The organism is Paenibacillus sp. JL3B1040, from assembly GCF_057063165.1.
The window spans coordinates 1,213,358-1,328,700 of sequence record NZ_CM169317.1; the positions used below are offsets into that span (position 1 = coordinate 1,213,358).

Genomic DNA, 115,343 nt, shown 5'->3' on the forward strand with positions numbered 1-115,343 from the left:
AAAGGGAGGTCATTGTTTCGCTCAGCACCAGGTTTAGTTCCATCTCCTAAATCAGATAGGGGTAAAAAGTTTGGAACAGCTCCACCGGTTTTCGAGCTAGTCGGATTATAGTTAATTACTCAACTTTCGCAGCATGAAATCGGCAAGTAAGCCTTAATGTAGTTGGGCAAAGCAGCAATCCACTGCTGGAGTTGACGCTGAATGAGAGCCGAAAATTTCTTCCCGGCTTTGGTGGCGATCTCATGGATTAAATCGACCAGTTGCTGCAGGGCCAAGGCCCAATCTAGCGTACCGACTTCGTCGCAAAGCAAATAAAACAGACCACCGAACGAACGGGCGTCCGTACTTTGCCGATGCTGCCAAGCGAGCAGAATGTAGCGCGAAAACACAATGGTCGTGTGACTGATGAGCAAGTCGTAGGAACGGCCTTGAAATTCCTTTTGCAGCCGCAGCAGCGATTTGGTGCACTTGAAGAATACCTCTATGTCCCAGCGCATCCGGTAAATGCGGATGATATCCGAAGCCGCCAGGCTCAGGTCGGTGGAAAGCAGCGCCAGCCATTCGTTTTTCTTGGAACGATGGCGGACAAACACGATCACCACCGGGATTCCCGGAGCGAGCTGTGTTCGGATCAGGCGAAGAATGTTGCGGTTCTTCCCTTCGACACGCGGGGCCACGGCGTATAGTTCCTTCAGACTGAGCCGCTGCCCGTTTACGAGATAGCGCTTGTTGTCATTCTTGACCATGCCGATCACATGTAGCCCGCGACGGAGGATTTCTTGAACAAGCGGCGCATGCGTGAACCAACTATCCATCAAGGCGTACGAGGCCGAGATACCGGCTTTTAACGCACGATCCAGCATGGCTAAGATGACTTGCGGAGCCGAACCAAACGCTTCTTGCCGACGCTTGTAACCGTGACTTCGTTTGTCGATCCTGTCTGCCATTCCTGTGATGCCGGACTTTGCTGAACTCAGTAGCGCAAAGTCTACGGGGACGAACGAATGGCCGTCCGACCAGCCCGTGGTCAGCATGCGGAAGCCTTTGTAGAAAGCCCCTGTGGCATGATCTTTAAAGCGTGCCAGCATCTCCACGGCCTTGCTTCGGTTACGTTCAAACATGGAGTCGTCGAAGATGAAGGCCGTCTCCCGGCTGGACGAGGTCAGCGGTTCCATTCGAGCGATCGTGTCACCGCTGAGCGCGAGCAAAAACCGGCGCCAAGCATAACCGCTATGATTCAAGAAACGATAAACCGTGTCTTTACTCGGGAACCTTTCGCCTTTCTTGCTTTCCAAGAGACGGAACCAGTTTTTCTGATGAAACAGCAGGACAAACACAAGGCGGAATAGATAGGCGCACGTGAAGCCAAATTTCTTTTTGAAACCTGCGTCGCGCAAGTGTTTGAGCACCTTTAGTTCCTGAAAAGCAGGTTTGATTTCGTTTGGCAGTTGATCGAATGGTTGATTTTGATCTATCATAGAGAAGACACCTCTTCTGTGTGGTAGTGATTGCTAGTCACCTTCACTTTACCAAACGAAGCGGTGTTTTTCTATTTTTGTCAACCCAACAACCCAATTGACTTCAAACCTAAGCTACACGTACTGTTATACTATTTTTGACTGTGCGAAAGTTGAGTTAATTAAAAGTCAAGCCAAGATCGATCTCGCATTCCGTAAAATTTGCGTCATCGTCTCGGAGTCTACCGAAATGTGGTCGATGATTTGTATTTTGCGTTTTTTTATATCCAAGCTCTTCAACTGGTCCGTGAGAACAACGCCGCTAAATTGCAGGCCTTCGGGCAGGGGGACTTCAAAGGCATCATTTTTGGACTGGCTCGTGATGGGACAAACGAAGGCGAAACCGGTGAGTTCGTTGAACATCGATTCAGACAATACGATGGCGGGGCGACGTCCCGCTTGCTCGCGACCCGCTTGCGGATCGAAATCGAGCCATACCAGATCTCCGCGCGCAGGAATCATCAAATCAACTCATCTCCTTCGATACCCAGATCCACTTCCTCGTGCCGCGGGGAATCGGGTTTCATTTGACTAAGCAGTTTCTCCAAATGGGCCCGTAAATCTTGGTTGGACTCTTGAGGCTTGACGAGCGGGCGGAGCAGAATTTCGTTGTCAGGCGTAACCAAAATCTCCACTTCGGCGCCTTCTTCCAAATTGAGCCGTTTTATAATTTGGTTGGGGATGCGCACTCCCGTACTGTTTCCCCATTTGCTGAGCGTAGTGGTTGCCACCCGAATCAAATCCTCTCTTTTGTAATACTTCATATTATATCTCGCCCTTTCGTAAATGTATATACATAGGATATACATCATTCGTGAAAGGATACCTAATTTTTGAGGTCCAATATTGTAAGCGCTTCAAAAAACTATTGTCTTTCCGCATTTCCCCTGTTATAATCGCATTGAAAAGCTTTTCAAAAAGGAAAAAAAGCCATGACGAAAACCAAACCTACGATCCGCGACGTTGCGAAAAGGGCGGGCGTCTCCATCAGCACGGTATCGCGCGTCATGAACGCGCCGGATACCGTGGCGGAGAGCAAGCGGCAACGGGTGCTGGCGGCGATTCAGGAGCTGCAGTATCAGCCGAACGCCTTTGCCCGCGGTCTGATCTACAAGAAGTCTTTTACCCTGGGCCTGCTGATTCCCGATATCGAAAACATGTATTACGCGGGGATCATCCGGGGGGTGCAGGACGCCTGCATCAAGCTGGGCTACAGTCTGATGATCTGCAACACGGATCGCGACAAGCAGCGTCTGCTGTCGTACATCGATGCTTTTCACGAGAAGCAGGTCGACGGCATTCTCTTCGCCAGCGACAAGATGTTTCCGGAATATTACGAGAAACTGGTCGGCTGCCGCATTCCGTTTGTCATGGTCTCATCCCATTCGGACGAATACGCGATCCCTTGCGTTGAGGTTGACGACGAGGTGGCGGCTTACGACGCGGCCGCTTACCTGATTGAGCTGGGGCACCGGCAGATCGGCATGATCGGCTTCAATCACGACAACTCGATCTCCGGACCGCCGCGTTACGCGGGTTTTGTCCGGGCTATGACGGAATACGGGCTAACGTCCAATATCGCCAACGTGAAGTTTGCCAGCCATTATTTCGAGCATGCTTATCAGGCTGCGCACGAGCTGTTCACCGAACATCCCGATTTGACCGCCGTGTTTTGCGTCGCCGACGAATTCGCCATGGGCGCGATCTCGTATCTCAGGGACCGACACATCCTCGTACCGGGGCAAGTGTCCGTTGTCGGCTTCGACAATCACCGCATGGCCGGCATGTACATTCCGAAACTAACTACGATTGCCCAACCCATCTATGATTTAGGTTACCGCGCGGCGGAGAAGCTGCATGAACTGCTGACGACCGGCAGCGTAGCAAAACCTAGAGAAATCCTCCAACACAAACTCGTCGTTCGTGAATCTTCGCGGGAAAGAGCAACCACAATCTAACGGCGCTAACAAACACGCCAGAACTTGCGAGCCTGCTTGGTGCATCCGAATGGACGAACCGCCGCTAAATCATCTGAAAAGCTTTTCAAACCTCGGAACATTCAAACAGGGGAAGTCATACACTTATAGCAAAATGTAAACGCATTCAACGGCGGGGATAATATGCGTTTTTCTGAATACGCATTCTGCCTCGTTAGGGGTATCGCTCAACACCTTCATTGACATAGGGCGACTGCATATACTCGAAATAGGTTCAATCAGGGAGGTCGTTCGACTATTCCTGAAAAGCTTTGCAAGGAGGTGATTTGCCGGAAAGCGAGCTTTGTCAGCTAGACCTTCAGATGGTTTTTCACAAAAAATATCGAAGGGGATGTAGGGTCAATGAAAAAAAGATCAAAATGGGCTTCTATCCTGCTCGTTAGCGGATTATCGTTTACGCTTCTCCTCAGCGCCTGCGGCGGGGGGAACAATGCGGCAAACCACGAACCGGCGGCTCCGGCAAACAACGGAACGGAGCAGAACACGAACGAAGGTGCAGCCACGAATGATGCCGCCGGCACCGGCTCGCCGCTGGAGTTGGCGTTGAAAGGCGAATACAAAGGCACCAAGGTGACGATGTTCGGCCCGTTCGTTGATGCGGACCAGGTGAAATTCGAGACCAGCATCAAGGAGTTTGAGGAAAAAACCGGCATCGATATCCAATACGAAGGGTCCAAAGAGTTCGAGGCGACGATCAACGTCCGCGTGGACGGCGGGAACGCGCCCGACATCGCGGACTTCCCGCAGCCGGGCCTGCTGGCTGCCGTAGCCAAAACCGGCAAAGTCATCGATCTGACTCCTATTCTCGATCAAGAGAAGCTGAAGGGCAATTACAACCAAAGCTGGCTCGACATGGCGACGATGGACGGCAAGGACGGCAAAATTATGGCCGGCATCTGGAATCGCAGCAACGTGAAGAGCTTGGTATGGTATCCGAAGAAGCAGTTTGAGGAAGCGGGCTATACCGTCCCGCAAACCTGGGATGAACTGATGGCGCTGACGGAGCAAATCGCCAAAGACGGCGACACCGCTTGGGGCATCGGCATCGAAAGCGGCGCAGCCACAGGTTGGCCGGCAACGGACTGGGTGGAAGACATCATGCTCCGCACGACTTCGCCGGAGAACTATGACAAATGGGTTAAGGGCGAGCTGCCGTTCACTTCCCCTGAAGTGAAGCGCGCGGTGGAAAAGATGTCGGAAATCTGGATGAACCCCGATTATGTATATGGCGGAACGAAATCGATCGTTACGACGGCCTTTGGCGATTCGCCGGTTCCGATGTTCGATAATCCGCCGAAGGTATGGCTGCATCGTCAAGGCAACTTCATTACCAGCTTCTTCCCGGAAACCGCAAAGGTCGATGTAGACTATGACTGGTTCTACCTGCCGCCGATCGATGAGCAATATGGCAAACCGGTGCTGGTCGCCGGCGATATCTATGCGATGTTCAACGATCGTCCCGAAGTTCGGGCCGTCATGGAGTTCTTTACGACCGGCGAATCGATCAAAACTTGGGTGCAATCCGGCGGCGTGATCGCGCCGATGAACGATGCATCGCTGGACTGGTATGCCTCCGAGGCTGACCGCCGTATGGCCCAGCTCGTTCAGGAAGCTTCCACGCTGCGGTTTGACGGCTCCGACTTGATGCCGGGGAAAGTGGGCGCAGGCACCTTCTGGAAGGGCATGACCGATTACGTGAGCGGCACGGCCACGCTGGATGAAGCGTTGGCGCAAATTCAGGAGGGATGGAACAACTGAGCCTCGAACCCTTAAGTCGCTGCGGATGCGACAGTTAAGCACCGCCGGAGGGGCGCGCGAGCCGAAACGTGGGTTCCGGCGCTACGCCCCTCTTTTTATGAATCCAACCGGTTAAATCGGCCGGCAAGTTTTGTTCGAAGTCGATTCAGGAAGTAACGCTCACAATACTTTTAGGAGGAGTCATGATGAGTTCAGAGGCCAAGCGAACCGTCAGCCTAAGGGCCGTGCTCTTCACCCTGGTCGTGTTGCTCGCCAATACCGCCGGACACGGCCTGATCTTCCGCTTCTTCCGCGATTCGACGCTGAGCCCTCTGCTGACGGCGGTGTGTGCGGTTCTGTGGGGCGTGCTCGGCGTGTATTTTCTATTCTATACCTTTAACTGGGCGGTGGAGCAGTATCCGGAGCAAGTCAGGCGGAAGGTGCTGCCGTTTATTTTTATCGGACCGGCGGTCATACTGCTGGGATGGCTGCTGGTGCTGCCTGCGATCCGGACGCTTTACTTAAGCTTCTTTAACGCCTCGTCGGAGAAATTCGTCGGGCTCGCCAACTATGCGGCGATCTTCACCGACAAGCTGATGGGGACGGCGCTCCGCAACAATCTGCTCTGGGTGTTCCTCGGCACGCTCGCCTGCGTCACGCTCGGGCTGCTGATCGCCATCCTCGCCGACCGCAGCAGCTACGAGAGGATTGCCAAGTCGATCATCTTCATGCCGATGGCGATCTCGTTCGTGGCGGCGGGGGTCATTTGGAAGTTCGTGTACTATTACCAGCCCGGCGACCGGCAGATCGGCTTGCTTAACGCCATCGTCACCGCCCTGGGCGGGGAAGCACAGGCCTGGACCAGCATGCTGCAGCCGTGGAATAATCTGTTTCTCATCCTGATCCTGGTCTGGATGCAAACCGGGTTCGCCATGGTGATCTTCTCGGCCGCGATTAAAGGCGTCCCGGACGATATCCTGGAAGCGGCGCGCGTAGACGGAGCCGGCGAGATCAAAATTTTTTTCCGCATCATCATTCCGTTTATCTCCGCGACGATTCTGACGGTGACGACCACGATTATCGTGTTTACGCTAAAAATATTCGACGTCGTCATGGTCATGACAGGCGGACAATACGGGACCGAAGTGGTGGCCACGCAGTTCTACCGGCAGTTCTTTATGTACCGCAATTTCGGATACGGCTCCACGCTGGCGATCGTCCTGCTGATTGCCGTACTGCCGGTCATTTTCTTTAATCTGCGGCAGATCCGCAAGCAGGGGGGATTCTAATGGCGGGCAAGCATCCGCGTCCGGCAACAAACCGACGCAAACGCGGCAAAACGATCGTCAATCTCGTTCTGGGCGTCATCTGCTTCTTATGGCTCATCCCGACGCTGGGATTGTTGATCTCCTCGTTCCGGCCGGCGTCGGACATTTTGCAGACCGGCTGGTGGAACGTGTTCCCGCACCGGGAATGGACGAATGCGGAGACGATTCAGCTCTCCAAGGATATCGACCTGCGCGAGCCGATTGAGGTGATCGGGCAAACCTACAGCGACGACGAGCTGAAAGCCGGGGTTCTAAGCGGCGACCAGCGGCTGATTTGGGAAAACCGCCGGGCTCGCACCCTGAACGTGCAGGAGCAAGGCTGGGAGTTCAAGCCGGCGCTGACGCTGGAAAATTACAAAAACGTACTGTCCGGCAAGGAATACAAGCTGAAGCTGGCCGACGGCAGCGAATCGATCCAGAAAGGGACCGGGTTGTCCCAGGCGTTCTGGAACACGTTGACGATCGCCGTGCCGGCCACGGTGATTCCGGTGCTGATCGCTTCATTTGCCGCGTACGCGTTCGCCTGGCTGCGATTTCCCGGACGCAAAACGCTGTTCGCGGTGATCATCGCCATGCTGGTCATCCCGCTGCAGGTCGCGCTCATCCCGGTGCTCAAGGATTACACCGCGCTGGGCCTGAACGGCAGCTACCTGGGGATCTGGCTGGCGCATACCGCCTTCGGTTTGCCGCTCGTGACGTACTTTATGTATAACTTCATCAGTCAACTGCCGAAGGATTTGTTCGAGTCGGCCTTCATCGACGGGGCGAGCCATTTCACAATCTTTTCCCGGTTGATTCTGCCGTTGTCCGTGCCGGCGCTGGCCTCGATCGGCATCTTCCAGTTCCTGTGGGTATGGAACGATTACCTGGTATCGCTGATCTTCATCGGCAACCAGCCTGACGTGCAGGTGATGTCCATGAAAATCGCCGACCTCGTCGGATCGAGAGGCAACGACTGGCATCTGCTGACGTCGGCGGCGTTTATTTCCATGCTGATGCCGCTCACGATCTTTTTCCTCCTGCAAAAATACTTTGTCAGAGGGCTGATGGGAGGCTCGGTGAAAGGATGAACAAGCGGCCTTACGAGCATCCGGCGGCGCTGCATTCCCCGCGGGAATGGAGCCTGGTCGAGGATGCTTACGACGAGAAGGACAATCAGCGCAAGGAGAGCCTGTTTTCTCTGGGCAACGGGTACATCGGGATGCGCGGCTATTTTGAGGAAGGGTACCACGGGAAGGAAGGCGCCTCGGTGCGGGGCAATTACGTAAACGGCTTCTACGATACCGCGCCGATCCGTTATCCCGAAGGGGCGTACGGCTATCCGACCGAAGGTCAAGCGATGCTGAACGTGACCGACGCCGGAATCATCAAGCTGGCCGTGGAAGGCGAGACCTTCCATCTGAACCGGGGGCATGTGCGATTTTACAAAAGAGTGCTGCATATGCAGAGCGGCGTGCTGCATCGGCTGGTCGAATGGGAGTCCCCGTCCGGCCACCGCGTGCTGATTCATATCCGCCGCCTGGTATCGCTGACCCATCGGCATCTGGCTGCGATCCACTATGAGGTGACGGCGCTGAACTTCGCCGGCACCGTGGCGATCGGCTCGGCGATGGACGGGGACATCGCCGAGCCGGATGCGCCGGACCGGGGCGGGGACCCGCGCCTCGGGACGCGCCGCACGGAGCCCAGCCTCCTGTTCGAGGAGGCGGGGAGCGACGGGCGCGGCGGCGGCTGGCTGAAGCAGCGCACGCGGCACAGCCGCTTCGCGCTGCTGACGGCGATGAGCCACCGGCTCGCGCTGCCGCCGTCCGCCGCGTTCAGCCTGTCGGAGAAGCGGGACGGGGCGCGGCTGTCGGTGCAGTACGACGTGGCGCTGCGCCGGGGCGATACTGTCTCGCTGAGCAAATACATCAGCTATCACACGTCCCGGGACACCCGGGAAGAGGAGCTGCGGATGCGCAGCGAAGAAGCGCTGCGCCTGGCGGAGCGCCTTGGCTTCGACGGGCTGGCCGAGGAGCAGCATGCCTACCTGGACGCGTTCTGGAGCCGCGCCGACGTGGAGATCAAAGGCGATCCCGCGCTCCAGCAGGGGCTGCGGTTTAACGCGTTCGGCCTGCTGCAGTCGGCCGGACGCGACGGGCGGACCAGCATGGCCGCCAAGGGACTGACCGGCGAAGGGTACGAAGGGCATTATTTCTGGGACACCGAAATGTATGTGCTGCCCTTCTTTACCTTCACGACGCCGGAGATCGCCCGGGCCTTGCTGGAGTTCCGCTACCGCACGCTGCAGCAGGCGCGGGAGCGGGCGAAGGTGATGTCGCAGCGGGGCGCGCTGTATCCGTGGCGGACGATCGGCGGCGGGGAGAATTCCGCCTATTTCCCGGCGGGCACCGCGCAGGCGCATATTAACGCCGACATCGCCTACGGTATCCGCCAGTACGTCCGTGCGACGGGCGATGAGGAATTTCTCGTGCGGCAGGGCGCGGAGATCCTGTTCGAGACGTCGCGGTTCTGGGTGGACCTCGGCCATTACAATTCGGCCCGCGGCGGCGCTTTTTGCATCGACGGTGTGACCGGCCCGGACGAGTACACGGCGATCGTCAACAACAACGCCTACACGAACTTGATGGCCAGGGAGCACCTTCGGTATGCCTGCGAGACGGCGAGTTTGCTGCGCGAGCGATACCCTGCGGAATACGCCCGGCTTGAGCGGGAGATCGGACTCACCGAAGAGGAAATCCGCGAATGGCAGCAGGCGGCGGACAAGATGTACGTTCCGTACGATGAGGAATTGGGGATCTGCGCACAAGACGATACGTTCTTGTCCAAGCGGAAGTGGGATTTCGCCGGCACGCCGCCGGAGAACTATCCGCTGCTGCTTCACTACCATCCGCTTGTCATCTACCGTCATCAAGTGCTGAAACAGGCGGATTTGGTGATGGCGCTGTTTTTGCTGGGCGAGCAGTTTTCGATGGAGGAGAAAATCCGCAACTACCGTTATTACGAACCGCTGACAACGCATGATTCGTCACTGTCGCCGTGCATCCACAGCATCGTCGCCGCCGAAATCGGCGAACTGGAGGCCGCTTACGACTATTTCGGCCGGACGGTGCGGATGGATCTTGACGACGTGAACGGCAACGCCAAGGACGGACTGCATACCGCGGCGATGGCGGGCTCGTGGATGGCGGTCGTGAACGGGTTTGGCGGGATGCGGTTGACCGGCGGAGAGCTCGGTTTCCGTCCGGTGCTGCCTCCGCAATGGGGGAGTTGCCGGTTTAAGGTGATGCATCTAGGACAGCTGCTTGAGGTGTACTTCGATCGGGAGCAGGTCGTCTATACGCTGCGCGACGGGGAGGGCCTGGAAATCCGGCACGACGGGGAACGGTTGGCGATCCGACCGGGGGAACCCGTCCGGTGCCCGTTATCGGCAGTGCGCGAACCGGCCGGCGGCCACCTGGGAAACTAGCCGATAGGCAACGGCCGTGGCTTAAGCGCCAAACAGGCTGCCAGGTTGCCAATCTGAAACCCTATCGCGGGATCCGCATTTCTATCAATAACAGCACCTGGCGTGAGGCGCGCCGTGAACATAAGCGACCCCTTGGCATAAAACAAAGGGGATCGCTTTTTTGCGTGGCCGAAAGGAGGAAAAAAGAACTTAAGGCGTTTTGTACCCTTACGCGGCAACTTCTGCGGCTGTATGATAGGGAAGGATCAAGCAGGAATCATTTTACTAAGAATGGCGAATATTTACGGATGGCGAAAGGAGGTGAGTGCGTGATGTATATGAACAATTTGGACATTGCCAAACAGCATATCCGGGATCTTCAGAGCGAGCTGGACCGATGCAGGCTGGCCGAGCAATTCCGGCGCCGGGAGAGGGAGAAGTCCAGGACCAAACCGCCCAAGGTTCCCATCGGTTTCAACGCGGTGCTGAATTCCATCCTCGCCCGGATGAGAAGGCTGCTGTAACCCCGGGCCGAGTCTTCCGGCAGTTCCCCGAAACAAGATAGACCGCCCCTTGCAGAGGATACCCTTGCAGGAAACGGTCTGCTCTCTTCGAAACGTTGTTCCATTTTCGTTTTGTCTACGTCTCCCGTCTTTAGTCTGTTCACGGATTACCGCAGAACCGCCCGGTGCCGGCCTGTGTTTTATCTGGAGTCCCGCGTCCGGGAAGAACGGTACAGCTCCGCGATGAGCCGCAGCGTTTTGAGGCCTTCCTCGCCGTTGATCGCATAGCGTTTCCCTGTCCGGACATGGTCGTAGAAATCGGCGATCAACAGCCGGTGGCTTGAGCCCCAGTAGGATTTGCCGATGATCTTTCCCGAATCGTCGAGGTTTGCCGACGGCTCGCTGACCAGGCTTTCCCGGCCGTTCCGGATCAAATACAGACAGTCGCCCCGCTGATGCAGCGTGCCGTCTTCAAACACCAGCTCCAGTTCAACCGGGCTGTTGCTCAAATACGCATTGGTGGCGTAAAACAACCCGCGGACGCCGTCCGCAAACCGGATGCAGGCATGCGCCGTATCTTCCACTTCGATTGCGTCGCCAAGGGCGTCGGCAGTGACGCTTCCCTGCACGGAGACGATCTCTCCGCCGAACCACTGCAGCAGGTCGAGCGTATGGATCGCCTGGTTGATCAGCACACCGCCGCCTTCGGTCGCCCAGCGGCCTCGCCAAGGGCTTCCGGTATAATACGTCTCGTCCCGGTGCCAGGTGACGATGCCTTTAAGGCAGATCAGCTTGCCCAGCGTTTTCGTATCCAGGAATTCGCGGATTTTCCGGGACGAGGCGTTATATCGGTTCTGAAAAACGACGCCAAGCTGCGCTTCGCTGCGGCATGCTTCCTCCAGCAACCCCTCCGCCGCCTTCAGGTGATGCGCGAGCGGTTTTTCCGTCAGCACGTGTTTTCCGGCCCGAAGCAATTGCGCCGCCATCTCCGCATGCAGGTGGTGGGGCGTACATAGATGGACGACGCGGATATCGTCGCGCTCCAGCAAGGCAAGGTAATCGCTTGCGGCTTCGCAGGAGTACGCCGCCGCTGCCTGTTCCGCCCGGGAACGATCGCTGTCGACGACCATCTTCAGCTTCACGCCGTCCAACTGCTGCACAGCCCCGGCATGCAGGGGGAAAATCGTTCCGCAGCCGACGACGGCCGCGCCAATCGGTGCTTGCATCTTAAGCATCTTAAGGTCCCTTCCCGTCCTAGTAAGATGTGGTGATGCGAATCGCCTGCTGCTGGGCTTTCAGACAGAGCTCCGCCGCTTTGAAGGCGTGCTCCTGCGTCATGGCGTTCTCCGTGCGGTTCAGGCAATCGAGGATCAACTCGCCGAAGAAAGGATAGCCAACCTGCCCGCGCACGGCAAAATGCTGCTCGCCGTCCCGATTCACCAGATATACATGGTCGCCGTCCGCGTCCCGGGCAAGGTCGACGTATTTGCGCAGCTCGATATAACCTTCGGTGCCCAAAATGAATGTCCGCCCGTCCCCCCAGGTGCTGAGGCCGTCCGGCGTAAACCAGTCGACGCGGAAATACTGGGTCGCCCCGTTATCGCCAACCAGCGTCGCGTCGCCGTAATCCTCCAGCTCGGGGGTTTCGGGATGATGGTAGTTGGCCACCTTGCTGTGCAGCACTTCGGCATCCCGGCACCCGGTATAATACAGGAACTGCTCAATTTGATGGCTACCGATGTCGCAGAGGATTCCGCCGTATTTCTCCTTCTGAAAAAACCACTCCGGCCGCGAACCCGCATTCAGCCGGTGCGGGCCGAACCCGGTCACCTGCAGCACGCGCCCGATCGCCCCTTGCCGCACCAACTGACCGGCGTACACGGCGGATTCCACATGCAGGCGTTCGCTGTAATAGACCATATATTTGCGGCCGGTTTCGCGCACCTTCCGGCGTGCCGCTTCAAGCTGATCCAGGCGGGTGAACGGCGCTTTGTCGGTAAAATAATCCTTCCCGGCGTCCATCACCTTGAGCCCCAGCGGGCCGCGTTCCGACGGCACCGCCGCCGCCGCGACGAGCCGGACCTCGGGGTCGGCGAGCACCTGCTCGAGGCTGTCCGCCCGGGCGGCCAGCGGGAACTGATCCACGAACGCCTGCACTTTGGCCGGGTCGGGATCGTAAACCCATTTCAAGGTCGCTCCGGCTTCGATCAGGCCGCCGGTCATGCCGTAAATATGCCCGTGGTCCAGGGCCACCGCGGCAAACGTAAACCCGCCCGGCTTCACGACCGCATTCGGCCGTCCCTTGGGTGCATAGTTCATCCCGTCTTTCGCTTGAAAGGCAGCGGGCTCTTGTCGCTCCATCGTCATCGCGCTTACCTCCTTTCGTCGATAAACTCGGCAAACCGGTGCAGCATCTCTTTCGAGCCGAAGCGGCCGCTGAAATCTTCGATGCCGAGGTAGCCGTCGTAGCCGACGGATTTCAGGTCCTTGAGCAGTCGGCTGTAGTCGATCACACCGTCCGCCAGGGCCGACCATTCGCAGCGCCAGGCGGCCGTACCGTCCTCGCGCGTTCCGGTTTGCGACCAGGCGGCGTTTTTGACGTGGACATGGGCGAGATAAGGACCGAGCAACTGGAGGCCCATTTTGAACTGCTCATACCCTTCGTGCACCATGTTGCCCGGATCGTACAGCACGCCGATCTGATCGGGATCGCAGTGGCTGACCAGCCGATGGGCGAGGCCGGCGCTTGGCGCGATCGTCTGATGATGCGTTTCCACGACCCCTTTGACGCCGTACTGCTTGGCTAACCGTTCGGCTTCCTTCAGATAACGCACCGTTTTGTCGTACAGCTCGGGGTAAGGCGTCGATCCGTCGTAGCCGGCCGCGCCGACGCGGATCATCTTCGCGCCCAGCAGGCGGGCGACGGAGAATACCCGCTCGGTCTCCTCCAGGTCCAGCGCGTTCAGATAAGGCGTGATGCTGGCCACTTCAAGCCCCTCGGCTTCGGTGATGCGTTTGAAGCGGAGCAACTGCTCTTCCGTGGAAGACGGATCGATCGAGCACAAATTGTTGCGCCAATAGGACGGCTTCTCTCCGGCCGCCTCGGCGGGAACTTCCTTAAAGCGCCACTCCACGCCGTGGAGCCCGGCTTCCCGCGCCGCTTGAACCAGCTCCTCCGGCGTCAAATCCGGAGTGGATACGGTAAATACGGACAATTTCATGGGCTATCGCTCCTTTTTGAGGGGGAGCAGCATCGCTTGGCTTGGCTTAGTTCAGTTCAGCCCCCGCGCGTCTCGAATAAGGTGAAAAAATCACCCTATTTTGCGCAATCTCCCCCAGGTCTCGAAAATAAGAACAAAAAATAACTCTATTTGAGGCAAATGCGGTGATTTTGGCGGGTTATGATCGAAATAGGAACATAAAATCACCTTATTTCATCGAAAATGAGTGTTTTAGAGCAAATAAGGTGAAAAAATAACTCTATTCCTCGGCCGCGTCGGCAGTGGTAATGAAAGGCTACACTATCCCGGTCCTGGCCGCGCCGCTTAATGCGTGCCGCCACGCCCGACCGTAGCCGCGCCGCCTAATGCGTGCCGCCCCGCCCGCCCGGGGCCGCGCCACTTAATGCGTGCCGCCACGCCCGCCCGGGGCCGCGCCGCTTAATGCGTGCCCGCCACGCCCGACCGTAGCCGCGCCGCTTAATACGTGCCCGCCACGCCCGACCGTAGCCGCGCCGCTTAATGCGTGCCGCCACGCCCGACCGGTGTCGAGCCACTTAAAGCGTGCCCGCCACGCCCGACCGTAGCCGCGCCCCGCTTAATGCGTGCCCGACACGTCCAGCACCTTGCCGCTGCCGCCGTCCTTGCGGAACGAGGAGGTGCGGATCTTCTCCTGCAGCTTGGCGTAGAACAACTCCTCGTCCAGCGGCAGGTCCACCCAGTCGTCGGTCCAGGCGGACAGGTGCATGGCATTGGAGAGCGTCAGGCCGTGGATGCCTTCCTCGCCCGGGGCCAGCAGCTTCTCGCCGCGCAGCAGCGCGTTCGTGAAGTTCTGCAAAATCCCCTTATGCTGCGGTCCGTCGCCGCTGCTCACCGGGATTTCGCATTTCCAGCATTCCGGCTGGCCGAAGCCGCCGGTATATTCGGCGTTGAACTGCGGCTCGGGCACGCGCAGCCGCCAGAACGTGAGCTTGCCGTCCTCCACGACGATTTTGCCGTTGTCGCCGGACAACTCAAAGCGGTTCGTGCCCGGCGTTTCGCCGGTCGTGGTGACGAACAGCCCGGTGGCGCCGTTTTCGTATTCCACGTAGGCGGTTACATCGTCCTCCACCTCGATGTTGCGGTATTTGCCGAAGTGGCAAAACGCGCGAACCCGCGTCGGCATCATCCCGGTTGTCCACTGCCACAGGTCGAGCTGATGCGGATCCTGGTTCAACAGCACGCCGCCGCCTTCCCCGGCCCAGGTGGCGCGCCAACCGCCGGAGTCGTAGTAGCTCTGCGAGCGGTACCAGTTCGTGATGATCCAGTTCGTGCGGCGAATCGTCCCGAGCTCCCCGGACAATACGAGGTCGCGCAGCTTGGCGTAGAGCGGATTGGTGCGCTGATTGTACATGATGCCGAACTGCTTGCCGGACGTCGCGGCCGCTGCGTTCATCTCGCGTACGGCTTTGGTGAAGACGCCAGCCGGCTTTTCCACGAGTACGTGGTAACCGCTCTCAAAAGCCTGCACCGCCAGCGTCGGGTGATCGTAATGCGGCGTGGCGATCAGCACGGCATCCATCGCCCCCGAAGTGAACAATGCTTCCGGCGTGCCGAAGGCCTGCACCGTCTCCGGCAGATGTTCCTTCGCCCAACGGAGCCGCTCGGGGTTGGTGTCGCATACGGCGGTCAGCTCGGCGCCCTGAATCTCACCGCAGAGGCTCAGCGCATGGGACGTTCCCATATTGCCGATGCCGATGATGGCGAAACGTACTTTGTCCATTAAATCGCTCCCTGCCTTTCCCTTAAAGGTAGTTCAAGAATTCATCTTCGGAGTCCGGTCCCTGTCTGCATTCAATCTTCTCAGGGCTCCAAACCAAACTTCTTGAACCCTCTTTGAAATAAACATCCTGTCGGCTACATGCAGTCTTATCGCTCTTAGCTTAGCTTGAATCGAGAGGGTTGAGAATGGCACGAATTAAGACGGTTTTGCACAAAATTAAGGTGTATTGGATAAATGGGGATGCTACAATGAGAACAAAGACTACGGGAGTGAAAGGCTCCACAAGCGGCTTGGATGTGGCTTGCAAACCGATAAAAAGGAATGGGGAAACGATGAGTGAGATGGATCTGCTGATCGGGCGGCTGCCCGAGAGCTTGACCGTGACCGTGACGCACGCCCAACTGCGAGCCGGGTTTCCCGGCTGGAACCGGACGGAGCTGGCTCCGAGCTTCAACCGGCTGTATTTTATCGCGGAAGGGGAAGGGGCGGTGATCATCAACGGGGAGACCTATTATCCTCGACCGGGCCAGTTGATGATTATGCCGGCGGGGACCAGCCAGACGACGTATACGAACCCGGAACGTCCTTATACGCGGTATTTCTGCCATTTCGACGCCCAGGTGGGAGAATGGCCGCTGTTTCATGCCGGGAGCAAGCTGTACATCAGTGATGCCGGCAATCCGAAGTACGTCCGAGCCACCTTCGACGAGATGATCCGCCAGTTTCAGTCCGGGGGGCCATTTGCCGGGCTGCGCATGCAGGCTTGTCTGCTGAATTTGCTCGCCTGCTGCCTGGAGGAGGGCGGCTACCGCGATTATTTGAAGGATTATATGCAATTTACGGAACGCAACAAGCTGAGCGGCGTGCTGAAATATATTCAGGAGCATCTGCACGAGCCGATCGAAATCGAAACGCTGGCCGATATCGTGCATTTGCATCCGAACTATTTTATCCCCTATTTCAAAAAAATCATGGGCGTCACCCCCATGCATTACGTGCAGCGCAGACGGATGGAAGAGGCCAAGCGGCTGCTGACCTACACGGACGATAGCATCGCTGTCATCGCCGACCGGCTGGGCATGCAACTGGCGCATTTTTCCCGCCAATTCAAGAGCCACGCCGGCATTTCGCCTACCGCTTATCGCGCCTGTACGCGGTAGCCCGCTCCGCTTGAGGCCAACCGTTTTCCGCCGAACCGCCCGCTTCCCGCGTTTTAAATGTGCAGGGAGCGGGCTTTTTTGAGCTGAGCTCGGAACCGATATACTGATACCAAACCCATTTGGCCGCTACGGTCCGTAATCCCCGCAAAATCGGTGCGCGGAAAGTCGGATGAGTGCCGAGAACTCTTGTTATGCTGGGAACCAGAGGAGGCGCAAACGATGGATGTGCTGAAAAACATGAACGAGGCGTTGAACTACATCGAGCGGAAATTGACGGAGGAGCTGGATTATGGGGAGGTTGCCCGGATCGCCGTTTGCTCGGAGTATCATTTCAAGCGGATGTTTTCGTTCCTGGCCGGAATTCCGCTGACGGAATACGTCCGCCGCCGGAGATTAACGCTGGCCGCTTTCGAGCTGCAGCAAGGGCCGGTGCGGGTGATCGATGTTGCGGTCAAATACGGCTACGGTTCCGCGGATGCGTTTACCCGTGCGTTCCAAGGCCTGCATGGCATCACGCCGTCGGAAGCGAGAGATCCGGGAGCGCCGCTCAAAGCTTATCCTCGGATGGCCTTCCAACTCACCATACAAGGAGGAAGCGAAATGAATTATCGGATCGTGGACAAGGAGGCTTTTCGGATCGTCGGCCTGCACAAACGGGTACCGATCCAATTTCACGGGGTTAATCCGCATATTGCGGAAATGGCGCAAAGCTTAACCCCGGAGAGGATTGCCCAGTTGAAGGGGTTGTCCAACCTCGAACCGGCCGGGATGATCAGCGCGTCGGCCAACTTCTCGGAGGGGCGCATGGAGGAGCAGGGCGAGCTGGACCATTACCTTGGCGTGGCGACAACGCGGGCTTGCCCGGTCGGTTATGCTTCGCTGGAGGTGGCCGCTTCGACATGGGCGGTGTTCACCGCCGTCGGCCCGTTTCCGGAGACGCTGCAGAACGTTTGGGGACGGATTTATTCGGAGTGGTTCCCGTCCGCTCATTATGAGCTGGCCGAAGGGCCCGAACTCCTGCGGAACGAGAGTCCGGACACGTCGCTGCCCGACTATCGAAGCGAAATCTGGATTCCGGTGGTGCGCAAAGCCTAAAGCTCCGGTTGTTCTCCGGCTTCACCCGACAGATCGAGTTCAAGAAGTCGACTTTTCCGCACCGGGAAGGTTGGATGAAGCCCGGGGATGAGCAGCGGAGCGTAGTAGACGGATCAACGAGAGTAACGGAAAGCCCGGCTGAATTCAAGGTTCGACGTTGAATTGCTTCTTGACCAGCTTCGCAATCTTCTTGCGATTTAAGGAGGACACTCTCGGATGACTAGTCATTCTTAAATCTTCGAGAGATGACTTTTTGAACCTCCTATAGTACTATCTGCTAAAGAGAGTATAGTGTGTCGATAGGAGACAGGGAGGAAGAAAGAGAACCATGGATAACGACAAACGCAAAGTGGGAGTTTTATTTGTATGTCTGGGGAACATTTGCCGTTCGCCCATGGCGGAAGCCGTCTTTCGGCATCTGGTAAGCGAAGCCGGATTCAGCGAACGGTTTGCGATCGATTCGGCGGGAACCGGCAATTGGCATACGGGGAATCCGCCGCATCACGGCACGCGCCGTATTTTGGACCAGTACGGCATTTCCTATGAGGGGCTGAAGGCGCGGCAGGTCGCGCAGGATGATTTCTCCAAGTTCGATTATATCATTGCGATGGATAACCAGAATGAACGGGATTTGAAGGCGTTGGCCCGGCAAGCCGAGGCTCGGATTGTGAAGCTGCTGGATCTGGTGCCGGACTCGCAGTTGAAGGAGGTTCCCGATCCGTATTACACGGGGAACTTCGAAGAGGTTTACGGCCTGGTGCAGCAGGGCTGCGGCGCTTTGCTGGAGTTAATCCGGCGGGAAAAAGCGCTCGGCTAAGCCTAAGCTGGCCTGGGCGAAGCATAGCATAGCATAGCATTGCGTTAACCGTGATCCCCCCCAATCTATCTTGGGATAGGTTGGGGGGCTTTTCGCTATTCCGCCGAAAGGGAAATTGTTCTTGCCACACTCCCCAATTTGCGGTATGCTAATGTCCTTCTTTCCTATTCGCCTTGTCTGAAGTGGACGGGTCCGCCGTCCGGAGAGCGAACGATTTCGCTCTAAACATGCTTATCGGAGGTGTCAAATGATTCAAGCTGGGCTTTATTTCACCCTGGCTGCCAAAGCCTACGCCCGCAATGTGCAGTATCGCGGAGCCCACCTGGTGCACAATATCGCGAGCGCCATGTTCGGCTTCATGTATGCGTGCATCTGGATCGGGCTGGGACGCGACCACTCGCTGGGGAGCTACGGAACGCAAGGCATGGTCGCCTACATCGCCTTTACGCAGTCCGCTCTCTGGGTCACCAGCTTCATCACGAACGGACTCGGCATCGCGCAATCCGTCAGGACCGGGCAGATCGCCCTGGATCTGATGCGGCCCATTCACCTGTTCCCCCACGCGATGGCCAAGGAATGGGGGCAAATCGCTTATCAGTTCGTGTACAAATCCATTCCGATTTATCTCCTGTATTTTTTCGTCTTTTCCCTGCCGCTTCCGAGCGATGGAGCCGCCGTTCTGTTCACCGTCGCCGCCTTGCTTGGAGCCTCCTATTTATCCATCTGCATCAATTATCTTATCGGAATCAGCGCCTTGTGGACCACCGAGTCGTCCTGGTTGTATTGGGGCCATCATGCGCTGGTCAATTTGCTCGCCGGCTTCTTTATTCCGCTCGAATGGCTGCCCGGCTGGCTCGAATCCTTCGCTTGGCTTACGCCGTATCCTTATTTGCTGTATGTGCCGACAACGTTATATCTCGGAAACGGTAGCGTCTCCGCGTTATGGGGAACGGTATTTTGGTGATCGGCCCCAAACAACATCAACCGTTTGGGGCCGATCTGTCTCCGGAGCGAGTCCGGGGATTTTAACGGATCACGATTTTATGAACCGCCGTGCTTTCGGCGCCGTCGTCATCGGTCACCGTCAAAGTGACGGTATATCCCCCGGCGGCGGAGAAGCGATGCTTGACCTTGGGGCCGAGCTCCGTGCCGCCGTCGCCGAACGACCAGCTGTAGCGGACGATGCGGCCGTCGGCATCCGAGGAGGCCGATCCGTCAAAGTCGATTTGCTTGTTCTTGGCCGCACGCTCCACCGCATCGATTACGGCAACCGGCGGGACGTTCGGGGTGTTCCCGGGATCCTCTCCCGGATCCTCCCCGGGGTCCTCGCCCGGCGCGCTGACGAACAAGCGGCCCGGCGCCTGGAAGTCGCCGCGGTTCCCCGCCGCATCGCGAACCGTGACCACGATCAGGCCGCCTTCCAGTACAAGCGATGCGGGCGTCGTATACGTTCCTTCATAATGTCCCGGCGCCGTTTCCGTCATCGGGATCCCGCTGCCCGTACCGCCGGTTAACGACAGCGGCAATTCGACGCGGAACGAAGCCGCAAGACCCGGAACGCTGTCAAAGGATACCGCCAGCGCTTCTCCCGCTGTCAAATGCACATCCTCTATCGGCGATAGATTGGCGATCTCCGGCAGTTCGGTATCCACGTATACGATCCGGGTGACCGTCGTTTCGTTCCCGGCGAGGTCCGAGGCGGTAACGGTAATCCGATTCTCGCCGGCATCGATCAGCATGCGGTACGCAAATGCGCCGCCTTCCAGCGGAACCTCCTGTCCGTTGACGGTCAGCTTGCTCAGGAACTCGTCGATCGCGGAACCCGTTACATTCAGCACTTCCGTATTCGTGCGGAAGCCGTCCGCGGGCGATACCACCTCCAGTTCCGGAGCGGCGGTGTCCAGCGTAATCGTGACCGGCAGCGAACGGTCCGTTGTTTTCCCGTTCACGATCACTTCGGCGGACAAGGCGTTGGCTCCATCGTGAAGCTCGATCGGCAGGCTGAATTGTCCGTTTTCGACCGTGGTTTCGCCCGCCAGCTCGGTGCCGTTGTACACCTTAACGTCGGCGGCGTTGGCCGGCGAAGTTCCGGTCACGGTGAAGGCGGATTGATTCGTATAAGAACCGTCCGCCGGCGCTGTAATAACCGGCGCGTTCACCGGATAACGCACGATGGCGCGGATCATATAGTTGCCATCTTCCTCGTCCGTCAAGCTCCATGCCCCGTTGATTCGATTCCAACTGCGATGGGCGTTCGGGCCGGTTTCGTCGGTGGCGAGCCCCGGAGCGCTCGTTCCGGCCAAGGTTTGAATGTATACGATGTAGAAGTCGCCTTCGACGGTGACCGGATCCGGCAGTTCGAGTACGGTCCATTGGTCATTGCGCAGCGCGGTGCCGTCAAACGGACCGGCCAATACCCGTCCGGGCGCCCCATCGGGGCCCGATGCGTCGTAAACGGCATATTGGAAGGCGGTGCCGCCCGGAACCGGCCATTCGGTGTTCCAGAACCGGATCGACGCGCCGGTGACTTGCACCGCGCCGGCATCCGGCGTCATGCGAACGGCCCAGGCGTTGTTTGCCGCGTTGAAGGCCCAGGCGTTCTCCGCCGTGCCGTCATCGTAGGCGATTTCGCCCGGCAAGCCCACGAAAGGCTTGAGGGCTAACGAGCCGTCGGCCGTTCCGTTCGGCGGTACCGTAACGGTTAGCGTATTCCCGTAATAATCGGCCGCTCTAACCGACAACGTGTAGGTGCCTTCCAGCACCTCTACCGAGAAGCGGCCGTCCGCGCCGGTGATTTGAGGGGCGATGGTTGCATCTTCAAGCACCATCACCGCAGCACCATCGATCGGCTCTCCGGTGCGTTCATCGGTGATCGTTCCGCTGAGGATTCCCCTCGGAATCGGCTGCAGGCTAAAGTTGACCTTGGCGTTTGTCCGGTCGGCGATGGTCACTTTCGCCGTTTGCGGATAATATCCGTAGGCTTCCGCTTTCAGCGTGTAATCCCCGGCTACGTGGTTCAAGCTGTACCGTCCGGTGGCGGGATCGGTCTTCACCGAGCGCCCGGTTTCCAGCACCGACACGGTTGCGCTGGCCGGCAGGCTGTTGATGCCGATGTCGCCGGCAGGTTCCGCCTGCTTCACCAACTGTTCGTATTCGGTTTTGCTGGTGCGGATCAGCTTGTAAGCGGGCCCGGATTTCGCCGCCTTGTCCGTTTTTGTACCTGCTTCGCCAAGCACGTTTTTCGTTACCCGTGACTCCGGCGCATTTGCGCTTAGCACTTGAACGTTGTCGATGTACCAGCCGGATTTCACGACGCTGCTGTCCGTCTTTAAACGGAACCGCACTTGGACTTGTTCTCCGGCGTAAGCATCGAGATTATAGTAGACCGGGCTCCATTGCTTGCCGCTGGTGCTGTGCGAGAATTTGCCCAGCTCATTCCACGCGTTTCCGCCGTCGGAGCTGATTTCCACATAACCGTAATCGTAATTGGTTTCCATTTCGAACCATTGATCATACAGCAGGGTGGCATGATCAACGCCGCTCAAATCGATCGCCCGGGACACGAGGGAGGCATCTGCTCCATTTTCGTAGCTGTTGTCGAGGTCGGTTCCCCAAACGTTCGGCGCGGAGACGGCGCTGGCCGGTCCGGGTTCCACCGGGGTGCCGCGTTCCCATTCGTCCCGCGTGCCGCTGTGCGCCCAGCCGTTGTCGCCGCTGCCGTCGAAGTTGTCGCTGAATACCGTCGCCGGACGGACGACCGTCAGCTCCAGCTCGTTGGATTTGGCGCTTTCGTTGTCGCTGTAATCCGTAGCGGTAACCGCGTAATAATAAGTATGATCCGTTTCGGTCGCCGCGTCGGTAAATTCCGTCTGGACGGTTGTACCGATCGCTTCATAGCCGGATCCCGACACGGTCGAGCGGTACACCGTGTACAGCTTCACGTCCTCATCGGCGGAAGGGGACCAGGACAGCTCGGCGCTGCCGGCGAAGTTCACGGAGCCGGTCAGATCGGCGGGGGCCGCAGGCGCAGTGGCGTCGGGGGCCTGCAGGGACAGGTCGTCCAGGTACCAGCCGGCCTTCTGTACGGAGCCGTCGCTGCTTAGTCCGAACTGCAGGTAAATCTGTTCGCCGGCATAATCCCTCAGATCCAGGTATTGCGTTCGCCAACCGCCGCTCGTTCCGGTGAATTCCGCCAGCGGCACGAAGGCGTAATCGGTGTCCAGGGAAGCGACATATACGGTGCCGAAATCGCGGTCTGCTTCCAAGTCATACCAATGTTTAAAAGAGAGCAGCGCCCCTTGCGGACTATCGGTCAAATCAATGGGCGGCGTCAGTAGATACGAGTCGGCGCCGGAAGCGTAGCTGCCGGTCAGATTGCTGGCGTACACCTTTTCGCCGGAATGAGCGCTGCCCGGTCCGCTGACCGGCGTTCCCCAGGCCCAGGTGTTTCCGGTTCCGCCGGACATAAATCCGGTGACATCGGACTCGAAATCCTGCAAATAACCGGGCGCGATGCCGGTCGATACCGTTACGGTGTATGGCTTGCTGTCAAACCCGTTGTTGCCGTAGTCGTTCACGCGAATGTAGTATTCAAGTCCGGCCGTCCCGATGAGGAAGGCGGGTACGGTTGCTTCATATCCGCCATCCTTTTCGTTCCCGGAAACCCGTTTGGCCGGAAGATATAAATAATGGCTGGTTCCTGTTTCTTTGGCGTAAAACTCGACCGACGTGACGGCAACGTCGTCGCTTACGCGGGCGGATAACGTTACATCGAAGCCTTCATATACTAAGGTAGGCGGCGTATGCTCCAGGACCGGCTCGTCCAAGTCTTCTCCGCCGGTCACCACGCGCCCGGAGACCATGCCGACCCCTTCCAGCACGGAGCCGACGGCGTCCAGTGCATTTACGATGCCGTACCCGTACCCGTTATTGGGGGCCGCCTCATATTCGCCGTCCGTCCGCGGCGTGGCCGTGTGGGTCAGGATGTCCTCCAACTGGTCCACCGTGAGGGAGTGGTTGGCCTGCAGCAACAAGGCGGCGATCGCTGTCGTGTGCGGCCCCGCCATCGAGGTGCCGTTCCAGCCGCCCTCGTAGGCTCCGCCGGGAACGGAGGAGCGAATGTTCACCCCCGGTGCGGAAACCTCCGGTTTAATTTCATCGTAAGGCGAGGGTCCCCGCAAAGAGAAATCGGCCAAATTTCCGCCGATGTCCGTGGCGCCGGTGGCGAACGCTTCGGGATAGTTGGCCGGTGCGGCTACGGAGCCGGGACCGCCGGGATTGAATTCATCGACGTTGCCCGCCGAAAACTCGGGGAAGATTTGCGCGCTTCTCCAAGCCTGCACGATCGGGCGGAACCATTCGTCGATGCCGGGGCCACCGCCCCAGGAGTTGTTGACCACATCGGGAGCCAGCTCCGGATGAAGATTCCCTTCGGCATCGATCGGGGCCAGTAGCCATTGGCCGCCATCCAGGATGATGGCATCCGTGGTGGAGGGGTTAAAGATCCGCACCGCGATCCACTTGGCCCCAGGTGCGACGCCGATCCGGTTCGAGCCGTCCGGCTCCGAGCCGACCATCGTCCCCATGGTGTGCGTGCCGTGGCCGTGGCTATCCGTCGGCAGCGAAGCATGGCTATGCGGATCGTACCAACTGAGCTCGGGATCGACGACATTGCCCGAGGCATCGAATCCGCGCCATTTGCTTCTCAAGGCCGGGTGATTGTACTCGACGCCGGTATCGAGGTTAGCCACTACGATGCCGGTGCCGTCGATGCCCCTATTCCACACCTCGGGGGCATTCACCTGGGCAATATTCCACTCGACGCTGCTTGGCGTAACATCCGAGGTCTGCTTGCCGGTGTCGGTCTCGGCAGCCGTCTTTCCGTCAGCAGGTTGCGCGGAAGGCGTCTCAACGGCAGGCCGCGTTGCCGGTTCTTGATGGATTTCGACCTTTTGCAGATGACGTTCTTCATTCGGAAGGATCTTCTCCACTTCAGGGAAAAGGGCGATTTGCTCCAGTACCTCTTTTGTACTTGTCACCGCCATGGCATTTACGATAAAGTAGCTTTTGTAGTCCTTCACCTCTCCGGATTCCCGGGCTTTCCGCAAATATTCGTCCAGTGCGAATTGGGTGCGGGAGGCCGTCTCGCGCAATGCGCTGACAACGGAAGTCCGGGCGGACAGCTTGGCGGCGGAAGGAGTAGCTTTCTCCAACGTGGCTTTCTGGAGAGCCAGCTTGGCGACCGAGGCCGTATCGGTTTGTTCTTTGAGCTTGACCAGGTAGGTGACGAAGTCGTCCTGCTTAAACTGAGTCTGCAATTTGGCGTCGATTTTGGCTTCAACCACGTGGGGCGCGGTCGACTTCAGGCTGCTTTTTCCCGTAACTCCACTGCTGTCGGCGGAGGCGACGGGGACGAGGGTCAACGCAAGAAGGATCGACATGCCAAGCGAGAAAGATTTGCGAAATCTCTTGAGACTTATCAACTTCTTCACTCCCTTTATGAGGTTTTAAGATCCAGCAAAGATCCATTGGCGGCCGCCCGGAGAAACATTCAGCAAAGTCCGGGTACATTATGCCTGGTAACGAATGGAGCGAGCGTCCCTTTGTTCATCACCTCCTTAATCGAAGTCAGTTGATGCAAATGCGGGTAAGCCATGATGGATGAGAAGCTGAAAGCCGGATGCGGAGTGAGAGGTAACACGGCCGAGCCTGCCTGCGCTGATGTGAAGGAAAGTTAACGCGGAGCGCACCTTATTTTCAACATTTCATAAAATAAGGTAAAATCTGGAGTTGTTGGGGATAGTATATATCTGTAAATTTAAGGATACAAGTGGCTTTACATGAAAAATATACATATTTTCACATAAAAATAGGAAAATATGACTAGAATAGCTTAACAAACCATGTAACCTTATGTAAGTTATCTTGACATATTGCTAACTTCGTTTTACATTAAACACAAATTCATACAGGCGAATGAGGATGATGGGAGAGTCCGCAGGGGGAGCCGGAAGGGAAGGGGAGCCTCAATAGCGGCACCGAAGGAGCAAAGGGCCGGTCCTGCAAACCGGCAGCCGAATCTCTCAGGTACAAGGACCATGATCGGACGCCACTCTGGAGAGAGCGATCAGCCACCCAAGAGGTACATGGATCCCGGATCAAGGGTAGGCCGGGAACATTAAACTTTCAGGTAACGGGGACAGAGCAAAGGGGCAGCGGCCTTTTTGCGCTGTCCCTTTTTCGTGGTAAACCGGCGGATCATCTTGAATGCCAATAAGGGAGAGATTGAACCATGCGCTTCAAAAACGTGTTTTCCATTATCGGGCCGGCGATGATCGGTCCATCGAGCTCGCATACCGCCGGGGCGGTGCGGATCGGGCGATTCGCGCGGCAATTGTTCGGGGAACCGCCGGTGGAGGCGGCGATTTGTTTTTACGGCTCTTTTGCCGAAACGTACAGCGGACACGGCACCGATTTGGCCGTGGTCGGCGGCATCCTCGATTACCGCACGGACGACGAGCGAATCCGCCATTCGCTGCAGGATGCCGCGGAGCAGGGGGTGAAGGTGGTATTTTCCACGGGGGTCTTACCCGGTGCGCATCCGAATACGGTAAAAATTACGCTGACCGGCGCGGACGGGCGGCATATGGAAGTGACGGGCGCGTCCATCGGCGGGGGAACGGTCGTCATTCGGAGCATCGACGGATTTGAGGTCAAAAGCTCGGGCGAGCTGCCGACGCTGGTGATCTCCCACGCCGACCGGCAAGGGGTGCTGGCCGGCATTACCGCCTTGTTCAGCCGGGAGTACGTCAACATCGGCTACATCATCACCGACCGGAAAGGGCGCACGGGCGAGGCATTGACCGTCGTGGAAGCCGATTCGTCCATCCCCCCGCAATTAAGGGAGGCGATCGGTTCGTTGGAGCATGTCGTCCGGGTAGCCTATATCGATCTGTCGAGATAAGAAAGGAGAGAGCGGAATGCGCTTCAAAAATTTGCGGGAGCTGGTCCGGCTGTGCGACCGGGAATCCCAAACGATTTCCGGCATCATGATCCAGGATCAGGCGGCCGAGAGCGGGCAATCGGAGGCGGAGATCCTAGCCGCCATGGGCGAGTATTACCAAATCATGAAAACGGCGGTACACAAAGGGCTGACGGAGGATATCGTCTCCACCAGCGGTCTGACGGGCGGCGACGCCAAACGGGTCGAGGCTTACCGCGGCCGCGAAGAGGCTTCCGTCGGCGACATCGCCTGCCGGGCGATGGCCTACGCGCTGGCGGTGTCCGAGGTCAACGCCTCGATGGGGCGAATCGTCGCCACGCCGACAGCCGGTTCCTGCGGCATCATCCCCGGCGTGTTCGTGAGCGCCCAAGAGCGCTTCGGCTGGGAGGACGATCACCTCGTGCGCGGGTTGTTTTGCGCCGGGGCTATCGGTTACGTGATCGCCAACAACTCGTTTATTTCCGGCGCGGAAGGCGGATGCCAGGCGGAAATCGGCTCGGCGATCGGCATGGCGGCCGGAGCGATGGTCGAGCTGCGCGGCGGGACGCCGGAGCAGGCGGTGCAAGCCGTCGGTCTCGCGCTTAAGAACACGCTGGGCTTGATCTGCGATCCCGTCGGCGGCTTGGTGGAAATCCCCTGCATCGTGCGCAACGGCTTTGGCGCGGTGAACGCCCTTGCCGCCGCCGATATGGCGCTGGCCGGCGTGCGCAGCGCGATCCCGTCGGACGAAGTCATCGACGTGATGCTGGAGGTCGGCTCGGCGATGCCCAGCCGCCACCGCGAAACGGCGCAGGGCGGGCTGGCGCAAACGCCGACCGGCCGCAAGATCATGAAAGAGCTGCGGAGCCGGAAGAAATAATTACAAATTCAGAGATGACACATTTTTTCGAAGGGATGTTCGTGTATAATCTGCTTGTAGGAATGACCGGAGGGAAAGGGCGTACTTTTATCATGACGAGCATTCTGATCGTAGAAGATGATGCGGGCTTGAACAAAGGGATCGCGCTGACGTTGGCCCGGGATGGAATCGCCGTGGAACAGGCTTATGATTTGGCGGGAGCGGAAGCGCGGCTTGAGGCGGGCGGAATCGATCTCATCCTGCTTGATGTCAGACTGCCGGACGGAAGCGGCCTGGACTTTTGCGCCAAGCTCCGAGAGACTTCGCGGATCCCCGTCATTTTTCTGACGGCGAACGATATGGAGTCCGATATCGTGATGGGCTTCGAACTGGGCGGGGACGATTACATCACGAAGCCGTTCAGCCTGATGGTGCTCAGGTCGCGGGTGATGGCCGTGCTCCGGCGCTGTGACCCCGGCCGCGAGGATAAAGTGGTGATCGGCTCCCTCGCGTTCGACTTCGGCAAAATGGATTACCGCAAAGAGGGAGTGGCCATTCCGCTCAGCGTGACGGAACAAAAGCTGCTGAAGGCGCTGGTGAACCACCGCGGACAAATTCTGACCCGGGAGCAGCTGATTTATCTCGTATGGGGGCATGAAGCGGAGTTTGTGGATGAGAACGCATTGACCGTCACGATCAAGCGATTGCGGGCCAAGATCGAGGAGAATCCCTCCGCGCCTCAATATATTAAAACGGTATACGGGCTCGGGTACTTGTGGACCGACGTGGGGGTGCCGCGATGAGAAGCGGCCGCGCAACCGGCGGAGGATACGGGCACGCCGAATTAGCCGGAGGGCGCAAAGGCGGGCGGCCCGCTGGACAAGCCCGTCCAGCCTCGCGGCAGCGGATTGCTTTCGGCTGGATTTACGCCGGGTACGGACTCTTGTTTGCCCTGCTGACGTTCGGTTATCCGGTTGCCGCCTGGGTGTGGGCCGGGGAGGTGTTCTCCCCGCCGCTTTGGCTGCCCGCGTGCTTCGCCGCGGCGTTGATCCTGGCGGCTGGCGCTTTCGCCCGGACGCTGCGAGCGAGGTCCGCTTCCGTCATCCAGGCGGCTTACGATATTGTGGATGCGGCAATCGCCGGTCAGGCCAGGCTGACCGATTATGAAGAAACCCGTCTTTCCGCGTTGGAAAACAAGGTTGTTCGTTATGTCGAGCTGGCCAAAGCGCGCGAAGGGCAAGTCATGGCGGAGCGGAGCCGGATACAGACGCTGCTCTCCGACATCTCGCACCAGACGAAAACGCCGTTGTCGAGTATGATGCTGTACGTCGAGCTGCTGGAGGAAATCCCGCACCTCAGCGAGGAGGCTCGGCAGTACGCGGCCCAGATTAAGGCGCAAACCGCCAAGCTGGATTGGCTGATCGGTTCTCTGGTCAAAATGTCCCGGCTCGAGGCAGGGATGATTACGTTGCAGACCGACGTGTCCCCGTTGATTCCGACGATCACGCAAGCCGTTTCGCAGGTGTATGCGGCGGCGGAGCGCAAAGGCATCGAAATTGCGATTGACTTCGACCCGAAAGTCTCGGCGCGGCACGATCCGAAATGGACCGGCGAAGCGTTGTTTAATCTGTTGGAGAATGCGGTGAAATACAGCGGATCCGGAAGTGTCGTACAGGTTTCGGCGCAGGCGGGGGACATGTTTGTCCGCGTTGATGTGGCCGACCGCGGGATCGGGATCGCGGCGGAGGAGTGGAACGATATTTTCAAGCGGTTTTATCGCAGCAAGCAGGCGGCCAAGCAGGAAGGCGTCGGCATCGGCCTGTATCTGGCCCGGGAGATCGTTGCCGCCCAAGGCGGACATATCAAAGTATCGTCCAAGCCCGGGGAGGGCTCGGTGTTTTCGGTTTTTTTGCCTGTGATGTAGGCATCGGAATATGTCGAGGCTGTAATTTTCCGGACATCCGATCGAAAGATTGGTCTGTTACATTAAGTCCTGTACGATCAAAGTACAGGATTTTTTATTGGGAGGGTTACGACATGCCGATCCTGCAAATCGAGGGGTTAAAGAAATACTATGGCCAAGGAAATACCGCCACCAAGGCGCTTGACGGGATCACGCTAAGCGTGGAGAAAGGCGAATTCGTCGCGATCGTCGGCACGAGCGGCAGCGGAAAAAGCACGCTTCTCCATCTGCTGGGCGGACTGGACCGCGCTACGGAAGGCAAGGTGCACGTGGACGGCAACGATATTTTTGCGATGAACGACGAGAAATTGACGATCTTTCGGCGACGTTCGGTCGGCTTCGTATTCCAGAGCTATAATCTGATTCCGATCTTGAACGTGTACGAAAATATCGTGCTGCCGATCGAATTGGACGGAGCCCGCGTCGATAAGGAGCACGTGGACCAGGTAATCCGCGCGCTCGGGCTGGCCGACAAGGTGCACAACCTGCCGGCGAATTTGTCCGGCGGACAGCAGCAGCGCGTGGCGATCGCGAGAGCGCTGGCGACGAAGCCTTCGATCGTGCTGGCGGACGAGCCGACGGGGAACCTGGACAGCAAAACGAGCCAGGAAGTGATGGTGCTGCTGAAGCAGATGAGCGAACGGTTCCATCAAACGATCGTGATGATTACGCACAACGAAGAGATCGCGCTCACCGCGGACCGGATCGTCCGCATCGAGGACGGCCGGATCGTCGGCCGTTCCGGTCGCGCCGGGAGGGAGGCGGGAACGGATGCCGTCCACGAATAACCGCAAGGCGGTCGCACAGTTGGCTAGCCGAAGCCTGAAGGCCAATCTGCCGCGCAACGCGATCATCGTCAGCGCCATCGTGCTTACGACGCTGCTGCTCACTTCGGTGTTTACGATGGCTTTTAGCCTCAACGAATCGATGCAGTTGACCAAAATGAAAACTGCCGGGGGAGATTTTCACGGCAGTTTCAAATATTTGGCGCCGGAAGAGGTCGACCGGCTTCAGCAGCATCCGTCGATTAAGGAGTACGGCGAAGCCGTGATGGTCGGGTGGGCGACGAGCGATGTGTTCCACGGCACCAAGCTGGAGATCAACCATATTGACGAGAACATGGCTAAGCACAGTTTTATCCGGTTTACGGAAGGCGGCCTGCCGACGGAAGAGAACGGGATCGCCATGAACGCTTGGGTGCTGGATCTGCTTGGCGTGCCCCACGAAGTGGGCGCCAAGGTAATACTCGATATGGATATCGACGGGAAGGCGGTTACCAAGGAGTTCGTGTTGTCGGGTTTTTTCCCCGCTGACCGGAATCTAGCGATGGCCGGGCTGGCGTTCGTATCGGAGGCTTTTGTGGAACGGAACATTTCGCAGATCGACCCCGAGCAGACCAGGTTAAGCGGCAGTTACGTCAATACGATCCGGTTGGACGTCATGTTCGCGGATTCTATCGGCATTGAAAAGAAGCTGAAAAAGGTGCTGTCCGACACCGGACTCGACGTCCCCTACGGCGTAAACTGGTCCTACAGCAGCGTCGCCCTTCAGGAAGATCCGGCGAACGCGATTCCGTTTCTCGTTTTGCTGCTGATTATCATGCTGAGCGGTTATCTGCTGATCTACAATATTTTTCACATCTCCGTCGTGCGGGACATCAAGTTTTACGGTCTGCTGAAAACGATTGGGACGACGCCGCGCCAACTGCGACGGATCATTTCCGTTCAGGCGAACCGCTTGTATTTGATAGCTTTGCCGATCGGGCTGGCTTTGGGCTACGGAGTGGGCGTGTGGCTGATGCCGCTGATGTTGAGCTTATCCAACGAGACGGAGACCGCTTATTCGGCCAACCCGCTGATTTTTGTCGGAGCCGCCGTATTCGCCTATTTGACGGTGCGGATCGCCGCCAGCAAACCGGGGCGCACCGCGGCACGAATCGCGCCGGTCGAGGCGGTGAAGTTCTCCGGGATCGGCGGCGGGAGCACCGGGCGGACAATCAAACGCTCGGCGCGCGGGGCCAAGCTGTCCCGAATGGCGCTCGGCAATCTGTTCCGCAGCAAAAAGAAGCTATGGCTCATGCTGGCTTCCTTGTCGCTTAGCATCATTTTGTTCAGCATCATTTATACGGTCATTTCTTCGTTTAGCGTAAATAAGTACTTGAACAGCTTTATTTCGGGAGACTTTGTGGTTAAAGAGGATGTCGGCAGCCGGATCGGCGTTCCCGAGCCGGAGGCCGCCGCACTGACCCCGGAGGTTGCAGATTCGTTTAAGCATATCGACGGGATCACCGGCTTGGATAAAGTGTACTATAAAGGTTATTCGTTAAAAATTGATGAACCGATCCGACGCAGGCTTGAACCTCTGGCGGCGACGGAAGATCCGAGTAGGCCCGACTTCACCACCCTTCTCGGCAATGGGGCCGTTTCGCTACAGCTACATGGCCTGGACCTCGGGTGGTACGATGTGATCGATAAAAACGAGATCGTCGCCGGGACATTTGACCGGGACAAGTTCGCCTCCGGGAATTACGTGCTCATTACGGAAGCGTTGCTCGGTTCGGACCGGTATGCGTCTTATTATCAGCCGGGAGACGTGATTCAACTGGACGGCATGAAGAAAAGTTACGAAGTGATGGCGGTATTGGACACGGATGCGCTGTATGCGGCGGGAACCCAGTTTTATAACATGGGCGGGTTTAAAGTATTTTGGCCGGCGGAGGAGTTCATAAAGGCGGTAAAGGCCCCGGTCATTTTGTCCGCGACCCTGCACGTCGATCCGGCCAAGCTCGGTGAAGTGGAGGCGGCGGTAAAAGCGGCGGCGGCGCCCCATCCAACCTTGATCTTTGAAATCGCGGGAGGAGTACAAACAGGAAATGCAAAGCTTTATCCGGATTTTCCAAACGATCGGCTACAGCTTGTGTTTTATCGTCGCCTTAATCGGGATTTTGAACTATATCAACACGGCGATCACCGGAATGTTATCCCGCCGGAACGAATTCGCCATATTGGAGAGCGTCGGCATGACCCGAAAGCAATTGAAAACCATGCTGGTGGCGGAAGGCCTCTACAGCGTGCTGCTGACGATCGCGATCGCGGGGACGGCAGGTCTGAGTTTAACGTATCTGGTGGCGAAGGGGGTAGCGGACCATATGGCGTTTACGGAATTCCGCATGGACCTGTTGCCGCTGGCCGGCGTGGTGCCGCTGCTCGTGGCGATCGCTTTGATCGTGACCTTGGCTTCATACCGCAGGCTGTCCCGGATGTCGATCGTGGAAAGGTTAAGGGAAGCCGAATAAGTCCAGGATGGCCTGGAACAACAGCAATACCCCTGGGGGCTGCGGAAAGCATTTGTTCCGTTTGCAGCCCCAGGGGTTTTCGCTATATCAACCGCCGGGTTACACTTCAAAAGAGGTGTCCGGCTGCGATCTTCCTTTTACGGCGATGCTACGCAAATAAACAAACGACGAGCCAAGGGCGAGCAGCGCCATCACCATGAGACCCCAGAAAATGTTGGAGTAGGCGGCGGACAGCGAAAGACCGTGCTGCCATTCCATGGCGCTGGAGGCCATGGCTACGCTGAAGGCGCCGCTGAAAAACTGCAGCAACTGATACAGCCCCATCCCCGAGCCTACCTGCGATGCCGGCAGAATACGGGAAATTTCGTTGGATACGCTGCTGGAAAGCATTGTGAACCCTAAGCTGATCAGCATATAGATGAACAGGATGGCCAGCCACGATTGCCCGCTGAACAGGGCAAACAGAACCATGGAGCTGAGCACGAGCAGCGGAGCATACCGCAGGATTGCGCCGTTGCCGTGGCGATCGATGACGGAGCCGACCCTGCGGGAGGCGACCATCGCCAGCATCGAGCCCGGGAAGATGATCAGCCCGGCATGGCTGGCGGTTAACCCAAAGCGATGAACCAAAATTTGCGGCAGCAAAAATAAGGTGGCGAAGCTGCACAAATACGCTGCGATGCCGACGATCGACAAGGCGAGGTACGACCCGTTGCTAAACAACGCGGGCGAGACGAACGGGTTGGAGGCGGTGCGGATACGCCAGACGAATAGCGCCAGCGCTGCGGCACCGAACGCCAGCGCCGTCCAGGAATGCTCCGTCAGAAACAACAGCAAACCGGTTGTGCCGACGGCCACGAAAATCGCGCCCGGGGTATCGAACGCTCCCCGAACCGGTTGTTCCCGCGGGATATTCCGAAGAAACAGCGGTACTAACAGCAGCGTGAGCGCCGTGATGACGAACAGGTACCTCCAGCCCAAATATTCTACGATCGAGCCGCCGGCAACGGGGCCAAGACCGAGACCCAGCGATACGGCCGACATGATCAAGGCCATCGCTTTCCCGCGCCGCTCGATGGGAACGTAGCGGGATAAGGTTACCAGCGACAGCGAGACGACAGCTCCTGCCCCGGATGCCTGAACAACGCGAACGGCGAGCAGTATCCAGAAGCTTGGGCTGAACAACCCGGCGATAGCGGCAATCCCCAGCGTCGTCAGTCCAATCGCCAGCAGGCGCCGGATCGGCAGGAAGTCGGAAAGACGGCTGAACGTGATCGACGAGATGGCAAACATGATCGAATATCCCGTAACGATCAGGGAAGTGACGGTAGCCGACAAGTGGAAGGTTTCGGTGACGTCCGGCAGCGCCAAGTTAAACATGGCCGTGTTCATGATAACCAACACCACGGCAAACGCGAGCAACGTCGTCAGCAAACCTTCGTTGTTTAAGGAAGGTGAGGGAGTCGCCACTGTGGTATTTTCGAATTCGGCGGAGATCTTTTGCATGGTTTTTCACCCACTCTTTCTTTGTTCTAAAGTTCGAATATTATCGAACTATTGAAATATAGCATGACATGGCTTATGATGTAAATAGGGAATGATTCATTCATCACGAATTATGGAGATAAAGGAGTTTTACCTGATGAAAGTCCTACATCATCCCGAACGGGATGACATTCAGTTGTCTTCCGTGTTATACGCTTTAAGTGACCCGATCCGGCTCAGCGTCGTGGCAGAAATGCGCCGAATCGGCGAACGGCCTTGCAATTACTTCGAGGTGCCGATCGCCAAATCGACGTTATCCCATCATATCCGGACGCTGCGGGAGGCCGGCGTCGTGTTTACCCGCATCCAAGGCACGCAGCGATTTATGTCGGTAAGGGAGGAAGATTTGGAATCCCGTTTTCCCGGCTTGCTGGATTCGATCCTGCAGGCATACGATAAATCCGGCCCGAAGGATGAAAGTACCATTTCGGAGTAACGGGAACCTTTAATTCAACCAGGCCCAGGGCACTGCCCTTGGGCTTTTTCTGGTTCGTTTAGCGCAGGCGAATCCGCGTCGGTTATGCCGGAATTCCGGCTGCCCTTCGGCCTATTCACATTCGTTCCGAATTATGGTTTTCTGAGTAGTGGCAGCGTATTTGCGCGTGCTGGACTTATCGCATATGCGTCAAGATTTGGGAGGCAATCGTTATGATCAGAACGAATTGGCAGCGTATCTTCAAACGGAGATGGCGCCAAGCGGCAGCGTTTTGCTTGCTGGCTGGCTTCGTGGGCTTGGCCGGAGGATACGGGCCGGCGAATTTCCCCGTGGGTCCGTCCATCGCCGAGGCAGCGGTCGTGTCCGCGGATTCCGGCGTTTTTAAAGATATTCGCGGGCATTGGGCATTAGAGGAAATCGAATCGATGGTCGCGCAGGGAATCTTGAACGGATACCCGGACGGGACGTTCCGGCCCAACGAACCGGTACAGGTGGACCAGTTCATCAAGATGCTGATCCTCTCCTACAGCGAGCAGCATCCGAATCTGGAGCGCACTTGGCAAGCGTCCTTTCTCGAATCGCTGAGCGAAGAGAACCGGACGATCCTGAAGCAGGATTACCGTTACTTCGACTTCAAGCCGGCCATGACGGGATATTGGGCTAAGCCTTATATCGATGTGGCGAGCGATCTGAATTTTTTGAACAAAAACCGTTACAGCGATTTTCAAACGGGAATGACCCGGGAAAATGTAGCGGAGGTACTCTATTACACGCTGCAGGAGACCGAGTATCTGGAGGATGAGCAGTTTAGCCGCAAGGTGGCCGCATCCTACGGGGATTTGACCAGCGCGAGCGACCGGCAGCAGAAGTTCATCGCCGAATCGCTGATCAAGGGGATCATGCAAGGGTATCCGGACGGAAACTTCGGTGTCGGACGGACCGTATCGCGGGCCGAAGCGCTCGTGATTCTGAACCGTCTGACCGACAAATCCAAGCGGATTCCGATTCAGCCGGAGGAAGGCAAGCTGCAGCGGCTTGTGCCGACCGCCGCCGGAGGGCAGAGAATCGTCGCTTTTCCCGACAAACGGATGTGGGATGCCTACGATATCTTGCGGAAGGCCGGCCAACTGCGCGGCACCAATTACGATTTGTTCGATACGACGCTGCGCCTATTCAAGGACGAAAAGGAGAAGGCGGCGGTGCAGCAGGCTACGGCGGCAGGGGGAACGAGCTCCAATGGCGGAGAGGCAACGGAGGAAGCGGCGATCTGGCTCGACCCGACGTACAACACGTACGGCATTACCGTTCGGCTCCGGGAAGGAACGTTGGCCCGGAACAAGGAATCGATCGAGCTGTTCGCCAATCAGCTGTTCAGCTATGACGCCATCGCGTTCCGCCGCTGGTTTGATGCGATTTGCGCCGAGGTGGAAGCCGGCCGGCCACTGGCCGACAAGCAGGCCAACGTCGGGGATTTTTCCGTGAGCGTACTCGTTGATAACAAAGCCAAAACGGTCGTATTCTCGATTGCGGCCAAAGCGCAGTAAATCTTCATCCATTATGCACAAAAAGGCTCGGCTAGGGGATGTTTCTCTTAAGCCGGGCCTTTTTGCGGATCAGTCGGATGAGCTGTTCCGCTCCGTTCTGCAGGAGGTTTGGCCGGTCGCTTTGCAGGATAATCCCCTTTGATCAGATCGCCGAGAACTGGATAAGTGCTCGCTTCATTCCGGGCCCCGGGCCCTTAGCCCCTGGCCTCCCTGAATGAAAGGGATAATTGTGCAAAGGCGGCATGAGAGACATCTATGGCACAGTAGAAGTTTGCATCGACGAGGACGCCGCAAGGCGTTTTTTCTTTCGTTTTCGATTGACTCTTGTAATAATGAACTAAATTTAGTGACACAGATGAATACTTAGTCTATAATTTACAGGTGAAACAACAATGTAACAGATTATATAAATAAGTGATACAGCGGAAGCGGAGAGGGGGAGCGCTTATCATCACTTTGGAGCATGTCAGCAAGACCTACAACCTGCGGAACGGACGGTTTGAGGCGGTGCGCGACGTGTCCCTGCGGATTCCGCGAGGCACGATCCACGGCATCATCGGCCCCAGCGGGGCAGGAAAATCGACGCTGCTGCGAATGATGAACGCCCTGGAGCTGCCGGAACGCGGGAAGGTAACCGTACTTGGCCGGGAGCTTACGGCCCTCCCCGAGAGCGCGCGGCGCGAGGTACGGCGGTCGATCGGGATGATTTTTCAACAGTTCCACCTGTTGAATAACCGCACGGTCAGCGGCAATGTGTCGGTGCCGCTGGAGCTTGCGGGCTTGCGAAGGAGGGAGCGGGCCGACCGCGTCCGGGAATGCCTGCGTTTTGTCGGCCTGGAAGACAAGGCCGGCCAATACCCGGCCTCCCTCAGCGGCGGGCAGAAGCAGCGGGTGGCCATCGCGCGGGCGCTGGCGAACCGGCCGGACATTCTGCTCTGCGATGAGCCGACCTCCTCGCTGGACCCGAAGACGACCGCGGAGATTCTCGAAGTGCTGCTGCATATCCATCGGACGCTTGGCGTGACGGTCGTCATCGTCACGCATGAAATGGATGTGGTGCGCAGCATCTGCCAAGGGGTTTCGGTGCTGGAAGACGGTCGGCTGACCGATTCGTTGACGCTTGAGCGAAAGGAAGCGGCGGCCGGAACCTCCGGAATGACGAGCTATAGCGCTTCCTATCGGGAGCAACTGCTTGGCGTGACGGAGGTGTAAGGGTGCTGGATATAACTTTGATGTGGGACGGTTTCGTCCAGTATCGCAGCCAGATCGGCGAAGCGATCGGCGAGACGTTCCTCATGGTCGGAATTGCGCTGATCGCTGCCGTCCTGCTCGGTTTGCCGGCGGGAACGGCCCTGTATCTGACCGGCAAAGGCCAGCTGTACGAACACCGCCTGGGGTACGGCCTGCTGAACGGTGTGGTGAATGTCGTCCGCTCGTTCCCGTTCCTGCTGCTGGTGGTGTTCATGATTCCGCTGACCCGCCTTATCGTCGGCACGGCGATCGGGACTTTGGCCGCCTCCGTGCCGCTGGCGGTCGTCGCGACCGCCATTTATGCGCGGTTCGTCGAGCAATCGCTGCTGGAGGTGCCGCGCGGCGTGATCGAATCGGCGCGGTCCATGGGGGCGTCTACGCTTCAGATCATCACGAAGTTTTTGTACGTGGAAGCCCGCTCCGGCTTGGTGCTGGGGCTGACCTCCTCGACCATCAGCTTCATTTCCTACTCGACGGTGATGGGCGTGGTCGGCGGCGGCGGGGTTGGCGATTTCGCCATCCGCTACGGTTATCAGCGGTTCGAAACCGAGTTGATGGCCGTCGTGATCCTGCTGATGATTGTTCTGGTGCAAGGAATTCAATTTATAGGGAATGCGTTGTCCCGCTGGCTGGATAAACGCTAATATTCGGAGGGAGAAACCATGATGAAGACAGGAAAATGGATGATGGCGCTGGCGCTGCTGATGCTGGTGCTGAGCGCTTGCGGAAACAACGGCAACACGTCAAACGCTGCAAATGCCGGGAATGCGGAGACGGGCGTGGCGGCACCGCCGGCGGCAGAGGCCGAAACGACGGAAACGACCACGTTGAAGGTCGCTTCTTTGATTCCGCCGATGACGGACATCCTGGAGTTGATTAAGCCGCAGCTTAAGGAGGAAGGCATCGATCTGGAAGTCGTCGTGCTGTCCGACAACGTGCAGCCGAACGATGCGCTGGCGAACAAGGAAGTGGACGCGAACTTCTTCCAGCACGTGCCTTGGATGGAAGAGTATAATAAGAACAAAAATGCCAACCTTGTCCCGGTTCAACCGGTTTATCACGCCGTTTACGGCGCATACTCCAAACGTTACAAATCCATGGAGGAACTTCCGGACGGGGCGACGATCGTGATCGCCAACGATGCGTCCAACGGAGGCCGTTCCCTCGACATGCTGGATAAAGCCGGCGTGATCAAGCTGAAGGAGGGCGTGGGCATCAACGCGACTTTGGCCGATATTGTGGAAAACAGCCACAACTACAAATTCGAGGAAGTCGATCTGCTCATGCTGGCCCGGATGCTGGACGATGCCGATTTGGTGCTGATGACTCCGGCTTATGCCAGCCCGCTGGGACTTACGCCGAAGAAGGACGCCTTGCTGACGGAAACGCTCGAATCGGCCTTCGCGATCACCTTGGTGGCGCGTCAGGACAACCGGGATTCGGAAGCGATTCAGAAGCTGGCGAAGGCGATTTCCAGTCCGGAAGTCAAGCGGTTCCTCGAGGAGAATTACGACGAGATTGCCCTACCGGCATTCTGACGTAGGCTTTACTGCCGGAATAGGCCAAACCAGCTCCTTCATAGGATGTAGATAGCATGATCCATATGAAGGAGGGGAGTAAATGCAGATTCATGTCGTCCAGCCGGGCCAAACGACGTATAGCATCGCGGAAGCTTATGGCGTGCCTTATGAAGATATCGCCGAAGCCAATGAACTGCCGAATCCGGAGCGGCTTGTGGTTGGACAAACCTTGGTCATTCCGATCGTCGGCAGCTATTACTGGGTTCGTCCCGGGGATAGCCTGTGGTCGATCGCGCAGCGTTTCGGCTTAAGTTATCAGGAGCTGGCCCGCGTCAACGCCATTGCCGTGGATCATCCCCTGTCGATTGGCTTCCGGCTGTATATCCCGCCGCGGCCGCGAAGAAGCGCCGAATTTAACGCCTATGTCGAACCGCGCGGCGGAACGGTTGCTCCGGCGCTGGAGGAAAGCGCGCGCGAAGCGGCGCGGCACTTGACGTACCTGGCCCCGTTCAGCTTTCAGGCGCAGCGGGACGGCTCGCTCCGGGAGCCGCCGCTGAACGAGTTTCCGGAAATTGCCCGGGCGAATCGGGTAGTGCTGATGATGGTGATCACGAATCAGGAGAACGATCAGTTCAGCGATGAGCTTGGCCGGATTCTGCTGAACGAGATGCCGGTGCAGGACCGTTTCTTGGACAACATTGTCACGACGGCAAACCAATACGGGTTTCGGGACATCCACTTTGATTTCGAATTCTTGCGGCCGGCCGACCGGGAGGCCTACAACGCCTTCTTGCGTAAAGCCAAAGCGCGTTTTGCGCAGCAGGGCTGGCTGATGTCCACCGCCCTGGCGCCCAAGACAAGCGCCGGTCAGCAAGGCTTGTGGTACGAAGCCCATGATTACCGGGCGCACGGGGAAATCGCCGACTTCGTCGTGATCATGACCTATGAGTGGGGCTACAGCGGAGGTCCGGCCCAGGCGGTGTCGCCCATTGGCCCGGTCCGGGAGGTACTCGAATACGCCTTGACGGAAATGCCCGGCTCCAAAATCATGATGGGGCAAAACCTGTACGGCTACGACTGGACGCTGCCGTTCGTACAGGGAAGCGTTGCGCGGGCGGTCAGTCCGCAGCAGGCGATTCAAATCGCCGCGCGGTACGGCGTCGCTATCCAATACAGCGACCGGGATCAAGCTCCGTTTTTTCACTATTGGGATGAAGAAGGACGGGAGCATGAAGTATGGTTCGAGGACGCCCGCTCGATTCAAGCCAAGTTTAATCTGATCAAGGAGCTGGGGCTGCGCGGGATGAGCTATTGGAAGCTGGGCTTGAGTTTTCCGCAAAATTGGCTGCTGCTCGAAAGCAATTTCGACGTGGTCAAACGGGGATAGAATTGGAAGGTTCGGACGCGAGAAGAGTATGTGATTTTTGTAACAGAGCTACCCAAAGTCTTAGGTTATGATAGAAACAACTTAAGCAATCAAAATTTAAATGAATAGGGATCTTCGGGGGAGGGTGAAATTCCCGACCGGCGGTGAGGGTTTCTCATTGAGGGAAACCGCAGCCCGCGACTCGCCTGCGGCCTTTAGCGGCCGTACGCGACTGACTTGGTGCGATTCCAAGGCCGACGGTAAAGTCCGGATGGGAGAAGATCAATGAAGCTGAGTTTGATTTTGGGACCGGTACGGTTCCTGCCAGGCTTATTTGGTCAGCCCCCGCAAACCTTTACGAAGGTTCTGCGGGGGTTTTCTGCTTAGACCCCGTACTCAAGAAGGGGATATTACCATGAAAAATGCAAATGCAGACAACCGCATCCGGATGCGGGCCGGAGCGGCCGCCGGGGCGCTTGCGGGCTCGGCAGGCACGGCCCAACGTTCGTTTGAAGCGGCGAAGGCGCGCAACTCGCGAAGCGGTTTTTGGCTTGTTGTGCTGGGCGCGGCACTGTGGGGCGTCGATCCGTTATTTCGGGTCATCCTGCTGAAATCGCTCACGTCGGCGCAAATCGTACTCATCGAGCATCTGATCATTGCGCTCTTTGCCGTTCCGGTCTTATGGAGAAACCGCACCGAGCTCAAAGGGCTCGGCTGGCGGCAAGGGGGCGCGCTGCTTTTTATTTCCTGGGGCGGTTCGGCCATCGCCACGATTCTGTTTACCATGGCGCTGACCAGCGGGAACCTGAACGCCGTCCTGCTGCTGCAAAAAATGCAGCCGCTGTTTGCGATCCTGCTGGCCGGATTGCTGCTCAAGGAGAAGCTGCCTCGGCACTTCTTCGGGTTGTTGATCATTGCGCTGTTCGGCACGTATTTGCTGACCTTCGGATTTACGATGCCGATCGGACATTGGAGCGATTTCGTGCAGATCGGCAGCCTGCTGTCGTTGGGCGCCGCCGCGCTGTGGGGCGGATCCACGGTCATGGGCCGGATGATGGTCGGACATATGAAATACGAAACGGTAACGTCGCTGCGGTTTCTATTGGCGCTGCCGCTGCTGCTTGCCATCACTTGGAACGAAGGGGCCGCTTGGCATCTGCCGGCCGGCACCACGCAAATCGCCGCGCTTTCCCTCAATATGCTGGGACAAGCGTTGCTGCCGGGGCTGCTCAGCCTGCTTGTCTATTACAAGGGGCTCACGACGACCAAAGCGTCGGTTGCCACACTGGCGGAGTTGAGTTTTCCGATGGTTGGCGTCCTGGTCAACTGGATCGCCTTCCAGCAAGTGATCACGGTCGCTCAGGCGTGCGGATTCGTGCTGATCTGGGGGACGTTGTTCCTGATCTCCCGCCAGGGGGACGGCAATTCCTAATCGATTCATCCGATCATGATAAAGCGAGCTTTTCCTCCCGTTCCATGGGTTGGACAAGCTCGCTTTTTTTCATCCCGCATCCCTCTTTTGGCGAAATTTGTTGTATGATAAAAAGAATGATAAACGATGAATTATCGTAGGGCGGATGGAGACGGTGGATCGTTCATGATGGATCTGAATTTGGATATGAAGACGGTATTCGTTTTGCTCATGCTGGGCCATCTCCTTGCCGTCATCCTCTTTAGCGCATACAAGTTCCGCGGCTCGAAGGAGTCGGCGATCGACCTGTTTTATGCGGCCAAATGGCTCCAGGCCATAACCTGGGGGTTATTTGTCGTTTCGGGACAAGTTCCGAGCATGGCGGCCATCGTTGCCGCCAATCTGGTTTTCCTGCTGGGCGTCGCGCTGGAAACCGCGGCTTTGCTGCGGGTGGCTGGCGGATTCGGCGCCGGAGCGAGGCGGTTTTACGCCGGTTGGACGGCAATTGGCATGGCCGCTTATTTGCTGGTTGTGATCCTGCATAATACCGCCCCGCTTCGCATCGCCGTCGTATCCCTTGCGATCGCGGTGATGCTCTCCGTACCCGCCGTCCGGCTGGCGGCTTCGCCGTCCAAGTCCCCGCTGTCGCTGCTGTTAGGCTACATGTATTTGACCATAGCGGCCGCCTTGGTCGTTCGCACGCCGCTGGCTTTATTTACCTCCGTGCCGGTGGACATGCTGGCTCCCGGCATCTATCGGACCTTATCCTTCCTGGCCTTGTACGCGATCATGATGCTGGGAAACATGGGCTTTTTTCTGCTGTCCAAGGAAGGGACCGACCGGGAATTGCTGAGATTGGCCAGCTATGACGATATGACCGGCGCGCTGAACCGCCGGGCGTTCATGCATCAAACGCGGGAGGCGCTGCGCCGCTGTCGGAAGGAAGCGATCCCCGCTTCGTTTATCCTGATCGATGTCGATCATTTTAAGACGATTAACGACTCGTTCGGGCATCATGTCGGAGACGAACTGCTGCGGGAATTCGCCGGGAAGGTCCGGCCGCGGCTGAAGCCGGGGGATTTGTTCGGCCGGTACGGCGGGGATGAGTTCGCCATCTTCCTTCCGGGGGCGGACGAGCCGGCTTCGGACCGGTTTGCCGAATCGCTGCGCGCGTCCGTGCTCGAGAGCCGGGAAGATACGTGGCGTCCCGAGTACACGATCAGCATCGGCGTCGTGACCGTCTCCGCGGGAGACGACTCCCCGCTGCCGGAGCTGTTCAAAGCCAGCGACGAAGCCCTGTATCAAGCGAAGCATGCCGGTCGCAACCGGGCGGCCCGCAGCTGAACATCAAAGTTGGACGAAAAAGGTATCTTTTCCGTCCAACTTTTTGGTGCTTGCAGGAAGTGGCTGTGGCGGGACGCCAGTGCTTTTTTGCTTCTGTACGATATTTCGTACAAAAGTCCGGCGGCAGGGGTCCAGGGGTCTGTTCCCCTAACCTCACCATCCCACCATCCCACCGTCTTAAGAATAAAGCCGAGCATTGAATTGACGACCTTTAGGGCAACCCCTTTCGCCGTTTCGGCTTAGTTCTCGTCCAGCCACAAAATCGCCGTCACGCCGCGCGGATAATAACGGCTGCCGCAGATGACGCCGGCCATCATCTGATCGCTCCAACTCCAGTAGGCGTTCTTCTCGGAAGTCAGCCAGGCGACATGGGCCGCATCGGCCGCTTGCCCTTGTTCGTCCCAGGCGAGACCGAGGATCCGGCGGGCGATAAATTGGCACAGATAGATTTTGCTGAGCCAGGAGTTGTTGCTCGTCGAGGACAGCTTCCAACCGCCGTCTTCGAACAGGCAGACGCCGGGCTGCAGCACCGTATCCAGGTGCGTAGCCAAAGCCCGGATATATTCGCTGAACCGGCCGTTCCGGTCCAGCGCTTCTTCGCAGCCGGTGTACAGCGGGAAGACGAGTCCTTCGATGGCCGGGATGATCTTGGAGTCGTTGTTCTCCTGAATGACCGCCGGAATGTAGCCGCCCGGCAGCAGATGCGCGGTGATCGTTGCCGCGCACAGCTCGGCTTGCCGCCCGGCCAGTCCGGCCGCCGCCTCGCGGCCGCTCGCGCGCAGCAGCTTCTCCATCGCCACGTACGCCGCCCAGCTTTTGCCTGCCAAATAAATGTTGTTCCGCGCTTGCCCCAGCGAAACATCCAGACTGTCGTAGGTGGTGATTTCGGCACCGCCCATCGTGCGGGAACTGTCCAGTCCCATGATGCCGGTCCGCTGGGCCGGCTCCGGATGGTCGCGGTTCACCATGCTCTCCAGACATTGCTCGAGGATCGGCAGGTTGCGGTCCAGCCAAACGCGGTCATTCGTCTGATTGACGTAAACGGCGGCGCTAAGCACCCAGTTGACGAGTTGCTCGTGTGTCATGTGGGAGAAGCAGTCATCGATCGCATGCAGCTCGTAAGCCGAAAACCCCGGACGGGAGAACGAGTTGGCCACGCCCATGTCATGCGTAAAGCTGATGCCGCCGGGATATTCGGTCCTATCCCCGGGAAGCCGTACCGTGTCTTGATAGCTGTAGCGGCGGGTGAACAGGTCCAGCTCGTTTTTGACCGTCCATGGGTTCATTTTTAGCTCAAAAAACAGCTGGTCGACCGTCAGATCGAACGTATTCATCATCCGATATTCGCCTTCGTTCACGATCCACAGCGGCTTGCCGTCATGCTCCAGCAGCTCGGTGGAGCCGTAATAGCTGCGGATGGCGTGCGCGAGCATAAACTTCTGATCCTCGTTCAGCTTGGCTCCGCTAACGAGCGCGTCGGCTTGACGGGCGACTTCCAGCTTGCGGTCGAACTGCTGAAGCGCATAGGCGGCCACTTCCTCGATGTTGGCGAAATATCGCGTGTAGTAGTAGGACGCATCCATTCCGGTCGTGACATAACCGGCGCGGTAGAAGCAGAGCGCAAAGCGATAGGTGGCTTTCTCGCCCGCCGGGGTATCCATGAGCAGCGCACCCACCGGGCCGAGGCCGAACCGGAGATTTTCCGGAACCTTCGGCTGGAGGATCGACTCCATTTTGAAAAATCCGGCGCTCGTGATACGCGGGTCGCTTGCCGCGATCGCCGTGTGACGGCCCTGGCCGAGGCCGCAAATCCGGCCGTCGGTCACGTCCTCCAAGCGGCGGATCGCGCTGAAGGCGTCGGCGTTCTGCAAGCCGAAGAAGGCTTGGCGTGTCGAGGTTCCCCGGGTATTGTCAACCGTGATTTCCGCCAGCACGGCCGGCATGAGCGCGAAACGCAGCTGCTCCTCCGTCGCCGTATCCGGGTCGGGCACGCCCTCAAAAGGGGAGATCAGGCGGAACGTCAAATCGCCGGCTTGCCATTCGTCGGTCGCCGCGCCAAACCGGCGGACGATCTCATTGCGGCCGAACGGTACGATGAGACCGCTTTCTTTTTTCTGAACGGAATGCTGCTCGCTGGCCCCGTCGCCGCTCTCTTCGGTCGTATAACGGTCCCGCTCGTCCAAGCCTTCGCCGTAAAACGGCAGGGCCCGGTAACGCTCTTGCCCGTCGTCCTGCAGGCCGATATAGATGTTCTGGTTCGGCGGGCTGCCCAGCTCAAGGTCGAAACCGCCGCTCTTGCCGGGATAACCGAGCGTAAAGCTGGCGAAAGCCCCCATCGGGGAGTGATGCGCGTTAAAAAATATATTTTTACCCAAGTTAATTACCTCCTGTTCAATTGGCTGCGGTTGTGCTAGTTTGATTATAACAAGGCTTTGGGGGAACGCCCATATCCAAACCGCCAATCGATTTATCCAAAACGTTCAAAGTCGGCGGGGCGGGCGACCCAAAACGCGGAAGCGGAGGAACGAGGGTGGCTAGAGAGCATCAGGTTACCGAATATATGCTGCCGGATATGGATTCGACGTTTAAGCTCTTTGCCGCGCATTTGCGGACGGTGACGAGCGCGTGGTCGTACCCGCGCCACAGCCACCCGCTGTTCGAGGTGAACCTGCTGCTGGCGGGCAGCCAGGAGATGATCGTGGGGGGCAAGCGGTATGTGCAGCACCCCGGCGACTTCCTGCTGCTGCGCCCCGAGGACGTGCACGAAAGCCGGGCGCTCGGGACGGAGCCGATGACGTATTATTGCCTGCACTTCAACGTCGACGAGCCCGTGCTCCGCGAGCTGCTGTGCCGCGGCGAGGATCTCCTGCACGCCGCGGACGGTCCGCTGGCCGCGATCATTCGGCCAAGCCTGGACAAGCTGATCTCGCTGACCTCGGACGGGGCGGGCGCGAAGCTGGCGGACAAGATGCGGGCTTTGTCCGCCGTGTTCGAGCTGTTCGCCGGGCTGAGCGAAGGGCTGGCGGAGCGAGAATCCGGCGCTCCCGGCAGCCGGACGAACCGCATCGCGGCGGAGATCGCCGCCGGTCTGGAGCGCAGCGTCGAGGAGCCGGAGGCCTGGAGCGCGGCAGCGGGGCGGGGCGGAGGCTCCGGCGGGGACGTTGCGGACGGAGCCGACGGGGATCGGTCGCGCGAGACCGTCGCGGCGGTTACCGCCGGACTCGGCTACAGCGCGTCCTCCTGCAACCGGATCTTCCGCAGCGTCTATGGGATGTCGCCGCGCCAGTATTTATCGGCGCTGAAGCTGAAGAAGGCCAAGCTGCTGCTCATGGAGCCGGAGCTGTCGGTGGAGGCCGTCTCGATGCGCTTGGGCTACAAGGATATCGCCCATTTCAGCCGGCAATTCAAACGCTGGACCGGGGAATCGCCCGGCAAGTTCAGGGCCAGGTTTCATATTTAACTTTATCCGGAAAGGGGTTGGCCGTTATGGCCACGGAAATTGAAAGCGCTGACTTACTCGCGTTGCCGCTTCGCAAGCGGATCGTTTTTTTTGGCGACAGCATTACGGAGAACGGGACGTATATTCGGAATTTGGAAGCTTTTTTCTTGAGGCATCTGCCGGAGCACCAACTGGAGTGGATCAATTTGGGAGTCAGCAGCGAAACGGCGGCGGGAACGAGCGAACGGGATCATCCGTTTCCCCGTCCCTGCGTGCACGAGCGTCTGGAGCGCGCTTTAGCGGAGGTTCGGCCGGATTGGGCGTTTATTTGCTACGGGATGAACGACGGCATTTACCATCCGTTTGGGGAGCACCGCTTTGAAGCTTATCGTGACGGCGTGCGCCGGGCCGTGGAGCGGGTGCGCGGCAGCGGAGCCCGCGTGATCCTGATGACGCCGCCGCCGTTCGACACCGCTTCGATCGGCGGGGAGGCGCTGCCGGACGGGCTGGACGATTACTCGTTCGAGCGGCCTTACGCCGATTATAACGCTGTCCTGGGACGTTATGGGGCTTGGGTGCGCGAATACGGCGAGGCGGAAGGGCTGACGGTAGTGGATCTTCGCGGTCCGCTGGGTGAGCTGATTCGTGTACGCCGCGAAGCCGACCCTGGCTATCGCTACGGCGACGGCATCCACCCGAACGAGGACGGGCATTGGGTGATCGCACGAACGATCCTGAGCCGCGTCTTCCATCTGGAACTGGAGCGGATGCCGGCTTGGGCTGAAGGCAGCGGCAGCGCGTTCATCCGGCTCGTCGGCGAGCGCCGTGCCGTGCTGAACGCGGCGTGGCGGGAGCATGTCGGGCACACGAACCCGAACAAGCTGGAGACGCCGCCGCTGGCGGAGGCGCTGCGGCGGGCCGAGGAGATGCTGCCGGCGATCGGCCTAGCGGCCGCGGCGGAAGGCGGCGCGGAGAACGCCGAGGCGGGCGCGTGGATGGGATATGCGCGCACCGACTTCTACTTCGGCGGCCGCGAATGTGTGCTGGTCGCTCCGCGGGAGGCCGCGCCCGGCAAGCCGTGGGTATGGCGGAGCGAGTTCTTCGGCGCGTTCGCGGACGCCGACCTCGCTCTGCTCGAGCAAGGCTGGCACCTCGCCTATTGCCGGCTGAGCAACCTCTACGGCTGCCCGTATGCCGCCGGGCAGATGGAGGCGTTTCGCGCCGAACTGGCCGCGAAATACGGGCTGGCCCCGAAGCCGGTGCTGTTCGGCTTCAGCCGGGGCGGCCTGTACGCGCTGCGGTACGCCGCGCTGTACCCGGATCGCGTCGCGGCGTTGTACCTCGACGCGCCGGTGGTGGACATCCGCAGCTGGCCGGGGGGCCAGGGTGCGGGTCGGGGCGCGCCGGAGGAGTGGCGCGACTGCCTGGCGGCCTACGGCATCGCCCGGGCCGCGTCTTCTCCGGCGGACGCCCTTCGCCTTGCCGGCGCGGTGACGGAGCGCCTGCTGGCGGGGCTGGCCGCACCGGCCCGTGCCGGCGTGCCGGTGCTGCTCATCTCTGGCGACGCCGACCTCGACGTGCCGTTCGGCGAGAACGGCGCGGTCCTGGAGCGCGCCTACCAAGCCTATGGCGGCGCGGTAACGACGATCCTCAAGCCGGGGGGCGGCCATCACCCCCACAGCTTGCCGGACGTCGCGCCGATCGTGGACTTTGTCCGCGCGGAGGTTCTGAATCGCATACAGTAACAACCGTGGACCGTTCGATCGCTGTATCGGACGGTTTTTTATGCGATGAGCGGGGTGGGAGAGCTGCCGGCTTGTTTGCGCAAGGTGATCGACGGGGGATATTCTTGGCGTTTTCTGGTGTTATCTGGCGTTATCGCAGACTCATTTGGCACTGGCGTTGCTTGAAGATTTACACGATTTCATGGAGAAAGCGCGGACACAGGGGCCGGTGGTGTAAGCCGTAAATAATTGCAGGCGTGCAGCTATTTTCGCCAAATCTCGGATTTTTCCGGGAATAGCTGCAAGGATGCAGTTATTCCCAAGGAAAAAGCCGCTTTTCTCAAAATCGCGGAAAATAACTGTATATACGCAATTATTTAGCCGTTTAGATCAGGATGTGAGGAAATAACTGCATCTGAGCAGCTATTTCGGCATTCAAATGATTTCGGGTAATTCAGATTCAGTTCAAGTTTGGCTACTGAGACAGACCGGGCCGGACAAACAAAGGACGCGCGCGGTCGTAATTCCTGCGGCGTCCTTTGCGGTCGGTTATTTCACAAACTGCGATACGACGTACAAGGCCGGGGAGTTCCAATAGATCGTCACTTCGTTGCCGGCGTAGCTTAATTCGTGGTCGGCGAAGCACCGGGCCGGCGGCTGGCCCTGCAGATGCTCCATCATATAGTCATCATTAAGGTTGCGGTTGGGTCCTCCGGACACGAGGCCGGGAACGGCCGCTTCCACGCCGTCCGCCACGGACGGGCGATGGTGCAGCCGATTGACCGGACGGTCGCCGTAGCCGGAAACATAGCTGATGTCCAGCACATTGCGGCCAAGGAGATAGTGGATATGCTCCAGCGCCAGCTTCCGGTAGCGCTCTCCTCCGCCCAGCCGGCTTGCGAGCAGCAGGAGCATCGCGTTGTTCATCAGCACCATGTTGCTGCCCCAAATATAATCCTCCGGACGCAAGGAGGTCAGGTAGCCGTCCTCCGCGCAGCGGCGGGCCAACCGTTCGGCTTCCTCAAGGAGTCCTTGCCGGAGCGAGGCGCGCAAAGCGGCGTCCGCATCGGCGCCCGACTCGGCGCCGAGCAGGTAAGCGAGCGTCCCATAGCCGCTCATGTTGGTCCAGCCCAGCTCGTATTTGGCGAAGGGCAGGGCGGCCAGCCGGCGGAACGCTTCGTGATATTTTGCTTCGCCGGTTGTGCGGTACAGCTCGGCAGCCGCCCAATACCGTTCGTCCAAGTCGCTCGCATCGCCGTATTCGCCCGTGCCGACATCGGCCGGGTTCTTGAAGCCGGGCCCGTCCGGATGGGCGGGCGTGCGCTCGAGCCAGGCCCAAGCGCGTTCGGCCGCGCTTAGGCAACGGGCGGCAAAGGCATCGTCGAATGGCCGGTAGACCCGGGCCGCCATGGCCGTCACACCGGCCAGACAGGCGGTTGCGGTGGCGGAGACGGGCAGGAAATACAGGTCGGCCCGGTCGTCCTCCGGCATGACATCGAGCGCCGGGAACTGCTTGGTTGTCAGTTTGTGGAAGGCGCCTCCCGACCGGGGGTCCTGCATTTTGAACAGCCACTCCAGCTCGTAGCGGCATTCGTGCAGCACATCCGGCATCCGGCCGTCGCTTTCCGGCAGCGGAATCGGCCGCTCGAACGCCCGCGGGTTCCCCTCGTAAGCCAAGAGTAAATCGGCAACCGCTTTGGCTCCCGGGCCGGTGTATTTGCCGTAATCACCGGCGTCATGCCAGCCGCCGCTTCCGTCCAGACGGAGGGAAGGATCGTCATAGACGATGCCTTCGGACGTATGGCAGGCGCGATGCTTCCACGGGCCGGCGAAGGCCTCCTCCAGCTCCATGCCGCAGCGCAAATAATAAAAGGCTTTCAGCAAGCCCTGCTGCAAATCGCAATAGGGATTGCCGTCGATCGAAAATGCTGCCGAGCTTTCGCCGTTCAGGCAGACCCGGTAGGTTCCCGGCGTTTTCAAATCGCCGAAATCACCGCGGCAGACGCTTGTTCCCGCCGCTTCATCCTCATGCGCGGGACCGGTCGCGCCCCGGTAAACCACATCTCCCGAAACGGAGTCGACGACATCGAATTCACCGCCTTGGCCAATATAAAGAAAGGCTTTGGCGGCCTCGGCCGGGTATCCGAGCTGATTGACGGCAAGTCTCCGCCGCGGCGATACAGCGGTATTGGATGCTTGATTCATTACGTATCCCTCTTTTCAAGTATTAAAGTAAACGTTTTCAATGGAAGATGTATCCTCTTGTTGCACTTTGTTCTGGTGATAGCTCAATTTCCGCCTCACACTCTACTTTTACTTCTATCCTTGCATGTTCCGATCCGAATAACAAGACTCGAAAATTAGGGATCGATCGTCATCATTTAATGTTGTTGGATCGTTCGAAGTTCTGTCACAATAACCGAGAGATTCTTACAAACATTACGCATCCTATCGACTCTTCTTTGGTAGTGTGGTATCATGATAGTCTGATAACGTATTAGCGAACTAAAGCGAAGAGCCTACTTGTAGAAGCAAGCACAAGAAGCAGCAGCACAAAGAAAGCAACGAAAAGGCAGCAACGAAAAAGTAGCAACGAAAAGGAAGATTCACAAGCAGCTTACACAAGCTGAAGCACACAAGCAGAAGCACACAAGCAGAAGCACACAAAAAAGCTTGCACACAAAGAGGCTAACTTCAGGGGGAGAGAGACAAGATGAAAGCGAACAAAAAGATGGTTTTGATGGGCCTCGTGATGGCTCTGGCCTTGACGATGCTGGCGGGGTGTTCGGGCTCGGGCTCCGGCAAAGACGACGGCAAGCTGGTGATCGGTATCGACGATAAATTCGCACCGATGGGCTTCCGCGACGAGAATAACGAAATCGTCGGCTTCGACATTGATTATGCCAAAGCGGCGGCGGAGAAGATGGGGATGGAGGCGACTTTCCAGCCGATTGACTGGTCGGCCAAGGAATCCGAGCTGAACAGCGGGCGGATCGACTTGATCTGGAACGGCTATACGATTACGGAGGAACGCAAAGGAAAAGTATTGTTTACGAAGCCTTATTTGAAAAACAGCCAGGTCGTGGTAACGCTGGCCGACTCGGATATCGCCCAAATAAGCGATTTGGCCGGCAAGGCCGTAGGGCTGCAGTCGTTGTCATCCGCGGCGGACGCCCTGAACGCGGCCCCGATCAAAAGCGAGATTAAAACGGTGTCCGAATTTCCGGACAACGTGCTGGCGCTCACCGATCTCAAGACGAAACGGCTGGACGCGGTCGTGATTGACGAGGTCGTGGCGCGGTACTATATGTCCAAAGAAGAGGGAACGTTTAAGCTCCTGGACGAATCGCTGGCGCCTGAAGAATACGGTGTCGGTGTGAAGAAGGACAACGAGGAGCTGTTGAACAAGCTGCAGCAGGCGCTCGACGAACTGAACCAGGACGGTACCGCATCCGAAATTTCGCAAGAATGGTTCGGCGAAGACAAGGTGCTGAAGTAGGAACGAACCCGCCCAAACCGGATTGCTACGGAATCCGGTTTTTTGCTGGCCTCCGCTAGGCCGGCAAGGCGTCGTACAAGTCTATAACGAGGAGAACAACAATGAGTCTGGAGTATATGTTAAATATCCTGGGGCCGATGCTGGAAGGGACGAAAACGACGATCCTGCTGTTTGTGCTGGCGATCGTGACGTCGATTCCGCTGGGATTTGCCTTTACGTTTATGGTGCGCAGCCGCATCAAACCGGTCGCCTGGTTTGCCGGCGCTTATATTTACGTTATGCGCGGCACGCCGCTGCTGCTGCAAATGCTGGTCGTCTGCTTCGGGTTGCCGGTGATCCCGGGCATCGGCGAGTATCTCGTGATGGACCGGTTCGTGGCCGCTTGCGTGGCGTTTACGCTGAATTACGCGGCTTATTTCGCCGAGATTTTCCGCGGCGGCCTGCTGGCGATCGATAAAGGCCAATACGAGGCGGCAAAGGTGCTGGGCCTCAGCCGCTGGCAGACGACGACGCGGATCGTGTTGCCGCAGATGTTGCGGATCGCGCTGCCCGCCGTCTCGAACGAGTCGATCACGCTGGTCAAGGATACGGCGCTGCTTTATGCGGTAGCCGTGCCCGAGCTGCTGCATTTTGCGCAGACGGCGGTCAACCGGGATTTTACGATCCTGCCGTTCGCGCTTGCGGGCGTTTTATACCTGTTGATGACGCTGGTGCTTACCGTGCTGTTCAAGACGCTGGAGCGGAAGTTTAAATTCGAGTAGAGGGCTGGAATCATGAATCAAGCAATCGTGGAAGTCGATCAAATCCGAAAATCGTTTGGCGCCCTGGAGGTGCTTAAGGACGTTTCTTTTAACGTTGCGGCAAGTGAGGTGCTGGCGGTGATCGGACCGTCGGGCTCGGGCAAAAGCACAATGCTGCGCACCCTGGCCCATCTTGAAGAAATCAACGGGGGAAGCATCCGCATCGGCGGCGAGGTTTTGGCACAGGACGGACGGTATGCCGGCGGCGCGAAAATCAAGGAAATCACCGCCCGCATGGGCATGGTGTTCCAGCATTTCAACCTGTTTCCGCATCTCACGGTGCGCGGCAACCTGGAATTGGCCCCCAAGCTGGTCAAAGGGTGGCCGGCTGCGGACATTCGCGCTAAAGCTTCGGAACTGCTGGAGAAGGTGGGGCTGTCCGACAAAGCCGACGTTTACCCGTCCAATCTGTCCGGCGGGCAAAAGCAGCGGGTCGCCATTGCGCGCGCGCTGATGATGAATCCGGAGATTTTGCTGTTCGACGAGCCAACCTCGGCGCTCGACCCCGAGTTGACGGGCGAGGTGCTGCAGGTCATGAAGCGGCTCGCCGAAGAGCGGATGACGATGATCGTCGTCACGCACGAGATGGGCTTCGCGCGGGAGGTGGCCGACCGCGTCATGTTTATGGCGGACGGCGAAATCATCGAGTCGGGCCGGCCGGAGCAGCTGTTCGGAGCGCCTCGGCATGAGCGGACCCGGTCCTTTTTGCAGAGGGTACTCTAACGTGAAAATAATAACGGCGGCAAACCTCAAACTTCGTCGTGGAAGTTTCGAGGCTGCCGCCGTTTTTAGCTGCGAATTTACTTTATTTCACCGAATATACCCCTTCTTTGTAAACCAACGTATACAGCATGCCCGACTCGGTCAACAAGGATTGGTCGATGTTGTCCTTGGTCAAACGGCGCTGTTTGCCATCGGCAGCGATGTGGTAAATGCCGGGCTCGTAGCCCTGGGACACGTAGTAGACGCCGGACTTGTTGACCTCGAAGGTCGTATCGGCCGTAGCGCCGGGCGCCAGGGGTGCCAGACTCGTCTCCTTGCCGGTGGCCGGGTCCAAGCGGAATAACTCCAGCTCATTGCCGTTCGAAGCCGTATAATAAAATACGTTTTCGAACAGCCGAATCTGGGAGATTCTTCGCGACGACACGGCGTTAGCGGTCTCGCCGCCCTCCAGCCCCGTTTGCATCAGGCGCCCCGAGCTTCCATCCCAATAATAGATCCGATCGCCGATCAGCCAGAATTGACGTGCGCCAGTCGCCAGCTTCACGTGCGTCCGGCCGGTCGTATCGATCCGGTACACGGCGTTGGGATCCTTCAAATCGCTATCCTTGAAGCCGATCGCATAGAGTGCGCCGTCCTTCAACGCCAGCGTGGAGTCGCTCCTGAACCCGACCCCTTCGTTTTTTTCCACGGAGCGGGCGACGCCATAGGCATACCCGGGCTCTCCAAGCAACGACTTCTCCCCGGTGTTCAAGTCGAGCCGGCTCAAGTTGTTCGCCATCTCCGTCATAAACCGGAAATCGGTGTAGTAGAGGGTATCCCGGTCTTTGACGGCACCAACAAAGTCTTTGGCCGATAATACCTCTTGCAGCGCCCCGTTCTTTACCCGGTACAGCGTGTCGCCGCCCATCGTCAAATCCCCAACATGGAGGTTTACGAACAACTCGTTATCCCATTTCCGCACATCCGACAGCCAGCCGTCTTCGGGCCGCCAGTCGCCAAGCGAGGCGATTTTCCGCACCTCCCGTTTCCCGAGGTCATACGCGTACAGATCGGCTTGGTTATTTACGGTCGACACGTAATAATAATCATCCCCGATCCGTTGTCCCGAATGAAATATCGGCTTGCCGGGCACTTGAATTCGGATTGCCTTTTTCCCTTCCGTTTGCCGGAATAGCTGCTCCTCCAAGGAAGCGCCGTTGTCCCGGATAACGGTCTTCAGGTAATACACGTCGGTTCCAAATTGAGTCAGCGGGGTTGAGAGGTTCTCGTAATCCACCCGTTTACGCCGATCGGTCAACTGCGTTCGGATGGAATCCTTCGCCGCCAGCGTCTGCGGGTGCTTGAGGTCAATGGCCGTATCTCCGATCAGGATCAGGCCGTCCAGCCAATCGATATGTTTGCCGAGCGCCGTCGCGGCATCCCTTAGGGGCAGCATGACGCGCCCGCCGATCTTTTGCGGGGGAACGTTGAGCTTCACGGATTTGCCGTTAATGAGCATCGTCGTGCTGTTCACCTTAAACTTCACCGTTCTCTTTAACGGAATGTTTTGGAGGAGCACATCATTAGGCGTCTTGGCGTTCCAGACAACGTCCCAATACCCTTGATTCTCCCCCGTCGTATGCTCGGCCAGGTATCCCATCAGGCGGATCGGCACGAGGACGCGTCCGTTTCGCTGCACGACCTCGTAATCCCCGCCGATATCCGTCTTCTGTCCTTGCATAAACGCTTTGCCTTGGTAGTCGTAAGGAATGATTGCCAGCTTGCTGAAAGCCTCCTTCAGCGAGGGGCTGCCGCTTCCTTGGTTGTCGGCCTCCTCTGCGGCATGAACCCCGGCCGTTCCAAGTCCAAGGCAGGCCGCCAATAGCAGCAGGATGAATTTCTTTTTCAAAACGAAACGCTCCCTTCCATGACAAGTGCCAATAAGTTCTATAGTAACTAGACGCTTCCACGCTCATAAAAGTTTCTGTTTTCGGAGGGACGACCCATGGTAGAATCATACATGAAGTCGTTTACATCAGACGGGATGGAGGAGAAATACAGATGATGGATCAATATGCTTCGGCAACCGTCGTTTCGGCGGCATGCAATTATATTATGGAGCGTCCGGACAAGTTCACGCATACTTATCGGACGTACGTGAAATTAAGGGAAAACGGGCCGCTGGAGCTTAGGTTCTGGCACAGCAACGCCATCGATTCCACGTGGGATACCGGATCGGTCGCCCGCGGCGGGGCATTTGGCGGAGAATGGCGGATCGAAGCCGCCTACGTTGCGGACGGCGGCGCGGTACCGGACGGTTCGGTCGAACCGGGCTCACAGGTTCGCGTCACGTTTGACGGCGGCAGCGGGACCCGAGCGGTTGCCCCCGGAGCGAAGTTCTGGAGCGACCCGGTCAAGATCGATCTGCCGGAAGGGCATCTGCTGGCGTTCACTTGGACGATTTCCACGGAGTCGGGGGGCAAAACGGTTCCTTACAATACCGAGCAGATGCTGGTGACCGCTTATGACGCGCCGGGCGCATGCGCCGATGCGGCGGGTGCCGAAGGCTTCGCACCGTCGGAAAATCTGCTGGTGCTGCCCGCATTGATCGCCAGCGCAAAGCCGGTACAGCGGCGCCTCGTATTCCTTGGCGATTCGATTACGCAAGGCGTGAGAACCCGCAAGGACGGGTACGAATATTGGGTGGCGCGGATCGCCGACGGCTTGGGAAGCGATTATGCCGTATGGAATCTCGGTTCCGGCTGGGCAAGAGCCTATGATGCCGCGGCAGGCGGCGCTTGGCTGGACAAGGTGATGCTGGGCCAGGTTCCGGGGACGGGGACGCAGATGATCCTGGCGCTTGGGGTGAACGATATCGACATCGGGGCTCGCACATCCGAGGAGCTGTTGACCGATCTGACGACGATCATCTCCGCGTTGCGTCAAAACGACCCGTCCGCGGAAATCATCCTGTTTACCGTCCCTCCGTTTAACTTCAGCGAAGAGCGGGAGCAGGTCTGGCGGCGGGTCAACGATCAAATCCGCTCCGCCTCGCTCCCGGGTGTCGACCGCGTGTTTGACATGGCGGCATTGCTGTCTCAGCCCGCCCCCCTTGAGCATCGGCTGCGCCAAGAGTTCATGAGCTCGGCGGACGATCCCCATCCGAACGGAGCAGCCGGCAAAGTGGTCGCGGAAGCTTTCTTGGCCTGGTATTCGTCCTAGCATGTGTTATAAAAGAGAAATGGCAATGCGAAGGAGTGATCCTTGCGTTGCCATTTTTTGTTGTATTCCATAGTCTCGTCCCACTTCTCGCAGGAGTTGCATTACTCCATATCAATCAATTCATGAATGTGTACATTTAAGGCTTTGCATATTTGCTCAAGGGTGCTGATATAAATTCTGTCCGTTGTTCCCCTGCAAAGGGCATTTATCGTTCCAGGACGCATATTGACCATTATGGCTAGCTGACGTTGCGAAATATTCCTTTCATCCAAAAGTTGCTGTAATCTAATTTTTATTTTTCCCATAACAATCTTTCCCCCAAGTAATATATAGAACAATATACCATAGATGTACTAAAAATATATTGACTGTTACGCTGTAGCGTCATATAATAAAAATGTGACGTTACAGCGTATCGGTCTAGAATGATTACTGCAAAAACCATGAGTACTTTGAAGGAAAATTGAAGTCCACATGAAAGGAAGATCGAAAATGAGGAGTATCTTGGAAGCCTTATATTACGGCGATATTCGTCCGGAAGAAAGTATCGTTCCGACAAATCCCGAATACCGCACGATTAGCAGAAAGGTATCTGAAGCCATGAAAATATGGAAAGAAAAACTATCTTCCGATGAGTTCAACCAGCTTGAAGCGATGCTCGATTTGCGCAGCCAATCCGAATCGATGCATGCTACAGACTCTTTTATTCACGGGTTTCAGCTAGGAGCAATAATGCTTATGGAGGTGTATGCAGCTAAAGAGGAACTTGCATTAGGTTTAAGGTAGCGGATCGTAAAGAGCCGCCTCTTAAAACTTCTCCTCTCGCAAAGGGGAAAGAGGCGGCTTTTGCCTTTTTCAATTTACAAAAATTCCGCCATTTTCAACTTCAACCTACAGTGCATGAAAAGGAAAGCGCTGCAGAGCTAAGGCCGCTGAACGGTTGTCCCTAATCGAAATAAGCTCCGAAATTCTTCATGTAGAAGGAGCAGTGGACGCGTATCGGCATTTGAGGGAACAACTCGTGCCAGGAGTTTTTTTTCCATTCTTCGTGACCCATTTTGTTTCGCACGTATTTGCCAAGACCGATGCTATCGGTTCGGTTTTGCTGCAGCGTCCTGATGATCCGCATCGATTCCGTGGCGATGTGCTGGCTGACCAGACGTTCAACTTTTGCTCGTTCGGGCGTGCTAAGTTTTGCACCGCCGAGGTATTCCTCCACGCCTCCCTCGACCTTAAGATAAATATCCGCTTCGTATTCGCCGGACGAACGTTTCGTAACTTCGATCCGGCGTTTGCTTTTGACGGCCCGGAAGGAGATGGATTTCAGATCGGGGTCATCCGACGATAAGCTGAACTCGCCTTGCTTCAGATTTTGATACAGAAGCGAGAACAGATAAAGATCTTCCCCGGGCAGCTTGCCGATCATCCGGTCTCCCCGGAACAAGGCGATGCCGCTGATGGCAATGTCCTTGCCCTGCTCCTTGATTATGATGGCGATCGGGTCCGTCCCGTCGTCATAATAATCGCGGGTAAACTGATACAGCGCGGTGCGGGGCGTTGACTGATTGTTGAATTCCTTTTGCAGCATCTTGTTGATGTAGTTGGCCGTTTTGGTGTGGCGCGGATATTCGTGGCTGATCAATTCACCGGCTTTCCCATCGACGACGATCATGGCGGTCCGGATGGAAATGCTCGGGTCGCGGAGGAACGTATCCATATACGTCCAAAGACCTCGGCGGGCCAACGCTTCCCCGAACATAAACGTACGAATCTGCCCGCTGACGATGGTTCGGCTGGTCTGAAAGGATAGGGACGACTTCGCTTCCTTGGGGCTTGAACAAGTCGTTCTGAGCAACTCATCCGTCGTTTCGCCGTTTTTGGCAAACTGCGTGACCAGCGGCATACTGATCGTTGCTTGCAGCTTGTTTTCGGGAGCCGCGTCAAATGCGGCGGTTTCGATATAGCCGATCCGTTCCAGAATGCGCTGATCCTGACTGCAGCCGGCGAGAAGGAAGCAGAGGACGGCGGTCAGGAATAGACGTCTAAGCATGTTTCTTGAACCTCCTTTGCATCAGAAGAAGCAGGAGCAGAAGCAAAGGGAAGCCGAAGGAGAAGCCGAGCTGTGCGATCGTCAAATATCGAAACCAGGCTTCCACCTCGATCAAGGATTTCGGAATCAATCCTACACAGGCGGTTGCGACCATGGATAGAACAATGATCATTTTCCAGGGGATGCGGCGGAAGACCTGCGACATCACCGCCTGGCCGGACCAATAGTACATCGCCCCCGTATGCAGGATCGAAAACAGGAACAGGCTGAACAGAAAGTTCTGAATGCGCTCAATGAACGGAAACCTTAAATAGGCATACATGTCGAGTATCGGAAAAGAGGAATGAATCAAAGCTTTATGGCTGAAGAAGCCGTAAGCCAAAAAGGTGACCAACAGGTAAATGAACATGGTGATCCCGTTTCCGAGATGGATATATTTCAGCCATTTTTTGTTGTTTTCCGCATAGGGAAACAGAAAAAGGCATAGCTCGTATCCCATATACGCGCCATATAGCCGGATAAAACCCTCCTTCATATCTGTTCCCTCCTGGAGCAAAAACGGCGTTAGCCGTACCAAATCGAATTCGTCGAGGAAGAAAAAGGCGAGCGGAATTTGCAGCAACAGCAGCAACGAGAAGATGACATTCGCCTTGGACATGGTGTAGATCCCTTTAGCGACATAGAGAAATACGAGTACGTCCACATAGATCTTAAGCAACATATCCGAGGTTGTCGGAAAGATCAGCATCTGATAGATCAAGGCATACTGCTTGATGACCAGACAGCCGATCATGCTGAACAGCCCCCATAGCAGCACATACAGCGGAATCAGAAGGAACCGCGGCAGCGAGGCCCCGAGAATGTCAAATACGGATCTCCCCCCGCCCATCCGGTAAACCGCGGATATCAGCATAATGTTCAGCGTAACGAGCAGGAACATCGGGACAAGCATCAACCAGCCGTTGGTCCCAAAGTAGCGGGCCGTGATCCGCGGCAGGGTGAACAGGACGATCCCGCTTTGGGTGTTGAACACCATGAGGGCGATATGGAAGCGATTCAGTTTCTCCCGGTCCAATTGGGTCACCTATTTCTTCATTTTGTTGGTTGTTTGATTGGGTGTACGGGATTGCTTCGGACGCTTGGAAAACATCCAGAAGGGCCCCCGGATAAAAGTGTCCTTCCAGTCGGTCGGTTTCACCGGCGCGAGCGGTAGCATGTAAGGCGCTCCCAGGCTGGTCAGCTTGGACATGTGGATGATCACCAGTCCCAAGCCGAACATGAATCCGAAATTCCCGAGCATCCCCGACAAGAGGATTAGAGCAAACCGAATGAGACGGATCGAACCGCTCATCGTGTAGCTGGGAATGACGAACGAAGCGATGGCGGACATCGCCGCGGCGATGATCAGGATGTTGCTGGTAAATCCGGCTTCCACCGCCGCCGTGCCGATGACGATCCCGCCGACGATCCCGATCGTTTGTCCGATCTTGGACGGCAGACGGGCGCCGGCCTCGCGCAGCAGCTCCAGGGTGGTTTCCATCAGCAAAGCCTCCAGGACCGGGGGAAAAGGGACGCGGCTGCGCGATTCGGACAACGAGGCCAGCAAATTTTGCGGAATCATCTCGTAATGGTATGTCGTGATGGCGACATACATCGAGGTGAGCGTCAGCGTAAGCACAAAGGCGACATACCGCATGACCCGAAGAAACGTGCCGACGGCCCAGCGGCTGTAATAATCGTCGGGTGAGGTGAAAAATTCGAAGAGCGTCGTAGGCCCTATGACGACCGAGGGGCTTTGGTCAAAAATGACGACGACCCGGCCTTCATTTAGTTTGGAGACGGCGACGTCGGGACGCTCCGAGGTCAGGAACAGCGGAAAGATCGTAGACGGAAAATCCTCGATCAATTGCACGAACATGCTGCCGTCGAAAACCGCGCTGTATTCGATGCTGCGAATCCGGTCGGACATGCGGTTGACGAAATCCATATTGGCGATTTCGTCGATATACAGTAAGCATACCTTGGACTTGAATACTTCGCCGACCTCGAATTGACCGACCTTCAACCGGCTGCTTTTTACCCTGCGGCGGATGATGGACAGATTGGTGTCCAACGACTCAATAAATGAGTCATGCGGGCCGACAATGGAGGACTCCGTCTGTGACGACTCGATCGGCCGTATCTCGGGTCCGTAAACGGAAATGAGATATACTCCTTGCGGCACGAACAAGGCGGCATCCCCATCCAAAACGCCGCGGACAACTTTCGTTGTATCGACCTCGCGGATGAATTGGGACTGCTGCAGGAGCCCGTTCAGATCTTCCCGCCGGATGTTTTCCAGCGGAATCACCACGTTGTTGATAAACTTCTGCTTGTCGACCATGTGATCGAAGTATAAGATATCGGCCTGGATCACCGGGTACGTCCGATGCTTCAGATCGGAGCAGCCCCGGAATTCGTCCAACACGCGGTTCAGCGACAGCGGGCCGGGAGCCTGGGGTTCGGATACATGAGACGTTTGCTGCTGGGGACTTTGTCTGGCCATCGTGATGATGGATTTTAGTAATCGGGAGAACAAGGTGCAATTCCTCCAGCCGAGGTATTTTCTTCTATTGTGCTTTAGCCATGGCCGAACTATGCAAGGAAGACGCGCGGGGGATATGCCAAGCCCAAAAAAAGAGAATGCTGCAGTCTAGTGCAGCATTCCTCGATCTTCTCGTTCTATGACGATTCGCCCAGCAGCAGCCGGGTGAGTTCGGCATAATCGGTTACCGGTTCATGGCGGGGATACGGCTCCGATTCGGGCCGGACACCGCGATGGTTGAACCAGATCACGCGCCAGCCGGCACCGGCCGCTCCTACGACGTCGTTGCGCCAAGAGTCTCCGATATAGCAGCACTGATCGGGTGCCTTGCCGAGCTTCCCGGCAATAAGCTCAAACAACCGAACGTCCGGTTTGGTCAGGCCTACCGCCCCCGAGATGAACACCAACTCGGCGGGAATCAGACGGTCTGCCCCAAGCGCCCGGATTTTCATCCATTGGTGCTCCGGCGGACCGTTCGTAATCACCCCGACGATGGCGCCCCGCGCTTGCAGCGCGCCGATCAGCTCCAGCGCTCCGGGGAACGGCCGGATGTCAAATTGACGGTTTAAGTAAGCGGACTGAACCGCCGCGGCCTGTTCGGGCGTCAGCAAGAGGCCGAACTCGCCAAGCGAACGCACGAAGCGCTCGGTTCGCATCGATTCGAGCACTCGGCCATGCGTCGGCGTGCCGCCGGCCTCGGCGGACAGGAAATCGCTGTAGTAGCGCATCCGGTGATAGGCCGGCTCGTAGGGAAAGTCCGGCCCGGTGCCTAAAGTCTCTTCCAGCGCTGCGCGAAAAGGCTGCAGATGGTCGTACAACGTATCGTCGACGTCAAAAAAAACCGCGTGGTTTGGCGCAATCGGCTTCATCGTCATCATTCTCTTCTCCCTCTTGTGACCGCAGTAGAAAACCATGGCCTTTTCCATTAAAATGCTTATGTACTGTTATGCGGCGGGAACCGCCGCCTCCTCATTATACGGGACGGATTCGAAAAAGACATAGTTTCATCCGGCTTTTTTCGGTATTATGATGGGATCGGAGGGTACACTTTGGACGGAAAGGTATTGACCGGACGTGAAAAAACCGAAACGATGGTTTACTTTAAGAAATCAAATCTTTATCAGTTTCATGCTGCTGATGGTTTTTGTTCTAGGGATCGCCAGCGTACTGACGTATTCCCGGGTGTCCGCGCTGCTGGAAACCAATGCCGAGAAGCATATCAGCCAAACCGCCCTGCAAGCGAACGGCCGCCTGGATGCGCTTATCGCCCAAATCAATACGTTGACGACGCAGGTCGCCACCGACGACTATGTACAGCAACTGCTGCTGGCCGAGGTCGAAGGGCAGGAGACGCCCTTTAGCTCGCGCCAATCGCTGTTGCCCTTATTTAGCGATTACCAAGCTTACGTTACCGGCATCAAATCGCTTGAATTGTATACGAACGATTACCGCCGCTTGTTCCCGCTGAACGAAACCCAATTGATCGATACGACCGAATCGCAATGGATTAATGCGGCCAATTGGGGCAAAGGGGCGCTCGTGTGGATCGGCGTCGATCCGCGCGACCCTTCTTCCGTGCTGGCGCTGCGCCGGGTCAGCCTGCTCGACCGCTGGTTTTCGTCCGGGGGATATCTCATGGTCCGGATCGACCGGTCTTATTTTCAAATTCAAGAGCAGATCGATGGCGAAGTCGGGGAATACATTTTGCTGGTCGATGGGAATCAGCGGCCGGTCGCGACGAATTTCAACTTTCCCGCGGAGGATTTGGATTTGAAGGAACTGCTGGGCAACGAGGGGAAAAACATCGCGATCGGCGGACAAGAGTTTATCAAGGTGAAGCAAGCTTCCAAAGCGACGGGATGGACGCTGGTCTTCTTTACGCCGATCAGCTATGTGACCAGCGGGATTTCCGCCCTGCGCACGGCGGTCCTAGCTTCGGGAGCGATCGGGGTGCTGCTGTTCCTGATCATGTCGCTGTCCCTGTCCACCATGATCACCCGGCCGATTTTTCGGCTGATCAAGGCGATGCGCGGGGCAAGGTTCGGGGTGCTGCAGCGCAATCCGATGTTCTCCAAGACGATGGAAATCAACGAGTTGAACAATTCGTACAACCAGATGGTCGACAATATGAACGAATTGATCCGCGTCGTCTACGAGAAGGAGCTCCTGCAAAGCCGTACCGAGCTCAAAGCGCTTCAGGCGCAAATCAACCCGCATTTCCTGTTCAACACACTGGAGGCCTTCTATTGGTCGCTGGAGGACAAAGGCGAGGAGGAACTGGCCAACCTGGTGGTCGGCATGTCCAGTTTGTTCCGGTACATCATCAGCAGCCCAAACCAGGACGAATGGGTGACGATCGAGGACGAGCTCGAGCATGTAGAACGTTATCTGCAACTGATGGATATCCGTCTTGCGGAACGACTAACCTGGTCTATTGATGCCGGCGATTTCAGCCACGTCAAAATTCCGAAGCTGCTGATTCAGCCGCTGGTGGAGAATGCGATCTTGCACGGGGTCGAGAATCAAATCGGCCAAGGCGTAGTCAGCGTGAGCGTCGAATCCTCGGAGCGGGAGGGGTACGTGAAAATCACCGTGCAAGATAACGGCCCCGGGATGGACGAGGAGACGCTGCTCGGCTTGAAGCAGGCGATGGAAGGGGGGCCTTCCATTTCCACCAAGGGGACAGGGGTCGGTATCGTGAACGTACAGCGGCGGCTGCGCTTGTATTTTGACGGGGAGCAAGGCGAAACCCTCGGGCTGCAGGTGACGAGTCACCCGGGCGAAGGAACGACCGTAAGCTTTGAAATTCCTAATGAATACGGGGGAACGGCATGAAGCAGACAAAAACGATTCTGGTGGTGGAGGATGAGCCGAGAACGAGACAAGGGTTTACGAAAACGCTGGAGGCCTGGTCCGCCGGCCGATATCGGATCGAGGCGATGGACAGCGGGCAGGCTGCGCTCGCTTGGCTGGAGAACCATGTCGCTCATCTGCTGATCACCGATATCCGCATGCCCGGCATCAGCGGGCTGGAACTGATCGAAATGCAGCAGCGCCACAAGCAGTTCAAACCGGTCGCGATCATCATCTCGGGGTATGCGGAATTCGAATACGCGCAAAAAGCGATGCAACTGGGCGTCGTCAATTACTTGCTCAAGCCGGTGGACAAGCATAAGCTGGTTCAGGCCGTGGAGCAGGCGCTGCGGGTCGAGGACGACCGTCACCGGATCGAAACGATGGAGAAGCTGGTCGACCCGCGGCTGCTGGAGACGAAGGAGACGGATACGCAGTATACGCCTCAGGTGCGCGAGGCGCTGAAGTTCCTGGACGAGCATTTGCACGAGCCGATCACGATGCGTCAGGTTGCCGACCGGCTGCACTTGAATCCCAGTTATTTCAGCGTGCTGTTCAAGGAGCAGACCGACCTGACCTTCAGCGAATATATCAGCCGGTTGCGGGTGCTTCGCGCCAAGGAGCTGCTGCTGCGAACGACGCTGTCCGTCGGGGAGATCGCCGAACGGGTGGGTTACCAAAGCGATAAATATTTCATCAAGGTGTTCAAAAGCTATGAAGGGATGAGCCCCAGCAAATACCGCAGCCAAACGAAGGAGACGGAGGAGAACGATTAGGAAGGGCGGGAAGGATGCGATATGGCGGTAAAAAATATTCCAGCCCGTGACGTGCTATGGAAGCGGAATCATCATCGTGATACACTTGGATTGAAGCGGTTACACGAAATCGCCGTGTGATGACTAGGGGGATCAAGGCATGTCCAACCATAAAACAGCGTCAATTCTATTGATTGCAGTTCTCCTGTTGCTGGGACTCTCCGGCTGCGACGGCGATAAGGCGGCGGGAGGCGGCGCGGAAGGCCAGGAGACATCGGCTGCGGGCGGGAACGTGACCATCCAATTCATGCACCTGTGGCCGGCGGGTAGTTCTCCGCAGCAAAACAGGCTGGTGAACGAGATTATCGACCAGTATCAAGCCGAGCATCCGAATATCACGATTCAGCAGGAAGTTATGGAAAACGAGCAGTATAAGAACAAATTAAAAATCCTGTCCGCCGCGAACGAGCTTCCCGATGTCGGCGTCACCTGGGCTGCCGGATTCATGGACCCGTACGTGAAGGGCGACCTGTTCGCCCCGCTCGACGATTTGCTGGACCGCGGCTTGAAGGACCAATTCGTTCCGGGCGCAACCGATGCTTACGCGGTGCAGGGAAGAACGTACGGCTTGCCGATCGAGCTGAACATTTCGCCGATCTATTATAATAAAGCTATTTTTGATAAATACGATCTGGAAGTGCCGCATACCTACGATCAGTTCCTGGACGTGATCCGTACGTTGAACAGCAAAGGGGTAACGCCCATCGCGCTTGGGAACCGGGACCGGTGGACGGGCTCGATCTGGTATATGTACCTTGCCGACCGGCTCGGCGGACCGGAAACGTTGAAGAAGGCGATCGACCGCTCCGGCACCTTCGAGGATCCGGCGCTGATTCAGGCGGCTGCCGAAATTCAACAGCTGGTGGATATGAACGCGTTTAACAAAGGCTTTAACGGCTTGTCCAATGAAGAAGGCAAATCCGTATTCATGAATGAACAGGCAGCCATGTTCCTGGCAGGAACTTGGGAGGTTCCTAACTTTACGAGCAATCCGGACGTCCCCATGAGTTTCAAACAGAATGTGGGCTTCTTCAAATTCCCGACCTTCGCCGGCGGCAAGGGGGATATCAACAGTTGGGTAGGCGGGCCTGGCGTAGGCTTGTTTGTCGCGGAGAACTCCAAAGTCAAAGATGAAGCGAAGAAATTCGTGGAGTATTTCATCAGCAAGTGGGGGGCCGAATCGGTCAGCACGGCGGGGGTTATTCCGGCAACGAAGGTAGACACTTCCGCTTCGGATTTGCCGCAGCTCTATATCGATTTGCTGGATGAGCTGAACAATGCCAGCAACCTGACTTTATTTGCCGACGTGCAGATGAAATGGAACGCCGCGCAGACGCACCTGAACATGATTCAGGCGCTGTTCGGCAAAGCGGTCACACCGGAACAATTCGTGAAAGAGCATGAGGCCGCTTTGCAGCAAGGCGGCTAAACGCGGGTAAGAACAAGCGCCTTCCGCATCGTCCGCGGAAGGCGCTTGAACGTTATCCGACGTATTGCGATAAGAAGATCAGGGCCGTCATCGTGATGATGTTCAGCAGCGTGGAGATCAGCACGGTTTGCGAGGCGAAGTCCGGCTCGTTGTCGTATTCTTCCGCAAGAATCGTGCTGTTCACGCCGGTCGGCATACCGGAAGCGATCAGCAGGGCTTGGGCGGGGATCCCCTTGAGGCCCAGCGCCCACACCAGCGCGAACCCGATGGCCGGACCGATCAGCAGGCGCAGGGCTACGCTAACGTAAACGTCGATCCGGTCGAGCCGCAGCGGATATTTGACGATTTGCGCGCCAAGCGTCAGCAAAGCGATGGCGACCATCGAGTCGGCGATGTAGCCCAGCGGCTTGGCCGCGAAGTAAGGGAGCGGCCACTCAAGCAAGTGCAGCGCCATCCCCAGCACCAAGGCGTAAGGCACGGGCATCTTCAGAAATCCGATCAGGGCGGCTTTTAGCGTGCCGCCGGATTTGGCCCGTTGAACGGACATCACCCCATAGGTGAACGTGACCAGGCTCTGGAACGTCATGACCAGCGCTTGGACCGAAGCGGCCAGCGGATCGCCTTTAAAGACCAGTTGGTTAATCGGCAACCCGTAATTGCCGGAGTTGTCGAGGATCAGACTGTTGGCGAAAGCGGCCCGCATGCCCGGTCCAAACTTCAAGCGCCGGCTGACGAGCAGGCTGACCCCATAGAGCAGGAGGACGTACAATACATAAAATCCCGTAACCCCTCCCAGCAGTTCCGCCGACATTTCCGATTCGTACATACTTACGAATACGACCGCGGGAGTCACGAAGTAGAAATTGATCTTGGCCAGCGTGTACAAATCGAGCTTAAAGGCGCGCTGCATCAAAGCTCCCAGTCCGATTATGACGAAAATGGGCAAAACGACGTCCAATACAATATCGCCGATCATAGCTAGCAGTTCACTTCTTTCTTTGTCGCATAGATTGAATACCGTTCGTAGGCAGTCGCTTGTTATTATATCACGCCCGCCGCAGCATAGAAGATGCAAAAATGACCTGCGGCCGCCGGGTGTGTTACAATGGCTTCACAGTGAAACAAAGGAAGGTTTAAAGGAGTGAATACGCCATGAAGAAGCCATCCCCGCAGAATCATTCCGTGCTTGACGACATGGAACGGGTGATCGCTCTGGAAGCGGAGTTGACGAAATTCAATAATGAGCGTTCCCTGTTCTTGACGGAATCCCGCTTGAGGGTGGCGCAAACCGGCGGGACGACGCTGATGATCGACGAGATGTCCCCGCAGTCGAGCTATTATAACCGCGTGATCGGTTTTGGTCCGGCGGATTTGGAACGGCTGACCGACATTCTCGCGGAATATGGCGAAGCAGGCATCGATCCGTGTTTCGATATGACGCCGAACCGGCAAACCGGCGAGGTGGCGGAGGCTTTGGCGGCGAAGGGGTTCGTGCCAAGGCTGCAGCTCGCTGTTCTAAAGAATGAACGCATCGGGGAGGATCCGGGGCATGAGAGATGGCCGCAACCCGGGGCGGAGTTCGAAATCGCCCGCGTCTCCGGCGAGGAGGAAGCCCTTTCCTTTATCGGGCTGATCGAGAGGTCGCGCGGGGGGGAAGGCATGGCGCCGGACGAGGCGGTTGCGCGGCGGAAGAGCGGGTATTTTTACCGGGACGATTTTCAAAATTTCGTCGCTTATGCAGACGGGGAGCCTGCAGGCATGGGATCCTTGTTTATTCGCGGGGACTCCGGGTATTTGGCCAACGATTTCACGTTCCCCGAGCAGCGGAGACGCGGCGTGCAAACGGCGCTGATCCGGCATCGGCTGCGGACGGCGGCGTCGCTCGGACTGAAGCGGGTGTATACCGATGTCGAGTTCGCGTCGGGCAGCCACGCAAATATGCTGAAATGCGGATTTGAACTGGTCTATGTGAACGCGTTCTGGATGAAATCGGCGCTGCCGCAGTAAGCGGACCTGCGCCGGTTTTTTATTTGGCCGGCCGTCCGCGGAGACGCCGCGGTACCCGCCGAATCAGAAGTTGGCCCAGCACTTCGGACAATACGAGGCCGATCGCGATCGAACCGGACAGAAGAAAGGCCTTGGCGGCGAGCTCGACGGCCAGATCGTATTGGTTCTCCACGAAACGGCGCATGGCATCATATGCCAGTCCGCCGGGGACCAGCGGAATGATGCCGGCCACGCTGAAGATAATGACGGGTTTCTTGTAGATCCGGGCAAACAGCTGGCTCAGGGCACCGACCAGAAAAGTCGCGGCAACGGTCGCAAATACGCCTCCCATCCGCTGTTCCAGCAAGATGTACACCATCCAGCCGACCATGCCGGATAAGCCGCACTGGAGCAGCGTTCGTTTCGGGGCGTTAAAGAGGATGCCAAAAGCCCCTGAAGCGATAAAGCTGGCAAATAGATGAACGAGGATATACATCGGAGGTTTCTTCTCCTTCCGGCCGTTATCAAATCAATGTAAACACGACGGCGATCCCGGCTCCGATGGCAAAGGCCGTGAGAAAGGCCTCCGCTCCGCGGGACAATCCGGAAACCAAATGACCGGCCATCAGATCCCTGACCGCATTCGTGATCAGCAGGCCCGGTACAAGGGGCATTACGGAGCCAATAATGATCTTATCCAGCTCTCGGCCAATGGATAACTGCACGAAACCGAGCGCGAGAAGACCGATCAGCAGTGCAGCCGTAAATTCGGCGAAAAATTTCACCTTTACCAGCCGATGGAACAGCAGGTATGCGGCAAACCCTAAGCCGCCGCACAATAGGCCCGGCAGGAAATCGCTCAATGGGCCGCGGAACATCAGCGTGAAGCAGCCGCTTGACAGCGCCGCAGCCGCGATTTGCAGCGGCATGGGATAGGCGTGCTTCATCGTCTCGATCTCAAGCAGAAGGACCTGCGCCTCCGCGGCCGACAGCTCTCCGCTACCGAGCTTCCGGGAAACGTCGTTCACCGCCGATACCTTCTGCAGATCGGTCGTACGCTCCACGATGCGAATTAACTTGGCCGATTGCGTCTCGCCGGATTGAAAGACGATTCCCGTCGGCGTCACGTAACTATGCGATCCGGAAAGCCCCAGCGCATCGGCCATCCGGGTCATCGTGTCCTCCACGCGGTAAGTTTCCGCTCCGCTTTGCAGCATGATTTTTCCCGCCAAAAGGCATACCTGTACAGGCTCCTGTCCCTGGATCGCAGCCGTGTCGCTCATCGCTGTCACCCTTTCATGATTCTGACGCCATTATAACATGTTGAAGAAGAGAGAAAAACGATTCGACAGGTCATGTCGTAAAATGTCGAATAAAAACGAAAAATTAGCAGAAATCCCTTATTTTTGTCTCTTTTGTATGGTATGCTATCCCTACTCACCCTGCATCACAGATCAGAGAGGGACAACAGATGCTGCAAAGCTTATTGAACAATTATACGCTGTTGACGACAGCGATCTTTTTTGGATATATGATCAAAAACCAAATACCGGATAATCGCCTGAAAAAAACGCGGATCACCCGGATCCTGCTGGGAGGCGCGCTTGGATTGCTGGGCGTTCTGCTGATGTATTACAATTTTTCGATCACCGGGCATGTCGTGGCCGATTTCAGACAGTTGCCGATCCTGATTTCGGTCTACCTGGGGGGCGGTATTTCGGGCGTCGTCACCGCCCTATTGATCGTCTTGTATCGCATGCTGTTCTTGCACGGGTTCGGGATACATTCCGTGATCGCCGCAATCCATGCGCCCGTGACGCTTTTGATCGGGTGCTTGTTGCTGCGCGGTCGGAAGACCACGCTCCGGCGCCTGGTCTCCGCCCTGGTGCTGAGCGCGTTGAGCGCGGCAATAATCATGACGATCCTGAGCCATGGCCGTTCCTTCAAGGAGATCTTGTTTTTTGTTCCTTTGCTCATCGCGGCCGGTCTATTTGCGTTTGCGATGCTGCGTTATTTGCGCAACAGGGATGATTCCATCCGTATCATGCGGGAAGCGGCGAACCGCGACTTTTTGACCAGCCTGTACAATTCCCGGGCATTCGAAGTGATAATGGAGCAAAAGATCGCCGCCGTCCAGCGGGACAAAATCCCGTTTACGCTGCTGCTTGTCGATATCGATCATTTTAAGCAGGTGAACGATATGTACGGCCATCCGGCGGGAGATGCGGTGCTGCTGCAAATCGCCGATGTCATGAGGGACACGTTCCGGCCGGGAGACCATATCGCTCGCAAAGGCGGCGAAGAGTTCGTGATCCTGGTCGATCATTGCGATGCCGAGCAAATCCGGGTCATTGCCGAGCGGCTGCGAAGCAACGTGGAAAACCACGTCTTTATCCTGCCGGATGGGGGAGAGGTGAGACTGACGATCTCGGCGGGCAGCGCGACGTACCCGAACGTCCAAGAGGAAGAGCTGATCGTCAAGGCGGACCAGGCGCTCTATCAAGCGAAGGAAGCGGGGAGAAACCGGGTGTATCGCTCCGAATAACCGGATGGCCGAGCAACGAACCGTCCTCAACATAAAGAGAAGCCTTTCGCGTCAGCGGACGCGGAAGGCTTTTTTACGCATGGATTCATTCGGTTTCGTCGCCGTCATAGCCGTTGAGCAAATCGGTGCCGTGGATGGTATCCGGATCGGGAGCGGCGGGATCGACCGGACTGTCTTTCTGGATCGCGTCCGCATCCGGAACATCGGGGAACGGCTCATCTTGGTTCGTTAACGCGGCGTCCTCTTCGCTGATGCCTTGGGTGATTTGCGTATCGTGAGGCAGCAAGTCATCGCCGGGAATGTCGTTCTCCGAGCGATACTCTTTGAGCAGCTTGTATCGCTCATATTCGAAATCGGCAGAGGTGATATCTTGATGCTCGTCCATGGCGAACGGCTCCTTTCCTGAAATTTGCGAGTCTCCAAAAGTTTGCCCCAAATCAAGCATTGACATCCGGCCTGCACCCGATGGAACAGCCGATTAATCGAGCGCCGGTTAATCGGTGGTTGACTTCCGTCAAGCCTGCGGATACAATGGCCTGTGAATCCCGCTACGAGCGGTCCGAACCCGGACCAGAGGAGATGAGAAGTTGATTACGATTTACGATATCGCGCAAATGACCGGTTTTTCGCCAACGACGGTATCCAAGGTGTTTAACGGGTACTCGGACGTCAGCGAGAAGACGCGCCGCAAAATTCTGGACGCCGCCGATGAACTCGGCTATGTTCCGAATGCTCATGCCCGTTCGCTGACGACCAAACGCTCTTGGACGATCGGCGTGCTGTTTATCGAGCCATCCGGCGCGGGCATCCTCCATCCGTATTTCGGCGGCGTCATCGAGGGCTTCAAGCAAGTTGCCACCTCCAAAGGTTATGACTTGATGTTTATTTCCAAGGATATCGGCGGCAAGCGAAGCGGTTATCTGGAACACTGCAAAATCCGCGGCATCGACGGCGTCGTGGTGGTTCTGCCGGACGCGTCCGATCCTTATTTCCAGGAGTTGCTGGATTCCGACATCCCTTGCGTGCTGCTGGACCAGGAATCTGCCCTAAAGAGCACCGTGTACTCGGATAATGCGGAAGGCGTCCGGCAGGCCGTGGCTTACTTGTATTCCATCGGCCACCGGAAAATTGCGCACATCGGCGGCGGGCCCACGTTCGCCGGCGAGCAGCGGTTAAACGGATTTAAGCAAGCGATGAGGGAGTTGGAACTGACGGTCAATCCGCAGCATATCGTTCAAGGGAGCTACGATTACACCGTAGAGAGCGGCTGCAGAGCGATGGAAGAGCTCTTGAAAGCCGACGAACGGCCAACGGCGGTGTTTGCGGCCGGCGACAATTTGGCGGTTGGAGCCATGATGGCCATAAAACGGCATGGACTGTGCGTTCCCGATGACATCTCGCTGGTCGGCTTCGACGATATCGAAATGGCGAAATATTTAACGCCCGCCTTAACGACGGTGCGTCAAAACACTTATGTACTTGGCAGCAGGGCAGCCGACATGTTAATCTATTCGATAGAAGGCGGAGAAGACGTGCAAAAGGGCGTTATCCCGGTAGAGCTGGTCATTCGCGAGTCTTGCCGATCGCTGTAACTGGCTTGGCCGCTTTTTTTTGCAAGATAACGAAACCGGTTTCGACGCCTGTCATTCTTGCGAATTCGTGGGTTCGGCGCATTCCGCCGGCGCTGCTTTTGCATGAAATGTAATCGATTTCAGGAACATCATTTCGAGTACCAAGGAGAGGATTCATGATGGCAAAATGGTTAAAGGTATTGACTTCTCGCGATGCTGCCGACCGTCTGCAGCCGAAAGGGGAGCTGACCGTCCAAGCCGGCGTCGACGCCGGCACGGAGCGAAAATTGAAGGTCTTGCCGGAGCAAACCTATCAAACGGTGATGGGATTCGGCGGGGCCTTTACGGAAGCGGCCGCTTATACGTTGTCGCGAATTAGCCCGCAGAAACGGGACGAAGTGATCCGCCGGTATTTCGATCCGCAGGAAGGGCTTGGCTATACGCTAGGCCGCGTGCACATCCACAGCTGCGATTTCGCGCTGGAGAACTACACGTATATCGAAGACGGCGATGTCGAGCTGACAACGTTCGATATCTCGCGTGATCACAAGTGGGTCATTCCGCTCGTCCGCGATGCGGCGAGAACGGCCGGGAAGGACATCACCCTGCTGGCTTCCCCATGGAGCCCGCCGGCGTGGATGAAAACCAACGGGAACATGAACCATGGCGGCCAGTTGAAGCCGGAATACCGCGAGGTGTGGGCGCAATATTATACCAAGTTCATTAAAGCTTACCGCGAAGCGGGAATTCCGATCTGGGGCATCACGGTGCAAAACGAACCGGCGGCGGTTCAGACCTGGGACTCCTGTATCTACAGCGGCGAGGAGGAACGCGATTTCGTTCGCGATTACCTGGGGCCGGCGATGCACCGGGAAGGGCTGGCCGATGTCAATATTCTGATCTGGGACCATAATCGGGACATTATGATCGAACGGGCTTCCGCCGTGCTGAGCGATCCCGAAGCGGCCAAATACGTTTGGGGCACCGGCTTCCACTGGTACGTCAGCGAAGCGTTCGAGAACGTCGGCAAAGTCCATGAGCTGTTCCCCGACAAACATCTCCTGTTTACGGAAGGCTGCCAGGAAGGCGGCGTGAAGCTTGGCGAATGGTTCACCGGCGAACGTTACGGCCGCAATATCATCGGCGACCTGAACAATTGGAACGAAGGCTTCCTGGATTGGAACCTGGTGCTGGACGAAACCGGCGGACCGAACCATGTGGGCAACCTGTGCGACGCGCCGATCATCGCGGATACAAGGACCAATACGATTCATTACAACAGCTCTTATTACTACATCGGACATTTCAGCAAATACATCCGACCGGGTGCGGTACGCATCGGATTGGAGACCGAAGCCCCGGCGTTGCTGGCTACGGCGTTCCGCAATCCGGACGGCAGTGTGGCGGTGGTTGTTCAGAACGAAAGCGACGAAGCGCAGTCGTTTGCCCTGGAACTCGGCGGAGACGCTGCCGGCGAGACGCTGCCGGCCCATTCGATCGCGACGTACATCATCCGAGCCTAAACACAACTTTTACTTAACGGAGGGATAGGCCTTATGCCTAATTATGCTTTTGAGGAAAATGCGTTCGTTATCGAACCATTCGACCGGGCCAAGCCGTTCTCGAGCTTTCTTCCCGGCCTGGCCGGTTTGAAGGGGATTCCGATGTGGACGTTTTACGTCAACCGCGGACAGGCGGTTTGCAGTTTCGGGATCCGGGACAAGAACAGTCCGATCATGGAATTCTCCCCGGCCAGCATCACGTACCAATCGGTAGCCATGAAGGGCTTCCGGACGTTTATCAAAACCGCGGGAAAAACCGGAATCTACGAGCCCTTCCAAAGCGCTATTCCCGATCCGTCCGCCATTCGCCGCATGCGTATCCTGGCCAATGAGCTGATGATCGAGGAAACCAACAAAGCGCAGGGGCTTCGAATGAAAGTAAGTTATTTTCAAGTGCCGAACGACGATTATGCGGCGCTGGTGCGCCAGGTGGAGGTTACGAACATTTCCGGAGCGCCGGTGCAGTTGGAGATACTGGACGGCATGCCGGAAATTCTGCCGTACGGCGTGGAGAACGCCGGGTACAAGGAGATCGGCAATCTGCTGCGCAGTTGGATGGAAGTCGACAATCTGGAGAAGGGAATCCCGTTTTACCGGGTTCGCTCCAGCACCCATGACGAGGCTGAAGTCAGCGAGGTGCAAAGCGGCCATTTCTATTTGACCTTTGGCGAAGACGGCGGGCTGCTGAAGACGATCGCCGACTTTGCCGTCATTTTCGGAGATAATACGTCGCTGGCTTATCCGGATCGCTTTGCCGAGCAGTCGTTGTCGGCTTTAACCGCCGAGCCGCAGTACTGCACCAATAAGGTGCCTTGCGGATTTTCGGCTTTGGCTGCCGAGTTGGCACCTGGGGAAAGCCGCCGCATCTATACATTGATCGGGCATATCGACAGCGTCGAACGGCTGAACCGCAAAGCTGCCGAGATCGCCAGCCCGGCCTACGTTGCCCGGAAATCGGCGGAAGCCGGCCAACTGACCGAGGATTTGACCGCAGACATCGCCACGAAAACGGCCCTGCCGCTGTTCGATGCCTACTGCCGGCAAAGTTATCTGGACAATTTCCTGCGCGGCGGGTATCCGTTTATTTTTGAAAACGGCCGGGAAGGGTTTGTCGTTCATCTCTATTCCCGTAAACACGGGGATCTGGAGCGGGATTACAACTTTTTCTCCATCGCCCCGGAATTTTATTCGCAGGGCAACGGCAACTTTCGAGATGCCAACCAAAACCGGCGCAGCGACGTGTACTTCAATCCGCGGATCGGAACCTTTAATATCCGCATGTTTTTCAGCTTGATCCAGGCCGATGCTTACAATCCGTTGGGCGTGGAAGGCACCACCTTCCGGATCCCGGCCGAGCGGGCCGGGGAGCTGTCCGCTTTCCTCGAGAAGGCGGCGGCCGATCACCGGGAGGAGCTCGCCGCGTTGTGCCTGGGCTCGTTTACGCCCGGGAAAGTGATCTCGCTGATCAACCACCGCGGCGTTCGGCTTCTCGTGGAGGAGAACGAGCTGTTGGCCGGCGTGCTGTCGCTTGCCGAGCAGCAAATCGAAGCCTCCTTCGGGGAAGGCTATTGGTCCGATCACTGGACGTACAATATGGACCTGATCGACAGTTATCTCGATATTTTCCCGGATCGCAAGGAGCAGCTATTGTTTGGAGAGCGGGAGTATACGTACTTCGACAGTCCGGCCCGCGTACTGCCGCGCAGCGAGAAATACGTAATCAACGGCGGGCAAGTTCGTCAATACGGCGCGCTGGTTCATGACGAGGAGAAAATGGCGAAGTTCGGTCTGACGCTAAAGAGCACCAACTGGTTGAAGACGGGGCACGGCAGCGGAGAAATCTACAAGACGACCTTGTTCGTCAAGCTGCTGTCGCTGGGCCTGGTCAAGTTCGCCACCCTCGATCCGTTCGGCATGGGCGTGGAGATGGAAGCGAACAAACCGGGGTGGAATGATGCGATGAACGGATTGCCTGGATTGTTCGGTTCGGGCATGAGCGAGACCTTCGAGTTGAAGCGCCTGCTGCGGTTCGTGCAGGAGGTATGCGCCGAAGCCGCCGATGGCGGCCGGGAAGTGTCCGTGCCGGAGGAAATCGCCGCCCTGCTCGGCGAAGTGGGCAATCTTCTGGACGCTCGCTTGGCGGGGGAACTTGAGCCGTTTGCCTATTGGGATAAGGTCGCCGCCGCCCGCGAGAAGTATCGGGAGGCCGTTCGATTCGGGATCAGCGGGACCGAAACCACGCTGGAGATCGGTGCCGTCGGCAAGCTGGCCGACCGTATGCTGGAGCACATCGAGCGGGGCATCCGGGAAGCCATCCGGCTGGGCGACGGTGTGACGCCGACGTATTTCGCCTTCGAGGCGGTGGAATATGAGCCGGTGACGGATGCTCAAGGCGCTCCGGCCATCAGCGGTTACGGGCTGCCCAAAGCGGTCGTGAAGAAATTCGCGGTCCGTCCGCTGCCGCATTTCCTGGAGGGTCCGGCCCGTTGGTTGAAGACGGTGGAGGATCGGGAGGAAGCCAAGCGGACGTATGAGCAAATTCGCCGCAGCGATCTGTTCGACGCACGCCTTCAGATGTACAAAACCTCGGTCAGCCTGGACGCGGAATCCCATGAAATCGGCCGGATCCGCGCTTTTACGCCCGGGTGGCTGGAGCGGGAATCGGTATTCCTGCATATGAGCTACAAGTACATGCTGGCGCTGCTGAAAAGCGGCTTGACCGAGGAGTTTTTCGCCGAGCTTCGCACCTCGCTGATTCCGTTCCTCGATCCGGCCGTGTATGGCCGCAGCACGCTGGAGAACTCGTCCTTCATCGCCACGAGCGTCAATCCGGACCCGGATACCCATGGGCGCGGTTATGTGGCGCGGCTAAGCGGCTCCACCGCCGAATTCCTCAGCATGTGGATGACGATGATGGCCGGCAAACACGTCTTCCGCGTTCACGATGGCCAGCTCCGGCTGATGTTGAATCCATTGTTGCCCGGCTGGTTGTTTGATGATCGGGGCGAGGTGTCGTTTCGATTCTTGGGTACGACAGACGTCGTCTACCGGAATCCGCAGAAGAAAGATACCTACGGCCCCGATGCGGCGGCGATCCGCCGGTTGACGGTGCTGAAGCAGGATGGGGCGGAACAAGTCATTGACGGCCCCAATATCGATGGTCCGCTGGCCGAGGACATCCGCAGCGGAGCCGTACGGCGAATTGAAGCCGAATTAGCCTAGCGAAACATTAAGTGCGCATGATCGAAGGGGACGCCGGACCAAGCGCCAGGCAGTGATGCCTTGCGTTTGTCCGGCGTCTTTTTTATGCGCATAAATGTTATAATTAGGGAATCATTTGCGGGGAAGGAAGGAACACCGATGCATCTGGAAATCAACAGCGAACGATACGAAGTTACCGCAGAGGGCCTCACGGTGGAGCTGTTGCCGAAGGAGTTTGCGCTATTTCAATTCTTGTACCGCAACGCCGGCCGGTCCTTTAGCCGAGAACAGCTACTGGACAAAGTGTGGCCGCTGGAATACCCGGTCGAGCGTACGGTGGACGACCACATTTATCGGCTTCGCAAGAAGCTAAAGCCTATCCACGGGCTGGAGATTAGGACGATTCGGGGCTTAGGCTACAGTCTGATGTTGCCCGTTCCCCACAATTCCGAGGTGGCCATCCCGACCTTGGCGGACCCAGAGTTGCATGAGACGATGAGCGCCCTGCTCGGCAAATATCAGCTCTACGGCCAAGGCCGTTCGATGTTAACGTTGGCACGCCAGGAGGACGTGCTTGGCTATAAACTGGACCGGTTTTATTCGGTGTATATTCATTTTGTGCAAGGCGACCTGGATTGGCTTCTGACTAGGAATGAAGCGCCGTTGCGGGACCGTTTGTATTACCTGCTGCTGTTCTATTGCCTGTCGGGAAGTCCGGAGCGGGCTTTGCCGGTATGTGAACGCGTGCTTGCACTGGGGCTGCTGCCGCCCTTTCAGCACAGGGAGATGGAGATTTTGACGATCCTGGATATTTATACCCTGGCCGGTAAGCCGGCAAAAGCAATGGAGCGCTTAAAACTCAGTTATCGCGTGATCGCGGAGTTGAATTACGACAACTTCATTCCTCAGACCGCGATTGCCGAATTTCTGGCCCATCTCGTGGCAGGTTCATCGGAGCGCCAGCTCGGGAAATTGGCGCATGCTATAGAAGACGGAATGTTAACCGAGAAGCCTTTCTTAAGAGAGATCGGCGGATATAAGGTGGTTAAAGGGTTGTGGATGCTGCGGCGAGAGGAAGGGACGGAAGCCGTAAAGCTTATGGATGAAGGGCTATCGGTGCTGGAACGCTCTGGCTTCGTGCCGCTCCGATTGTTCTCCCTGTACCGGATCGTTTATTATTTCGCCTTGTTCCCGTCCAATTCGGCGTTGCATCTGAAATACAAGGAACTCCTCGACATGGAATTAGAGCGGATTGGGTTCGGCCGATTGTCAGGCGCGCTCGACGCCGTCATCCGCGGCGAATTGGAGCGTTCCGCGAAACCGCTCTGATGATTCTCTGACATTCCTCCGTTACATTGAGCTTAGGTTATTCGAAACCAGGTTTGTTTGGAGGAATATAAATGACAGTCCATGCACAAGCGAGGCCTGGCGGCCTGCTTCGCAACAAAGTGTTCTCTCGCGTTTACACAGCTTATGCGGCCGCAACTTTCGGTGATTGGTTTGATATGCTGGCCATCCAGGTTTTGGTGGGATACCGTTGGGAAGCCGGACCGCTCATGCTGGCGCTGATTCCCGTAACAAACGCCCTGCCGGGGGTCCTGCTCGGTTCCCTTGCCGGCGTGGTCGCCGACCGAATCAACCGTTTGATGCTCATGCGCCTTTGCGATCTGCTGACAGCGGCATTAACCTTGTTGATTCTGCTGGCTCCGAACATGCTCTGGCTGCTTCCGGTGTTAACGCTGCGCGCCACCATTTCTACATTCCTGATTCCGGCCCAGCAATCGTTGACGCGCAGTATCGTTAGGGAAGACCAGTTGTTTCAGGCAACCTCTCTGAACGGTTTTGTCAACCAGGGCTCCAAAATTGCCGGTCCGCTGCTGGGCGGCTTTGCACTGGCCCTGTTGTCCCCGGAATGGTGCATTCTGATGAATGCCTTCTTTCGCGTGGTTTCTTTGCTGATCTTGCTCTCGATCAAAAAGGCGGAGGTCAATAGCGAAAAGACGGGGCCAAGCCTAGCCGATCCTTCCGCAGGCGCATCGGAAGCGCCCGTCAATTCGTCTCTGCGCACCTTATGGATTGAAGGCTTAGGTTTTATCCTGAAAACTCGCCTACTGCTGATAATCCTGCTATTAGGTTTTGTCGCTACGCTGGTCATTCAAATGATTGATTTTCAATTCACCAGCTTGTTCCGGGAAATTGCCCCGCAGAAGGAAGCCTATCTCAGCTGGATGGTCACGGCCGCGGGCGTTGGAGCCGTGCTGGTCATTGCCGCGCTAAACCGCTGGAATAAGGGAGCGGCGGGGTACGTTTGGAAATTCGGCGCCGGATACGGGCTGATTGGCATGGCCGTCGGCGGTTTGGGCTTGCTTCCCGCGGGGACTACGGCAGTTCCGATCCTGCTGTTAGGATTCGGATTAGGCGTCGGCAACGGAATGGTGATTGTCACGTTCAATTATTGTCTGCAGAAAGAAACGCCGCCGGACATGGTTGGCCGCGTCTTTGGAATCCAAACTTCCCTCACGGGGGTGGTAATGTTGGTTGCCCCGTTGCTCGGAGGTCTTCTGGTGGAGAGGATCGGCCCGGCCAGCGCCTTCGTTGGCTTAGGAGGGATCATCGCAGCGCTTGGATTATTGGTCCTCGGGTTGGGGAAAACGCTGTTGCGGGCAGAGAAGGGATTCCAAACTGAAAATAGGGAGTAGCCAGCATTTTCTTCTTTGAATAGGAACGTATGTTTGGTATAATCAAATCCATCTACGTTCCCGGGCTTCGGCCCGGTAGAGGAGGGAAAAGTGTGCCGGAAACCCGTTTCGAACGAGTCCGCACCAAAGCGGCATTAAATAAGGTGAAGGAAGAGACAATGCCGTTCGAATGGTCCATCAATCCTTACCGGGGCTGCGGGCATGGATGTCGGTTCTGTTATGCGCGGGCGTTTCAGACGTTTCTTGGGAAAAGCGCCGAGGACGAGTTTCAATATCGGATCTCCGTTAAGGAAAATGCCGCCGAAGCGTTGGAGAAGCAACTCTCTGCCTTGGCGAGGAAATACGCTTTCGACATCGAGGCTGTCAGCCGGCATGTCGGCCGCGTTGCGATCGGCACGGCGACGGACCCGTACCAACCGGCAGAAGCGAAAGAGCAGTTGACGCGGGAATGCCTCAAGCTGTTGGCCAAATACCGGATCAGCACCAGCGTGACTACGCGTTCTCCGCTTGTGATGCGCGATCTGGATATCCTGCGCGAAATGCGGGACGTGACCGTGAACGTCAGCATCAATACGTTGGACGCGGAGCTCACCCGCAAGCTGGAACCGGCCTCGCCGCATCCGGCCAAACGCCTTGAAACCGTGAGCTATCTGACGGATCACGGGGTTCGCGCCGGCATGTTCACCGCGCCGGTGTTGCCTTATCTGACCGATTCGGAAGAAGTCTTGGACGCGCTGTTGCGGGCCGCCAAGGATAGCGGCGCCCGGTTTGCCATGATTTCGCTGCTGCGCCTGTCCCCGGACGTGAAAACGGTGTTTCTGCGCACGCTGCAGGACCACGCTCCCGGGCTGGTCCCGAAGTATCGGGCCCTGTATGCCGGCGGCGCCTATGCCGATCACGGCTACCGCGAGGTGTTCCGGCGCCTCTCAAGCGAGCTGCTGGCCAAACACCGGCTCTCCGGTTTCGCTCAGGATTGGGAGGCCCATCGCGGCCAGATTGTCCCAACTCCGAGAAACGTTCCCCAGCCGGTCCGCCCGGTTTCGGCGCTGGAAGTGACGCCGGAGATCGAGCAGCTCTCTCTTCCTATCTAAACCGCTCAGGATTGCGAGATAATGATGCAATTTCCAACGCAGGGGGATCCCCAGCGTTTTTTTTTTTGAAAGAAATGCAAACTATTCATAGATAAAACAACATATACACGGTAAAATAACTGTGGTGCTTGAATCCTAAAAATATTTATCACTATTTCCATAAATTGAAGGTTTTTGCGGTGATTGCATCGAATGGTACTAGGTAGCCTAATAATCATGGTGTATATACTTGAAGGCATCAACCGGGTTTACACTCCATAATATCTGCAGAGGTGCTGTATGAAGGCTTTGGTTAAAGGGTTTGTCATTTTTTTCGTTTTTCTCCTGATAGCTTTTTGTGTTTTTCTATTTAAAGGGTCAAGCAACTTGGATGCGGACATCACTCAAATAGATCATTGGCAAATCGCTTGGACGGATGATTTTGATCCCAATATGAGTCAGGAGCAACTTGAGAAATTAAATGGCTGGATTGACGTTGAAGCGGGCGGAGATATTCCGGAAAAACCGACCCCAGGGATGTCTCAATGGATTAAGATCCAGCTTCCTGAATTAACCGAACACTCCCAGGTTATTTTAATCGATACTATATACGCCAGTCATACCATAGTGAAAATAGATGGGGTTCAAGTCTATGATTTGAAACGACAATTTAATTATACGATCAACAGCGTTTTGATCCCAATCTCTGCAGATAATTCCGGGCAAGAGGTTTACATTGGAGTATCGTCTGAGACCGAAAGAATCGGTCTTTTTGCACCCATCAAAATTGGCGATGATCAGGTATTGATGAAGGGCTTTGTCAGAAATAACATGACGGATTTAATTCTAGGTAGCACGCTTATATTTATTGCTGCTATTATGATGTTTTGTTCCATTTTTTTGAAATACGTAAACATGCCGATGTGGTTTTCACTTTGTGCAGTTATTTTTTCCAGCGGACTGCTTGTCCTCACGTATTCGTCATTTGTTTTTTGGTTGTTCGACTATAAGACTGCGGGTAGATTGCTGCTAGTATTGTTTGATTTGTCGTTGTTCACGTTGCTTCCCTCTATTACTTATTTTTTTGAAAAAATCTTCGGTTCTGGACACCGCGCTTTGATTCGTCGCTTGCGAAAGTTTTTGGTCGCGTACTCTATTCTTTGTTTATTTATATTAATTGTAAATGAATTATCAGACAATCGTTTTTACGCGGTATACTCGTTAGTTACTATTCAAATCGTGGGTTACATTATGATTGCCCAGTTTATTATTCTAGCCTATAACTCAACCGTCAATCTCATGAAGGGAAATAAAGAAGCTGTTATCTTTTTTGTAGGTTTCCTTATTTTCGCGCTATTCTGTGTTGGCGATCTGTTCTGGTATTACTATAATGATGGGTATTACAAATTGTTTTTATGGAAGCTGGGTGTCATTGGTTTTCTGACGTCGCTTATCATTATTTTAGGGAGAAGGTTTGCTACCAATCATGAGCAGGTAGTAGAATACTCGAAACAGCTGGAAATGTTCAACAACGAGCTTCAACGTTCGGAGAAAATGGAAATCATTAGTGAACTGGCGGCTTCAGTAGCGCATGAGGTTCGGAACCCGCTTCAGGTAACCCGAGGATTTTTGCAGTTGCTTGTTGAGAAGCAGCAGCACTCCGATAAGGTGTATTTAAGTATGGCTTTGGAAGAACTCGATCGTGCCTCGGCGATTATTACGGACTTCCTCACTTTTGCCAAACCTGAAGGCGGGAAGGTGACGGCGCTGAATGTCTTGGATGAATTTATTCATATCGAGGGCATCTTGATTCCGCTTGCCAATTTGCAGGGAGGCAAAATGACCGTCCATATTCCTAAAAATCTCTATGTACGGGGCAATTCGTCGAAATTCAAGCAAGCCTTTATCAACATTATCAAGAATAGCATCGAAGCGCTTAGGGGCGAAGGTGATATTCAAGTTTGGGGTTATGAAGAGGACGGTTATGTGGTAATCCATATCAAGGATAATGGGGAGGGCATGGACGAAGAAGTGTTGGCCAGATTGGGCGAACCTTATTTCTCCAACAAAACGAAAGGGACCGGCTTGGGGTTGATGGTGACGTTCCGGATTATCGAGGTGATGGACGGCGAGATTCATTTCACCAGCAAAAAAGGAGCAGGAACCGAAGTCGTTATCCGGTTCCCCTCAATAAACCAAGAGGATTATACGAAAGGATAAGTACTTTCGGCTCTGCGCTTTTGATGTTTGCTTTTGGTGTTTAACAGGGGGATTTGATTAGGTCCCCCAAATTCCAGCTGGTTTTATTTCACTTTTTACAGCATTTTCCGGTGTTGGCGGTAACACAACATAAAATTCGTCAGAGCTTTCTTCGACGGTTTTAATTTTGATGTGATCCGGGAGAATTACACCCAGTGCCTCCTGGATTGCAGCTTTGGGGTCGGCAAGCAGCTTCGCTTTAAAGCTGGGGTCTTGCCATGCTTTCTCAACGACTTGCGATTGAAGGAGAGCTCCTGTTGTCATAAGATCACCCTTTCCTATAAAAATAGTTATATTTTCCTTATTACTATAGCATGGAATTCGACAAAGCGCTAGGATGAGGGCTTATTTTTCGACAGCCAATACATCAAACCGCCCTGGGCCAACAATTCTCTCTCTTTTCTGATGCTGTGTGCACCTTGCTTGAGGCTCTCCCGGAGAAACTCGTGAAACTCCTTCAAATGCGTCAGCCCCGGCGCAGTTTGATCAAGCACGGTTGCGTTATGAGCTGTCCGCTCCGCATAAGTGAATAGGATATCCCGCACATATAAAGCGTGTTTGATCTCCTCCGGTTTCGGTCTGCGGTCCCGGGGAATTTGCAGCTCGCGTTGTACTTCGGAGATAAGGGCATTATAGCTGCCTTCGCGAAGGTCCTTCTCCCAGTCCTCCCAATCATCCAACATTTGCAGCGTAACTAGAACATGGTCTACCGCCTTTTCAAATCCAGGCAGAAGTTCTTCTTGGCCGTTCAACAGCAGCATGCCTGCAGCCGTCAGCTTTACCGGGGACGCTTTATGGGCGATCCGAACGGGGGCCTCTTGGAAGAAGTCGGATTGGTTCTCAAAAGCCACCGCTTCCGCCCATTCCGCGGTATATTTGCGGTAACTGTGCCAGAAAGGGGAGGAGGCCGGATAATAATTGGCGTAGATCTTCCAAAACTCCAACTGCAGCAGATTCGCTAGCGGCAGTTTCCGCTTATCGCCCGTCTCCGGATCGTCCATCACTTCGTCAATCAGATGATAGTACATCATAACGAAAATCATGGCTACGGTAAGTCGCCGGCTATCTTCTGGTTTGGCTTTCGCGGTCTCCTGCAGCCAATACGCCAACAAGTAGCAAATATAGTTTGTAGAACCGGCTTTATTTAAGATGCGAAATCGATCCAGGTAATTGGCCGCTTGATCCCGAAACGCCTCCGGCAATCCCGATAAAATGCTTTCCGCGTCGTCGAAAGCGATCTCCAAATCTTGTTCAAAACTTGTGAACCAGTTCACGAAAATGACCTCCCTTATCCTAGGAAACATCATCTTCATTATATAGGAGAAGTTGTAGATAAGGTAGGTTGCTAGAAGAGTTGATGGATGCCGATCAAAATCAGCAGCAATCCGGAAACGATCGTCGCCCGGTTGCCCAATTTCTCCGCGGCAACTTTTTCGCCAAAGCCGGCGCATACGGCCAGCAGCAGGTAGCTGAATAAACCGACGGACAACGAGGTGTACCAGACGTTCAACTGGGTGATTCCGGCGTTAAAACCGCCGGCCAGCGCATTCATGGCCAAGGCGATTCCCAGGACGACCGATTCGCCCAAGCTGATGGATTTGGAGCTGTCTTTGTCCGCTTCCTCGGGATTACGCAGTAGGCGGGTCAATGGATTCACGTCATCCTCCTGAGCCGGAACGGTTTTCTTCTCTAAGAACGGCTGTAGGAGCACCCAAATGCCTACTCCAACGATCACGACAGTCCCCAGCAATTGCGCGATCCACGGGTGGATCCACGAGGATAACCAGCTTCCGAACAAACCCGACACCAGAGTGGCCAACAAGGAGATGATGGCGATGGCCAGATTGGAATACCATGGAATGCGGATTTTTCGTACCCCATAGGCAATACCGACTCCCGCATTATCCAGGTTGGACGCGAGTCCAATGGCGATGACGGCCAACAGACTGTAAGAACCCATGATGTTCGCTCCTTTGCAATACATGATGACACAGCATATGCCCAGAGAGCGATTTTGGTTTATCGGACGAGCCGCCATCTTGTCCGCAAAGAATGCGGAACCGCCAATAAAGGGTTTCCATTGCATCCAATAAAGTAGTATAATGTCCACAAAGATAACGTTTGGGAGTGATAAATGTGCTTGAAAATTTGTTGCGTCCGACTCATTTACTGCTTTTGGTCATTGCGGCGCTTTTGCTGTTTGGTCCCAGCAAGCTTCCGGAACTGGGACGCAGTTTCGGCACGATGCTCAAGGAATTTAAGAGAGGTGCGCGCGGGGAGACCCTCGAAGACGAGAAGCCGCAGGCGGTGGAGATCCAATCCTCTGCGGAGACGAACAAATCCTCTTGATGCCGGTAGACAAGACGCCTTCGGGGGTCTTTTTTTTGAAGTTCGACGAAATAAAAACGCGTGCTTTCGGGTAACCCCGTGCACGCGTTTCTTGCTTGAACGGCTTGTGCGCCGATCTTCTATACCTGAAGCAACAGAAGAATGATGGACGATAAGCCCAGGCAAGTGCTGATCAGGTACAAGAACATCACGACTTGCTTCTGATTCAATCCCGCCCGAAGCAGCCGGTAATGCACTTGGCTGGCGTCGGCCACATAAGGAGATTTGCCCTGCAGCATCCGCTTGATAACGACAAACAGATTGTCGAAAATCGGCACGCCAAGGGCAAGCACCGGGATAAACAGGGATAAGACCGTCGCCTGCTTAAAGGCGCCGTCCAGTGCGATTACCGCCAGCATAAACCCGAGGAAGGTCGCCCCGGCGTCCCCCATAAATACCTTTGCCGGCGGCTTGTTATACCGCAGGTAAGCCAGCGTGACTCCGATGAGGGCGATCGATAGCATCGCGGAGGTGGTTTGCCCCTTGGCCAAAGCGACCACGAACAGCGTTACCGCGGAAATGGCGGATAATCCCCCGGCCAAACCATCCAATCCGTCCGAAAAGTTGATCACCGTGGTGACGCCGAAGATCCACAGGATGGTCAGAACGAATTGGAGCCATGCGGGAAGCAGGACGTAGTCGCCGCTAAACGGATTGACGAAGCCGCTAAAGGTGATGCCTGACGCATAAACCAGGACGGCAGCGGATACCTGCACGACCAGCTTGGGCAGCGCCGGAAAATCCTTGCCTTTCGTTTTGTACCAATCGTCAACCGTACCGATAGCCAGCAGCAGCAGGCCGCCGACAAACAGCGCTCCCGTCTCCCAGGAGAAATTTCGGGTGAACAGCAGGTACGAAGCGAAAAAACCGACAAAGATGGCATAGCTTGCCGTCAGCGGGATCGGCTGGCGATGGATTTTGCGTTCGACATCCTCGCGGGGTTTGTCCACGAAGTCGAGGCGGAAAGCCAGCTTTCCGAGCGGCGGAATCAGAAAATACACGATCAAAAACGATAGCAGGAAAGTAAATAAGTATAAAATCGTAACTCACCACCAGATGTTAGACTCAGCTAATGACTATTATAAAAAGAAAATCGGACAATGTCGAATACTTGAATCACCTCCGGCATACCGTGAAGATGAACGAATGGCCGTAAATGTGGTACATTATAGAAGATACGCTTGCTTTTGCATGTAATACGCATTATATAACCTTGTTTAGGCAGGTAACGGAGGGATTTGGAATGCAAGACGATTACGCGCGCAAACTGGAGGATCAAAAAAACCTGTTTCGGCAACTAGGGATCAAACTGGATGCGCTCTCCATTCACGAAAAAGATTTCAACGCCAAAATGCGGGGCTACGATAAGGAGGAAGTCGACCGGTTTCTGGATGACATTATCGTCGATTACGAGCGCTTCTACGATATCATTACCGATTTGCTGGACAAATATAAAGAAATCCAGCGCCGGCAAGCTTATTGGGAAGAGGAGAAGAAAGCCATGGCTGCCCGCAAGCCGCAGTTTGACCTGGAGAACGCGGTGGATCGCAGGCTGGTGGAGGACGGCATTCGCCAGATGGAGCGAAGTCTGGAGCAATTTAAACTGCATATCCGCGGCGAGCGGTGAATTCAAGGAACCGAACCGGACGTTTTTGTGCTTGCCGGTTCGGTTCTTTGCATATGAAGAGGGGAAGAAGTGCAAAATAGAGCCGATGAATTCGTAAAAGTTCACCTGATGTTCATGGAGCAAATGGTTGCATCTCTGAAAGCGGAGTGGTATGATATAAACAAGATTTAGATTTAGTCTAAATTTAAGTTATTTACACTTGAAGCATCCAGACAGATGGCTTCTTCAAATTTTGATATGGTGAATGGAGGAATTAAACGATGGCAAACCAAACGATGACACAAGCGGCTCAAGAACTGCAGAAACAATTGAACCTGCAAATCGCAAACTGGACGGTAATGTACACGAAGCTGCACAATTTCCACTGGTTCGTCAAAGGCCCGAATTTCTTTACGCTGCACGAGAAATTCGAGTCGTTCTACGACGAAGCGGCCGGTTATATCGACGATATCGCCGAACGCCTGCTGGCCATTGGCGGTACCCCGATCGCAACCCTGCGCGAAGCTCTGGCGCTCGCCAGCATTTCCGAAGCGAGCGGCAAGGAAACTGCCGATGAGATGGTGGCTGCGGTGATCGCCGATTTCGAGAAATTGGACAGCGAGTTGAAGGATGGCATGGAAGCGGCGGCAAGAGCGGAAGATGAGGCGACCAGCGACCTGCTGCTCGGCATCGTATCTTCGCTTGAGAAACACAATTGGATGCTGAACGCTTATCTCGGCAAATAAGGCGTTGGCCGATCAATACGAAAGACCTTGCCCTAAGCAAAATAAATGCTTATCGGCAAGGTCTTTTTTTTCGAGCCGCAGTTAGCTCACTTTAAAACGTTCGATCAGAGTATGAAGCTTCTCCGACAAGCCGGACAGGAGGCTTGCCGAAGCGTCGACCTCCTGCATCGCGGCCAATTGCTCCTCGGAGGACGCCGACATGTTCTGGGCACTGATCGCCGTATCGCCCGCGAACCGGACGATTTCATCGATGGAGTGCACCAGTTTTTGCGAGCTGTCCGACAAGAGCCGTACCCCTTCGCTGACATCGGCGATCGCCCCGGCCGTGAATTGCGCGGAGGCTTGGATCTCCGAGAAAGAGGATCCGGCGCTGCGTACCAGCTCGGCGCTGCGTTTCGTTTCGCGGACGGTCTCGTCCATTGCGTTGCCGGTGAGCTCCACCTGCCCGACAATATGGGCAATGAGTTCGGCGATTTGCTGCGCCGAGGCTGCGGAACGTTCGGCCAACTTGCGGACCGAGGAGGCGACGACGGCAAATCCGCTGCCGTATTCTCCGGCGCGGGCCGCTTCGATCGAAGCGTTTAGCGCAAGCAGGTTCGTTTCGGCAGCGATGTCGGTCATGATGTCGAGGATACTCTGCACCTCTTTGGAATATCCCCCCAGCTCTTCGATGACCGCGGAAAGATGAACGATTTTGGTCTCCAGGGTCGCCATTTGTTCCACGCCGGACTCGATGGCTACTCCCCCTTGGCTAGATGCGGCAGAGACTTGCTGAGCCGATGCGGAGACGCTCTCGGCATGGCGGGCGATATGCCCGATCCGCTTGGACATGTCGCGAAGCATGGCCGACCCGGATTCCAGGTTTTGCAGTTGGCGCTCCGCGCCTTCGGCCAGAGATAACGTGATCTCCACGGTTTGCTCGCTGGCTTTCCCGGTTTGCTGTGCGCTGGCGGACAACTCCTGCGAAGAGGAAGCGACCTGCATGGACGTATCGTTGACTTCGGTGATCAACTGCTGTAGGCTGCCGACCATTTTCGCGAAATTGCGCGTCAAGTTCCCGATCTCATCGCGGCTGCTTAGAATGCGCGTCTGAACGGTCAGATCGCCTTGAGCGACCTGCTCCACCTGCCGGGATAATGTTTCAAGGGGACGAATCATCCGGTGGATGAAGAAATACACGAAAATGACCGCGGCAATTAGGACGCCGCCTCCGATGATGAAGGGCAGGAGCAGAATGTCGCGCGTTCTTTCCCCGATGATCGAGGCATCGAAGTTAATGACCATCAGTCCGACGATCTCTTGATTCGGGTCGTGATTTTTGTAGATCGGACCGTATCCGCTGAGCAGCTTCACTCCGTCATAAGAATACACCTTCGTATATACGGAATGCTTCATTTGGAGGATCATGTCCCGGTCCTGCGCGTTGAAATAAAAAGCGTCTCCGGCTTCGTATCCCCGGCTTTTGAGGTTCTGGTCAGCGGCAAGAATGGTGCCGTCGAGCGACATCAGGAACACCTCTTTGAACAGCGGCTTGTGTTCGACGGTCCAGTTTAATCGCTGCTCGAGCTCTGCAAGGCCGGAACGATCACCTTCTGCGAGCCGGAGGATGGCTTCGGGCTCGACAAGCCCGGTCGTGATATTGGCGCAGCCCACCGTTTCGATTCCGACGGATTCTTCCACCTGGCGGTAAGTCATCTGATAACCAAATAACCCGATCAGCGATCCGACCAGGATGAGCAGTCCAATCAGTACGGAGGTAATTTTTTGTACAAAGCTCATGTTCCATCTCCCGTCAATAAGGCTTGATGACTGTATATGCAGGTAGCACTAAAACACATTATATAGAGAAAATATTTGCAGGATGTAATCAATCGCACTTCGGATTGTCGAAAAAGATAAAAAAAGAGAAAAATATCATAGAGGGTGACAGAGTATGTCAGGAAATGAAGAAAAATGGCGATTGTTTATCGCCGTGCCTCTTCCGCAGGCGCTAAAACAAAAACTGGAAGACTGGTGCAGGGAGCAAAAAACATTGCTGCAATTTAAGAAATGGGTGCATGCCGAGGATTACCATATTACGGTGCAGTTTTTGGGGGACACTTCTCCGGAACGCTTGACGGAGCTTGCGGCTTCACTGGAGCGGGCGGCAAAGGGGATAGCTCCATTGGGTCTGGAAGCCGCCGGGATCGGAACCTTCGGACGGCCGGCGAGCCCCAGCGTGTTATGGGCCGGCGTTCGCGGTGAGGTGACCGGGCTGGAAAGCCTGCAGCGCCGGGTTACGTCGGAGAACCGTGCACTAGGGTTCATCCCGGAAGAACGGCGATTCAGCCCGCATATTACGCTGGCCCGAAAGTATCGGGAGGAGGCGGGATTAGCCCCGGAGCTGCCGAAGGCCATGCCGGAATTCGGCACTTGGACGGCCGACCGGCTGGTCATCTACCGGACGCATATGCACGAGCGCCCGATGTACGAGGTGGTTGGGTCGGCGCTGCTGACCTAATTGGCCCGTTGTTCGGCAGCGCCGGCCGTCTGTAGACGTAGGCGGACCGGAGCGGCTAACGGATGAAGCAGGCTGCTGACGGCCCATGCGCAGAGGTCGGGCCGGTAGCCGTGTTGCCGCGCCGCTGTTTCCGGCTCGTTGCGGCTGGCAACCGCGTGCTTGTCACGGATCGTTTCAAACCAGGCGTCCAGCACGTCCGGTGAATCCAGCTCGGCACCGAAGCCGTGTTGGACGAAATACTCGCGGTTTTTCTCCTCCTGTCCGGGGATTGATTCGAAGAACAGCATCGGAATGCCTTTGGCCATCCCCTCGGTGCAGGTCATGCCGCCGGGTTTCGTGACAAGCAGATCGGAGGCGTCCATCCATTTGCCGATTTCCCGCGTAAATCCGATTACTTTGATGTTCGGATGCTGAAGAGCCGGATGAGCGCGCAGTCTGGCGGCAAGCTTCTCGTTGCTGCCCATGCAGCAGACGATCTGGATCTCTTCGCTCCAAGCCGCCAGTTTGGCCAGCAGATCCTCTTTGAACAGCAATCCCCAGCCGCCGCCCATCACCAGTGCGGTCGGCATGTTTTTCAACCCTAATTCCGCCCGAGCGGACGCCTTGTCTTGCTTGCTCCAAAAATCCGGGTGCACGGGAATCCCCGTGACCTGAACCTTGGAAGGAGCCACGCCGCGCTGTACGAGCAACGCTTTGACTTCGGGCGTGGAGACGAGATACCGGTCCACCCCGGGGCTCATCCAAGAGCCGTGGGCATCGTAGTCCGTGATCAGCGTGCAAAGCGGCACCTCCAAACCTGCGGTCAGCTTAAGGTAAGACACGATGGCGCTCGGGATCGGATGCGTGCAGACGATCAGATCGGGACGAAGCTGCGCGATAACTTCGGCCGCGTGCTGATAGAACATTTTGTGCAATGCCAGCCGGGCAAACCGCCCTACCGGTTTCTCGTACTTCCGCCGATAAAACAAGCCGACCAAAGCGGGGCTGGTGCTCACCGTCATCCGATATGCGGAAAGGATCAACGGGGCCACGGTCGGATTCAGGAACGATCCCAATTCCAGCACCTTTGTTCGGATTTGCGGGTTCTTCCGTTTCAGCCCGGCTGCCAGGGCATGACCGGCTTGCGTATGCCCGCTTCCGAAGCCCTCCGATAAGATCAATACTCTTCTTTTTCTCATGAATCATTCACCTGCTCCCAAGGATAGTTCCGATTCGTTCCTTCTGATATTAAGTTTATGTTGTTTGTATGCCGGCTTAAAGAGGCTCGGGACGGGTGGGCCGACTGGACTTAGGTCGGGGAGCGGCAGAACGCGAAAAGGCGCGGGACAGGCATTTGAAAAAGAATGAAAAATTCTGAAAAAAACATCTTGCATTTCGGATGCGCGAGGAGTAAAGTAAGGATTGACCAAATGACCAAAATTGATTTTTAGTCATTTTCGGCTGAAGAACTTGAAGGATTGACCATTTTAACACAGGGGAGGTGACAAAGATGGCTGTGGTAGATCGCCGTAAACTCGTAGTCGAAGCGGCGGAAAAGTCCTTTGCCCTATTCGGCTACAAAGCGACGACGATGGACCATGTGGCGAAAATTGCGAATGTGGCCAAAGGAACGATTTACACCTTCTTCACGAACAAAGAAGAGCTGTTCGATGAGATTTTGCGTTCTGTCATCACGGAGATGAAGCGGGTTATCGAACCGGAGATCGACGAAGAGAAACCCTTCTTCGAGAACCTGCACCGAGCTATGGACGCGCTGTTGGAGTTCCGCAGCGAACATGAGCTCCTGATCAAGTTGTCCCAGGAGGTTCGCGACTTCGGCACGCCCAAAGCCAGGGAAGGCTTGGAGCAGATCGAAAACGCGATTCTGGAGTATCTGGAGCGCCATCTGTCCCGGTCCGCCAGGCGGCAGGAGATCCGCCCGTTTGATCCCAAGCTGGTCGCTTTCGTCGTGTTTAAGCTGTATATCGCGTTAACGTCGGACTGGAACAAAAACAATGAACCTCTAAGCAAAGATCAAATCAAGGAGTTTATCCGCGATTTTCTGGCGGGAGGTTTGCTTCTGCCAACGGAAGCGTAAACGAATTCGATCGGGCAAAATAGAGAAAGAAGCCACCAAGGGGAGAGAAAGCAAAAATGAAATCATTAAGCGTATTTTTCAAGGATATGGGAGCCACCTTCAAAAGTCCCAAAGTGTTTATCCCGATTCTTGTCGTGCTGTTCATTCCCGTCCTGTACAGCGGCATGTTCCTGACGGCCTTCTGGGATCCGTACGGGAAGATGAACGAGCTGCCGGTCGCGGTGGTAAACGAGGATCAGGGAGCGAAGTACGAGGGGAAAGAGCTCAAAGTCGGCGAGGATCTCGTAACGGAGCTGAAGAAGAGCAACGATTTCGCGTGGAATTTCGTCACCCGCGAGCAAGCGGAAGCCGGGATGAAGAACAATGATTACTATATGACCATCGTCATTCCGGACAATTTCTCGTCACAGGCGACCACGCTGATGGATGAGAATCCGGCGCCGGCGCAGCTGATCTTTGAGCCGAACGAAGGTTATAACTTCCTCGCGGCGCAGATCGGCGGCACGGCGGTCAAGGAAATCAAATCGAAAGTCTCCGCCAAAGTGACGGAAGCTTATACGGAAACGTTGTTCGAACAAGTGGAAAAGATCTCCGGTGGCCTCGGGGATGCCGGCAGCGGAGCCAGCGCGCTTAACGAAGGGGCGGCTAAGCTTGACGACGGCGCGAAGAAGCTGAAGGAAAATCTGGCCAAACTGGTCGATGGCTCGAAGAAATTGGAGAACGGCGTTGCCCCGCTGGAGCAAGGTACAGAGTCGCTGTACCAAGGCATCAATGAAGTCAAAGCCGGAGCCGGCAGCTTGGCTGGCGGTTTGACGCAACTGAAAGCGGCAAATCAGCAACTGGAGAACGGAGCCAAAGAGGCGCATCAAGGCGGTAAGAAGCTGCAAGCCGGCCTTCAATCGTCGCTGGAAGGCGCGAAGAAGCTGCAAGCTGGCTTAGAGGCGTCCGAGCAGGGCAGCGCTAAGCTGCAAACCGGTTTGGAATCGTCGGTCCAAGGCAGCGCGAAAGTGGCCCAAGGGGCTACCAGCGTAGCGCAAGGCTTGGAGCAGCTTGCCCAGGCGAATCCGGAGCTGGCGAAGAACGCTGCGGTTCAGCAACTTATCGCCGCCAGCAAGGCAGTCGCCCAAGGCAGCGAGCAGTTGCACCAAGGGAACCAGCAACTGCTGCAGGGCAGCCAGAATCTGCATAGCGCCCAGCAGCAGTTGGTTCAAGGCGGGCAGCAGCTGGCGGCAGGCCAAGAGCAACTGCTGCAAGGCGCGACGCAACTGAATGCCGGGCAAGAGCAACTGGCAAGCGGCCTCGAGCTGTTCGGCGGCAAGCTGTCGGAAGCGGCGGCCGGCGGGCAGAAGCTCGCCAGCGGCGCCGGAGAGCTGAGCGTTGGCGCCAAACAATTGCTTGGCGGTGTCGAGCAATTGTCCGGCGGCGTAGGTACGCTGGCCGATGGCTCGAAGCAGCTGGACGCAGGCGCCGGCGAACTGAAGGACGGCATGGATGAACTGACGGAAGGTTCGGGCGAGTTGGCCTCAAAGCTGACCGATGCGGCCGAACAAACGTCGGGCGTGAAGAAAACCGACGCGCTCGTGAACATGTACGCCGAGCCGATCGAAATCAACGAGCAAAAAGTCAACGAAGTGCCTAACTATGGTACCGGCTTCGCTCCTTACTTCTTGTCGCTGGGCCTGTTCGTCGGGGCGCTGATCTCGACGCTGGTCGTGCCGGTACGGGGAACCTCGGTTGCGGAAGCCAGCGGCTGGAACCGTTTCGTCAGCCGTACGTTGGCCTTTGCCGGTATGAGCTTGATCCAGTCCCTGCTGGCGGTTGTGCTGGTTCTGTACGGATTGGGGCTTGAGGTCAAGAGCGTCCCGCTCTTTTACCTCTTCGCCTTTATCACCAGCTTGTGCTACATGTTCATCATTCAAGCCCTGGTAACCTGGCTGGAGAACCCGGGACGGTTCCTGGCGATCCTGATGCTGATCTTCCAACTGACGACCAGCGCCGGGACCTTCCCGCTCGAGCTGATTCCGAACTGGATGAAGGCTTTCAACCCGATTTTGCCGATGACCTACAGCGTCAAAGGCTTTAAGGCGGTCGTCTCGACCGGCGATCTGTCGATCGCTTGGGAAAACATCGGCCTGCTGGCCGCGTTCGGCGTCGTCTTCCTGGCGGTTACGCTCATGTACTTCCTGCGACACGAACGCAGCGCGGACGTCAGTCCCGAAGCCAACCTAAGCGTCCAATCGCATTAATCGCATAATATATAGAACAAACAGATCCGCTCTCCGAGTATCCGGGGGGCGGATTTTTTGCGTTGGCGATCTTCTGCCGCGCGCGAGGGGGAACTCGTTATCCGGACGCTTTGCACGATCATCCCGTTGGATCAGGTCACGGAGATGGGAGAAGATCCCGGGGTAGAAAATGCGGGGGCTAATAACCTGCCCTCTCGCCCCCTTAACAAAAGGGATAATGGTGCAAAGAGCCTTGCAAGGCAACAACACATTTCATATGGTGACGCTTTCGTGGCAAAGCCGCCCTGTCGGGGCCTAAAAGTTCTAATCAATAGTGCAAAATAAAGAGAATATAATGCAAAAACAGATATGACATTTTCCGTTAGAATAGTAAGAAAGATTGATCCGGGCTTATCCGGCATCGCGGCAAGGCATGGGGACTGATCCATTTAGATTTCGCTTATGATGTTTTGAACTACCTCTAAATAGAAAGGTTGCGTCAGATGATGAAACATACCGTTATACCTCCCAAGCAGGGACTTTATGATCCCGCTTTCGAAAAAGACGCTTGCGGCATGGGCTTCGTGGCCCATATCAAAGGGAAAGCCTCCCATGATATCGTCAGCCAGGCGCTGACCATGCTGGCGAATATGGAACACCGGGGTGGTCAGGGCAGCGAACCGAACTCGGGGGACGGCGCAGGTATATTACTGCAAATCCCGCATCGGTTTTTTGCCGCCGAAGCGACAAAGCTTGGATTCGCTCTGCCGGAACCGGGACAATATGGCGTCGGCATGTTGTTCTTGCCGCATGACGAAGCGGCCCGGGCCAAGCAGGAGGAGGAGCTCGTGCGCATCGCCGAGGCGGAGGGACAGCGCGTCCTCGGATTCCGCACGGTGCCGACTCGCGATGATATGCTGGGCCGATCGGCCAAAGCGGCGAAGCCGTTCGTCCGCCAGGTGTTCATCGGGCGTTCCGTGGATCTCAAGGAGGATCTGGACTTCGAACGCAAGCTGTACGTGATTCGGCGCCGGGCCGAACTCGCGATCCGCTACAGCGGGGCGGGGCAAGGGGATGCTTTTTACGTATCCAGCCTGTCATGCCGGAAAGTTGTGTACAAGGGGATGCTGACCACGGAGCAGGTAGGTCAGTTCTACCTCGATTTGCGGGACGAGACGCTGGAATCGGCGATTGCGATGGTGCATTCGCGCTTCAGCACGAATACGTTCCCCAGTTGGGAGCGGGCGCATCCGTACCGCTTCATGATTCACAACGGCGAGATCAATACGCTGCGCGGCAACGTGAACTGGATGCATGCCCGCCAGTCGATGTTCCAGAGCGAAACGTTCGGCGCCGATTTGGAAAAGGTCAAGCCGGTGATCAATCCGGACGGCTCGGACACGGCGATGTTCGACAACACGTTTGAATTCCTGTACTTGAGCGGACGTTCCCTGCCGCACGTGGCCATGATGATGGTGCCCGAACCTTGGGTCGGCCGGGAGGACATGGATCCGGACAAACAAGCGTTTTACGAATACCACAGCACGATGATGGAGCCATGGGACGGGCCTGCGGCGATGGGCTTTACCGACGGCATCCAGATCGGGGCCATCCTGGACCGGAACGGCCTTCGTCCATCGCGGTATTACGTGACAAAGGACGATTTGATCGTCCTCTCCTCGGAGGTCGGCGTTCTCGACATTCCGGCGGAGGACGTGCTTTATAAGGACCGGCTGCGCCCGGGGCGGATGCTGCTCGTCGATACGCGGGAAGGCCGGATCATTTCCGACGAGGAAGTGAAATCGGCGATCGCCAAGGAGCATCCGTACCGCGAGTGGCTGAACGAGCATCTCGTCGAGCTGGAAGACTTGCCCGAGGCGAAGGAGCTGCCGCCGGAAAGCCATGAAGACATCGCGCGTCGCCAGATGGCGTTTGGCTATACGTACGAAGACCTGCGGAAGGTGCTGGAGCCGATGGCCTTGACCGGTCAGGAAAACATCGCTTCGATGGGCTACGACGCGCCGCTCGCCGTATTGTCGGAACAGCCGCAGCGGTTATACAACTACTTCAAGCAGATGTTTGCGCAGGTCACCAACCCGCCGATCGATGCGATCCGCGAGGAGTTGGTCACCTCGACCGCGACGACGATCGGGCCGGAGCGCAACCTGCTGCAGCCGGAGCCGGAGAGTTGCCGGCAAATCCGGTTGGATTCGCCGATTCTGTCCAATGAGGATTTCGCAAAGCTCCGCCATTTGCACCGGCCGGGCTTTAAAGCGATCACGATTCCGATCCTGTTCCCGGCCGCCGAAGGGGCGGAAGGGCTGCGCAAGGCGCTGGACACGTTATGCGAAGCGGCCGACCGGGTGATTGCCAAAGGCCATAACATCCTGATCTTGTCCGATCGCGGCACGGATGCGGAGAACGCGGCGATCCCGGCGCTGCTGGCGGTGTCTTGCCTGCATCACCATCTCATCGGCGAGGAGACGCGGACCAAGGTCAGCCTCTTGCTGGAGTCGGGCGAACCGCGGGAGGTGCACCATTTTGCGCTGCTGCTCGGCTACGGCGTCAGCGCGGTGAACCCGTATCTTGCGTTCGAGAGTCTGAAGGATATGATCGCCCAGCGCATGCTGCAGGGAGTTTCACATGAAAAAGCGATCTACAATTTCATGAAGGCCGCGACCAAGGGAGTCGTCAAGACGTTGTCCAAAATGGGCATCTCGACGATTCAATCGTACCGCGGGGCGCAAATTTTCGAAGCGGTTGGATTGGAGCCGTCGTTTGTGGACCGATACTTCACTTGGACGCCGTCGCGGATCGGAGGCATTGGCCTGAAGGAAGTGGCGGCCGAAACGCTGGCCCATCATTTCCGGGCCTACACCGACAAGGACGGCAGCGACAAGGTGCTGGATTCCATCGGGGAATACCAGTGGCGCAGCGGCGGGGAGGAGCATCTGTTCAACCCGCAGACGGTGCATTTGCTGCAGCAGGCGGTCCGGACGGGCGACTACCCGCTGTATAAGAAGTTCGCCGCGCTGGTGCAAGGCGAGAATAAGAAGCATTTGACCCTGCGCTCCCTGCTGGAGCTGAAGCCGGTCGGTCCGAAGGTGCCGCTTGCGGAAGTGGAATCGGCGGCATCGATCATGCGCCGGTTCAAGACCGGGGCCATGTCCTTCGGTTCGATCAGCAAGGAAGCGCATGAGACGATTGCGATCGCGATGAACCGCATCGGCGGCAAAAGCAACACCGGCGAAGGCGGCGAGGATCCGGCGCGCTATGTGCCGGACGCGAACGGCGATTTGCGCCGCAGCGCAATCAAGCAAGTAGCGTCGGGACGTTTTGGCGTCACGTCGCACTATTTGGTCAACGCCGATGAAATCCAGATCAAGATGGCGCAGGGCGCTAAACCGGGCGAAGGCGGCCAACTGCCGGGCCGCAAGGTGTATCCTTGGGTGGCGGAAGTGCGCGGCTCGACGCCGGGCGTCGGCCTGATTTCGCCGCCGCCGCATCATGACATCTATTCGATCGAAGACTTGGCCGAGCTGATTTACGATTTGAAGAACGCCAACCCGCAGGCCCGCATCAACGTCAAGCTGGTCTCGGAAGCCGGCGTCGGAACGATCGCCGCCGGCGTAGCCAAAGGCCGCGCCGATGTCATCCTGATCAGCGGCTATGACGGGGGAACCGGGGCCTCGCCGCAAAGCTCGATCCGCCATGCGGGGCTGCCATGGGAGCTGGGGCTCGCCGAAACGCATCAAACGCTGATGCTGAACAATCTGCGCGACCGCGTCGTGCTGGAAACCGACGGCAAGATGCTGAACGGCCGCGACCTCGCCGTCGCCGCCCTGCTCGGCGCCGAAGAATACGGTTTCTCGACCGCGCCGTTGGTGGCGGTCGGCTGCATCATGATGCGCGTCTGCCAGCTCGATACGTGCCCGGTCGGCGTCGCGACGCAAAATCCGGAGCTGCGCAAGAACTTCACCGGCGACCCGCAGCATGTCGTCAACTTTATGACGTTCGTGGCGGAGGATCTGCGCGAATGGATGGCGGAGCTGGGCTTCCGCACCCTGGAAGAGATGATCGGACGGACCGACTGCCTGGATACGGTCAAGGCGGTCGACCATTGGAAGAAGCAAGGCGTCGACCTCAGCTCGCTGCTGCATATGCCGGAGCTGCCGGAGGGCAGCAGCCGCTATTGCACGAAGCGGCAGAACCACATGTTGGAAGAGACGCTGGATATGACGCAGCTCATGCGTCTTGCACTCCCCGCGCTGGAACGCGGCGAAGCCGTCAGCGCCCGGCTGCCGATCTGCAACGTGAACCGGGCGACCGGGACGATCGTGGGCAGCGAAGTCACCCGCCGCTATGGTGCGCAGGGGCTGCCTGAAGATACGATCACGTTCCATTTCGAAGGATCGGCGGGTCAAAGCTTCGGGGCGTTCATACCGAAAGGCATGACGCTCACCGTCGAAGGCGACGCCAACGACTACACCGGCAAAGGGTTGTCCGGCGGCAAGGTCATCGTGAAGCCGTCGCCGCGCGCGACGTTTGCCGCAGAGGAGAACATCATCATCGGCAATACGTCGTTTTACGGCGCAACGAGCGGTGAAGCGTACATCCGCGGCATCGCCGGGGAACGGTTTGCGGTCCGCAACTCCGGCGCCAACGTCGTCGTTGAAGGCGTCGGCGATCACGGCTGCGAATATATGACGGGCGGGCGCGTTGTCGTTCTGGGCGGAACCGGCCGGAACTTTGCGGCCGGGATGTCCGGCGGGATCGCGTACGTGCTCGACGAAAGCGGGGACTTCGCCGGCCGCTGCAACCTGGAAATGGTGCTGCTGGAGACGGTGGAGGATCCGGCGGAAGCGGACCAACTGCGGACGTTGATCAGCCGTCACCTCCTGTACACGGACAGTCCGGTGGGACGCCGTGTGCTGAACCGCTGGAACGAGTACCTGCCGAAGTTCGTCCGCGTCATTCCGAAGGACTACAAGCGGATGCTGGAGCAAATCCGCAAAGTCGAGGACGAGGGCTTGAAGGGCGAAGCCGCGCTGCTGGCCGCTTTTGAAGCGAACGCGCGCGAATTGGCCCGCGCCGGCAACAATTAAAACCGAAGCGGCATCAAGCAGGAAGGGACCGCCCCGTATGTGATGATCAATCAAGTGATCATCAATCAAGATAGAGGGGCGGTCCTTTTTTCGTGTGTCCCAAACCCTGCCCCGTAGCTTGCCGCCTGGCTTCGTCCTTTTGTCAGCCTACCGTCAGTTCCCCATCATTTGGGGAGGCTTTAGCCGACGTGCGGCTTGTGGTAGAATGGGAGAAATTATCCTGACGAAACGGGATACAGTTCGAAGAGAGAGTGGGGAGTATCCATGGAGATGACGCAGGAACCGGTCGTACGCATGCGGGACGTCAGCAAGCGCATCGGCGGCAAGACGCTGATCGACCGATTAACGCTGGACATCCCGAGGGGGCAGGTGTACGGCTTCCTGGGGCCGAACGGGGCCGGGAAAACGACGACGATCCGGATGATGGTCGGGCTGATGTCCATTTCGGAAGGCGACATCCTGATCGAAGGGGCCAGCATCAAGAACCGTTTTGAAGAAGCGATTTCGCATGTCGGCGCCATCGTGGAGAATCCGGAGATGTACAAGTTCCTGACCGGGTATCAGAATCTGCTGCATTACGCCCGCATGTCCCCGGGGGTAACGAAGCAGCGGATCTGGGAGGCGGTCGAGCGGGTCGGCATGCAGAACCGCATTCATGATAAAGTCAAAACCTATTCGCTGGGCATGCGCCAGCGGCTGGGGGTAGCGCAGGCCATCCTGCATCGGCCGAAGCTGCTGGTGCTGGATGAGCCGACCAACGGGCTCGACCCGCAGGGCATCCGCGAGCTCCGCGATTATCTGCGGGTGCTGGCGCGGGAGGAAGGCACGACCGTGTTCGTCTCCAGCCATTTGCTGTCGGAAATGGAGCTGATGTGCGACACGGTCGCGGTGATCCAGCAGGGACGGCTCGTGGACGTCAAGTCCCTGCATCCGGAGGCGGGAGACGGCCGAGAGCGGGAAACGGCCTTCGAGGTGAGCGATCCACGGCGCGCGGCGGAGCTCATCGAAGGCGGCCGCATCGAAGGCGGCCGGCTGGTCGTGTCCGCCGACCGGCAGGCCGCGGCCGGAATCAACGCGAAGCTGGTTATGGCGGGCATCGAAGTGTACGCCATTCAGGCCGTGACGCGTTCGCTGGAAGATCAATTCCTGGAGTTGACGGGAGGGAAGGACATTGAATAGTTTTCTCGCGTTGGTCCAAAACGAAAACATGAAAATCTACCGGCGGGTCCGCACTTGGATCATGTTCGGGCTGCTCGTCCTGCTGACGATCCTGTTTGGGGTGCTGTTCTCGTTAGGCGGGGGCATCCGCAGCTTGAGCGCCTGGGACGCCCTGGATCAATTGAGCTTCCTGTATTATCTCGTCAGCATTTTTTCGGCGATTGTGGCCGCCGACATCGTGGCCGGCGAGTTCACTTGGGGGACGATCAAGCTGCTGCTGATCCGCCCGTGGACGCGTACGAAGGTGCTGCTGTCCAAGCTGCTGTCCGTGCTGTTGTTTACGCTGGCGATGAGCGCGGTATTTTTCGTCTCGGCCCTGGCCGTCGCGTTTCTCATTTTTCCGAACGAGCCGTCGCACATTTTCCTGCCGGGGGAAAGCCCGCTAGGCCGGATTCTGGAGAGTCTGCTGTACAGCTATGTTGACCTGCTGGTCATCGCGGCGTTTTCGTTTATGATCTCGACCGTCTTTCGTTCCAGCGGTATCGCCATCGGTTTATCGATGTTTATCCTGTTTGCGGGGAACCTCTTTACGATGCTGTTTCATCCTGCGCGTTATGCCTGGGCCAAGTATATGCTGTTCGCCAATATGGGGCTTAGTCGCTACCAGGGCGGCGCGGTCGGTCCGGCGGGCATGACGTTGGGCTTTTCCGCCTTCGTGCTGACGGCGTACGTGCTGCTGTTTCTGGCGATTGCCTGGCTGGTGTTTAAGAAAAGGGACGTCGCCGCCTAAAAACGCAAAAATAAAAGTTCCCGTATGCTTCGGCAGACGGGAACTTTTTGTTCCACTCATCACCACTTACCCCGCTTCGGGACGTGCCGCTTTCTTCATCTTTCCCTTGCCCGAAGAGGCGGAAGGGGTGGGGGCGGGCGCGATTCTTTCCATTTTGCTCGACCCGTTCAGCAAGCCGCCTTCGACAATAATCAGCTTGGCGACATCCACGTTGCCGTCGATCTGGCCGCTTGCGGTGATCGTTAATTTGCCTGTCGTTCGGACATCTCCGACGACTTTGCCGGCGATGATAACCTCGGCGCCCGTAATATTGGACATGGCCTCGCCCGTTTCGCCGATGATTACCTGGCCCTGGCAATCGATTTCCCCATGGATTTGGCCCTCCACGCGCAAATTGGACTTGCACTCCAGCTTGCCTTCAACGAGGCTGCCTTGGCCGATCAAGGTATCGGTCAGGCGGGGGGCTTTTTTGTTGTCTTTGAACATAACCGGTCTCCTCCTTTCCAAGTCTGAATTACTTCAAATAAGACAGCGGATCGACGGCTTTGCCGCCTTTGACGATCTCAAAATGCAGATGGGGCCCGGTGCTGCGCCCGGTATTGCCCAGATTGCCGATGCTTTCGCCTTTCTTCACCTCGTCGCCCACGGAGACGTCGATATCGCTCAGGTGCAAGTACCAGCTTTGCAGGCCGCCCGGATGCTCGATCACGATGTATTTGCCGTGGGAGTCGTCCCGTTTTGCGGTAACAACCTTGCCTGCGGCCGCGGCGTAGATGGGGTCGCCGACTTTGCCGGCAATGTCGATCCCCGCGTGGAAGGCCGCCCGGCCGGTAAACGGATCGGTACGGTAACCGAAATTGGAGGTTAGCCGCGTGGACAGCGTGGGCCATTCCGATGGCGTTCCGGACAGGGAATACTGCGTTTGCTTCGCCCTTTTCAAGGTCAACGGCACATTCTTCTCCATCTCGTCAAGCATGTCGTTCATCGCGGCAAAATCATCCCGCGTGTCCCTAGCGAGCGCCTCGATTTCGTTCTCGTGGACCGCAATGAACTCGCCGCCGACGCCGCTGTCTCCAAGCGCATTCAGCGAATCGTCCCGGGACAGCGAAGACAGCTTGCCCAGGTTCTTCGCATCGCCGTCTCCGTATTTATCGATAAATTTCTGAAGCTCCGCTTCGAGTTCGGCTACCCGCTCCATCCGGTCCATCATATCCTTGGACTGGCTCGATAAGGCGATCACTTCGTTCTGCAAGCGCTGAATCGCTTCGTTTTTGTTGGTTACCACCGCTTCAAAGGCCAGGGTTTGCCGCTCCAGTTGACCTTCCAGGCGGGAAACGGCCTGATCCGAATGAACCTGCAGGCTGACGATCAACCCGGAAATGGACAGCAGCGCCAGCAATGGAACGGCGACGACAAGCGGCTTGGACACTTGCACCTGTTTGACGGGCCGGCCGGCATCCCGAAGGACAAGCAGCGTCATCCGATGCGGATTCGGTACGCTAACGCTTCTCATGGCATCCCCTCCCTACGCTTCGTTGGTTCTATAACTTATCTATTCCTATGATTCTTAAATCATGTCAAAAAACTGGTCCTGTCTGATATAAAGCGCCGGGCTTGATTCGAACGGGTGCCATGAATAAACCGCCGCCGGGATGGTTAATGCTGATGGCAGGGGAGGGTGGAAGGCATGCTCTGGCTGATCGGCATATTGCTTGTTTTTATCGTACATCTCGGACTGATTCTGCTGCTCGAATTCCGCAATCCCGGCAAGGCCGTCGCCTGGATGCTCATTTTGTTCCTGTGCCCTCCATTGGGTCCTGTTCTCTATTATTTCATGGCACGCGACTATAAGAAGCGCAAATGGCTGCTGCAGCGGGGACCCGTCCCGTTCGATGGCATCCGGGAGTTGCTGAGCCGCCGGTCGCTGATCGCGGATACCCTGAAGGGGATGCAAAATCCCGAATTTGCTCATCAGGAGCGGCTTTACGCGCTGTTGACGCACCAAGCGGCCAACCCGATCACGGGCGGAAACCGGACGGAAGTGTATTCCTCCGGGGAAACGGCCTTCGGGGCGATGCTGGAGCGGATGGAGCAGGCGCGGGATCATATCCACCTCGAATTTTATATTTTCCGCAGCGACATGATCGGATCGGCCTTTGGAGAGGTGTTGATCCGCAAAGCCCGGGAGGGGGTCAAGGTACGGATGATCTGCGATGGGCTCGGGAGCTTTAAGCTGGAGCGTTCGTTTACCGAAAGGCTTAGGAAGGCTGGCGTGGAGGTTTACTTCTTTCTGCCGCCGCGGGTCGCCGTGCGGAATCGTCGAGTCAATTACCGCAATCATCGCAAAATCGTCGTAGTCGACGGACGGGTCGGATTCGTAGGCGGGTTAAACGTGGGCGACGACTACCTCGGTCTCTATGAGAAAATGGGGTATTGGCGCGATACGCATCTGCAACTGGAGGGAGATTCGGTTCATTATCTGCAGCTCGCCTTCCTGGAGGATTGGCTGCTGGCATCGGGCCAGGATCTCGGAGACCCCGCCCTGTTTCCGTCCGGCGAAGGGCCCGGGGGGGAGCAGGTGCAGGTCCTGACAAGCGGGCCCAACTTGCCGCGCAACACGATTCAGGAAATGTGCTTTAATTCCATCGCGGTGGCGAAGCGCCGGATCTGGATCGCTTCGCCTTATTTCATACCGGACCCCAGCGTGTATTCGGCGCTCAAAACGGCAGCTCTGAGCGGGGTCGAAGTGATCGTCATCATGCCTTACCATTCGGACAGCCGCCTGGTCAAACTGGCTTCGTTATCCTACGTCGAAGATCTGCTGCAGGCGGGGGTGAATTTCGTGCAGTATACGAAAGGTTTTATCCATGCCAAGGTGATGCTCATCGACGGCTTGCTCGCTTCGGTAGGAACGGCGAACATGGATATGCGCAGTTTTTTTTACAACTTTGAATTAACCGCCTTGCTGTTCGATCCGGATACGATCGCCCGGCTGGAGCGCGATTTCAAGCAAGATCTGGCCGATTCGGTACCGATCTTGCCTGAGGACTTCGCCCGGCGGCCGCGCGGGCAGAAAGGGCTGGAGCTGCTGGCGAGGCTCTTGTCACCCCTTTTGTAGCCGTCCCCTTTATGACCGTGCCGGAGTTTTTAAGTGCTGTAAAATCAGTTGCAAGGACTGCGGGGGGACGGCTTCGAGCAAATCCCCCCGTTCCTTCAGCCTCTGACCGATATTCAGCAGATTGAAATCGGAGGGCCTGGGGTTCTTCCGCACCTCGTCCCAGGCGAGCGGAGTCGATACGCTGGCGGCCGTACGGGCCCGCGGGGTATAAGGGGCCGCCAAGGTTTTACCGCCGTAATGCTGCAAATAGTCGAAATAGATTTTGTCGCCGCGATCTTTTTTCAACCGTTCAATGGTAAACAGGTTTGGATGCTTCTCGGTGACGTAGCGGGCGACGAAATGGCCGATCCTCCGCAACTCGTCGAAGGTGATGCCGTATTCGATCGGCACGATGATCTGCACGCCGGTGGCGCCGGACGTCTTCGGCACGGATCGCAGGCCCAGCGACGTCAAAATATCGCCGACCAAAGCGGCGGCCTCCATGATTCGCGGCTCGTCCTCCCGCGTCGGATCGAGGTCGATCATCCATTCGCACGGCAGTTGCTCCCCGACATAATGCAGGGAGGGATGAAATTCGATGCAAGCGAGGTTGCCGAGCCACAGCAGCACCGGCAGCCGGTCGAGCACGACGTAGTTGATGTTCTCGTGGACGGCCGTGCGGACGAAGGGCGGCAATGGGTCGGGGGCGTTTTTCTGGTAAAAAAACTTGCCGTGAATGCCGCCGGGATAACGAATCGTCGTCAGCAGGCGGTTGCGGCAATATTTCAGCAAATAGGGCGAAAGCTCGGCCAGTTTCTCCAAATACATTCGCTTGGTAATGCCGGCTTCGGGCCACAGCAGCTTGTCGGGGTTGGACACGGGCACCTCTTCGCCATCGACGGAGATCGTCCCTTTGATCGTTCTGGGCATGGCCGCTCCTCCTTTCAGGTTCGGATTGCAGTTTAAGGCATGGGCTGCCGCAAATCGAGTTGTTTTCTTAGGCTTGCCTGGGAAACGGGAAACTATGAACGGAGCGGGACGGCCGGAATGGATCGCGGAGGCCGGGGGCAAACTGGGGGAAACTATTCCGAAAGGTTTGGGAGTCGAGAGGAGTCTGTGAGCTGCATGAAATTGGAACCGATCGCGCCGTTTGAACCGATTCGCAGCGATACGATCCCGCAAGGGGAAGAATGGATAGCCCAGGTCAAATGGGACGGCGTGCGGATGCTTACGTACAGCGACGGCCGCGAGGTCAAGCTGATTAACCGCAAGGGGAACGACCGGACGCTGCAGTATCCGGAGTTTCAGGACGCGGGGGCCTATTGCCGGGCCGAATCGCTGATTCTCGACGGGGAAATGATCGCCCTCTCGGACGGCAAGCCGTCGTTCCACGAAATCATGCGCCGCGACAGCCTGCGGCGGGAGCAAGAGATCCGCTTCGCCAGCGGTCGGATTCCGGCGGTTTATATGATTTTCGATATCCTGTACCATGACGGGAAATGGGTGAACGGAGAGCCGCTGGCAAATCGCCAGCATCTGCTGCAGGAAATCGTGCTCCCCTCCGAACGGGTGCAACTGGTCCCGAATGTGGCGGAAGGGGAGCGGCTGTTTGCCTTAATGAAGGAGCGGGGCTGGGAAGGCGTCGTCTCGAAACGGCTGGACAGCACTTATGCCTTTGGGGGCAAGGATGGCCGTTGGGTCAAAAAGAAACTGGCCCGCGATCTGTACGCGGTCATCGGTGGGGTGACGTACCGAGACGGCAGGGTGAACGCCATTTTGCTGGGTTTATACGACCCGGAGGGACGGTTCATCTATATTGGACATGCCGGCAGCGGCAAATGGAAGGTGTCGGACTGGCGCGACCTGACGGAGAACGTGAAGCCGCTGATCGTGCCGAACCGGCCGTTCGTCAACGTCCCCGAACGCATCAAAGGGGCCGTCTGGATTCAGCCGGCCCTGACCGTGAAACTTCAATTTCTGGAATGGACGCCCGGCGGCACGATGCGCCATCCGATCATTCAGGGATGGGCGAACGTCTCTCCGGAAGCGTGCGATATGCGGCAAAGCATGTAGGCGGGGCCCCGCCTGTCCGCATCGAAGCGGCGGCTTCACGTCCAAGCGGCCAATCCACGTCCAAGTGGCTACTCTACATTGAAGCAGCGGCCCGAAGGGGTTGTTTTGTACGAAAATTCATTGCAATGTCCCCGCACAGCGGCGGTGCACCCCCGTTTTGTACGATTTATCGTACAAAACGGCTTGCGCAGCATTTGATTTCGGCGGATTTGTACGAATATTCATACATATGCCTCTGAACAGTAGGTAGCTGCTACTTATTTATACGATAAATCGTACAAATACTCCGATGCTGCAGTTGCAACTGCGGCCAGTTGCTGCGGCGCTCCCTACTTCGGCTCCGGCTTCGTTAGCGGCGCCCCCCTACTTCGCCTCCGGTTCGTTAGCGGCGCTCCCCTACTTTGCCTCCGGCTTCGTTGCGGCACGGCGTTTGGGCTTCGGCTTTACCGCGACGCTCGGGGTTGCGTTTCCAGTCCCGGTCGTTTCTGCGGCGGGAGCGGCTTTGGGCTCGGACTTCGCCTTTTTGGCCGCAGGCTTGCGCGTACGTTTCGCCGGTGCGGCAGCGGCGGGGCCCGGGTCGGCGGCGACCGGCTTGACGGCTTCGATGCTGGCCTGCAGCGCGGCCATCAGGTCGATGACGTTGGTCTCCGGCTTGGCCGGAGCCAGGCTGATCTCTTCGCCGGCGACTTTTTGCTCGATTAAGTGCAAGAGTCCCTCGCGGTAGTCGTCGGTGTATTTCTCCGGCTCGAACGGGGTAGACAACTGCTCGATCAGCATTTTCGCCATCGTCAGCTCCTTATCGTTCACCTGAATATTCTCCGGAAGGTTGGGCACTTGAGAGATCGGTCGGATTTCGTCCGGGAAAAAAATCGTTTCGATCGCCAAACACCCTTCCATCACGCGGATGGCCGCCAGGCTGCTTTTGGAACGGATGGCGATTTTGGCGATGCCGATTTTCCCCGACTGGCGCATCGCTTCCAGCAAGAGCTGGTACGCGTTCCCTCCGGCCTGGTCCGGCGACAGGTAATACGTTTTTTGAAAATAAATCGGATCGATCTCCTTCAAATCCACGAAGTCGATGATGGTGATCGTTTTTTCGGCGTGGGCGGACAGCTGCTCCAGCTCTTCCTTTTCAAAAAGCACGTATTTGCCTTTTTCATATTCGTAGCCGCGGGAAATGTCGTCCCAGTTCACGTCGACGTCGCAAGCCGGGCAGCGCCGAACGTAGGAGATCGGGCTGCCGCAGACTTTATGGATGTATTTCATGGAGATGTCCTTGTCTTCGGTGGCCGAAAACATTTTGACCGGAACATGGACCAGTCCGAAGCTGATCGCTCCTTTCCAGACGGTATGCATGGTTCAAACCCCTTTCTTGTTCCTTCGGATCCTCGTTGCGGATCCGCATATTGTTAGTAGTATGGTTTTAAACGTGGTTTCTATTTACGCGGATTAACGCTCGTTTTCGTTCGAGTTCGATCCTGCGTTCTGCGGTTGCGGGGGTTGCGGTGGACCGATATAATGAGGACAGTGCCCAGCACGTGCCTCGAGGAGACATGTACGCGGCTGTAACGGACATCAGGGAACAAGACGATGAAAGGCCGCGGGCCGGTAACGGACACCCGTCAGGGCTTAGCATGAAGATAAGCGGATATCGTAACGGACATCAGGGACGTTATATGTCTGCAGGCGTGGAGTTCCGGCCGCTAACGGACTAGAGAGACCTTATTTGCCTGAATTCCGGTTTTTTTCTACCGTAAAGGTGAAATAACGGCTCCTGAGTCCGTTAGCGCGGGAAATGTCCGGGAAATGAGCAGATAAGGGCCTCTCGGTCCGTTAGCGGAACATGGGTTATCGAATGAGGCGCGATTGGGTTGGAACCGGGATAAAGGTGGTAAGCTAGAGTGAGCATGGATAAGAACAAGGGCAACACCCCTGCGCAGTGGGTATACGAAGCCGGGAATTTGGATGGGACGGAGCAACTGGCAGCGGTTTTGGCCCGGCTGGCGCAGCCGGGGACGGTGATCGCCCTGGACGGGGATCTCGGCGCGGGCAAAACCGCGTTTTCCCAACTGTTCGCGAAGCATCTCGGCGTGAAGGATACGGTGAACAGTCCGACCTTTACCTTGATCAAGGAGTATGAGGGCAGGCTGCCTTTTTATCATATGGACGTCTATCGGCTTTCGCCGGACGAGGCGGATGAGCTGGGATTGGACGAGTATTTCTACGGAAACGGCGTCACGCTGGTGGAGTGGGCGAGCTTGATCGAAGAACTGCTGCCGGACGAAGCGCTGCGCATCTACATCGAGACGGTGTCGGCGACGAAGCGGCGCATGCATATCAATGGGCAGGGCGAAATCTATGAGGCGTGGGTGTCGGTCCTGAAAGAGAATGGAGTATCCTGATGATGAACGAATACGAACACAAACGGCCGTCGCAGCGGCTGCTGGCGTTTGACACCGCCACTTCCTCGCTGGCGGTGGCGGTGATGGAGGGCGGCCGCGTGCTGGCCGAACGAAATATCCAGGCCGAACGGAACCATTCGGCCTATCTGGTGACGGCGATCGGGGAATGCCTAGAGGCGGCGGGGCTCGCCAAGCGGGATTTGGACGGGATCGCCGTCGGGATTGGGCCGGGCTCCTACACCGGGATCCGGATCGCCGTCACGACCGCCAAGACCTTGGCTTGGTCGCTTCGGCTTCCGGTCTACGGCGTCTCGAGCCTGGCCTCTTTGGCGCTGGGCGGCTGGGCCGGCGCCAGCGGGCAAGACGCCGCCGCGCTGGGCGAGCTCGCCGCGCGGCAGGGCGCGCCGGCCGGGCTGAGCCGGCCGGCCACGGCGGCTGCGGGCGGCGACGGGGCCGAGGCCACCGTCGCCGCTTGCGCAGCCGCGGAAGGCCGCCGCGCTACCGCCGGCAGCCACTGGATCGCGCCGCTGATCGACGCGCGGCGCGGACAGGCCTATACGGCGCTGCTTCGCGCACCGGCGCCGGGCGGATGGCCGGAGCGTCTCGAACCCGACGCGATCCGGCTCATGGACGGGTGGGCCGGCGAGCTGAAGCAGCAGCTGGAGCAGCTGCCGCCGGACGAGCGGCCGGCCCGCCTCTGGTTCGTGGGCGAAACCGCGAAGCACGAAGCGGCGATCGCGCCGCTGACCGCCGCCTTCGGCGAGCGGGTCCAGCTCGTGCCCTACGAGCTGGAGGGCGCATGGATGGGCATCGCCGGGATCGCGCGCACCGCGCTGCCGGCGGACGACGTCCATGCGCTGGAGCCGAATTATACGCAGTTGGCCGAGGCCGAAGCCAAACGGCTGCGGAACGCGTAGGGCGAGGGGGCGGCGAAGCTGGAACAAGACATCGTATTTCGCAACATGACGCTTGCGGATCTGCCGGACGTCATGGTGATCGAGCATGAATCGTTTTCGCTTCCGTGGAGCGAAGAAGCGTTTCGCAACGAGTTGACGCATAATCATTTTGCCCGTTATCAAATCATGGAAGTTCAAGGCGAACCGATCGGGTACGCCGGGATGTGGACGATCCTCGACGAGGCCCACGTTACGAACATCGCCGTTCGGACCGCGTACCGCGGGCGCCATCTCGGGGAGAAGCTGCTGCGCCGGATGATGGACTGGGCGGGGGAGCTGGGCATGGTCCGGATGACGCTGGAGGTACGGGTGTCCAATACGGTGGCCCGCGCGCTTTACGAGAAAATGGGCTTCGCCCCGGCGGGCATGCGAAAAGGGTATTATTCCGATAATCATGAAGATGCAATCATAATGTGGTGCGAGCTGCCAAGGTCGCAGTCGGAAACCGGGGAAGGAAGCGAAAGTTTGTGGTAAAGCAAGAGCAGGACATATATATTTTGGCGGTGGAGACAAGCTGCGACGAGACTTCGGCGGCCGTGGTGAAGAACGGGACGGAGGTGCTGTCCAACCTCATCGCCAGCCAGATCGAAACGCACCGGGCATTCGGCGGCGTCGTGCCGGAGGTCGCTTCGCGCAAGCATGTCGAGAGCATTACGCGGATGCTGGAGGAAGCGGTGCGGGAGGCCGGGATTCCGCCGGAATCGCTGTCGGCGATCGCCGTGACGGAAGGGCCCGGCTTGGTCGGCGCGCTGCTCGTCGGGATTATGGCGGCCAAAAGCCTCGCTTTCGCGCTGGATAAGCCGCTGATCGGCGTGCATCATATCGCCGGTCATATTTACGCCAATCGCCTGGAGGCGGAGATGCGGTATCCGTCCATGGCGCTGGTCGTCTCGGGCGGCCATACGGAGCTGGTGCTGATGGAGCGGGAAGGCCGCTTCCGCCTGCTCGGCCGGACGCGCGACGACGCCGTCGGCGAAGCCTACGACAAGGTGGCCCGGGCGCTCGGTTTTCCTTATCCCGGCGGTCCCTTCGTGGACAAGCTGGCGGCGGAGGCGTCGGAAGCGGAGGAGCTGCCGCGGGCCTGGCTGGAGCCGGACTCCTACGACTTCAGCCTAAGCGGACTCAAATCGGCCGTGCTGAACGCGGTGAACCAGCACAAGATGCGCGGCGAGGACGGCTACCAGCCGGCGATTGCCCGTGGGTTTCAAGAATCGGTGATCGAGGTGCTGGTGGAGAAAGCGGTCCGCGCCGTTCGCGCCACCGGCTCGCGGCAACTGCTGCTCTGCGGCGGCGTGGCCGCCAATCGCGGGTTGCGCGCGGCGCTTGCCGAGCGCTGCGAACGCGAGGGGATCGCGCTGCTGATTCCGCCGCTGAAGTATTGCACCGATAACGCGGCGATGATCGGCGCAGCCGCTTATTTGAAGTGGAAAACCGGCGAGTTCTCCAATCTGGAGCTGAAAGCGGAGCCTTCCCTATCGCTGGAGGGCTGGTCCGTCACCCCAAGCTAATTCTGCATCGAGGGCTAACGATCGAAACGAAAGGCCGGACAAATTGTCCGGCCTTTCCCATTCCTTGATTCACCACGTTTTATAAACCGCATCGTCATCCTGTTTTCCGTTATTTTTGGCTGGAGGTGCCTGCTCGGCGTCAGCCGCTGCCGCCGTCTCCTTCAAAGCGGCGGAATTGGGCTTATCCGAGCTGCCCATCTTGCTGGTGCCTTCGAATATGCTGCCTTCCTCAATGGAAAGGGAAGTTGCGACCATGTTACCGAACAGCTTGCCTTTGGATGTGATCGACAGCTTGTTCTTGGCGTGCACGTTGCCATTGACCGTACCGGCAATAATGACGTTGCGAGCCAGAATGTTGGAATGGACCACGCCTTTCTCGCCAACCGTCACATCGCCTTCGCATTCGATGTCGCCGGTAATTTGACCTTCGATGCGCACGCCGGCGTCCGAGCGGATTTTTCCTTCGAAAATACTGCCCTCCCCGATCAAAGTATCGGTGGTGTTCGGATCCAGCTTGACGGGTTTTGCGTTATTTCTTAATTTCATGATCACTCTTCCTCTCCGGGTTTCCTAAGGTAATTGGCCGGGTCGACCGTACTGCCGTTCTTTACGACCTCGATATGGAGATGCGGTCCGGTACTGCGGCCGGTGGAGCCCAGCTCCGCGATGGTATCGCCTTGTTTGACGGTAGAGCCGACCTCGGTCAAAATTTTGTTCAAATGCATATAGTTCGTTTTCAATCCCGAAGGATGGGAAATCGTGATATAGTTGCCGCGTGCGCTGGTGTATCCGGTATCAACGACCTTGCCGTCGGCCGCCGCATAAACGGGATCGCCGACGCTGCCTCCGATATCCATTCCGGCATGCATCGTTAACCGCCCGCTAAACGGGTCCTCCCGTTTGCCGTAAGGGGAGGTCACCCTCTCGGAATCGGTGGGCCAAAAGGTCGGCAAGATGGCCATCAAGGCCTTATATTCCTGGATGGCCACTTTGGTCTGCTCCAGCCGTTTCTGTAAATCGGGCATCTCCTGCAGCGAGGTGGTGATGCTCTCTTTCGTCTCCTGGACGAGCTGCGCTACGTCCTGTTCGCTAAGCGGAATCGATTCTCCGCCGACTCCGCCTTCGGCAGCGAGGGTGTCCATCGCCGCTTTTTTGTCCGCGGCTGCAGTGTTCTTCGCTTTGCCCGATCCCCCGTCCGTAATCGACTTCAGTTCGGCCTCCAGCTGTTCCAGCTCGCTCATCTTCGATTCGATGGTTTTCGACTTTTCCGACAGATCGATCAGCTCGTTTAACAACCGGTCGATTTCCTGCTCCTTGTTCACGACCGTGTTCCTGAACTGGTCGGATGAATCGGACAGCTGCGCTTCGAGCGTTCCGATCCGGTTCGTATGGGTGCGGTTAACGGCATATAGGATCAGCACGGAGGTGAGCAGCACGGCTGCGGCGACCAAGATGCCCAATAAATAGAAAAAGCGGAATTTAAAACGGAACACGGGGCTGGTCCCTTCCGGCACAATCAGCAGCGTATAACGCCGGTTTACGTTTTTTTTGAATCTGAGCTTCATGACTTCCTCCTGATTATCTTGGGTTGAACATGCCACTGTGTAGGACCAAGGTCATTCCTTGTAACTTGCCAATACAACTACTTCGGCAAAATGTGGCAAATCCCTTTTTCATATAAAAAAATTTTGTAACTATTTTCACGCCTTAAGCAGGAATTTGTCGAAGGGAAGCGAAATGAGAAATAATTGGAAAAGTGTCTTCTTTCCTAACGTAAGGAGGTTTATTATGATCAGAATTGCCGGAATCGACGTTGGCAACGACAGCGTTAAGGTAGTGATTGACGGTTCACAACGACCGATCATTATTCCGAGTATCGTCTCTCCCGGATATGATAGACATGTGCTTCAAGAGGAAGATTCTCCGCTGAAGGCGCTGGATGTTCGGGTCTATAGCCCTAAATTAAAGAGAAATAACCAGCGGTATTTCGTAGGCCTGCTGGCGATGGAGGATCAGGACAATTCCGAGCTGGAGGAAACGGACAACAAAGCCACCAGCGACCAGTCCCTGGTCGTGGCGCTGACGGCGCTGGCTTATGCGGCCCTTACGGGACAAGCTTATCCGACGGCGGGAACCGGGATCGAAGAGGCTGAATACATAATTGGAACCGGGCTTCCTGTCCGGACTTACGTGGCATTTCATCAAGCGTTCGAGGAGCGGCTGACCGGCGAGCATGAAGTGACGTTCCTGTCCACGCCGGAGTTGCGCGGGCGCACGGTGCGCCTCAACATCCGCCGCACGATCGTGTCCGTGGAAGGCGCGGCCGCCTTATTCCATTTGGCGACGAACGATACGCTCCAGGTGCGGAACGAAGAGCTGCATAATGGCTGCATCGGCATCTGCGAGATTGGTGCTCTGACCACCGATTTCCCCGTGGTGAAGCGGATGAATATCGATAATCAGTTCAGCACGGGCGAGCAGTTTGGGCTGGCGACGTATCTGGATTCGATTATCCGCGACGTGGAGGACCAGTTCGGTTACCGCTTCCCCAGCCGCACAAAGCTGATTGGGCGGATCCGCAACCGCGAATTCGTCATCCAGCGCGTGGGCGAAGGTCAGGCGGACATTCGTCCGATCGTCGATATGTATTTCAGCCGGGCGGCGCAGAAGCTGGTCGATCTGATCCGCAAGCGGTGGAAGAAATACCCGGACATCGAATGCTTCTACGTGCTTGGCGGCGGTGCGGCGGCGCTGAAATCGTACCTGATCGATGCGGCCGGCTCGATGCGTTTGCGGTTTGAAGAAAATAGCGAAATTCTGAACGTGCAGGGTTACTTGAAGCTGGCCAAGAACAAAGCGGGCCAACAACCGAACCCGGCATAAAACGTCCGAGTGATCGTTCCGGCGGTGCATGCACCGCCGGTTTTTTTTAGGCTTTAGCCAGTTGAGTACGCGAAGCGTGCGAAACAAAAAACCACCCGCTATGCGGGTGGAGGGAACGAGGGTTTGACCAACAAGACCATCCCGATAAAATTGAGATGTTCAGGCTCAATGAAAGGAATGGTCTTAGATGGCAAACAAGAACTACAGTCTTGCTCACACAAAGTGGATGTGCAAATACCATATTGTGTTCACCCCGAAGTATAGACGGAAAGAAATCTATAATCAAGTGAGGAAAGACTTGATCGAAATTTTCAAACGTCTATGTAAGTATAAAGGCGTGGAGATTCTAGAAGGTCATATGATGCCGGATCATGTACACATGTTGGTAGCCATTCCACCAAAGATATCCGTGTCATCTTTCATGGGATATCTGAAGGGAAAAAGTTCCCTCATGATCTTTGAGAAACATGCCCAATTAAAGTATAAATACGGGAACCGAAAATTTTGGGCGGAGGGATATTATGTGAGTACAGTGGGACTGAATGAAGCTACCGTAGCAAAGTATATTCGTGAACAAGAAGTACACGACCAGGCGATGGATAAGCTGAGTGTAAAAGAATATGAAGATCCGTTCAGCAGTAACGGTGGCAAGAAGAAGTAAACCAGTTTAACTGGTAAGTGAAGGTGACAAAATACACTGAGCCTGAACAATTTTATTGTCA

General features: G+C 56.9%; 93 protein-coding genes, 1 pseudogene and 2 riboswitches. Of the genes and pseudogenes, 61 read left to right on the top strand and 33 right to left on the bottom strand.

Features of this window, described 5'->3' with window-relative positions; genetic code table 11:
• Positions 1-119: 119 nt before the first annotated feature.
• The 3 genes from ACZF99_RS05280 to ACZF99_RS05290 form a co-directional block, all read right to left on the bottom strand.
• Positions 120-1,478 (bottom strand): IS4 family transposase, encoded by a 1,359-nt coding sequence (locus ACZF99_RS05280; RefSeq protein ID WP_483605564.1) that lies wholly within the window; start codon positions 1,476-1,478, stop codon positions 120-122.
• A 168-nt stretch (positions 1,479-1,646) separates the two neighbouring features.
• The gene (locus ACZF99_RS05285; RefSeq protein WP_483609670.1) at positions 1,647-1,982 is read right to left on the bottom strand and encodes a type II toxin-antitoxin system PemK/MazF family toxin; all 336 of its coding nucleotides are present in this window, start codon (positions 1,980-1,982) and stop codon (positions 1,647-1,649) included.
• Positions 1,979-2,281: an AbrB/MazE/SpoVT family DNA-binding domain-containing protein gene (locus ACZF99_RS05290; protein ID WP_483609672.1), complete on the bottom strand. Its 303-nt coding sequence runs from the start codon at positions 2,279-2,281 to the stop codon at positions 1,979-1,981. Before ACZF99_RS05290 ends, ACZF99_RS05285 begins: the two co-directional genes overlap by 4 nt.
• A 168-nt stretch (positions 2,282-2,449) precedes the next feature.
• On the opposite strand from ACZF99_RS05290, the gene ACZF99_RS05295 reads away from it, so the two are divergent.
• From ACZF99_RS05295 to ACZF99_RS05320, 6 genes are all read left to right on the top strand, one after another.
• Positions 2,450-3,475 (top strand): LacI family DNA-binding transcriptional regulator, encoded by a 1,026-nt coding sequence (locus ACZF99_RS05295; protein WP_483609674.1) that lies wholly within the window; start codon positions 2,450-2,452, stop codon positions 3,473-3,475.
• A 381-nt stretch (positions 3,476-3,856) separates the two neighbouring features.
• Positions 3,857-5,272 carry an ABC transporter substrate-binding protein gene (locus tag ACZF99_RS05300; protein WP_483609676.1) on the top strand — a complete coding sequence of 472 codons (1,416 nt, stop codon included), beginning with the start codon at positions 3,857-3,859 and terminating at the stop codon, positions 5,270-5,272.
• A gap of 182 nt (positions 5,273-5,454) precedes the next feature.
• Positions 5,455-6,540 carry a carbohydrate ABC transporter permease gene (locus ACZF99_RS05305; RefSeq protein ID WP_483609678.1) on the top strand — a complete coding sequence of 362 codons (1,086 nt, stop codon included), beginning with the start codon at positions 5,455-5,457 and terminating at the stop codon, positions 6,538-6,540.
• Complete coding sequence (locus ACZF99_RS05310; protein ID WP_483609680.1) at positions 6,540-7,649, top strand: carbohydrate ABC transporter permease; 1,110 nt, start codon at positions 6,540-6,542, stop codon at positions 7,647-7,649. The genes ACZF99_RS05305 and ACZF99_RS05310 overlap by 1 nt, the downstream gene beginning before the upstream one ends.
• Positions 7,646-10,048: a glycoside hydrolase family 65 protein gene (locus ACZF99_RS05315; RefSeq protein WP_483609682.1), complete on the top strand. Its 2,403-nt coding sequence runs from the start codon at positions 7,646-7,648 to the stop codon at positions 10,046-10,048. The genes ACZF99_RS05310 and ACZF99_RS05315 overlap by 4 nt, the downstream gene beginning before the upstream one ends.
• A gap of 311 nt (positions 10,049-10,359) precedes the next feature.
• Entirely contained in the window at positions 10,360-10,551 is a 192-nt protein-coding gene (locus tag ACZF99_RS05320) for a hypothetical protein (protein WP_483609684.1), read from the top strand.
• A gap of 179 nt (positions 10,552-10,730) precedes the next feature.
• On the opposite strand, the gene ACZF99_RS05325 is transcribed toward ACZF99_RS05320, so the two are convergent.
• From ACZF99_RS05325 to ACZF99_RS05340, 4 genes are all read right to left on the bottom strand, one after another.
• Positions 10,731-11,765, bottom strand: coding sequence for a Gfo/Idh/MocA family protein (locus ACZF99_RS05325; protein ID WP_483609686.1), 1,035 nt, complete (start codon positions 11,763-11,765; stop codon positions 10,731-10,733).
• A gap of 19 nt (positions 11,766-11,784) precedes the next feature.
• Positions 11,785-12,891 carry a Gfo/Idh/MocA family protein gene (locus ACZF99_RS05330; RefSeq protein ID WP_483612547.1) on the bottom strand — a complete coding sequence of 369 codons (1,107 nt, stop codon included), beginning with the start codon at positions 12,889-12,891 and terminating at the stop codon, positions 11,785-11,787.
• A gap of 11 nt (positions 12,892-12,902) precedes the next feature.
• Positions 12,903-13,751: a sugar phosphate isomerase/epimerase family protein gene (locus ACZF99_RS05335; protein ID WP_483609688.1), complete on the bottom strand. Its 849-nt coding sequence runs from the start codon at positions 13,749-13,751 to the stop codon at positions 12,903-12,905.
• Between the two features lie 595 nt (positions 13,752-14,346).
• Positions 14,347-15,510, bottom strand: coding sequence for a Gfo/Idh/MocA family protein (locus ACZF99_RS05340; protein ID WP_483609690.1), 1,164 nt, complete (start codon positions 15,508-15,510; stop codon positions 14,347-14,349).
• 332 nt (positions 15,511-15,842) lie between these two features.
• Between ACZF99_RS05340 and ACZF99_RS05345 the strand changes: the two genes are divergently transcribed.
• The 4 genes from ACZF99_RS05345 to ACZF99_RS05360 all read left to right on the top strand — a co-directional run bounded on the left by ACZF99_RS05345 (position 15,843) and on the right by ACZF99_RS05360 (position 19,546).
• Positions 15,843-16,670: a helix-turn-helix domain-containing protein gene (locus ACZF99_RS05345; RefSeq protein ID WP_483609692.1), complete on the top strand. Its 828-nt coding sequence runs from the start codon at positions 15,843-15,845 to the stop codon at positions 16,668-16,670.
• Between the two features lie 219 nt (positions 16,671-16,889).
• Positions 16,890-17,765 carry an AraC family transcriptional regulator gene (locus tag ACZF99_RS05350; RefSeq protein ID WP_483609694.1) on the top strand — a complete coding sequence of 292 codons (876 nt, stop codon included), beginning with the start codon at positions 16,890-16,892 and terminating at the stop codon, positions 17,763-17,765.
• A gap of 328 nt (positions 17,766-18,093) precedes the next feature.
• Positions 18,094-18,582, top strand: coding sequence for a low molecular weight protein-tyrosine-phosphatase (locus ACZF99_RS05355; RefSeq protein ID WP_483609696.1), 489 nt, complete (start codon positions 18,094-18,096; stop codon positions 18,580-18,582).
• Between the two features lie 247 nt (positions 18,583-18,829).
• Complete coding sequence (locus ACZF99_RS05360) at positions 18,830-19,546, top strand: ABC transporter permease (RefSeq protein WP_483609698.1); 717 nt, start codon at positions 18,830-18,832, stop codon at positions 19,544-19,546.
• A gap of 61 nt (positions 19,547-19,607) precedes the next feature.
• Here ACZF99_RS05360 and ACZF99_RS05365 read toward each other — a convergent pair whose 3' ends face one another.
• The gene (locus ACZF99_RS05365; protein ID WP_483609700.1) at positions 19,608-25,064 is read right to left on the bottom strand and encodes a S8 family serine peptidase; all 5,457 of its coding nucleotides are present in this window, start codon (positions 25,062-25,064) and stop codon (positions 19,608-19,610) included.
• A 493-nt stretch (positions 25,065-25,557) separates the two neighbouring features.
• Positions 25,558-25,690: riboswitch (glycine riboswitch) on the top strand.
• A gap of 183 nt (positions 25,691-25,873) precedes the next feature.
• Between ACZF99_RS05365 and sdaAB the strand changes: the two genes are divergently transcribed.
• From sdaAB to ACZF99_RS05400, 7 genes and pseudogenes are all read left to right on the top strand, one after another.
• Positions 25,874-26,545 (top strand): L-serine ammonia-lyase, iron-sulfur-dependent subunit beta, encoded by a 672-nt coding sequence (gene sdaAB / locus ACZF99_RS05370; RefSeq protein ID WP_483609701.1) that lies wholly within the window; start codon positions 25,874-25,876, stop codon positions 26,543-26,545.
• A gap of 16 nt (positions 26,546-26,561) precedes the next feature.
• Positions 26,562-27,443, top strand: a complete 882-nt coding sequence (gene sdaAA / locus ACZF99_RS05375; protein WP_483609703.1) for an L-serine ammonia-lyase, iron-sulfur-dependent, subunit alpha — start codon at positions 26,562-26,564, stop codon at positions 27,441-27,443.
• A 92-nt stretch (positions 27,444-27,535) separates the two neighbouring features.
• Positions 27,536-28,225 (top strand): response regulator transcription factor, encoded by a 690-nt coding sequence (locus tag ACZF99_RS05380; protein WP_483612549.1) that lies wholly within the window; start codon positions 27,536-27,538, stop codon positions 28,223-28,225.
• Entirely contained in the window at positions 28,222-29,346 is a 1,125-nt protein-coding gene (locus ACZF99_RS05385) for a sensor histidine kinase (RefSeq protein ID WP_483609705.1), read from the top strand. The genes ACZF99_RS05380 and ACZF99_RS05385 overlap by 4 nt, the downstream gene beginning before the upstream one ends.
• Positions 29,347-29,459: 113 nt before the next feature.
• Positions 29,460-30,173: an ABC transporter ATP-binding protein gene (locus ACZF99_RS05390; RefSeq protein WP_483609707.1), complete on the top strand. Its 714-nt coding sequence runs from the start codon at positions 29,460-29,462 to the stop codon at positions 30,171-30,173.
• A gap of 811 nt (positions 30,174-30,984) precedes the next feature.
• Positions 30,985-31,221, top strand: a pseudogene (locus tag ACZF99_RS05395) (FtsX-like permease family protein); the annotation flags it as partial.
• A 1,138-nt stretch (positions 31,222-32,359) separates the two neighbouring features.
• Positions 32,360-32,680, top strand: a complete 321-nt coding sequence (locus ACZF99_RS05400; RefSeq protein ID WP_483612551.1) for an FtsX-like permease family protein — start codon at positions 32,360-32,362, stop codon at positions 32,678-32,680.
• A gap of 99 nt (positions 32,681-32,779) precedes the next feature.
• Here the strand turns inward: ACZF99_RS05400 and ACZF99_RS05405 are convergent, their stop codons facing one another.
• Positions 32,780-34,186: an MFS transporter gene (locus ACZF99_RS05405; RefSeq protein ID WP_483609709.1), complete on the bottom strand. Its 1,407-nt coding sequence runs from the start codon at positions 34,184-34,186 to the stop codon at positions 32,780-32,782.
• Between the two features lie 136 nt (positions 34,187-34,322).
• On the opposite strand from ACZF99_RS05405, the gene ACZF99_RS05410 reads away from it, so the two are divergent.
• The 8 genes from ACZF99_RS05410 to ACZF99_RS05445 all read left to right on the top strand — a co-directional run bounded on the left by ACZF99_RS05410 (position 34,323) and on the right by ACZF99_RS05445 (position 43,097).
• Entirely contained in the window at positions 34,323-34,661 is a 339-nt protein-coding gene (locus ACZF99_RS05410; RefSeq protein ID WP_483609711.1) for an ArsR/SmtB family transcription factor, read from the top strand.
• 212 nt (positions 34,662-34,873) lie between these two features.
• Positions 34,874-36,205 carry an S-layer homology domain-containing protein gene (locus tag ACZF99_RS05415; RefSeq protein ID WP_483609713.1) on the top strand — a complete coding sequence of 444 codons (1,332 nt, stop codon included), beginning with the start codon at positions 34,874-34,876 and terminating at the stop codon, positions 36,203-36,205.
• Positions 36,206-36,652: 447 nt separating this feature from the next.
• Positions 36,653-37,417 carry a methionine ABC transporter ATP-binding protein gene (locus tag ACZF99_RS05420; protein ID WP_483612552.1) on the top strand — a complete coding sequence of 255 codons (765 nt, stop codon included), beginning with the start codon at positions 36,653-36,655 and terminating at the stop codon, positions 37,415-37,417.
• A 20-nt stretch (positions 37,418-37,437) separates the two neighbouring features.
• Positions 37,438-38,100, top strand: a complete 663-nt coding sequence (locus tag ACZF99_RS05425) for a methionine ABC transporter permease (protein ID WP_483612554.1) — start codon at positions 37,438-37,440, stop codon at positions 38,098-38,100.
• 21 nt (positions 38,101-38,121) lie between these two features.
• Positions 38,122-38,994, top strand: coding sequence for a MetQ/NlpA family ABC transporter substrate-binding protein (locus ACZF99_RS05430; RefSeq protein WP_483612555.1), 873 nt, complete (start codon positions 38,122-38,124; stop codon positions 38,992-38,994).
• 82 nt (positions 38,995-39,076) lie between these two features.
• Positions 39,077-40,363, top strand: a complete 1,287-nt coding sequence (locus ACZF99_RS05435) for a glycoside hydrolase family 18 protein (RefSeq protein ID WP_483609715.1) — start codon at positions 39,077-39,079, stop codon at positions 40,361-40,363.
• 106 nt (positions 40,364-40,469) lie between these two features.
• Positions 40,470-40,629: riboswitch (FMN riboswitch) on the top strand.
• A gap of 128 nt (positions 40,630-40,757) precedes the next feature.
• Complete coding sequence (locus ACZF99_RS05440; protein WP_483609717.1) at positions 40,758-41,774, top strand: DMT family transporter; 1,017 nt, start codon at positions 40,758-40,760, stop codon at positions 41,772-41,774.
• 126 nt (positions 41,775-41,900) lie between these two features.
• Positions 41,901-43,097, top strand: coding sequence for a GGDEF domain-containing protein (locus ACZF99_RS05445; protein ID WP_483609719.1), 1,197 nt, complete (start codon positions 41,901-41,903; stop codon positions 43,095-43,097).
• Between the two features lie 239 nt (positions 43,098-43,336).
• Here the strand turns inward: ACZF99_RS05445 and ACZF99_RS05450 are convergent, their stop codons facing one another.
• Positions 43,337-45,472, bottom strand: a complete 2,136-nt coding sequence (locus tag ACZF99_RS05450; protein WP_483609721.1) for a glycoside hydrolase family 52 protein — start codon at positions 45,470-45,472, stop codon at positions 43,337-43,339.
• 155 nt (positions 45,473-45,627) lie between these two features.
• Here ACZF99_RS05450 and ACZF99_RS05455 point away from each other — a divergent pair, with 155 nt between their 5' ends.
• Positions 45,628-46,557 carry an AraC family transcriptional regulator gene (locus ACZF99_RS05455; RefSeq protein WP_483609722.1) on the top strand — a complete coding sequence of 310 codons (930 nt, stop codon included), beginning with the start codon at positions 45,628-45,630 and terminating at the stop codon, positions 46,555-46,557.
• A 26-nt stretch (positions 46,558-46,583) separates the two neighbouring features.
• Positions 46,584-48,281 carry an alpha/beta fold hydrolase gene (locus tag ACZF99_RS05460; RefSeq protein WP_483612557.1) on the top strand — a complete coding sequence of 566 codons (1,698 nt, stop codon included), beginning with the start codon at positions 46,584-46,586 and terminating at the stop codon, positions 48,279-48,281.
• Positions 48,282-48,809: 528 nt separating this feature from the next.
• Here ACZF99_RS05460 and ACZF99_RS05465 read toward each other — a convergent pair.
• Positions 48,810-50,465, bottom strand: a complete 1,656-nt coding sequence (locus tag ACZF99_RS05465; protein ID WP_483609724.1) for a glycoside hydrolase family 9 protein — start codon at positions 50,463-50,465, stop codon at positions 48,810-48,812.
• Positions 50,466-50,973: 508 nt separating this feature from the next.
• Between ACZF99_RS05465 and ACZF99_RS05470 the strand changes: the two genes are divergently transcribed.
• The 3 genes from ACZF99_RS05470 (at position 50,974) to ACZF99_RS05480 (ending at position 53,282) form a co-directional block, all read left to right on the top strand.
• Entirely contained in the window at positions 50,974-51,759 is a 786-nt protein-coding gene (locus ACZF99_RS05470) for an amino acid ABC transporter substrate-binding protein (protein WP_483609726.1), read from the top strand.
• Between the two features lie 101 nt (positions 51,760-51,860).
• Positions 51,861-52,520 (top strand): amino acid ABC transporter permease, encoded by a 660-nt coding sequence (locus tag ACZF99_RS05475; protein ID WP_483609728.1) that lies wholly within the window; start codon positions 51,861-51,863, stop codon positions 52,518-52,520.
• Positions 52,521-52,532: 12 nt separating this feature from the next.
• Positions 52,533-53,282, top strand: coding sequence for an amino acid ABC transporter ATP-binding protein (locus ACZF99_RS05480; protein WP_483609730.1), 750 nt, complete (start codon positions 52,533-52,535; stop codon positions 53,280-53,282).
• Positions 53,283-53,364: 82 nt separating this feature from the next.
• Here the strand turns inward: ACZF99_RS05480 and ACZF99_RS05485 are convergent, their stop codons facing one another.
• Positions 53,365-55,170: a stalk domain-containing protein gene (locus ACZF99_RS05485; RefSeq protein WP_483609732.1), complete on the bottom strand. Its 1,806-nt coding sequence runs from the start codon at positions 55,168-55,170 to the stop codon at positions 53,365-53,367.
• A gap of 152 nt (positions 55,171-55,322) precedes the next feature.
• Here ACZF99_RS05485 and ACZF99_RS05490 point away from each other — a divergent pair, with 152 nt between their 5' ends.
• On the top strand, positions 55,323-56,483 hold the full coding sequence (locus ACZF99_RS05490) for an SGNH/GDSL hydrolase family protein (RefSeq protein WP_483609734.1): 1,161 nt from the start codon (positions 55,323-55,325) through the stop codon (positions 56,481-56,483).
• 101 nt (positions 56,484-56,584) lie between these two features.
• Here ACZF99_RS05490 and ACZF99_RS05495 read toward each other — a convergent pair whose 3' ends face one another.
• Positions 56,585-56,788 (bottom strand): helix-turn-helix domain-containing protein, encoded by a 204-nt coding sequence (locus tag ACZF99_RS05495; RefSeq protein ID WP_483609736.1) that lies wholly within the window; start codon positions 56,786-56,788, stop codon positions 56,585-56,587.
• 187 nt (positions 56,789-56,975) lie between these two features.
• On the opposite strand from ACZF99_RS05495, the gene ACZF99_RS05500 reads away from it, so the two are divergent.
• The gene (locus ACZF99_RS05500; protein WP_483609738.1) at positions 56,976-57,269 is read left to right on the top strand and encodes a DUF6809 family protein; all 294 of its coding nucleotides are present in this window, start codon (positions 56,976-56,978) and stop codon (positions 57,267-57,269) included.
• Positions 57,270-57,429: 160 nt separating this feature from the next.
• On the opposite strand, the gene ACZF99_RS05505 is transcribed toward ACZF99_RS05500, so the two are convergent.
• The 4 genes from ACZF99_RS05505 to ACZF99_RS05520 form a co-directional block, all read right to left on the bottom strand.
• On the bottom strand, positions 57,430-58,533 hold the full coding sequence (locus ACZF99_RS05505) for a Ger(x)C family spore germination protein (RefSeq protein ID WP_483609740.1): 1,104 nt from the start codon (positions 58,531-58,533) through the stop codon (positions 57,430-57,432).
• On the bottom strand, positions 58,526-59,608 hold the full coding sequence (locus ACZF99_RS05510) for a GerAB/ArcD/ProY family transporter (protein ID WP_483609742.1): 1,083 nt from the start codon (positions 59,606-59,608) through the stop codon (positions 58,526-58,528). Before ACZF99_RS05510 ends, ACZF99_RS05505 begins: the two co-directional genes overlap by 8 nt.
• 9 nt (positions 59,609-59,617) lie before the next feature.
• Positions 59,618-61,111 (bottom strand): spore germination protein, encoded by a 1,494-nt coding sequence (locus ACZF99_RS05515; protein ID WP_483609744.1) that lies wholly within the window; start codon positions 61,109-61,111, stop codon positions 59,618-59,620.
• 143 nt (positions 61,112-61,254) lie between these two features.
• Positions 61,255-61,986 (bottom strand): HAD family hydrolase, encoded by a 732-nt coding sequence (locus tag ACZF99_RS05520; protein WP_483612559.1) that lies wholly within the window; start codon positions 61,984-61,986, stop codon positions 61,255-61,257.
• A 205-nt stretch (positions 61,987-62,191) separates the two neighbouring features.
• Here ACZF99_RS05520 and ACZF99_RS05525 point away from each other — a divergent pair, with 205 nt between their 5' ends.
• From ACZF99_RS05525 to ACZF99_RS05535, 3 genes are all read left to right on the top strand, one after another.
• On the top strand, positions 62,192-63,952 hold the full coding sequence (locus ACZF99_RS05525) for a cache domain-containing sensor histidine kinase (RefSeq protein ID WP_483609747.1): 1,761 nt from the start codon (positions 62,192-62,194) through the stop codon (positions 63,950-63,952).
• Positions 63,949-64,746 carry a response regulator transcription factor gene (locus tag ACZF99_RS05530; protein WP_483609749.1) on the top strand — a complete coding sequence of 266 codons (798 nt, stop codon included), beginning with the start codon at positions 63,949-63,951 and terminating at the stop codon, positions 64,744-64,746. The genes ACZF99_RS05525 and ACZF99_RS05530 overlap by 4 nt, the downstream gene beginning before the upstream one ends.
• Before the next feature lie 139 nt (positions 64,747-64,885).
• Positions 64,886-66,214, top strand: coding sequence for an extracellular solute-binding protein (locus tag ACZF99_RS05535; RefSeq protein ID WP_483609751.1), 1,329 nt, complete (start codon positions 64,886-64,888; stop codon positions 66,212-66,214).
• A gap of 52 nt (positions 66,215-66,266) precedes the next feature.
• On the opposite strand, the gene ACZF99_RS05540 is transcribed toward ACZF99_RS05535, so the two are convergent.
• Positions 66,267-67,190, bottom strand: coding sequence for an AEC family transporter (locus ACZF99_RS05540; protein ID WP_483609753.1), 924 nt, complete (start codon positions 67,188-67,190; stop codon positions 66,267-66,269).
• A 176-nt stretch (positions 67,191-67,366) separates the two neighbouring features.
• On the opposite strand from ACZF99_RS05540, the gene ACZF99_RS05545 reads away from it, so the two are divergent.
• Complete coding sequence (locus ACZF99_RS05545) at positions 67,367-68,221, top strand: GNAT family N-acetyltransferase (protein WP_483609755.1); 855 nt, start codon at positions 67,367-67,369, stop codon at positions 68,219-68,221.
• Positions 68,222-68,240: 19 nt separating this feature from the next.
• Here ACZF99_RS05545 and ACZF99_RS05550 read toward each other — a convergent pair whose 3' ends face one another.
• Entirely contained in the window at positions 68,241-68,696 is a 456-nt protein-coding gene (locus ACZF99_RS05550) for a threonine/serine exporter family protein (RefSeq protein ID WP_483609756.1), read from the bottom strand.
• Positions 68,697-68,724: 28 nt separating this feature from the next.
• Positions 68,725-69,483: a threonine/serine exporter family protein gene (locus ACZF99_RS05555; protein ID WP_483609758.1), complete on the bottom strand. Its 759-nt coding sequence runs from the start codon at positions 69,481-69,483 to the stop codon at positions 68,725-68,727.
• A 188-nt stretch (positions 69,484-69,671) separates the two neighbouring features.
• Between ACZF99_RS05555 and ACZF99_RS05560 the strand changes: the two genes are divergently transcribed.
• Positions 69,672-70,745 (top strand): GGDEF domain-containing protein, encoded by a 1,074-nt coding sequence (locus tag ACZF99_RS05560; protein WP_483609760.1) that lies wholly within the window; start codon positions 69,672-69,674, stop codon positions 70,743-70,745.
• A gap of 85 nt (positions 70,746-70,830) precedes the next feature.
• Here ACZF99_RS05560 and ACZF99_RS05565 read toward each other — a convergent pair whose 3' ends face one another.
• Positions 70,831-71,130, bottom strand: a complete 300-nt coding sequence (locus tag ACZF99_RS05565; RefSeq protein WP_483609762.1) for a hypothetical protein — start codon at positions 71,128-71,130, stop codon at positions 70,831-70,833.
• 202 nt (positions 71,131-71,332) lie between these two features.
• Between ACZF99_RS05565 and ACZF99_RS05570 the strand changes: the two genes are divergently transcribed.
• The 7 genes from ACZF99_RS05570 to ACZF99_RS05600 all read left to right on the top strand — a co-directional run bounded on the left by ACZF99_RS05570 (position 71,333) and on the right by ACZF99_RS05600 (position 83,068).
• The gene (locus ACZF99_RS05570) at positions 71,333-72,337 is read left to right on the top strand and encodes a LacI family DNA-binding transcriptional regulator (RefSeq protein ID WP_483609764.1); all 1,005 of its coding nucleotides are present in this window, start codon (positions 71,333-71,335) and stop codon (positions 72,335-72,337) included.
• 158 nt (positions 72,338-72,495) lie between these two features.
• A complete protein-coding gene (locus ACZF99_RS05575; protein ID WP_483609766.1) occupies positions 72,496-73,839 on the top strand; it encodes a glycoside hydrolase family 30 protein in 1,344 nt (447 codons plus the stop codon).
• Positions 73,840-73,872: 33 nt separating this feature from the next.
• Positions 73,873-77,100 carry a cellobiose phosphorylase gene (locus ACZF99_RS05580; RefSeq protein WP_483609768.1) on the top strand — a complete coding sequence of 1,076 codons (3,228 nt, stop codon included), beginning with the start codon at positions 73,873-73,875 and terminating at the stop codon, positions 77,098-77,100.
• A gap of 138 nt (positions 77,101-77,238) precedes the next feature.
• A complete protein-coding gene (locus ACZF99_RS05585; protein ID WP_483609770.1) occupies positions 77,239-78,408 on the top strand; it encodes a winged helix-turn-helix domain-containing protein in 1,170 nt (389 codons plus the stop codon).
• Between the two features lie 71 nt (positions 78,409-78,479).
• Positions 78,480-79,778, top strand: coding sequence for an MFS transporter (locus tag ACZF99_RS05590; RefSeq protein ID WP_483609772.1), 1,299 nt, complete (start codon positions 78,480-78,482; stop codon positions 79,776-79,778).
• 92 nt (positions 79,779-79,870) lie between these two features.
• The gene (locus ACZF99_RS05595) at positions 79,871-80,869 is read left to right on the top strand and encodes a radical SAM protein (protein WP_483609774.1); all 999 of its coding nucleotides are present in this window, start codon (positions 79,871-79,873) and stop codon (positions 80,867-80,869) included.
• 279 nt (positions 80,870-81,148) lie between these two features.
• Positions 81,149-83,068, top strand: a complete 1,920-nt coding sequence (locus ACZF99_RS05600; RefSeq protein ID WP_483609776.1) for an ATP-binding protein — start codon at positions 81,149-81,151, stop codon at positions 83,066-83,068.
• Positions 83,069-83,125: 57 nt separating this feature from the next.
• Here the strand turns inward: ACZF99_RS05600 and ACZF99_RS05605 are convergent, their stop codons facing one another.
• The 3 genes from ACZF99_RS05605 to ytaF form a co-directional block, all read right to left on the bottom strand.
• The gene (locus ACZF99_RS05605; protein WP_483609778.1) at positions 83,126-83,371 is read right to left on the bottom strand and encodes an NHLP leader peptide family RiPP precursor; all 246 of its coding nucleotides are present in this window, start codon (positions 83,369-83,371) and stop codon (positions 83,126-83,128) included.
• Between the two features lie 68 nt (positions 83,372-83,439).
• A complete protein-coding gene (locus ACZF99_RS05610; RefSeq protein ID WP_483609780.1) occupies positions 83,440-84,381 on the bottom strand; it encodes a hypothetical protein in 942 nt (313 codons plus the stop codon).
• 71 nt (positions 84,382-84,452) lie between these two features.
• Positions 84,453-85,067 (bottom strand): sporulation membrane protein YtaF, encoded by a 615-nt coding sequence (gene ytaF, locus ACZF99_RS05615; RefSeq protein ID WP_483609782.1) that lies wholly within the window; start codon positions 85,065-85,067, stop codon positions 84,453-84,455.
• 176 nt (positions 85,068-85,243) lie between these two features.
• On the opposite strand from ytaF, the gene tatA reads away from it, so the two are divergent.
• Positions 85,244-85,456: a twin-arginine translocase TatA/TatE family subunit gene (gene tatA, locus ACZF99_RS05620; RefSeq protein ID WP_483609784.1), complete on the top strand. Its 213-nt coding sequence runs from the start codon at positions 85,244-85,246 to the stop codon at positions 85,454-85,456.
• Positions 85,457-85,575: 119 nt separating this feature from the next.
• Here tatA and ACZF99_RS05625 read toward each other — a convergent pair whose 3' ends face one another.
• Positions 85,576-86,496: an MraY family glycosyltransferase gene (locus ACZF99_RS05625; RefSeq protein WP_483609786.1), complete on the bottom strand. Its 921-nt coding sequence runs from the start codon at positions 86,494-86,496 to the stop codon at positions 85,576-85,578.
• Between the two features lie 242 nt (positions 86,497-86,738).
• Here ACZF99_RS05625 and ACZF99_RS05630 point away from each other — a divergent pair, with 242 nt between their 5' ends.
• Both ACZF99_RS05630 and ACZF99_RS05635 read left to right on the top strand, forming a co-directional pair.
• Positions 86,739-87,122, top strand: coding sequence for a DivIVA domain-containing protein (locus ACZF99_RS05630; RefSeq protein ID WP_483609788.1), 384 nt, complete (start codon positions 86,739-86,741; stop codon positions 87,120-87,122).
• Between the two features lie 260 nt (positions 87,123-87,382).
• On the top strand, positions 87,383-87,847 hold the full coding sequence (locus tag ACZF99_RS05635; protein WP_483609790.1) for a Dps family protein: 465 nt from the start codon (positions 87,383-87,385) through the stop codon (positions 87,845-87,847).
• Positions 87,848-87,928: 81 nt separating this feature from the next.
• Here ACZF99_RS05635 and ACZF99_RS05640 read toward each other — a convergent pair whose 3' ends face one another.
• The gene (locus tag ACZF99_RS05640; protein WP_483609792.1) at positions 87,929-89,626 is read right to left on the bottom strand and encodes a methyl-accepting chemotaxis protein; all 1,698 of its coding nucleotides are present in this window, start codon (positions 89,624-89,626) and stop codon (positions 87,929-87,931) included.
• A gap of 154 nt (positions 89,627-89,780) precedes the next feature.
• Between ACZF99_RS05640 and thpR the strand changes: the two genes are divergently transcribed.
• The gene (thpR, locus tag ACZF99_RS05645) at positions 89,781-90,347 is read left to right on the top strand and encodes an RNA 2',3'-cyclic phosphodiesterase (protein ID WP_483609794.1); all 567 of its coding nucleotides are present in this window, start codon (positions 89,781-89,783) and stop codon (positions 90,345-90,347) included.
• On the opposite strand, the gene ACZF99_RS05650 is transcribed toward thpR, so the two are convergent.
• Positions 90,344-91,525, bottom strand: coding sequence for an MGDG synthase family glycosyltransferase (locus ACZF99_RS05650; RefSeq protein WP_483609796.1), 1,182 nt, complete (start codon positions 91,523-91,525; stop codon positions 90,344-90,346). The genes thpR and ACZF99_RS05650 overlap by 4 nt on opposite strands.
• Positions 91,526-91,836: 311 nt before the next feature.
• Here ACZF99_RS05650 and ACZF99_RS05655 point away from each other — a divergent pair, with 311 nt between their 5' ends.
• From ACZF99_RS05655 to ACZF99_RS05675, 5 genes are all read left to right on the top strand, one after another.
• Positions 91,837-92,424: a TetR/AcrR family transcriptional regulator gene (locus tag ACZF99_RS05655; RefSeq protein ID WP_483609798.1), complete on the top strand. Its 588-nt coding sequence runs from the start codon at positions 91,837-91,839 to the stop codon at positions 92,422-92,424.
• A 56-nt stretch (positions 92,425-92,480) separates the two neighbouring features.
• Positions 92,481-94,670 (top strand): YhgE/Pip family protein, encoded by a 2,190-nt coding sequence (locus ACZF99_RS05660; protein WP_483609800.1) that lies wholly within the window; start codon positions 92,481-92,483, stop codon positions 94,668-94,670.
• A 485-nt stretch (positions 94,671-95,155) separates the two neighbouring features.
• Positions 95,156-99,754: a glutamate synthase large subunit gene (gene gltB, locus ACZF99_RS05665; protein ID WP_483612561.1), complete on the top strand. Its 4,599-nt coding sequence runs from the start codon at positions 95,156-95,158 to the stop codon at positions 99,752-99,754.
• 270 nt (positions 99,755-100,024) lie between these two features.
• Positions 100,025-100,933, top strand: coding sequence for an ABC transporter ATP-binding protein (locus ACZF99_RS05670; RefSeq protein ID WP_483609802.1), 909 nt, complete (start codon positions 100,025-100,027; stop codon positions 100,931-100,933).
• Positions 100,926-101,702 (top strand): ABC transporter permease, encoded by a 777-nt coding sequence (locus ACZF99_RS05675; RefSeq protein ID WP_483609804.1) that lies wholly within the window; start codon positions 100,926-100,928, stop codon positions 101,700-101,702. Before ACZF99_RS05670 ends, ACZF99_RS05675 begins: the two co-directional genes overlap by 8 nt.
• Before the next feature lie 66 nt (positions 101,703-101,768).
• Here ACZF99_RS05675 and ACZF99_RS05680 read toward each other — a convergent pair whose 3' ends face one another.
• Together ACZF99_RS05680 and ACZF99_RS05685 are read right to left on the bottom strand one after the other, a co-directional pair.
• Positions 101,769-102,188, bottom strand: coding sequence for a bactofilin family protein (locus ACZF99_RS05680; RefSeq protein ID WP_483609808.1), 420 nt, complete (start codon positions 102,186-102,188; stop codon positions 101,769-101,771).
• 28 nt (positions 102,189-102,216) lie between these two features.
• Positions 102,217-103,215, bottom strand: coding sequence for a M23 family metallopeptidase (locus tag ACZF99_RS05685; RefSeq protein ID WP_483609810.1), 999 nt, complete (start codon positions 103,213-103,215; stop codon positions 102,217-102,219).
• Between the two features lie 174 nt (positions 103,216-103,389).
• On the opposite strand from ACZF99_RS05685, the gene cls reads away from it, so the two are divergent.
• Positions 103,390-104,820 (top strand): cardiolipin synthase, encoded by a 1,431-nt coding sequence (cls, locus tag ACZF99_RS05690; protein WP_483609812.1) that lies wholly within the window; start codon positions 103,390-103,392, stop codon positions 104,818-104,820.
• A 9-nt stretch (positions 104,821-104,829) separates the two neighbouring features.
• On the opposite strand, the gene ligD is transcribed toward cls, so the two are convergent.
• Positions 104,830-105,729, bottom strand: a complete 900-nt coding sequence (ligD, locus tag ACZF99_RS05695) for a non-homologous end-joining DNA ligase (protein ID WP_483609814.1) — start codon at positions 105,727-105,729, stop codon at positions 104,830-104,832.
• A gap of 195 nt (positions 105,730-105,924) precedes the next feature.
• Here ligD and ACZF99_RS05700 point away from each other — a divergent pair, with 195 nt between their 5' ends.
• Positions 105,925-106,872: an ATP-dependent DNA ligase gene (locus tag ACZF99_RS05700; protein ID WP_483609816.1), complete on the top strand. Its 948-nt coding sequence runs from the start codon at positions 105,925-105,927 to the stop codon at positions 106,870-106,872.
• Between the two features lie 396 nt (positions 106,873-107,268).
• Here the strand turns inward: ACZF99_RS05700 and ku are convergent, their stop codons facing one another.
• Positions 107,269-108,228, bottom strand: coding sequence for a non-homologous end joining protein Ku (gene ku / locus ACZF99_RS05705; RefSeq protein WP_483609818.1), 960 nt, complete (start codon positions 108,226-108,228; stop codon positions 107,269-107,271).
• Positions 108,229-108,779: 551 nt separating this feature from the next.
• Between ku and tsaE the strand changes: the two genes are divergently transcribed.
• Genes tsaE through tsaD form a run of 4 tightly spaced genes read left to right on the top strand, consistent with a single transcriptional unit; the run spans position 108,780 to position 111,738 of the window.
• On the top strand, positions 108,780-109,274 hold the full coding sequence (gene tsaE / locus ACZF99_RS05710; protein ID WP_483609820.1) for a tRNA (adenosine(37)-N6)-threonylcarbamoyltransferase complex ATPase subunit type 1 TsaE: 495 nt from the start codon (positions 108,780-108,782) through the stop codon (positions 109,272-109,274).
• A gap of 2 nt (positions 109,275-109,276) precedes the next feature.
• Positions 109,277-110,191: a tRNA (adenosine(37)-N6)-threonylcarbamoyltransferase complex dimerization subunit type 1 TsaB gene (tsaB, locus tag ACZF99_RS05715; protein WP_483612562.1), complete on the top strand. Its 915-nt coding sequence runs from the start codon at positions 109,277-109,279 to the stop codon at positions 110,189-110,191.
• 45 nt (positions 110,192-110,236) lie between these two features.
• A complete protein-coding gene (gene rimI, locus ACZF99_RS05720; protein ID WP_483609822.1) occupies positions 110,237-110,704 on the top strand; it encodes a ribosomal protein S18-alanine N-acetyltransferase in 468 nt (155 codons plus the stop codon).
• A complete protein-coding gene (gene tsaD, locus ACZF99_RS05725) occupies positions 110,698-111,738 on the top strand; it encodes a tRNA (adenosine(37)-N6)-threonylcarbamoyltransferase complex transferase subunit TsaD (protein WP_483609824.1) in 1,041 nt (346 codons plus the stop codon). The genes rimI and tsaD overlap by 7 nt, the downstream gene beginning before the upstream one ends.
• A 69-nt stretch (positions 111,739-111,807) precedes the next feature.
• Here the strand turns inward: tsaD and ACZF99_RS05730 are convergent, their stop codons facing one another.
• On the bottom strand, positions 111,808-112,284 hold the full coding sequence (locus tag ACZF99_RS05730) for a bactofilin family protein (RefSeq protein ID WP_483609826.1): 477 nt from the start codon (positions 112,282-112,284) through the stop codon (positions 111,808-111,810).
• A 2-nt stretch (positions 112,285-112,286) separates the two neighbouring features.
• Positions 112,287-113,303, bottom strand: a complete 1,017-nt coding sequence (locus tag ACZF99_RS05735) for a M23 family metallopeptidase (RefSeq protein WP_483609827.1) — start codon at positions 113,301-113,303, stop codon at positions 112,287-112,289.
• Positions 113,304-113,526: 223 nt separating this feature from the next.
• Here ACZF99_RS05735 and ACZF99_RS05740 point away from each other — a divergent pair, with 223 nt between their 5' ends.
• Both ACZF99_RS05740 and tnpA read left to right on the top strand, forming a co-directional pair.
• Positions 113,527-114,621, top strand: coding sequence for a ParM/StbA family protein (locus ACZF99_RS05740; protein WP_483609829.1), 1,095 nt, complete (start codon positions 113,527-113,529; stop codon positions 114,619-114,621).
• Between the two features lie 187 nt (positions 114,622-114,808).
• Positions 114,809-115,282 carry an IS200/IS605 family transposase gene (gene tnpA / locus ACZF99_RS05745; RefSeq protein WP_240268557.1) on the top strand — a complete coding sequence of 158 codons (474 nt, stop codon included), beginning with the start codon at positions 114,809-114,811 and terminating at the stop codon, positions 115,280-115,282.
• The last annotated feature ends 61 nt before the right edge of the window (positions 115,283-115,343 follow it).

Coding starts and splice junctions, on each gene's coding strand:
- ACZF99_RS05280 (WP_483605564.1), bottom strand. CDS start 1,478: ATGATAGATCAAAATCAACCATTCGATCAACTGCCAAACGAAATCAAA.
- ACZF99_RS05290 (WP_483609672.1), bottom strand. CDS start 2,281: ATGAAGTATTACAAAAGAGAGGATTTGATTCGGGTGGCAACCACTACG.
- ACZF99_RS05295 (WP_483609674.1), top strand. CDS start 2,450: ATGACGAAAACCAAACCTACGATCCGCGACGTTGCGAAAAGGGCGGGC.
- ACZF99_RS05300 (WP_483609676.1), top strand. CDS start 3,857: ATGAAAAAAAGATCAAAATGGGCTTCTATCCTGCTCGTTAGCGGATTA.
- ACZF99_RS05305 (WP_483609678.1), top strand. CDS start 5,455: ATGATGAGTTCAGAGGCCAAGCGAACCGTCAGCCTAAGGGCCGTGCTC.
- ACZF99_RS05310 (WP_483609680.1), top strand. CDS start 6,540: ATGGCGGGCAAGCATCCGCGTCCGGCAACAAACCGACGCAAACGCGGC.
- ACZF99_RS05315 (WP_483609682.1), top strand. CDS start 7,646: ATGAACAAGCGGCCTTACGAGCATCCGGCGGCGCTGCATTCCCCGCGG.
- ACZF99_RS05320 (WP_483609684.1), top strand. CDS start 10,360: ATGTATATGAACAATTTGGACATTGCCAAACAGCATATCCGGGATCTT.
- ACZF99_RS05325 (WP_483609686.1), bottom strand. CDS start 11,765: ATGCTTAAGATGCAAGCACCGATTGGCGCGGCCGTCGTCGGCTGCGGA.
- ACZF99_RS05330 (WP_483612547.1), bottom strand. CDS start 12,891: ATGGAGCGACAAGAGCCCGCTGCCTTTCAAGCGAAAGACGGGATGAAC.
- ACZF99_RS05335 (WP_483609688.1), bottom strand. CDS start 13,751: ATGAAATTGTCCGTATTTACCGTATCCACTCCGGATTTGACGCCGGAG.
- ACZF99_RS05340 (WP_483609690.1), bottom strand. CDS start 15,510: ATGGACAAAGTACGTTTCGCCATCATCGGCATCGGCAATATGGGAACG.
- ACZF99_RS05345 (WP_483609692.1), top strand. CDS start 15,843: ATGAGTGAGATGGATCTGCTGATCGGGCGGCTGCCCGAGAGCTTGACC.
- ACZF99_RS05350 (WP_483609694.1), top strand. CDS start 16,890: ATGGATGTGCTGAAAAACATGAACGAGGCGTTGAACTACATCGAGCGG.
- ACZF99_RS05355 (WP_483609696.1), top strand. CDS start 18,094: ATGGATAACGACAAACGCAAAGTGGGAGTTTTATTTGTATGTCTGGGG.
- ACZF99_RS05360 (WP_483609698.1), top strand. CDS start 18,830: ATGATTCAAGCTGGGCTTTATTTCACCCTGGCTGCCAAAGCCTACGCC.
- sdaAB (WP_483609701.1), top strand. CDS start 25,874: ATGCGCTTCAAAAACGTGTTTTCCATTATCGGGCCGGCGATGATCGGT.
- sdaAA (WP_483609703.1), top strand. CDS start 26,562: ATGCGCTTCAAAAATTTGCGGGAGCTGGTCCGGCTGTGCGACCGGGAA.
- ACZF99_RS05380 (WP_483612549.1), top strand. CDS start 27,536: ATGACGAGCATTCTGATCGTAGAAGATGATGCGGGCTTGAACAAAGGG.
- ACZF99_RS05385 (WP_483609705.1), top strand. CDS start 28,222: ATGAGAAGCGGCCGCGCAACCGGCGGAGGATACGGGCACGCCGAATTA.
- ACZF99_RS05390 (WP_483609707.1), top strand. CDS start 29,460: ATGCCGATCCTGCAAATCGAGGGGTTAAAGAAATACTATGGCCAAGGA.
- ACZF99_RS05400 (WP_483612551.1), top strand. CDS start 32,360: ATGTTATCCCGCCGGAACGAATTCGCCATATTGGAGAGCGTCGGCATG.
- ACZF99_RS05405 (WP_483609709.1), bottom strand. CDS start 34,186: ATGCAAAAGATCTCCGCCGAATTCGAAAATACCACAGTGGCGACTCCC.
- ACZF99_RS05410 (WP_483609711.1), top strand. CDS start 34,323: ATGAAAGTCCTACATCATCCCGAACGGGATGACATTCAGTTGTCTTCC.
- ACZF99_RS05415 (WP_483609713.1), top strand. CDS start 34,874: ATGATCAGAACGAATTGGCAGCGTATCTTCAAACGGAGATGGCGCCAA.
- ACZF99_RS05425 (WP_483612554.1), top strand. CDS start 37,438: ATGTGGGACGGTTTCGTCCAGTATCGCAGCCAGATCGGCGAAGCGATC.
- ACZF99_RS05430 (WP_483612555.1), top strand. CDS start 38,122: ATGAAGACAGGAAAATGGATGATGGCGCTGGCGCTGCTGATGCTGGTG.
- ACZF99_RS05435 (WP_483609715.1), top strand. CDS start 39,077: ATGCAGATTCATGTCGTCCAGCCGGGCCAAACGACGTATAGCATCGCG.
- ACZF99_RS05440 (WP_483609717.1), top strand. CDS start 40,758: ATGAAAAATGCAAATGCAGACAACCGCATCCGGATGCGGGCCGGAGCG.
- ACZF99_RS05445 (WP_483609719.1), top strand. CDS start 41,901: ATGAATTATCGTAGGGCGGATGGAGACGGTGGATCGTTCATGATGGAT.
- ACZF99_RS05460 (WP_483612557.1), top strand. CDS start 46,584: ATGGCCACGGAAATTGAAAGCGCTGACTTACTCGCGTTGCCGCTTCGC.
- ACZF99_RS05465 (WP_483609724.1), bottom strand. CDS start 50,465: ATGAATCAAGCATCCAATACCGCTGTATCGCCGCGGCGGAGACTTGCC.
- ACZF99_RS05470 (WP_483609726.1), top strand. CDS start 50,974: ATGAAAGCGAACAAAAAGATGGTTTTGATGGGCCTCGTGATGGCTCTG.
- ACZF99_RS05475 (WP_483609728.1), top strand. CDS start 51,861: ATGAGTCTGGAGTATATGTTAAATATCCTGGGGCCGATGCTGGAAGGG.
- ACZF99_RS05480 (WP_483609730.1), top strand. CDS start 52,533: ATGAATCAAGCAATCGTGGAAGTCGATCAAATCCGAAAATCGTTTGGC.
- ACZF99_RS05490 (WP_483609734.1), top strand. CDS start 55,323: ATGATGGATCAATATGCTTCGGCAACCGTCGTTTCGGCGGCATGCAAT.
- ACZF99_RS05495 (WP_483609736.1), bottom strand. CDS start 56,788: ATGGGAAAAATAAAAATTAGATTACAGCAACTTTTGGATGAAAGGAAT.
- ACZF99_RS05500 (WP_483609738.1), top strand. CDS start 56,976: ATGAGGAGTATCTTGGAAGCCTTATATTACGGCGATATTCGTCCGGAA.
- ACZF99_RS05505 (WP_483609740.1), bottom strand. CDS start 58,533: ATGCTTAGACGTCTATTCCTGACCGCCGTCCTCTGCTTCCTTCTCGCC.
- ACZF99_RS05520 (WP_483612559.1), bottom strand. CDS start 61,986: ATGAAGCCGATTGCGCCAAACCACGCGGTTTTTTTTGACGTCGACGAT.
- ACZF99_RS05530 (WP_483609749.1), top strand. CDS start 63,949: ATGAAGCAGACAAAAACGATTCTGGTGGTGGAGGATGAGCCGAGAACG.
- ACZF99_RS05535 (WP_483609751.1), top strand. CDS start 64,886: ATGTCCAACCATAAAACAGCGTCAATTCTATTGATTGCAGTTCTCCTG.
- ACZF99_RS05540 (WP_483609753.1), bottom strand. CDS start 67,190: ATGATCGGCGATATTGTATTGGACGTCGTTTTGCCCATTTTCGTCATA.
- ACZF99_RS05545 (WP_483609755.1), top strand. CDS start 67,367: ATGAAGAAGCCATCCCCGCAGAATCATTCCGTGCTTGACGACATGGAA.
- ACZF99_RS05550 (WP_483609756.1), bottom strand. CDS start 68,696: ATGTATATCCTCGTTCATCTATTTGCCAGCTTTATCGCTTCAGGGGCT.
- ACZF99_RS05555 (WP_483609758.1), bottom strand. CDS start 69,483: ATGAGCGACACGGCTGCGATCCAGGGACAGGAGCCTGTACAGGTATGC.
- ACZF99_RS05560 (WP_483609760.1), top strand. CDS start 69,672: ATGCTGCAAAGCTTATTGAACAATTATACGCTGTTGACGACAGCGATC.
- ACZF99_RS05565 (WP_483609762.1), bottom strand. CDS start 71,130: ATGGACGAGCATCAAGATATCACCTCTGCCGATTTCGAATATGAGCGA.
- ACZF99_RS05575 (WP_483609766.1), top strand. CDS start 72,496: ATGGCAAAATGGTTAAAGGTATTGACTTCTCGCGATGCTGCCGACCGT.
- ACZF99_RS05580 (WP_483609768.1), top strand. CDS start 73,873: ATGCCTAATTATGCTTTTGAGGAAAATGCGTTCGTTATCGAACCATTC.
- ACZF99_RS05585 (WP_483609770.1), top strand. CDS start 77,239: ATGCATCTGGAAATCAACAGCGAACGATACGAAGTTACCGCAGAGGGC.
- ACZF99_RS05590 (WP_483609772.1), top strand. CDS start 78,480: ATGACAGTCCATGCACAAGCGAGGCCTGGCGGCCTGCTTCGCAACAAA.
- ACZF99_RS05600 (WP_483609776.1), top strand. CDS start 81,149: ATGAAGGCTTTGGTTAAAGGGTTTGTCATTTTTTTCGTTTTTCTCCTG.
- ACZF99_RS05605 (WP_483609778.1), bottom strand. CDS start 83,371: ATGACAACAGGAGCTCTCCTTCAATCGCAAGTCGTTGAGAAAGCATGG.
- ytaF (WP_483609782.1), bottom strand. CDS start 85,067: ATGGGTTCTTACAGTCTGTTGGCCGTCATCGCCATTGGACTCGCGTCC.
- ACZF99_RS05630 (WP_483609788.1), top strand. CDS start 86,739: ATGCAAGACGATTACGCGCGCAAACTGGAGGATCAAAAAAACCTGTTT.
- ACZF99_RS05635 (WP_483609790.1), top strand. CDS start 87,383: ATGGCAAACCAAACGATGACACAAGCGGCTCAAGAACTGCAGAAACAA.
- ACZF99_RS05640 (WP_483609792.1), bottom strand. CDS start 89,626: ATGAGCTTTGTACAAAAAATTACCTCCGTACTGATTGGACTGCTCATC.
- thpR (WP_483609794.1), top strand. CDS start 89,781: ATGTCAGGAAATGAAGAAAAATGGCGATTGTTTATCGCCGTGCCTCTT.
- ACZF99_RS05650 (WP_483609796.1), bottom strand. CDS start 91,525: ATGAGAAAAAGAAGAGTATTGATCTTATCGGAGGGCTTCGGAAGCGGG.
- ACZF99_RS05655 (WP_483609798.1), top strand. CDS start 91,837: ATGGCTGTGGTAGATCGCCGTAAACTCGTAGTCGAAGCGGCGGAAAAG.
- ACZF99_RS05660 (WP_483609800.1), top strand. CDS start 92,481: ATGAAATCATTAAGCGTATTTTTCAAGGATATGGGAGCCACCTTCAAA.
- gltB (WP_483612561.1), top strand. CDS start 95,156: ATGAAACATACCGTTATACCTCCCAAGCAGGGACTTTATGATCCCGCT.
- ACZF99_RS05670 (WP_483609802.1), top strand. CDS start 100,025: ATGACGCAGGAACCGGTCGTACGCATGCGGGACGTCAGCAAGCGCATC.
- ACZF99_RS05680 (WP_483609808.1), bottom strand. CDS start 102,188: ATGTTCAAAGACAACAAAAAAGCCCCCCGCCTGACCGATACCTTGATC.
- ACZF99_RS05685 (WP_483609810.1), bottom strand. CDS start 103,215: ATGAGAAGCGTTAGCGTACCGAATCCGCATCGGATGACGCTGCTTGTC.
- cls (WP_483609812.1), top strand. CDS start 103,390: ATGCTCTGGCTGATCGGCATATTGCTTGTTTTTATCGTACATCTCGGA.
- ligD (WP_483609814.1), bottom strand. CDS start 105,729: ATGCCCAGAACGATCAAAGGGACGATCTCCGTCGATGGCGAAGAGGTG.
- ACZF99_RS05700 (WP_483609816.1), top strand. CDS start 105,925: ATGAAATTGGAACCGATCGCGCCGTTTGAACCGATTCGCAGCGATACG.
- ku (WP_483609818.1), bottom strand. CDS start 108,228: ATGCATACCGTCTGGAAAGGAGCGATCAGCTTCGGACTGGTCCATGTT.
- tsaE (WP_483609820.1), top strand. CDS start 108,780: ATGGATAAGAACAAGGGCAACACCCCTGCGCAGTGGGTATACGAAGCC.
- tsaB (WP_483612562.1), top strand. CDS start 109,277: ATGAACGAATACGAACACAAACGGCCGTCGCAGCGGCTGCTGGCGTTT.
- rimI (WP_483609822.1), top strand. CDS start 110,237: ATGACGCTTGCGGATCTGCCGGACGTCATGGTGATCGAGCATGAATCG.
- ACZF99_RS05730 (WP_483609826.1), bottom strand. CDS start 112,284: ATGAAATTAAGAAATAACGCAAAACCCGTCAAGCTGGATCCGAACACC.
- ACZF99_RS05735 (WP_483609827.1), bottom strand. CDS start 113,303: ATGAAGCTCAGATTCAAAAAAAACGTAAACCGGCGTTATACGCTGCTG.
- ACZF99_RS05740 (WP_483609829.1), top strand. CDS start 113,527: ATGATCAGAATTGCCGGAATCGACGTTGGCAACGACAGCGTTAAGGTA.
- tnpA (WP_240268557.1), top strand. CDS start 114,809: ATGGCAAACAAGAACTACAGTCTTGCTCACACAAAGTGGATGTGCAAA.